Origin of the sequence: Butyricimonas muris (assembly GCF_046365375.1) — a bacterium.
Lineage (GTDB): Bacteria > Bacteroidota > Bacteroidia > Bacteroidales > Marinifilaceae > Butyricimonas > Butyricimonas muris.
The window spans coordinates 288357-390090 of sequence record NZ_JBKEIT010000004.1; the positions used below are offsets into that span (position 1 = coordinate 288357).

General features: G+C 45.5%; 73 protein-coding genes, 1 tRNA gene and 1 pseudogene (1 of these 75 running past the window's edge). 45 read left to right on the forward strand and 30 right to left on the reverse strand.

Features of this window, described 5'->3' with window-relative positions:
* The 3 genes in view from ACK8P8_RS08970 to ACK8P8_RS08980 are tightly spaced (at most 11 nt apart) and all read left to right on the forward strand, a layout consistent with a single transcriptional unit that may run on beyond the window.
* Positions 1–1455 carry the 3' portion of a zinc-dependent metalloprotease gene (locus ACK8P8_RS08970; protein WP_369858983.1) on the forward strand. 1134 nt of this gene lie to the left of the window's left edge, so the window shows 1455 of its 2589 coding nt (coding positions 1135–2589); its start codon lies off the left edge, out of view; the stop codon is at positions 1453–1455.
* Between the two features lie 11 nt (positions 1456–1466).
* On the forward strand, positions 1467–3977 hold the full coding sequence (locus tag ACK8P8_RS08975) for a zinc-dependent metalloprotease (RefSeq protein WP_369858982.1): 2511 nt from the start codon (positions 1467–1469) through the stop codon (positions 3975–3977).
* A 7-nt stretch (positions 3978–3984) separates the two neighbouring features.
* A complete protein-coding gene (locus ACK8P8_RS08980; RefSeq protein WP_369858981.1) occupies positions 3985–6639 on the forward strand; it encodes a zinc-dependent metalloprotease in 2655 nt (884 codons plus the stop codon).
* Between the two features lie 40 nt (positions 6640–6679).
* On the opposite strand, the gene ACK8P8_RS08985 is transcribed toward ACK8P8_RS08980, so the two are convergent.
* Positions 6680–7207: a DUF4251 domain-containing protein gene (locus ACK8P8_RS08985; protein WP_227217431.1), complete on the reverse strand. Its 528-nt coding sequence runs from the start codon at positions 7205–7207 to the stop codon at positions 6680–6682.
* A gap of 137 nt (positions 7208–7344) precedes the next feature.
* On the opposite strand from ACK8P8_RS08985, the gene ACK8P8_RS08990 reads away from it, so the two are divergent.
* Positions 7345–7701 carry a BlaI/MecI/CopY family transcriptional regulator gene (locus ACK8P8_RS08990; protein WP_099294076.1) on the forward strand — a complete coding sequence of 119 codons (357 nt, stop codon included), beginning with the start codon at positions 7345–7347 and terminating at the stop codon, positions 7699–7701.
* Between the two features lie 11 nt (positions 7702–7712).
* The gene (locus ACK8P8_RS08995) at positions 7713–9233 is read left to right on the forward strand and encodes a M56 family metallopeptidase (protein ID WP_303179018.1); all 1521 of its coding nucleotides are present in this window, start codon (positions 7713–7715) and stop codon (positions 9231–9233) included.
* A gap of 63 nt (positions 9234–9296) precedes the next feature.
* On the opposite strand, the gene ACK8P8_RS09000 is transcribed toward ACK8P8_RS08995, so the two are convergent.
* From ACK8P8_RS09000 to ACK8P8_RS09035, 8 genes are all read right to left on the reverse strand, one after another.
* Positions 9297–10565, reverse strand: a complete 1269-nt coding sequence (locus ACK8P8_RS09000) for a M16 family metallopeptidase (protein ID WP_369858979.1) — start codon at positions 10563–10565, stop codon at positions 9297–9299.
* Between the two features lie 7 nt (positions 10566–10572).
* A complete protein-coding gene (locus tag ACK8P8_RS09005) occupies positions 10573–11814 on the reverse strand; it encodes a M16 family metallopeptidase (RefSeq protein ID WP_369858978.1) in 1242 nt (413 codons plus the stop codon).
* Between the two features lie 2 nt (positions 11815–11816).
* On the reverse strand, positions 11817–12764 hold the full coding sequence (locus ACK8P8_RS09010; RefSeq protein ID WP_369858977.1) for an NAD(P)H-dependent flavin oxidoreductase: 948 nt from the start codon (positions 12762–12764) through the stop codon (positions 11817–11819).
* 16 nt (positions 12765–12780) lie between these two features.
* Entirely contained in the window at positions 12781–13974 is a 1194-nt protein-coding gene (locus ACK8P8_RS09015; protein ID WP_099294070.1) for an ATP-binding protein, read from the reverse strand.
* 337 nt (positions 13975–14311) lie between these two features.
* Positions 14312–15970 (reverse strand): MFS transporter, encoded by a 1659-nt coding sequence (locus ACK8P8_RS09020; protein ID WP_099294066.1) that lies wholly within the window; start codon positions 15968–15970, stop codon positions 14312–14314.
* Between the two features lie 68 nt (positions 15971–16038).
* A complete protein-coding gene (locus ACK8P8_RS09025; protein WP_099294064.1) occupies positions 16039–16986 on the reverse strand; it encodes a glycosyltransferase family 2 protein in 948 nt (315 codons plus the stop codon).
* Between the two features lie 2 nt (positions 16987–16988).
* Positions 16989–17528 carry a DUF4199 domain-containing protein gene (locus ACK8P8_RS09030; RefSeq protein WP_099294062.1) on the reverse strand — a complete coding sequence of 180 codons (540 nt, stop codon included), beginning with the start codon at positions 17526–17528 and terminating at the stop codon, positions 16989–16991.
* Positions 17529–17543: 15 nt separating this feature from the next.
* Positions 17544–18461 carry a glucosaminidase domain-containing protein gene (locus ACK8P8_RS09035; RefSeq protein WP_369858976.1) on the reverse strand — a complete coding sequence of 306 codons (918 nt, stop codon included), beginning with the start codon at positions 18459–18461 and terminating at the stop codon, positions 17544–17546.
* A gap of 50 nt (positions 18462–18511) precedes the next feature.
* On the opposite strand from ACK8P8_RS09035, the gene cdd reads away from it, so the two are divergent.
* From cdd to ACK8P8_RS09100, 13 genes are all read left to right on the forward strand, one after another.
* Complete coding sequence (gene cdd, locus ACK8P8_RS09040; protein WP_186978100.1) at positions 18512–18988, forward strand: cytidine deaminase; 477 nt, start codon at positions 18512–18514, stop codon at positions 18986–18988.
* Between the two features lie 307 nt (positions 18989–19295).
* On the forward strand, positions 19296–19826 hold the full coding sequence (locus tag ACK8P8_RS09045) for a sigma-70 family RNA polymerase sigma factor (RefSeq protein ID WP_369858975.1): 531 nt from the start codon (positions 19296–19298) through the stop codon (positions 19824–19826).
* A gap of 65 nt (positions 19827–19891) precedes the next feature.
* Positions 19892–21061 carry a FecR family protein gene (locus ACK8P8_RS09050; protein WP_369858974.1) on the forward strand — a complete coding sequence of 390 codons (1170 nt, stop codon included), beginning with the start codon at positions 19892–19894 and terminating at the stop codon, positions 21059–21061.
* Positions 21062–21113: 52 nt separating this feature from the next.
* Complete coding sequence (locus tag ACK8P8_RS09055) at positions 21114–24635, forward strand: SusC/RagA family TonB-linked outer membrane protein (RefSeq protein WP_369858973.1); 3522 nt, start codon at positions 21114–21116, stop codon at positions 24633–24635.
* A 12-nt stretch (positions 24636–24647) separates the two neighbouring features.
* Positions 24648–26090, forward strand: coding sequence for a RagB/SusD family nutrient uptake outer membrane protein (locus tag ACK8P8_RS09060; protein ID WP_369858972.1), 1443 nt, complete (start codon positions 24648–24650; stop codon positions 26088–26090).
* Positions 26087–27460 (forward strand): TlpA family protein disulfide reductase, encoded by a 1374-nt coding sequence (locus ACK8P8_RS09065; protein WP_369858971.1) that lies wholly within the window; start codon positions 26087–26089, stop codon positions 27458–27460. Before ACK8P8_RS09060 ends, ACK8P8_RS09065 begins: the two co-directional genes overlap by 4 nt.
* Positions 27461–27831: 371 nt before the next feature.
* On the forward strand, positions 27832–28641 hold the full coding sequence (locus ACK8P8_RS09070) for a hypothetical protein (RefSeq protein ID WP_369858970.1): 810 nt from the start codon (positions 27832–27834) through the stop codon (positions 28639–28641).
* Between the two features lie 16 nt (positions 28642–28657).
* Complete coding sequence (locus ACK8P8_RS09075; RefSeq protein WP_369858969.1) at positions 28658–31606, forward strand: FimB/Mfa2 family fimbrial subunit; 2949 nt, start codon at positions 28658–28660, stop codon at positions 31604–31606.
* A 36-nt stretch (positions 31607–31642) separates the two neighbouring features.
* Positions 31643–32791: a FimB/Mfa2 family fimbrial subunit gene (locus ACK8P8_RS09080; RefSeq protein ID WP_303179040.1), complete on the forward strand. Its 1149-nt coding sequence runs from the start codon at positions 31643–31645 to the stop codon at positions 32789–32791.
* A 418-nt stretch (positions 32792–33209) separates the two neighbouring features.
* Positions 33210–34010: a hypothetical protein gene (locus tag ACK8P8_RS09085; RefSeq protein ID WP_303179042.1), complete on the forward strand. Its 801-nt coding sequence runs from the start codon at positions 33210–33212 to the stop codon at positions 34008–34010.
* A 17-nt stretch (positions 34011–34027) separates the two neighbouring features.
* A complete protein-coding gene (locus ACK8P8_RS09090) occupies positions 34028–36928 on the forward strand; it encodes a FimB/Mfa2 family fimbrial subunit (RefSeq protein WP_303179044.1) in 2901 nt (966 codons plus the stop codon).
* 39 nt (positions 36929–36967) lie between these two features.
* Positions 36968–38107: a FimB/Mfa2 family fimbrial subunit gene (locus ACK8P8_RS09095; RefSeq protein WP_303179046.1), complete on the forward strand. Its 1140-nt coding sequence runs from the start codon at positions 36968–36970 to the stop codon at positions 38105–38107.
* A gap of 149 nt (positions 38108–38256) precedes the next feature.
* On the forward strand, positions 38257–39420 hold the full coding sequence (locus ACK8P8_RS09100) for an ATP-binding protein (RefSeq protein ID WP_410025795.1): 1164 nt from the start codon (positions 38257–38259) through the stop codon (positions 39418–39420).
* A 61-nt stretch (positions 39421–39481) separates the two neighbouring features.
* On the opposite strand, the gene recR is transcribed toward ACK8P8_RS09100, so the two are convergent.
* Positions 39482–40099 (reverse strand): recombination mediator RecR, encoded by a 618-nt coding sequence (gene recR, locus ACK8P8_RS09105; protein ID WP_186978069.1) that lies wholly within the window; start codon positions 40097–40099, stop codon positions 39482–39484.
* A gap of 2 nt (positions 40100–40101) precedes the next feature.
* Entirely contained in the window at positions 40102–41823 is a 1722-nt protein-coding gene (gene recJ, locus ACK8P8_RS09110) for a single-stranded-DNA-specific exonuclease RecJ (RefSeq protein WP_186978067.1), read from the reverse strand.
* A 296-nt stretch (positions 41824–42119) separates the two neighbouring features.
* Here recJ and lysS point away from each other — a divergent pair, with 296 nt between their 5' ends.
* From lysS to ACK8P8_RS09135, 5 genes are all read left to right on the forward strand, one after another.
* On the forward strand, positions 42120–43844 hold the full coding sequence (gene lysS / locus ACK8P8_RS09115; RefSeq protein WP_186978065.1) for a lysine--tRNA ligase: 1725 nt from the start codon (positions 42120–42122) through the stop codon (positions 43842–43844).
* 94 nt (positions 43845–43938) lie between these two features.
* Complete coding sequence (locus ACK8P8_RS09120) at positions 43939–44943, forward strand: NAD(P)H-dependent glycerol-3-phosphate dehydrogenase (protein WP_292265762.1); 1005 nt, start codon at positions 43939–43941, stop codon at positions 44941–44943.
* A gap of 11 nt (positions 44944–44954) precedes the next feature.
* Positions 44955–45896: a nucleoside recognition domain-containing protein gene (locus ACK8P8_RS09125; protein WP_303179051.1), complete on the forward strand. Its 942-nt coding sequence runs from the start codon at positions 44955–44957 to the stop codon at positions 45894–45896.
* Between the two features lie 4 nt (positions 45897–45900).
* A complete protein-coding gene (locus ACK8P8_RS09130; protein ID WP_099294741.1) occupies positions 45901–47088 on the forward strand; it encodes a hypothetical protein in 1188 nt (395 codons plus the stop codon).
* Between the two features lie 34 nt (positions 47089–47122).
* Positions 47123–48784: a putative transporter gene (locus ACK8P8_RS09135; protein ID WP_369858968.1), complete on the forward strand. Its 1662-nt coding sequence runs from the start codon at positions 47123–47125 to the stop codon at positions 48782–48784.
* Here the strand turns inward: ACK8P8_RS09135 and mnmA are convergent.
* Positions 48761–49822: a tRNA 2-thiouridine(34) synthase MnmA gene (gene mnmA, locus ACK8P8_RS09140; protein ID WP_186978061.1), complete on the reverse strand. Its 1062-nt coding sequence runs from the start codon at positions 49820–49822 to the stop codon at positions 48761–48763. The two genes, ACK8P8_RS09135 and mnmA, sit on opposite strands and share 24 nt — an antisense overlap.
* An 81-nt stretch (positions 49823–49903) precedes the next feature.
* Between mnmA and ACK8P8_RS09145 the strand changes: the two genes are divergently transcribed.
* From ACK8P8_RS09145 to ACK8P8_RS09190, 10 genes and pseudogenes are all read left to right on the forward strand, one after another.
* Positions 49904–49976: transfer RNA gene (locus ACK8P8_RS09145), tRNA-Trp, on the forward strand.
* Between the two features lie 72 nt (positions 49977–50048).
* Positions 50049–50705 carry an HAD family hydrolase gene (locus ACK8P8_RS09150; RefSeq protein ID WP_186978058.1) on the forward strand — a complete coding sequence of 219 codons (657 nt, stop codon included), beginning with the start codon at positions 50049–50051 and terminating at the stop codon, positions 50703–50705.
* Between the two features lie 36 nt (positions 50706–50741).
* On the forward strand, positions 50742–51311 hold the full coding sequence (locus ACK8P8_RS09155) for an RNA polymerase sigma factor (protein ID WP_186978055.1): 570 nt from the start codon (positions 50742–50744) through the stop codon (positions 51309–51311).
* A gap of 312 nt (positions 51312–51623) precedes the next feature.
* The gene (locus tag ACK8P8_RS09160; protein ID WP_186978053.1) at positions 51624–52787 is read left to right on the forward strand and encodes a FecR family protein; all 1164 of its coding nucleotides are present in this window, start codon (positions 51624–51626) and stop codon (positions 52785–52787) included.
* A 159-nt stretch (positions 52788–52946) separates the two neighbouring features.
* On the forward strand, positions 52947–56345 hold the full coding sequence (locus ACK8P8_RS09165; RefSeq protein ID WP_255469631.1) for a SusC/RagA family TonB-linked outer membrane protein: 3399 nt from the start codon (positions 52947–52949) through the stop codon (positions 56343–56345).
* 20 nt (positions 56346–56365) lie between these two features.
* Complete coding sequence (locus ACK8P8_RS09170; protein ID WP_186978049.1) at positions 56366–58333, forward strand: RagB/SusD family nutrient uptake outer membrane protein; 1968 nt, start codon at positions 56366–56368, stop codon at positions 58331–58333.
* A 23-nt stretch (positions 58334–58356) separates the two neighbouring features.
* Positions 58357–59643, forward strand: a complete 1287-nt coding sequence (locus ACK8P8_RS09175) for a DUF4959 domain-containing protein (protein WP_186978047.1) — start codon at positions 58357–58359, stop codon at positions 59641–59643.
* A 3-nt stretch (positions 59644–59646) separates the two neighbouring features.
* Positions 59647–61149: a DUF4998 domain-containing protein gene (locus ACK8P8_RS09180; protein WP_186978044.1), complete on the forward strand. Its 1503-nt coding sequence runs from the start codon at positions 59647–59649 to the stop codon at positions 61147–61149.
* Positions 61150–61173: 24 nt separating this feature from the next.
* Positions 61174–62244: a redoxin domain-containing protein gene (locus ACK8P8_RS09185; protein WP_186978043.1), complete on the forward strand. Its 1071-nt coding sequence runs from the start codon at positions 61174–61176 to the stop codon at positions 62242–62244.
* A gap of 136 nt (positions 62245–62380) precedes the next feature.
* Positions 62381–63974: pseudogene (locus ACK8P8_RS09190) on the forward strand (PD-(D/E)XK nuclease domain-containing ATP-binding protein).
* 129 nt (positions 63975–64103) lie between these two features.
* Here the strand turns inward: ACK8P8_RS09190 and ACK8P8_RS09195 are convergent.
* The 3 genes from ACK8P8_RS09195 to ACK8P8_RS09205 all read right to left on the reverse strand — a co-directional run bounded on the left by ACK8P8_RS09195 (position 64104) and on the right by ACK8P8_RS09205 (position 68177).
* Complete coding sequence (locus ACK8P8_RS09195) at positions 64104–65774, reverse strand: nucleoside kinase (RefSeq protein ID WP_369858967.1); 1671 nt, start codon at positions 65772–65774, stop codon at positions 64104–64106.
* A 59-nt stretch (positions 65775–65833) separates the two neighbouring features.
* Positions 65834–66733, reverse strand: a complete 900-nt coding sequence (locus tag ACK8P8_RS09200) for a lytic transglycosylase domain-containing protein (RefSeq protein WP_369858966.1) — start codon at positions 66731–66733, stop codon at positions 65834–65836.
* 112 nt (positions 66734–66845) lie between these two features.
* A complete protein-coding gene (locus tag ACK8P8_RS09205; protein ID WP_099294005.1) occupies positions 66846–68177 on the reverse strand; it encodes an MATE family efflux transporter in 1332 nt (443 codons plus the stop codon).
* A gap of 95 nt (positions 68178–68272) precedes the next feature.
* Here ACK8P8_RS09205 and ACK8P8_RS09210 point away from each other — a divergent pair, with 95 nt between their 5' ends.
* Together ACK8P8_RS09210 and hydG are read left to right on the forward strand one after the other, a co-directional pair.
* A complete protein-coding gene (locus ACK8P8_RS09210) occupies positions 68273–68722 on the forward strand; it encodes a GatB/YqeY domain-containing protein (protein WP_292265793.1) in 450 nt (149 codons plus the stop codon).
* 135 nt (positions 68723–68857) lie between these two features.
* Positions 68858–70363, forward strand: coding sequence for a [FeFe] hydrogenase H-cluster radical SAM maturase HydG (gene hydG / locus ACK8P8_RS09215; RefSeq protein WP_292265795.1), 1506 nt, complete (start codon positions 68858–68860; stop codon positions 70361–70363).
* A gap of 75 nt (positions 70364–70438) precedes the next feature.
* Here hydG and ACK8P8_RS09220 read toward each other — a convergent pair whose 3' ends face one another.
* The 3 genes from ACK8P8_RS09220 to ACK8P8_RS09230 form a co-directional block, all read right to left on the reverse strand.
* Positions 70439–71188, reverse strand: coding sequence for a hypothetical protein (locus ACK8P8_RS09220; RefSeq protein ID WP_099294001.1), 750 nt, complete (start codon positions 71186–71188; stop codon positions 70439–70441).
* Positions 71189–71348: 160 nt separating this feature from the next.
* Positions 71349–72740 (reverse strand): MltF family protein, encoded by a 1392-nt coding sequence (locus tag ACK8P8_RS09225; protein ID WP_369858965.1) that lies wholly within the window; start codon positions 72738–72740, stop codon positions 71349–71351.
* 250 nt (positions 72741–72990) lie between these two features.
* Positions 72991–74970: a putative porin gene (locus tag ACK8P8_RS09230; RefSeq protein ID WP_410025796.1), complete on the reverse strand. Its 1980-nt coding sequence runs from the start codon at positions 74968–74970 to the stop codon at positions 72991–72993.
* Between the two features lie 80 nt (positions 74971–75050).
* Between ACK8P8_RS09230 and ACK8P8_RS09235 the strand changes: the two genes are divergently transcribed.
* The 9 genes from ACK8P8_RS09235 to ACK8P8_RS09275 all read left to right on the forward strand — a co-directional run bounded on the left by ACK8P8_RS09235 (position 75051) and on the right by ACK8P8_RS09275 (position 83289).
* Positions 75051–76754, forward strand: a complete 1704-nt coding sequence (locus tag ACK8P8_RS09235) for a glutamine--tRNA ligase/YqeY domain fusion protein (RefSeq protein ID WP_410025797.1) — start codon at positions 75051–75053, stop codon at positions 76752–76754.
* A 4-nt stretch (positions 76755–76758) separates the two neighbouring features.
* Positions 76759–77655 carry a YitT family protein gene (locus ACK8P8_RS09240; RefSeq protein ID WP_410025798.1) on the forward strand — a complete coding sequence of 299 codons (897 nt, stop codon included), beginning with the start codon at positions 76759–76761 and terminating at the stop codon, positions 77653–77655.
* Positions 77656–77819: 164 nt separating this feature from the next.
* Positions 77820–78920 carry an MBL fold metallo-hydrolase gene (locus tag ACK8P8_RS09245; RefSeq protein WP_410025799.1) on the forward strand — a complete coding sequence of 367 codons (1101 nt, stop codon included), beginning with the start codon at positions 77820–77822 and terminating at the stop codon, positions 78918–78920.
* Between the two features lie 59 nt (positions 78921–78979).
* Positions 78980–79618, forward strand: coding sequence for an MBL fold metallo-hydrolase (locus ACK8P8_RS09250; RefSeq protein ID WP_410025800.1), 639 nt, complete (start codon positions 78980–78982; stop codon positions 79616–79618).
* 6 nt (positions 79619–79624) lie between these two features.
* Positions 79625–80320: a 5'-methylthioadenosine/adenosylhomocysteine nucleosidase gene (locus tag ACK8P8_RS09255; protein ID WP_186978022.1), complete on the forward strand. Its 696-nt coding sequence runs from the start codon at positions 79625–79627 to the stop codon at positions 80318–80320.
* A gap of 2 nt (positions 80321–80322) precedes the next feature.
* Positions 80323–80805, forward strand: coding sequence for an S-ribosylhomocysteine lyase (locus ACK8P8_RS09260; protein ID WP_099293988.1), 483 nt, complete (start codon positions 80323–80325; stop codon positions 80803–80805).
* The gene (locus ACK8P8_RS09265) at positions 80802–81665 is read left to right on the forward strand and encodes a metal ABC transporter solute-binding protein, Zn/Mn family (protein ID WP_186978020.1); all 864 of its coding nucleotides are present in this window, start codon (positions 80802–80804) and stop codon (positions 81663–81665) included. The genes ACK8P8_RS09260 and ACK8P8_RS09265 overlap by 4 nt, the downstream gene beginning before the upstream one ends.
* 4 nt (positions 81666–81669) lie before the next feature.
* Positions 81670–82425: a metal ABC transporter ATP-binding protein gene (locus ACK8P8_RS09270; RefSeq protein ID WP_099293985.1), complete on the forward strand. Its 756-nt coding sequence runs from the start codon at positions 81670–81672 to the stop codon at positions 82423–82425.
* A gap of 63 nt (positions 82426–82488) precedes the next feature.
* Positions 82489–83289, forward strand: a complete 801-nt coding sequence (locus ACK8P8_RS09275) for a metal ABC transporter permease (protein ID WP_099293983.1) — start codon at positions 82489–82491, stop codon at positions 83287–83289.
* 187 nt (positions 83290–83476) lie between these two features.
* On the opposite strand, the gene ACK8P8_RS09280 is transcribed toward ACK8P8_RS09275, so the two are convergent.
* The 4 genes from ACK8P8_RS09280 to ACK8P8_RS09295 all read right to left on the reverse strand — a co-directional run bounded on the left by ACK8P8_RS09280 (position 83477) and on the right by ACK8P8_RS09295 (position 86405).
* Entirely contained in the window at positions 83477–83695 is a 219-nt protein-coding gene (locus ACK8P8_RS09280) for a (4Fe-4S)-binding protein (RefSeq protein ID WP_099293981.1), read from the reverse strand.
* A gap of 12 nt (positions 83696–83707) precedes the next feature.
* Positions 83708–84010, reverse strand: coding sequence for a GNAT family N-acetyltransferase (locus ACK8P8_RS09285; protein ID WP_099293980.1), 303 nt, complete (start codon positions 84008–84010; stop codon positions 83708–83710).
* A 163-nt stretch (positions 84011–84173) separates the two neighbouring features.
* Positions 84174–84761, reverse strand: a complete 588-nt coding sequence (locus tag ACK8P8_RS09290) for an indolepyruvate oxidoreductase subunit beta (protein WP_099293979.1) — start codon at positions 84759–84761, stop codon at positions 84174–84176.
* 51 nt (positions 84762–84812) lie between these two features.
* Positions 84813–86405, reverse strand: coding sequence for a thiamine pyrophosphate-dependent enzyme (locus ACK8P8_RS09295; RefSeq protein ID WP_410025801.1), 1593 nt, complete (start codon positions 86403–86405; stop codon positions 84813–84815).
* Between the two features lie 393 nt (positions 86406–86798).
* Between ACK8P8_RS09295 and ACK8P8_RS09300 the strand changes: the two genes are divergently transcribed.
* The gene (locus tag ACK8P8_RS09300) at positions 86799–88730 is read left to right on the forward strand and encodes a SpoIIE family protein phosphatase (RefSeq protein WP_410025803.1); all 1932 of its coding nucleotides are present in this window, start codon (positions 86799–86801) and stop codon (positions 88728–88730) included.
* A 56-nt stretch (positions 88731–88786) separates the two neighbouring features.
* Here the strand turns inward: ACK8P8_RS09300 and ACK8P8_RS09305 are convergent, their stop codons facing one another.
* The 8 genes from ACK8P8_RS09305 to ACK8P8_RS09340 all read right to left on the reverse strand — a co-directional run bounded on the left by ACK8P8_RS09305 (position 88787) and on the right by ACK8P8_RS09340 (position 101462).
* A complete protein-coding gene (locus ACK8P8_RS09305) occupies positions 88787–91561 on the reverse strand; it encodes a M16 family metallopeptidase (RefSeq protein ID WP_410025804.1) in 2775 nt (924 codons plus the stop codon).
* On the reverse strand, positions 91558–92838 hold the full coding sequence (locus ACK8P8_RS09310) for a thioredoxin family protein (RefSeq protein ID WP_410025805.1): 1281 nt from the start codon (positions 92836–92838) through the stop codon (positions 91558–91560). The genes ACK8P8_RS09305 and ACK8P8_RS09310 overlap by 4 nt, the downstream gene beginning before the upstream one ends.
* A 61-nt stretch (positions 92839–92899) precedes the next feature.
* Positions 92900–93685, reverse strand: coding sequence for a hypothetical protein (locus tag ACK8P8_RS09315; protein WP_410025806.1), 786 nt, complete (start codon positions 93683–93685; stop codon positions 92900–92902).
* A gap of 12 nt (positions 93686–93697) precedes the next feature.
* The gene (locus tag ACK8P8_RS09320; protein WP_227217474.1) at positions 93698–94393 is read right to left on the reverse strand and encodes a hypothetical protein; all 696 of its coding nucleotides are present in this window, start codon (positions 94391–94393) and stop codon (positions 93698–93700) included.
* On the reverse strand, positions 94378–95937 hold the full coding sequence (locus ACK8P8_RS09325; RefSeq protein ID WP_410025808.1) for a RagB/SusD family nutrient uptake outer membrane protein: 1560 nt from the start codon (positions 95935–95937) through the stop codon (positions 94378–94380). The genes ACK8P8_RS09320 and ACK8P8_RS09325 overlap by 16 nt, the downstream gene beginning before the upstream one ends.
* Before the next feature lie 11 nt (positions 95938–95948).
* A complete protein-coding gene (locus ACK8P8_RS09330; RefSeq protein ID WP_410025809.1) occupies positions 95949–99509 on the reverse strand; it encodes a SusC/RagA family TonB-linked outer membrane protein in 3561 nt (1186 codons plus the stop codon).
* 81 nt (positions 99510–99590) lie between these two features.
* A complete protein-coding gene (locus ACK8P8_RS09335; protein ID WP_227217477.1) occupies positions 99591–100775 on the reverse strand; it encodes a FecR family protein in 1185 nt (394 codons plus the stop codon).
* Positions 100776–100874: 99 nt separating this feature from the next.
* Positions 100875–101462: an RNA polymerase sigma-70 factor gene (locus ACK8P8_RS09340; protein WP_227217478.1), complete on the reverse strand. Its 588-nt coding sequence runs from the start codon at positions 101460–101462 to the stop codon at positions 100875–100877.
* Positions 101463–101734 lie beyond the last annotated feature (272 nt).

Below are 101734 nucleotides of genomic sequence, written 5' to 3' on the forward strand. Positions count from 1 at the left end.
ATGGGACCCTCGTGGGTAGACCCGTCTACCGGAGAAATATTGAACGCGAGTGTATTGATTTATAATAACGTGATCGAGATGATTCGGGGCTGGCGCTTCGTGCAGACGGCACAGGTAGACCCGTCGGTACGGGGAAAGGTGTTGTCGGAAGCGGTATTACACGAATCGTTGAGTTACGTCGTGGCACACGAGGTGGGACATTGTTTGGGACTGATGCATAATATGGCGGCATCGAGTGCTTATCCCGTGGATTCATTGCGTTCGGTCGGGTTCACGGGGAAATATGGTACGACACCTTCGATTATGGATTATGCCCGCTTTAATTACGTGGCGCAGCCCGGTGATGCGGGAGTGAAGCTGACACCCCCGGATTTAGGAGTGTATGACGAATTTGTTATCCGGTGGTTGTACACGCCTGTTTACGGGACGACTTCGATATGGGACGAGGCGAAGGTATTGGAAAGTTGGGTGGACGAGAAAGCGGATAATCCGATGTATCGTTTCGGAAGACAGCAACTTATGGGGCGTTATGATCCGTCCGCAATCGAGGAGGACTTGGGAGATGATCCTATGAAAGCGGGAGAATACGGTATACGGAATCTGAAATATATCCTTGCCCGGTTGAATGAATGGATTGAAGATGATCCGGCGGCGGAGTATCGTCAGCAATTGTATGATTATATTGTAAATCAATACTATCGCTATATCCGGAACGTGACCTATAATATAGGGGGAATATATCTTTCCGACGCCAAAGAGGAAAGTTTTTATAAACGCTATCGACCGGTACCCGCTGAAATACAAAAAGCTTCTGTGAAATGGGTGTTCGAGCAGTTGAGGGATATGGCGTGGTTGGATGATCCGCTTGTGTTACGGAAATTCCCGTTGGGAATGGCTTCGTCCGTGAATTTGACAGAGATTATCGGCAAGCAACTGATCGCCTCGTGTAGCCGGGTTACCTTGTCGGCTTCACTCGCGGGAGGATATCCGGTCGGGGATTATTTCAATGATCTGTATGCGGGGATATGGGTGAGTGCTATCGAGGGACGGGAATTGACGGCGGGAGATATGATCCTGCAATCGCTATTCGTGAAACAGTCGGAGGAACCGATGAAAACGATGGTTGGAAGTCGGGTTGGCTTGACAGATGGAGATTGTCCGACGTTGTTGGATACGTGGTGTTATGGATTGGACCCGACGGGAATGACGGAGCGGTATATCGGCGTGATACGGCAACATGAATTGTCCCGTTTCGGGAATGGGTACGGGTGGCAACGAGTGGTGGATACCCGGGCGTTGGAAGAGATGCCGACTTATTATTTAGAGGCTATGTTTAAAATAAAGCGTTTGCTGGAGGAAAAGATGGAAAGTTTCACGGGAAAGGATCAAACGCATTATCAAGCGATGCTGTTCATGATAAAGCAGGTTTTGGGTAAACAGGCGGGAATGAATTAAAACAGATGATTATGAGAAAGTGGATAATACCTTGTATAGTTTTGGTTGCTCTGGGCTTTTGGTCTGTTTCTACCGTGTCTGCTTCCGAACGAAAGAAGCGGAAAAAAGAGGAGACGGTGCAACCGGGGAAATACGAGAAACTGTTTCAAGGTAAAAAATATATAACAGTTTCCGGTGATTTTATGACATTGCATAAGATGGACGGGAAACTTTATTTCGAGATGCCGTTGAAGTGGATGGGACGGGATATGTTGCTTGCCTCGGCTACTTCCGGGACGAGTGACAATCTGGCTGCCGTGAGCGGATATGCGCCCGGTGGAGGGATGCACGTGCGCTTCATGATACAGGACAGCACGGTGCAATTGCGACTGGTGGCAACTTCCGTGACAGTAGACGAGAATAATCCCCGGATGAGGCAAGTGATGGCACAGGGGTATAGTGATCCGATATTGTATGGTTATAAGATTTTGGCATATAATCGGGATAGTTCGGCAGTTGTTTTCGATGTGACATCTTTATTTATTTCGGACGTGCGGGAGCTTACCCCGATCGTTCCGGCTTCCGGGCAATTCCGGATCACGGGAAAGATGACGCCTGCTTATTCTCATTTGGGTGAGGTCAAGGCATTTGACGATAACGTGTCGGTAAGGTCTTCGCTGTCCTACTCGATTAGTGCTTACTATTTTATATTTCCGGTGATGAAGCAGGAGCCGGTAACCGTGGAGGTAACCCGGACATTGATGTTGTTGCCGGAGGATAAGATGCGTCCCCGTTTGTCGGATTCCCGTCTTGGGTTGTTTCTGACGGAACGAGAACATATTCCGGTCGAGGGTGAGGCTATACGTTCCTATTCGCTTGCCCGGCGGTGGCGTGTCGAACCCCGGGACGCGGAGGCTTACAAGCGGGGTGAACTCACGGAACCGATGAAGCCGATCGTCATGTACGTGGACAATCATTTTCCGGAAGGGTGGAAAGAACCAATCAAGAGGGGGATATTGAGATGGAACAAGGCTTTCGAGAAGATCGGTTTCAAGAACGTGATTCAAGTGAGGGATTTCCCGACGGACGACTCTGATTTTGATCCCGATAACCTGAAATACTCGTGTGTGAGGTATATTCCTTTCACGTTGGAAGAGGGTGTCGGTCCTTTTTGGGTAGACCCGTCATCGGGTGAGATATTGAATGCCCGGATATTAATATTCAACGACGTGGTAAAAGCGATTCAGCGGGATCGGTTCGTGCAGACGGCACAAATAGACTCTAACGTGAGGGCAAAGAAGATACCGGACGAGGTGATTGGCGAGTCGTTGGAAGCTATGGCAGCACAGAAAATGGGGAACTGTCTGGGGCTGATGAATAATCTGGCTGCTTCTTACGCTTACCCGGTCGATTCGTTGCGTTCAGCTTCTTTTACCTTGAAATATGGTATTACACCTTCGATCATGGATCGGTTGCAATATAATTACGTGGCTCAACCGGGAGATCGGGGTGTACGATTAACTCCGCCGGATTTGGGTGAGTATGATGAATTTGTTATCCGGTGGTTGTACACGCCTTTGTGGGATATGGCTTCTTTCGAGGAGGAATCCCGGGTGCTGGAAGCATGGATAGATGAAAAGGCGGGAAATCCGGTCTATCGTTTCGGGAAACAGCAATGGATGAGTGCTTACGATCCGTCTTCATTGGAAAATGATTTGGGGGATGACGTGTTGAAGGCGGGTGATTACGGGATAGCGAATTTGCGGTATATTGTTTCACGTTTAAAGGATTGGATAGAAGATGATTCGGATGCCGCTTATCGTCGGCAGTTGTACTCGGCGTTGGTGACGCAATACGAGCGCTATCTGATGAGCGCTCTCGTTCACGTGGGCGGGATATATTTAACGAAGGTAAAGGAGGGAACCCCCGGAGAGCGTTTCTGTCCGGTGGCTAGAGAGCGGCAGAAGTGCGCCGTGCCGTGGATTATGCGGCAATTGCGAGATAGTGAATGGTTGGACAACCGGGAATTATGGGAAAAGTTCTCTTTGGGTTTGCCCGATTCGTGGAGAACCCGTTCCAATGTGATTTCCCGTTTACTCGCCCGTAAATCTTACGTGGCATTGTCTGCGCATTTGTCTGATGATCCTTACTCGATGGAAGAGTTTATGCAGGACGTGTATGATGAGGTGTGGAAAACGGTCATGGAAAACAAGGAGTTGACGCTAGTCGATAAATTGATGCAAACGGAATGGCTTGGGGCTTGCCAGTCCCGGGTGGCTACTATCGGGGGAAAACAGTTCTCGGCTGCCACTTTACTCGCTTCGGAAGAGGTGGATTTGACGGCATTCGGTAATGGCTACGGCTGGCAACGGATGATTGAAACCCGAGTGTTGGAGAACGAGGCGATTTATTACTATAAACTGGTGAAAGAGTGCAACAGGATGTTGAAACAAAAGGTTGCTGCGGTACGGGATGAAGAACGTCCGCACTACCGGGCGATGCTTTTGGTTACGGAGAAAATATTAGAAGAAAAATATAAATAATAGTACTATGAAAAGATGGATGATATTGTTGGTCACTGTGGCGCTCGTGGGTTCTTGTTTCCGGAACGCCAGTGCATCCGAGGATAAAAAGAAAACAACCAAAGAGGAGGAAAAGACTGCACCTCGTCCCCCGGTAAAGAAACTCTCTAAATACGAGAAGCTTTTTAAAGGAAAAGCCCACGAAATGGCCAAAGGAGGTTTTATGACCTTGCATAAGGTGGATGGAAAGTTGTATTTCGAGATACCCTTGAAAGTGATGGGACGGGATATGCTGCTCGCTTCCGCCACGACCGAAACAAGTGATAACACGATAGCCATAAACGGGTATAAACCGCAAAGCCCGATGCATATCTGTTTCACGCTGACGGATAGTACCGTGCACATGAGGCGGGTGAATGCCCGGATTAACTATGATGCCGGGGATGCCCGTTTGCAACAGATCGTGGCACAGAATTTCGTGAATCCGATTATCGAGGCATACAAAGTGTTGGCTTTTTCCCCGGATAGTTCGGCGGTGGTTTTTGATGTGACGGCTTTATTTAATGGCGGTGAGGCAGCCCTTTCTCCTGTTTCCGAGGGTTCCTATCCGTTGACCTACACGGCCTCGGTGAATCGTTCCTTGTGTTCGTTGGAGGATATCAAAGCTTTCGAGGATAACGTGTCGATCAAATCATCGCTTTCTTATAGCGTGAGTGCTAAATTGTTGACAAGAATGCTGTATAGCAATCGTCCTTTGACGATCAAGGCTACCCGTACCCTGTTATTATTACCGGAAGACCGGATGCGTCCCCGTTACTCGGATGCCAGAATGGGGGTATTTCTTACTTTCAAACAACAGATTTCCAACGAGGGCGATCAGTTGCAGTATTATACTTTAGCCAATCGTTGGCGCTTGGAGCCTAAAGATGTGGAGGCATTCAAGCGGGGAGAAACGGTGGAACCCGTGAAGCCGATCGTGTTCTACATGGACCCGCTTTTTCCCGAGTTGTGGAAAGAACCTTTACGTACGGGTTTGATGAGATGGAACAAGGCTTTCGAGAAGATTGGTTTTAAGAACGTGGTGCAAGTGAAGGATTTCCCGACGGACGATCTGGATTTCGACCCGGATAATTTGAAATATTCTTGTATACGCTACGTGCCTTCCGCCGTGCAGAACGCCATGGGGCCCTCGTGGGTTGATCCGGTCACCGGAGAAATATTGAACGCGTCTATTCTAGTGTATAACGATGTCGTGAAGATGTTGACGAGTTGGCGCTTTATCCAGACGGCACAGGTAGACCCGCGAGTGCGAGGTAAGAGATTGCCGGACGACGTGTTGAAAGAAGCATTGGCTTACGTGGTTTCACACGAAATGGGACATTGCCTCGGTTTGATGCATAATATGGCGGCGTCGAGTGCATTCCCCGTGGACTCGCTACGTTCGGCTAAGTTTACCCGCGAATACGGTACGACACCTTCTATCATGGACTATGCCCGGTTTAATTACGTGGCTCAACCCGGTGATAAAGACGTGCGTTTGACACCCCCGGACTTGGGTGTTTATGATGAATTTGTGATCAAATGGTTGTATTCTTATTTTCCGGAAAGCACTTCCTTGAAGGAGGAAACCCGGGTATTGGAATCATGGATTGATGCCAAAGCGGGCGATTCGATGTATCGTTTCGGTAAACAGCAGCTTGCCAGTCGCTATGATCCGAGTGCCTTGGAGGAAGACTTGGGGGATGATCCTATAAAAGCCGGAGAATACGGTATCAAGAATCTGAAATATATCTTGTCGAATCTCAACAAATGGATTCAAGATGATGAAACGGCGGAGTATCGTCAGGTTTTGTATGGTCAGATCGTGAGCCAGTATAGCCGTTATCTACAGAATGCGGCGTATTGTATCGGTGGTATTTATTTGAACGATGCGAAAGACGGGACAGCTGCCAAGCGTTATACTCCGGTACCTAAAGCCAAACAAAAAGCTGCGGTAGCTTGGGTGATCGGGCAACTGCAAAATAACGAGTGGCTGGATAACCGGGAGGTATGTTCCAAGTTCGGGTTACACTCGAAAGCGTCGGCAACGTTGAATAGTGCTGTCGCCGATTTGTTGACGAAGATTTATATGAACGTGACTTTGTCTTCTTATTTGGAGGGAAAGAATCCTTACACGATGGCGGAATTTTTTAATGACTTGTATGCCGGGGTATGGGATGCTGCTATCAGAAATCGGAAGTTGTCGCACGGCGATAAGGTGATGCAGAAAGCGATGGTGAATATGATGGGAAAATCCTTGACCTTTATCGGGGGTAACAAGATCGGGTTGACCGCAATCTCGACAGAGGTCGCTTATGCTCCCTCGATACAGGAAATATGTCTTTACGGTTTGGATGAAACGGGAACGATCGCACGTTACTCCAAAGAGTTGACGGAATTGGAAGCACGGGAAGGAAAGGCTTATATGGCAGAACAAATGCGACTGTCCGGCTTTGGCTACGGGTACGGGTGGCAAAGTCCCGTGACATGTGACGCGATAGATGAATCAACGACGTATTATTATGACTCGGCATTGAAGATCAAATCTTTGCTGGAACGAAGGATAGTAACGACAAATCCGGCTGATAAGGCTCATTATCAAGCCATGTTGTTTACGATAAATCAGATGCTCGGTGTGAATTGAGAGCGTGGCCGGGGACTGTACGAATAGGTGGTAGTATTCGTCAGTCCCTTTTTACTATCTGACCGACATAGCTGATCGGGGAGCGTCTTCGGTCGCTGAGATAGAGATAGCAGGTTCCGTCGTATTGAACGTGCATGTTCAAGTAGTACACGTTCCCGCCGGACATAACGGTAAGCTGGTACGCTATCGCTTTTTTCTTGCCTTCCCAATAGACTTTCACCGTCCGGCTGAACAGGATGTTTTGGAATGAAATGGAGTCCAGTTGTGAACCGGATTTCACGGCTCCGCTACCGAAATAAGGGATTTTTACTCCCACGAGGGAATCTTTTACCCACAAGTAACTGTTCTTGGGCTCAATATCAATATTGTTCCCAGCTCCGGGAGGAGTGAAAAGGGTTTCCACCGTGGGCGTGGCAATATAGAATTTCACGATAAATTTATCACTGTTGACAAGTGCCAGTGTTTTCTGAAACTCTTTCTCAAATCGAATTTCTTTTTTGCTTTGCGCTTTGACCGGAATGATTATAATAGCGAGTAATAGTCCGGTAATAAATAATAGTCTTTTCATGTTTCCCGTTTTAGGTCGGTATACGAGAAAGGAGAAAAATGGTTTTGTGAAAAATAATATGTGATTTTTCTTTACGAAAAGTTTGTAGTATTACGAAATATTCGTAGATTTGCGAAAGAATCGTAAAAGAAAGACGTATGGAAAAATTGACATATCAGGAAGAAGAAGTGATGCTGATCATCTGGCAGGTGAAAAACGGAGTCATAAAAGATTTTCTAAATCAAATGGAAGAACCGAAGCCGCCTTACACGACGGTGGCGTCAATCGTGAAGAATTTGGAGAAAAAGGGATTTCTGACAAGTAAGAAGCACGGGAATATTTACGAGTATATGCCGCTCGTGGATGAAAACGAGTACAAGACAAAGTTCATGTCGGGAGTCGTGAGAAATTATTTCGAGAATTCTTACAAAGAGATGGTGACCTTTTTCGCTAAAGAACAGAAAATTTCGGCAGAAGACCTGCAAGAGATTATCAAATTGATCGAGAAACAATAAAAATAAAAACCATGTTCACGAGTGAAACATTCATCTATCTGATGAAGATAAATATAGCGTTTATCGTGTTTTATCTTTTTTATAGACTATTGTTTAGTCGGGATACCTTTTTCACGAGCCGTCGGGTTTGCTTGTTGACGATTCTTGTTTTGTCCTTGTGTTACCCGTTGATTCCTTTTACTTTCGGGGAAGAACAGAGGGCGGTCATTCAAGAAACTGTTTCTCAATACACGACTGTTTTCTTACCGGAAATAACGGTGAGACCGGATGAGGCGGTAACGCAATTTACCGTAACGGGTATCGTGGGGTTGTGTTATGGCTTGGTGGCGAGCGTTTTGTTGATTCGTATTTTATTACAAATATTTTCTATATTCCGGTTGATGGGTAAAGGGGAACGCATGCTCTGTCATTCCACTCCCGTTATAGCTTTACCGGCTCATGTTACGCCATTCTCTTTTTTCAAGTGGATATTCATTAATCCCTCCCTGTATGAATCCCATGATTTGCAGGAGATTCTGACACACGAGAAAACACATGTCGATCAATGTCATTCTGTCGACGTGATGATTTCCGAATTGTTGTGTGCATTATTCTGGATTAATCCTGCCATGTGGTTATTGAAACGGGAGATTCGACGTAATCTGGAATTTTTGGCGGATAAACAGGTTGTGACTTCCGGTTTTGACCGGAAAGCCTACCAGTATCATCTTCTTCGCCTTACTTGTACTTCGGCTGCAGCTCAAATAGTTAATAAATTCAACGTGACACCTTTAAAAAAACGTATTATGATGATGAATAAAAAAAGAACATCAAAAATGGGACTGGTCAAGTATGCCTTGCTGTTTCCGGTAGTGGGACTGTTGATCTTGTCCAGCAACGTTCAGGCAATTGTGCAACAGAACGGAGAGTACGCAAGCGTGGTTGGGAAAGATTCTATTGTGGCAAAAGGAATTGTGATGGATGCTGATAATAAACCATTGAAGAATGCTATTGTGGTCATTCGAGGGACTAATATCGGAACTTTTACAAATGACAAAGGCGAGTTTACGATCACCGTAAAACCCGGTGCGGAATTGTTTTTCTCCTATGTCGGGAAGAAAGGGCAACTTCGTGATGTGAAAGATGAACAAAAATTAGTTGTAAAAATGCAGGATGGCGTGTTTGCTATAGATGATCTTCGTTCGGTTTCTGTAGATTCGACTACAGCCAGTATAAGAAATTCCAATGATATTTTTCAAGTTGTGGAAAGTATGCCTCAATTCCCGGGAGATCTAAATAAATATTTGGGAAGAAATGTAAAATATCCGGAGGAAGCTCAAAAACAAAAGATCCAAGGTCGGGTGACGGTTCAATTTATTATTGAAAAAGATGGAACAATCACGGGTGTGACTGTTCTTCGTTCTGTCCATCCTTTGTTAGATAAGGAAGCGATCAGAGTTGTGCAAAACATGCCCAAATGGGTTCCGGGGACACAAAGAGGAGAACCCGTGAGAGTATCATATACAGCACCGATTAATTTCAGATTAAACTAGAATGAACAAGTAGTAGAGGAGGCTGGTCAAAATGACAAAGACAATTCAACCAGCCTCTTCCCTTTATCTCCCCGCCGTGATGATATACATCTCTTCCGGTCGGAGGTATTTGTTTGCCATACGCGTGATGTCTTCTGCTGTGCAGGTGCGGATGCGGTCGATAATCCGGAAATAGAACGAGTTGTCTGTCCCGTAATTGAGTTTATGTTTTAGGGCATCCGATTGGGCGAATACGCCGTCGAGTTCCCGCAACAGTTCACCGTTAAAATAGCTCTTCACGAGGTGTAATTCCTCTTCCGGCACGGGTTCGGTTTGAAGGCGTCGGATTTCTTTCATACACTCGTCGATAGTCGCCTCGGCTTGGTCTGCATTGACGTCCGTGGCGATCATCCAGTAAGCTGCCAGAGGCAAATTGACGTTATAGGAACCGATGCCGTAAGTATAGCCCTTCTCTTCCCGGATATTCGACATCAGCCGGGAGCCGAAATAACCGCCGAGTATCATATTGAGAATCTGAAAGTCCGTGTATTCCTCGTCAAGCAAGGACACTCCCGATTTACCAATACGGATACTCGTTTGCACGGCGTCGGGCTTTGACACGTGGTATCTGCCCGGTGTGTAAGGATGCATGGCAAATTGTTCTATTTCGGGCAAGGGCAAATTACCCATGGGAGCGAAGGCTTCACTGACTTCCCGGAGGACGCCTTCGTTGATATTACCGCAAAGCATGATCCGGCACCGGGAGGCTTGCATACGTTCTTTATAGAAATTCATCAATATCTCCGGTGTTACCCGGTCAAAGTCTTCCAGCGTGAAGCGATTGGCGTAAGGATGCGTATCCCCGTAAAGGCGATAAATAAATTCCATGCGTGCCAGATAAGCGGTCTTCTCTATACTTACCAGATGTTGCTGCTTTCTGTTGCGTATGTAAATCTCCAGTTCTTTTTGCGGGAAGACGCTTTCGAGTATCATTTCCGCCACCATTCGGATCGTTTCGTTGGCGTATTTATTCAAGGAGATCATGCTTATTTCCGACTTGTGTACCCCGCAGTTGAAATCCACGTAAGCCCCGTGGTAATCGAAAAGTTCGGCAATTTCGTCGGCTGTATGCTTTCGGGTGCCCTCGTTGAGCATGTTGAGCATGGAGGACGCCACGACGGGTTGCGGTTGATTGTAACTCCCGGCGGGTACTACCATGTCAAGTTTGAACACTTCCTGATTCGGGTCGTGCAGGTACACGATTTCCAGTCCGTTGGGAAGTGTGATTTGTTGGTGTCCCCACAAGGTTGGGCGGGAAATTTCGGTAATAGGCGGTTCTATATTTCTGTTCATGATCATATTATTTTTCTTTGAGATACCATAACGTGGAGCAATTGTGCGGGGAGAATAATTCCCCGGCAGTCTGCTTTAGCGTGTCGAGGGATACTCGGGCGTATCTCTCGCTCTCGGAATTGATAAGTTCGATATCGCCCAGATAATCGAAGAAGGCGAGATTTGCCGATTTATTCTGGTAGTTTATTTCGCTGTACGAGATGCGGGCATCCGTTTTGTTGATTACTTTTTGTAATTCCCGTTCGGTGATCGGGTCTTCGATAAAGTGGTCAATCTCGTTTTGTATGGCGGCTTCGGCTTCTTCGATTGCCACGTCTTCGGATAGTTTTCCCGAGAAGACGAATAACCCGGGGTCCATATCCCCGGTGATATAAGCGTCGATTTCCGAGAATAATTTTCCGTTTTTGATTAAATTGATATACAGGCGGGAGGATTGTCCGTTGGATAAAATATCCGAGATGATATCGCAGGCATAGAAGTTGTCCGAACGGCGATCTCCCATGTGATAAACCTTGTAAATCGCGTCAGCGGGTACCTTGTTATGCTCGCAAACCAAGCGACGTTCCTCGGTTTGTCGCGGTTCAACGGGTATGGCTTGCCTCGTGTAACGGGCAGGGGCGATATCCCCGAACCATTTCTTCACCAGTTCCAACGCTTTCGTGTCCGTGATATTACCGCTGATACTGAGTATCGCGTTGTCAGGCGCGTAGAAACGATGGAAAAAATCCTTCACCTCTTCCAGCGTGGCTCCGGTAATATGGTCTATGTTCTTCCCGATAGTGGGCCATTGGTACGGGTGTACTTTGTATGCCAGCGGGCGCAATTTTAACCAGATATCCCCGTAAGGATTGTTGAAATAGCGTTGTTTAAATTCTTCGGTCACGACATTTCTTTGCACGTCAAGTGATTTCTGCGAGAAGTCGAGAGCCAACATCCGGTCGGATTCGAGCCACAAGGCTGTTTCGATATTGGACGCGGGAATCGTGATATAGTAATTCGTGTAATCGTTATTCGTGAACGCGTTGTTCTCTCCCCCGGCTTTCTGCACGTGAGTGTCATAGTCCGGGATATGTTTTGAGCCCCCGAACATCAGATGTTCGAACAAGTGCGCGAACCCGGTACGGTTGGGAGCTTCATTTTTTGCCCCTACTTTGTAAAGAATATTCACGGAAACAAAAGGGGTACTCGTGTCCGTGTTGCAAATAACGGTTAAGCCGTTATCCAGTACGTGTCGGGTGTATTTTATCATTTTTACATTTTTACATTTTCGAATCTCTTCATCGTGTCGTTGAAGTCGGTTATCAGGTTTTGCATCATTTCCGCCACGGTTTGTTCTTTATGAAGCATGGATGCGATTTGTCCGATTTCGAGTTCGCCTTCCACCATATCGCCCTCGAATATACCTTTTTTCGCTCTGCCTTTCCCTAGCAATTGGGTTAATTGCGCGGCGTCTGCACCGGCATCCTCGAGCGCTTTTACTTGCTCGAAAAACTCGTTTTTAATCAAGCGGGTAGGGGCAAGTTTCTTTAACGCTAGCATCGTTCCGCCCTCATCAGTGTTCAGTACCCGTTGTTTGAATGTCGGGTGTGCGGATGATTCTGTCGCCACGGCAAAAAGAGTCCCGATTTGTACGCCTTCGGCACCAAGTGCCATGACTGCCGCCATGGATTTACCCGAGGCAATTCCCCCGGCAGCTATCACGGGAAGGGTGGTGGCTTCCACCACATTCGGGATTAAAGTCAGTGTCGTCGTTTCTTCCCGTCCGTTGTGTCCTCCCGCCTCGAATCCTTCGGCAACCACGGCATCCACGCCTGCTTCCTCGCATTTTTTGGCGAATACGGCACTACTGATCACGTGTACCACCGTGATCCCGTGTGATTTTAACAAGGGTGTCCATTTTTTCGGGCTTCCGGCAGAGGTGAATACAATTTTTACCCCTTCGTTGATAATGATCTCTATAAGCCGGTCGATTTCCGGGTAAAGCAGGGGCACGTTGATCCCCCACGGCTTATCGGTCGCCTGCTTCATTTTGTGAATATGTTCCACTAGAGTTTCCGGGTGCATCGAACCTGCGCCCAATAGTCCCAACCCACCGTGATTACTTACAGCTGAAGCCAATCGCCAACCGCTGCACCATACCATACCCCCTTGAATGATCGGGTATTTTATATTGAAAAGTTTTGTTATTCTGTTTTCCATGATATTTATTTTGTATTTAGTATAAGAATCCGAATAGCCATAACGGGATTTTGATATCGTGTCCGAATTCAATTTCATCAGCAGCAATATAAGCCTCTGTTAATGATGAGATTTGTTTTTTCGTTTTATTCTTTCCCCCGATTTCAAACGTGTATTTATTATCAACAAAGAAATCACTTTCTTGTGATGAACTCACTGGAAACAAGTAAGCGAGTTGGTTCAGGAAAAATGTTTCCCTGATATTCCCTATGTTGGGTTGAGTAGAAGATAAAGTGAACATCAGATTCGTGTTGTCCAGATATATCTTTTCCGGTTTTTGTAAAATACCGATTCCGTTTGTCGCTCTCGTCAAGTTGTTCGTGATATGTACTTCTTGTAAATAGTTTAAATAGGTGATCAGGGCATTCCTGCTGATACCTATTCTTTCGCTTAGTTTGGCGATATTCGGGGAGAAGGGTACGGCATCGGCGATAATTTTTAGCAATTGTTTGATCTTTGGAACGTACGATATTTCGACTCCCCGCAACAGGGGAAGTTCTATCTCTAATGTCATGTTGATAATCTCTTCTATACGTTGATAATATAGAGGAGGGAGTTCTTGGTAAAACGGGTAATATCCGTTTTTTAAATAGTCGGGGAAATATTGTAAAGGTTTTATTTTATCGGTTATTTCAGCCGCTAGAGACACGTGTTTATTTAAAATGTCCCCCAACGATAGAATCGGGAATTTTGTTTTTTGATAAAAATTCAGATACTCGCGGAATGATAATCCCTGCATTTCATAGACGATAGCACGCCTGCTTAAGTCTGCCCTTGCATTTAATATTTCCAGTAAAGAGGAACCCGTGAAAATGATATATAAAGTGGGGAAATCGTCATAAATATTTTTAAGTTCTTGAGACCAATTCGGGTATTTATGGACTTCATCCAAGAATAGATATTTTCCCCCTTTTTTCGTGAAACTATCGGCAAGATCGTACAAAAGGTGGTTAGAGAACCAAATATTATCCAAACTGACATATAGTGTGGAATTGTCAAGGGGAAGATGTAATTTAATGTGTTGTAATAGTAGTGTTGTTTTTCCGACTCCTCTGGCACCGCGAATGCCGATAAGTCGTGCTTCCCAGTGAATTTGCTCTATCATTCCACGGGTAAAGGAAGTATCTGTATATTGTAATTTTTGGTAAAATCGTTCAAATAGAGATTCCATGATTTTTATCTTTTACGGCAAAGATATTAAAAATGCTTTCTGTAGACAACATTTTTCCATTAAAATGCTTTCTGCAGAAAGCATTTTTAACTCCCTCCCCCCTTCGGGGTACTCCCTCTATAAACAGAGGGAGAGTTGAATTACTGTCTTCAGTGAGAGTCACCGGTTCCACCTCTGTTTATAGAGGAGGTGGCTGCGAAGCAGACGGAGGAGTTTTTAGAAGAAAATGATTTTTGACACCACAGCCTCTTTTGAGTGTGTATCCATCTTTTGATCTTGTATTAGAAAAGCCTCCGTCGCGTGACGAAGGCTTTATATATGATTTAGAATAATTCGTTTACTTCTGGATATTCGGTAATTCCAAGCCAAGACCTTTCTTCTTGTCTACTGCTTTTAGTATGAATCCCAAAATCAGGGCGGCTCCACCCAAGCAAGCCAACATCACCAGCGGAGCGGTGTAGTTGTAAGAAATGGCGGCTTCTTCGGGGGTAATGATACCGCTTTTCAAATCGGCTACCAGTTGAGGGTTAGTTTTATCCAATACCTTACCGATGAGTAGGGGGAACAACCACAACCCGATATTTTGAACCCAGAAAATCAAAGCGTAGGCACTACCGATAATTTTGGAGTCTACCAATTTCGGTACGCTAGGCCACAGTGAAGCGGGTACCAAAGAGAAGCTGGCGCCGAGGACGAGGATCGTGACATAGGCAACGACGACACCTCCGATGGCATTTCCTTGGAACATGGGTAAAATGAAGGCAAAAGTGAGGTGGCAAATGATAAGCAGGATGGAACCGATGACAAGCATGGATGCTGCTTTACCTTTGTGATCCACGTAATTACCCAAGATAGGAGTGATACCCACTGCCAACAACGGGAATACGGCAAAAATGGTTTCTGCGCTCTGACGCATGTAACCCATGTAACAGAATATAATCAATGACACGATTGCCAACGCCAGTAACCCGTACTTCATGCCTTTCGTTTTCGAGAAGTTGCTGGCAAAAGCGGCAGCAGCTACAACAAGCATGATACAATATTGGATAACGGTAACTGTGTTCGTTGCCCAGAATGAATTGGGATCCACGCTAGTGAACGATAAGTTACATTGCAACATATTCACGGCATATTTCTGGAAGGGGAAGATTGCCGAGTAGTAGAGTACGCAAAGCAAGGCTACCAACCAGAATCCCATGCTCGACATAATTTTGCCCAAGTCGCTGATCTTGAATGGATCGTCTTTCTCTTCCGCTTCTCCGGTTTGTGCATCGAGTTTCTTGTCCATGAAGAAATAGACAATAAACATGATAAGCGCCACGAGCAGCAAGATAACCCCGAAAGCTACTGAACGGGAAACGTCAATATTGCCGCCCAGTTTGGCGAATACCGGCGAGAAGATCATACAGGAAGCTACTCCCAAGCGGGCTAGAGCCATTTCGGACCCCATGGCCAAAGCCATCTCGCGACCTTTAAACCATTTCACGATTCCGCGAGAAACCGTGATACCTGCCATTTCAACACCACACCCGAAGATCATGAAGCCTACCGCCGCGAATTTTGCTGACGCGGGCATTCCTTTATAGAAAGGAGAGATACCCAATTCGTCAAAACCGGGGATGTAATTCAAGTTGTTGGTAAACCAAGTGTCTAATCCGCTACCTTGAAAACTTTCGGTCACGGCATACCAGTTAATGGTGGCACCGACCAGCATCACGACCCCGGAAAGGATTGCCGTGAAGCGAACTCCCATTTTGTCAAGGATGATTCCCGCGAAAATGAGGAAGAAGATAAAGACATTCAAAAATGTTTCCGATCCTTGCATTGTTCCGAATGCAGTGGAGTCCCAACCTCGGGTGGACTGCATTAAATCTTTAATGGGCGATAGAATGTCCATAAAGATATAAGAACAGAACATGGCAAAAGCTAGGAGTAAGAGAACCGTCCAGCGCATGGCTGCTGAATCTCTAAGGGTTTGTTGAATTTTTTCTACCATAATTATTTATTTAAAAAAGTTGATCTTGCACACAAACGCCCAAAGGTAAAATAAAATATGGAAAATCTTTAAATTTTTTTCTCAATTCTGTACACATTTCTGTCGCTGGCACTTCGGGACACCAGTTCTGCCAAAAAACCGGCTAGGAAGAGCTGGCTACCTATAATCATGCAAGTCAGTGCGATATAGAAATACGGGTTGTTCGCGACCAGCGGTGCCCGGAGTCCGTTTGAAAGCGCCATGAGTTTTTCGATACCGATCCATCCGGCGGCACAGAAACCGATGATGAACAGCAGTGTGCCCAGCGCCCCGAACAAGTGCATGGGTTTCTTGGCGAAACGCGTGATAAATGTTACCGTGAGCAGGTCTAGGAAACCGTTTATAAAACGGTTTAACCCGAACTTGGTAACGCCGTACTTGCGTGCTTGGTGGTGTACCACTTTTTCACCGATGCGGGTAAATCCGGCTTGTTTTGCCAGTATGGGAATATAGCGATGCATTTCTCCGTACACTTCGATGTTTTTCACCACGGCACATTTATAGGCTTTCAGCCCGCAATTAAAGTCGTGCAGTTTGATACCCGAGAAGCGTCGGGCAGTGGCGTTGAAAAGTTTCGTGGGGACTGTTTTCGTGATTGGATCGTGTCTTTTCTGTTTCCAGCCGGACACGAGGTCATAATCCTCTTCCGTGATCATCCGGTAGAGTTCCGGTATCTCATCCGGGCTGTCCTGTAAATCCGCGTCCATAGTGATCACTACTTCGCCTTGCGCGTCCTCGAATCCGCAGTGTAAGGCGGCGGATTTCCCGTAATTGCGGCGGAATTTGATTCCCCGTACGCGATTGTCTTTCGCGGATAACTCTTCTATCACTTTCCAAGAAGAGTCATTGCTACCGTCATCAACCAGAATGATTTCGTAAGTAAAATGGTTGGCTTCCATCACCCGTTCAATCCATGCGGCGAGTTCCGGGAGCGATTCTTCTTCATTATATAACGGGACAACAACAGATATATCCATGACTAAAATTGTTGAGGGTTAAACGGGGGCGTCTTTCTTTTCACCAGTCCGGCTATAAAGAGAGTGAATGCAGCCCCTACCAGTATTCTATTGAATAATTCTCCAAAAGCGATCACGACGGGAGAAAAGAACAGGTCGCTCAAACTCGTGTTGAATAATTCCTGTAAATTCATGTTTTTGTACACTTCGTTCATCATCGTGAGCATGACCTTTTTATAGGTAGCCAGCAATTCCGTGTCCGAAGAGTAAAGAATAAACGTGTAAACGGCGTAACAAACTGCCGCGACGGCAAGGATATATATGCCAGTGGAAAGGGCTTTCCCGTAGGATATGATTCCCGCCAAGTGGTCGTCCCTGTATTTTTTTATCCCGATGAAAACCCCGAAAATGGTCAGCATCATGATAATATTATTGAATTGCGGGTTCGCCACGACTCCTTTGCCCGCGTAGGCGAAGAGCAAAGAGGCGATGATGAAACTGCCGCCGATAAGTCCGCCGAATAACGTGTTTGGTTTAAAGAATGATTCGTTTGTATTTTCCATTATTCACGACTCCTTTCAATATAGTTGTGCTGCCCCTCTCAAGGAGATCATTTCTCCGGGTTGCGGCTTATCCCCGTTCTCCATGTAATTGTATTGTAATAATTTCGCCAGTTTGATACCGTATATTTGTGAAATCATGTACATCGTGTCACCCGGTTTGCACTTGTGGAAAGTGTAACCTTTGGGAGCTTTGTTTTTCTTCTTTTTCAAGAAGATGTGCATACCGTTACGCGTGGAGAGTTCGTTTTTGTCGTTGTAAGCCAGAAGACGTTTCAAGGGAATACCGAAATACTGGGAGATGCCTTCAAACGTGTCGCCCTCCTGCACCTTGATGCAAGGGATATTGTTGATGTAGACTACCCGGCTTTGGTAGTTCTTCGTGTCCCCGAGTTTATAGTTCAGTTCGCCCGGGCTTTGACGATTTCTTTTCCCGGGTTTGTCGAATTGATATAACTCTTCTTCTTCTATGATTTTGATTAATTTCTGCGCGTAATCGGGAGCCGTGGCGTATCCTGCCTTTTTCAGTCCTTTCGCCCAACCCTTGTAATCCGTTTTGGAAAGTTTGAACAATGGGGCATACCGGGAGCGGGAGGTCAGAAATTCGCTATGGTCTACCCACGATTCCTCGGGATTCCGGTATTTGCGGAAACACTCGTTCCGGCTGTCGTCGTCCATGATAAAACTTGCCCCGTTCCAGTTGTGGCATTTGATACCGAAATGATTGTTCGCGTTTACCGCCAGTTGGGATTTGCCGCAACCGGACTCCAGTATCCCTTGCGCCAGCTTGATACTGGCAGGTATTCCCGTGCGATCCATTTCCTGAATGGCGATGGATTTGTATTTTTTGATGAATGCTTTTCTACTGTCGTTCGTTGCACCGCATATGTTGACACATATAAAAGTAAGAAATAAAATAGCGTAAATCTTGCTCATGATTCGTGATAAAGTTTTATATTGGCGGTAAAATTACGAAAAAAATTAGAATGGAGAAAGCGGAATTAAAGATAGATTACATCTTGTACCGGGAATCTTACCCGGAAGGGTACGAGGAATTGTGTCGTGCCGCCTTGGAAATCACGGAAAATGCTTATTGCGTGTATTCCGGTTTTGCTGTCGGGGCAGCCGTTTTGATGAATAACGGGGAGGTAATCCGTGGTACGAATCAAGAGAATGCGGCTTACCCCTCGGGACTCTGCGCGGAGCGCACCGCCTTGTTTTATGCCTGTTCCGCTTACCCGGAAGCCGGGGTGAAAGCCATAGCCGTCGCGGCACGGGACAAGGGTGTCGAGGTCGACGAGTATGTCACGCCTTGCGGGGCTTGCCGGCAGGTGATGTCCGAGATTGTCGGGCGCTATCATGCTGATTTTGACGTAATCCTTATCGGGCGCACGAGTACCTTGCTGGTGAAGGCGAGTCAGCTATTGCCTTTCTCCTTCAAATTAGGGGATACCCGCCCGTGATACTCCCGCGTAGGGATAAGATAGGTTTTCGAGAGCGATATTATTGATTCAGGGGACGTGCCACGCGTGAGTTTTAAATTTCCTTATATTTCGTTAAAACGTGGGCTAAGTGTGGGCGAACATCAGGCGAAGAGTGGGCGATGCCGCCTAATAGTCACTTGAATCCCGCCCGAAACTCGCTCAAAATTTTAGGAAAGGGGTAGGAAAAGGGTAGTTATAGGTATTCAAATGACAAAGGTGCGAGAAAACGGGCGTGATTTGGAACGGAGTGTTAAAATAGCTATCTTTGAACGAGAAAAGTTACATTATGAATAAACAGAACAAAGATACTTTTGAATATTTGTTCAATACTTATTACAAGGATTTGTACGTGCATGCCTTGAGTTTCGTCCGGGATGAGGAGGAAGCGAAGGATATTGTCACGGACGTGTACGAGTATGTCTGGAGAAATTTCACGAGGTTGGATGCTTCTGTTTCATTACGTCCCTTGTTGTATACTTTAACCCGTTCCCGTTCGCTTGATTTTTTGCGGCGGGAAAAATCCAAGGAGAAGTTTTTGGCTTACCAGCGGACGTTGCCGGAGGCGGAGGAAGAGTACGAGGAGCACGAGGAGTTGCTCGCGAAAGTGATGCGCGTGATAGAAAATATGCCGATGCAGACGGCGACGGTGTTTCGTAAATGTTTTCTTGAAAAGAAAAAATATCAGGAGGCGGGGGATGAGTTGAATATTTCAATCAACACGGTAAGGTGGCATATCACGAAGGCTATGAAGTTGTTACGAGAATCATTGTCCGGGGAGGAAATGGTGTTGTTGTACGTCTTATTTGTTAAAAAATAAAAATTATTCATTTTTAGCCCACATGATTCGGGTTTCTTTACGTGTTATGTATAAAAGCACAGGAAATGGAAGCGAACGAGAAAAATGATCAACTGGAATTTGCCTTGAATGTACTCAATCATCCGGAGTTATTGCAAGATGAGTATGTTCGGGAATGGTTGAGTCACGCGGAGAACAAGAAATTGTACGAGGAGTGTCGTCTTTATCTGGAGGCGGGATTGAAGCTCGAAGTCGGCGATTCTTTGGACGTGAAGGGTGAATTCGAGAAATTCAACCGGAAAATGCAGTCGCCCGCCCGTGTTTTGTATCGTTGGACTGCCGCGGCTGCAGCCGTGGTTATCCTCGTGGCAAGCGGTTGGTGGTTGATGAACGAGTCCTCGTCGCGGGAGATCGGGCAGGACGTGATTGCCGGGCTTCAGCATGTCGTTGTGCCGGGAAAGAATCAAGCGGTGCTGGTCACGGAAACGGGACGGGAAATCGTTTTGGGAACGACGTCCGGCACGAGCGTGATGGTGGAAGGTGGAGTTAACGTGGTGGATGATAGTACGCGGGGCGTGAGTTACACGACTTCGGAGGCTGTCGAGGTGTACTACCACACGTTGAGGGTTCCGAAGGGGGGAGAGTACCGGATCGTGTTGAGCGACGGGACGGAAGTGTGGTTAAATTCGGAGTCGGAGTTGAAGTTTCCCACGGTGTTCACGGGCGGAAAACGTGAGGTGGAATTGAGAGGTGAGGGGTATTTCTCCGTGGCGCGTAACGGGCATCAGCCTTTTATCGTGGTGGCCTCGGGCGTGCGGACAAAGGTGTACGGCACGGAGTTCAACGTGAAGGCGTACGCGGGCAACCAAGTGGATGTGACGCTGGTGGAGGGGAAAGTTGCCGTGAAGCAGGCGGGTGACGGTTCGGAGTATCCTTTGGCTCCCGGGGAGAACGCTCATTTCGCGGAGGGAATGGCTCCTCTGATCGAGAAGGTGAATGTACACAAGTATATTGCTTGGAAGGAGGGGTATTTCTACTACGAGAACGAGCGGATGGAGGTGATCGTGAACGATTTGAAGCGGTGGTATGATTTTGATGTCGTGTATGTTGGCAGTGGTGTGAAGGATCTTAGGTTTGAACTTTGGTCCGGCAGGGATAGCGATATCGATACGATCATGGGATTGTTGACGAAAACGAACAAGGTGAACGTGAGATTGGACGGGCGTACATTGATTGTGTCCGAGAGAAACAAATGATTGTGTAATTATTGCAAAAACAGGATTATAGAAACCTAATTTATTCTTACTTATGATGAAAAAACGGAACTGTAATGGTTCTGTCAATCGCGGGATTGGCGGGATCATCAAGAAGGTTATGCTTATTCAATTTGTATTCGCTTTGTGTATTTTCACGAGCGTGGCGTCGGTGGTTTCACAAAACCGGGAAGTGAACCTGACTTTCGAGGACGTGTCTTTATCTCAAGCACTGAAAGGATTGAGCGAGGCATCCGGTTGCAAGTTTATTTTCAATTACGATGATTTGAACCGCTACAAGGTGACGGCTAGATTGCAGGGAACGAACGTGGAGGAGTGTTTGAATATTTTATTGAAGGATAAGCCGTTCAAGTATAATCACGAGGGTGAGTTTATCGTGATTTCTTATAAAGAGGACGGTCAAAAAGATGAAGGCTTTTTGGTGAAAGGTGTCGTGAAGGATCAGCAGGGAGTACCGCTGCCGGGGGTGACCGTGGTGGTGAAGGGTACGACAGCGGGTATGGCTACCGACGTGGACGGGGGGTTCGAGTTGCGGGTGAAAGAACGCAACGTGACGCTGGTGTTCTCTTTCGTGGGCATGAAGACGAAAGAGGTGGTTGCGGATGCGGATAAACCGGTAAACGTGGTGATGGAGGAGGAAGCCGAGATGTTGGGCGAAGTGGTTGCCACGGGTTACCAGACTATTTCACGGGAGAGGTCTACCGGTTCGGCGGTGATTATTAATTCCAAGAAATTGGGACAGGTGCAATCTACCGATTTGATGACGAAACTGGAAGGTATCACGCCGGGGTTGATGAATTACGGGGGAATCATGTCTATCCGCGGGCGGTCGTCTTTTGCCGTGGGGGCGACTCCTCTCGTGGTGGTGGACGGGCAGGTGGCAAATGTTGATCTGAATGCGATTAATCCGGACGATATCGAGTCACTCACCGTGTTGAAGGATGCCGCCGCTACCTCGTTGTACGGTGTGCGGGCTTCCAATGGCGTGATCGTAGTCGTGACGAAGAAGGCCAAGGATAAGACCACGGATGTGAATGTTTCTGCTGGATTTTATATATACCCGCTTCCGAGTTTGAGTTATCAGGATTACGCTTCTTCCAGTGATGTTATTGATTTCGAGCGGGAGTTTCTGTTGAACGATCCGACTTACAAGAGTAATCCTGCCGATTATTTCAGTAATAAGAATGATCCGACTAACCCGGGTCGATTGACGGGTGTGGAGCAGTTGTATTACGAGTTGTCTTTGGGAAACCTGACCGAGGCGCAGTTGAATCAGAAACTGGACGAATTGCGTAAATACGATTATCGTAAGGAAAGACAGAAAGCGTTGTTGGAAACAGCCGTGACGCAGGATTACAATTTGTCGATAGCCAGAGGCGGGGAAAATTCCAATTTGTTCGTGTCGTTCCGTTATCAGGATTACGGGCAATACGTGAAAAGCACCGAAAGCAAGCGTTTTAGCGTTTATTTGAAGAGCGAAATGGATTTGGCGAAGTGGTTTAAATTAACGTATGGTGCCAATGCTTATTTTTCCCGCACGAAACAATCCGTGTCGATAGATGATTTGGATGCGGGGTATTTAAATGAAATTATGCCTTACGAGAGATTGAAAGATGATGAAGGAAATCCGGTGTATCATTACTTCCACAATTATTACCTGTCACAGGAAATAAATGAAACGGAAGGGTTGAAGTTTATGGGGTATAATGAATTGGAAGCATCTACCCAGAATATGCAGACCACGCGGGATACTTATTTGAAGCTGTTCGCCCACACGGATTTCAAGATTATGAAAGGTTTGGATTTGGGATTGAAGTTCCAGTACGAGAGGAATTACACGGATAAAGACCGTTATGACGAGAAGGATTCTTACATGATGCGTAAGCTGGTCAACGAGTTTGCCACTAAAAACAGTTATGGCGATTTCGAGTATAATATTCCGGATGAAGGGCATATCAGGAAAGAGAATAACCGGAGCGAGTTCTATAATTTCCGGGCGCAGGCGAATTACCAGACAACTATCGGGGAGGATCATGATATCACGGTGTTGGTCGGTGGTGAAATCCGGCAGGATCATTGGCGGTCGTCCGGGAGTGAGGTGTACGGGTATGATAATGACAAGCTGACTTACGCGCAGATGGATTGGTTGACTTTGAGCCAAAGTGGAGTAATCGGGCAGTTGCATAGTTCGGCAAGGAAATACCGGAGCGAATATATTTCGACCGGTGATACGAAGCATCGCTACGTGTCGGCTTACGCTAATGCCGGGTATACTTACGCGGGACGTTACACGCTGAACGGGAGTATCCGGGTAGATCAGGCAGACCTTTTCGGTACAGACCCGAAATACAGGTACAGACCTTTGTGGTCGTTGGGAGCTAGCTGGAATATGACGAACGAGGCTTTCTTGCAGGATGTCGATTATCTTGATTTGTTAAAGCTACGCGTGACTTACGGTATAACGGGTAACGTGGATCAAAATTCGTCACCTTATTTATTGGGGGCGTATATGAATTCACTTTGGATTAACGCGAGCATAACGGATATCCTTGTGGCGCCGAATAAATTATTGCGTTGGGAGAAGACTTCATCTTTCAACGTGGGTGTTGATTTCTCACTTTTTTCACGGTTAAGCGGTTCGCTCGACGTGTACCGGAGATATAGTTCCGATTTGTTGGCGAAGAAGTCTTTGGACCCGTCTTACGGGTTCACGGAGGCAACCGTGAATAACGGGGAAATGAAGAACACGGGCGTGGAGTTGAGTTTGTCATACGATTGGTTGAAAAAGAAAGACTGGTCGTTGAATACCATGTTCACGGCTGCATATAACAAGAACAAGATCAAGAAGATCGGTTACACGCCGCCTGCCGCCGACTATATGTTGCAGAACCCGTATTCCTATTACTTGCAGGGTGATACTTACGGGACGGTGTACGCGTATCGTTACGCGGGGTTGACGGAAACGGGCGATCCTTCGGTGTATGACGAGAATGGCGAGGTACAATCCAACACGGCGGTGGATAATATCCATGCCTTGGTGGCGAAAGGACAATTGGCACCGAAATGGAACGGGGCGTTAGGGCTGAATTTAAGATGGAAGTCTTTGGAATTGAATGCCAAATTCGTGTATTATCTGGGACATTCGTTGCGTAATGATGTGCCGAAGTTGTATTCCGTGTATAGTGAAATCACGAGAAATATGCATAAAGATATCGCGAAACGCTGGACTCCGGAGAACACGGACACGGATGTGCCGTCGATGGGACCGAACGGGTTGGCGAGAGATCGGGATTTGCATTGGAGATATGCCGACGTGCACGTGTTGAGTGCCTCGTTTATCAAGTGTCGTAATATCGGGCTTTCTTATACTTTGCCGCAAGAGTGGGTACGTACCCTGAAACTGAGGAACGTGAATGTGCGGGCGCAAGTGAACAACCCGTTCTATTGGGCAAAGAATAAAGAAGGGATTGACCCGGAGGCTTTCAACGCTAACGAGGGGACACGCGCACAGGAGCAGGTGACGACTTATGTTTTCGGTTTGAATATTAATTTTTAAGGGGAGTAGAATATGAAAAGATATATAGCGATAGGCAGTTTGTGTTTGACCATGCTGTTTGCTGCATGTGATAATTTTCTGGATATAGTGCCTAAAGGAAAATCCGTGTTGAACTCCACGGAGGATTATCTCGGTTTGCTGGAAGAAATAAGCCCGAATTATGATATGGGAAACTTCTGGTATCTGGCGGATGAGGTGTGCAATTATAATATGCCCACGTTGGATGATTACCAGTACCCGCTGCCCGCGATTTGTTTCTTTTGGGACGAAACGAAGAATCGCGCGGATTACATGGAGACGGATGATTTGTACGAGAGGTGTTACAAGCGTATTATGCGATACAACGTGATTATAGCCAATATCGATGATTCGGAGGGGGACGCAACGGATAAGGTGACGGGGATGGCACAGGCGAGGATCATGCGGGCGTATAATTATTTCTTTTTGGTGAATAAGTTTGCCAAGTTCTATGACAAGAACACGGCGGCGACCGATAACGGGATTATTATCCATGAAGAGTTGAACTTGGAGGCGAAGAGCAAACAGTACACGGTGGCTCAGGTGTACGAGATGATCGAGCGTGATATCGAGGCGGCTTTGCCCGACCTGCCGGAACGTGCGACAGGTGTTTCCCGTCCGGATAAGTATTTCGGGTACGCCTTGAAGGCAAAAGTACATTTGTTCAAAAGGGAGATTGACGAGGCGTTGGCTGCCGGGTTGGAGGCATTGAAATCGGATTATCACAAGTTGTGGGATATGCCCGCTCTACACACGAAATTGATAGCGGAGAATCCTATACTCGAGATGATGCCTTCCATGTGGAGTAGCTATGTGTATCGGACGGAGGATGATCCGGAGAATTTATTGTACCAGTTCGGGTTGAACCAGTTTGATCCTTCTCCTTCTTATGTTCGCAAGCCGATTATCGATTTGTATGATAAGACGAATGATTTGCGTTACGTGATGTGTATCTCGTACGCGATGCCGGCACGTCCGACAGCGGAAGTCGGGGCAATGCCGATGATGTGCCAGAATATCAAGTGGAATTGCGGTGGTATCCGTTTGTCGGAGGTGTATTTGATGGTGGCGGAGTGTTACGCCCGGAAGGATGATAAGACGAACGCGTTGTATTATCTGGACGAGTTGCGGAAAATGAGATTCTTGCCCGCGGGATACAAGGCTTCGGAGGCAGCGGATGCAAAAGCGGCGTTTCAGTTGATTCGCGATGAACGGAAACGGGAGTTGTTGCTTACTTCCAACGGATTTTTTGATATGCGTCGTTTCTGTGCGGAATTTAACGAGACGCTGACGAAAGAGTACGTGATGAAAAATTCTACCACGGGAGAAATCACGACCAAGACGTACACGTTGAAGCCCGATTCCCCGTTATTGATCTGGCCTTTCCCGAAGAACGCGATGGAAACGAGTGATTTGATTCAAAATACGACTTTATGAGATGGGATTTTAATTTATTGTTCATGCTACTGGTTCTGGCTTTTGCCGGAACCGGTTGCCAGAACGGGAATGTGCCGGAAACGAGGGTGACATTCACGAAATCGGTGGACGGGGATATTTATTTCCAACCGGAGGAAAAAAGCGGGTATGAGAAGGTGATGCCGGATTCTTTGGGGAATCGCATGTTGAAGCTCGATTTGAAGGAACCGGGGTATTACCGGTACGTGAGTACGAAACAGGTTTTTTATCCCGTGTACCTGACTCCCGGTTCTCGAGTGGAGATTGTAGAAGATGCTGACGGGGTGACCTTTAAAGGAGATCACGCGGCGGAGAATACTTTTTTGGCGGAGAATGCTTTTATCGGGGTTTCCGCTGACGGGGTGGATGCGTATTCTGCCGAATGGCTGAAAATGAACGGGGAAGGAGTGGAACGTGTGATTGGTAAGTTGCGGGAATCCGGGTTGCCGCAGGAGTTCGTTCGGCAACAAGAGCTGAAATACAGGTACGGGTTTTACAATCAGTTGCTGGAAGGTCCGGCGTTGATGGCCATGTTTATGAACAAGAACGTGCGGTTGCCGGATGATTATTATGATTTTCTGAAAGATTTGAAGTTTGACGATCCGCTGATTACACGGGTACCGAAATGGTTCCAGACCATGTTGGCAGCTTTCGAGCGGATGGAAAAAGAGGGAATGTTGGAAGTGTCGCCGGATAATTTTATGGAGATTTACGGTAAGCGGATCGAGGATGAAAAGGTGCGTTCCCTGTTTTTGGTAAATCTGTTGGATTTTACATTGCAGAAGGGGTATTCGGATCAGTTCCCGAATTACATGATGAGCGTGCGGCGGCTGATTACCGATTCTATGGCAGTAGCCCAATTGCCGGTTATCGAAGCCCGTTATCAGGCAGCCCGGGAAGCGAATGAGGCTATTTTGCGGGGAATGCCCGCACCGGAATTTAAAGCGGTCGACGTGAAGGGAAAGGAGTATTCTTCTTCCGATTTTAAAGGGAAAGTACAAGTGCTGGACTTTTGGTTCACGGGTTGTGTTCCCTGTCGTGCCGAGATGCCCTACATGGAGAAATTGGCGGATGAACTGGAAGGACTGCCTATCGTGTTTGTTTCGATGTCTTTGGATACGGGGAACGAGTTGGTGGGACTTTGGAAGCAGATGGTGAAGGACAAGAAAGGTGCCGAGTATCATTTGAATGTGCCGGACGGTTTTAAATCAACGCTGGCAAAGAGTTACCTGATTCGAGCGGTTCCCCGGATTGTTATTATTGATAAGGAAGGTAAGATCGTGGACGCTTATGCCAAACGACCTTCTGATCCTAAATTGAAAATGCAACTGGAACAATTGATAAAGGAGTAGTTTCTTGGTTTTGAACTGATAGAGCCTGATTGTCATTTTGACGATCAGGCTTTGTTTTGTATAAAATCAAATAACGATCGTTTAATAATGTACAAATATAAGACTTTTTTCATTATTAGTAAATGATAACTATTTTATTTTCGAAATTCACAATCAGATAGTTGTGAATTTGTCAACAATCGTCGTGTGTTGCGAGGCGAATTATCAATAAACGATCCTTTTTTGAGCGTGTGTTGGGGAGATAATCGTTTGATTGTTAGAGTGTAATTAATTGCTCCGTCCATATCGAACGGAATAAGCCGAGTGATTATGTGTTTACTAAGTAATTGAAAAATAGATAGAATTACAAGTTTAAATTTAATCGTGAAATTATGAGAAAAGTTCTAGTTGCAATTTTGTGTTTGGTCTTTTTGGGGGCTTGTACCCGAAAAGATGTAGAGGAACAGACGGAAATTCCCGGTAGTGGTTTGACACTGGCTGTACGTTCCGGTGACAGTTTGATTGCCGCAGGGATACCGGCGGCTGTGTATATGCTTACGGGGTTGACGCAGAATCAGGTATGTGAACCGCAATATTTTACAGCGGATGAAAAGATTTCATACGAGGAGTTGTTGCCCGGTGAATACACGTTTTTCGTGTTGGGGAATGTTGTGGAAGAGGACGGCGTTTATCTTTCTCTTAGTGGCAGGGAGTTGAAACATGTAAATTTGGAGTGTTGGAGGTATAATCGTCTGCCGGATTTATCGTGTAATGTTGTAAAAGTAAACGGTTCGAAAGAGAACGTGACGGTTGAAATGGTGCGTTTGGTAGGAGGTGTAAAAGTGGATATTGTTAATCAGTCTGATTTCCGGAGTGTTGAGTTGGGATTGGCGTATTCCGGAGTGAATTTGGATTCGATAGCATTAGGTGAGTATGCTGTCTTTCCGAGGATGAATGGAATTTGGGACGTGACGATAGGTGAAGAGTTTTATCTTTTTCCTTCGAGTGAAGTGCTTAGGGGACAGGTGATTGCCTATGATGAAAATGATCAGATATATTATTTCGATTTTACCACGAAAAACGGGGTACAACGGAATAAAAGGTTGGAGTTGAGTTTGACCTTGAATAAAGAGTCTTCTGTTGCCCGTTCCGTGAATCTTGTAAGTACGGTGGACTGTGTGGAAAAAGTATCGGAATTATAATTTAAATAGAAAGAACATGAAAAGAATAATCTATATACTTGTTGCGTTGTCAGCCGTGTGGTTCGCAGGGTGTCAGGAAGATCAACTTGAAGGAGAAATGCCGGGTAAGGAAGTTCCGTTGACTTTTAACGGCAGGTCTTCTAATCTGTCACTCGATGCTTTGACGGCAGAGGTTGATGCTTTGCATTTGTTGATTTTTAATGAAGATGGTACGCTTTACTTGAAAAAGGAATTTGCAGGACTGGCAAGTGTGACTCCCGTGAAATTGCCTTTGGGGAAATATACTTTCGCTTATTTGTCTAATATTGATGAAGCTCAAATCGGGGGAATTGGAGAAGGGGCAACCTTGGATAAAGTGACTGTTTCGTTGAAGAAAGATGCTGACGGTGATTTCGTTTTACCCGGTAGTATCTTTTCCGGTAAAGACGAGATCACGATTGGTGAGGATGAAAAAAGTAATGCCGAATTGAGCCGATTGGTCGGAAGGATGGATGTAAACGTGAAGGGCTTGAAGAGTGGTGTCGAGTTGAAAAGCGTGACGTTGTTGGGGTCACCCGAAACCATCCGCTTTGACGGGAGTGCCGAAGGGAATCCCGTGCGTTTAAAGGTACCGATGAGTAACACGGAAGAGATGATAAAAGGGGAGGTGATTGCGTTCCCGACTTGCCGTGATTCTATTGCCTGTTTGGAATTTCAAGTGGAGGTAAACGGAGAGGTACAAACTCATGTATCCGAGTTGAAAAACAAGGTGGAAGCGAATAAAATTCACACGATCAACGCGAATGTGAACGTGTCCGGCGGGATTGTAAACGTGACGATTGAGATGAACGTCGAACCTTGGGGAGAAACCGTGAAGGAAGATTTAACAGTGAATAAGAGGGTGTACGTGGATTCGTTGATGATTAAAGTTGCAATGGAACCCGGAGCTTCTTTAGATATTCAAAAAGTGAACTTGGTGGATATGCAATTCACGAAGAACGAGCAGGGGGAGGGATATTTCTCCGTTCGCTCCAGTGAACTCGATCCGACGAACCCGATGACGATAGCGGGGGATACGCTTGTTATAAAATACATGAGTCAGGTTATTCTGGGAAATTATATTTTGCAACGAATAGAGTTGCTGGATTCTTCTTACTCGAATATGTATGTTTTGCCCGCTCCAGTCAGAAATCTGGTTGTCGATTCTACCGGGTGCATGGTTGTGACGTTGCCTAAAATGAAAGAGGTTGCGGCCAATGATTTGCAAGCCATGTTGGATTTGCGGGATGTGATGAAGGAGGCGGGTGTTGACGTGGGAGGAAACTGGAATAGCGATAATATTAATTTATGGTATAACGTGGAGTTGGACGATGCGGGACGGGTGATCGGTATCGGTTATTCGGAATTGGATGATTTGTTGGATGAGTATGACCGGATGAGTGCAAGAAAAGCAAACACGATGAAAGCTAATGCTTCCGCCCGAAGTGGTGGTGAGGTGTTGCCGACTTGGAATTTGCCGAATTCTTTTAAGAATTTGACCGCGTTAAAACATTTTAATATGACGGAAAGTTCTTTCGGGAGTCTGGCAGAAGTGCCTTCTTTTATAAAAGAGTTACCCGTGCTGGAAGAACTTTCTGTTGTTACGGATGCAACTACTCTTCCTGAATTGCCCGAAACTTTGAGATATTTGTGCGTGAGTAGTTCGACGTTGACAACAGTTCCTGCCCATATCGGTAATTTGGGCAAGTTGGAAGCGTTAGTGTTTACCGTGCCCTATTTGAATGTCGACGAAGAGATCGGTGATTATTTCCCGGTACTTACGATATCCCGGATTGCTTCTATGAAGATGGATTTCTCTAAATTGACAAATTTAAAGTACCTGTATCTTGTAGCGACGCCGACTTGCACCTTGCCGGGTTCCGTGTGGAGCGTGACAGGAAATATTGTTGAATTGGGAATCGCGGGATTCAGTAAAATTCAAGTGCCCGGTAGTGATTTTACGGCTTTACGTTCGTTTGCTGTGGCGAATGAAAATATGGAACCCTTGGATATCGAGGCAATAAAGAATGCTGCGAATTTGGAAGATTTGAATTTGTATTCTCCTGTTTTCGGGAAGAATGGTCTGCCGGATTGGATGGGACAAATAACAACGTTGAGGTATATTACGCTGGATAGTTGCGGGGTGACTTCTATTCCGGAGTCATTCAGTCATTTGACGAATCTGTATGAGTTGTATTTGCCGCGCAATCCTGATTTGAAAGGGCAATTGCCTTCCGGGTTATTGGAGATGTATAATGCGGGTGATTTATACGTGAGTGCTAACGAGTCTATAGATTTTAGTCCTGACGGGATTCTTCTTTATGTGGACAGGGAATATGTAGAAGTTCCGGCAGAAGGAGAGGAGTATATTATCGAGGTACGCTCGAATTCTAAATGGACTTGCAGAATACCTGACCCGTGGACTGATTTTATCCGTGTTACGTTTGCAGATGAGGAAAATGCGAGAGATACCATTGCCGGAAGTCGGGGTGTATTGAACGGTGAAGGGAAAGCAAGGCTTCGTGTAATTGTAGAGCCGAATAATCCTTATATGGTTTATCAGCATGATAGAAGCGGACGTGTTGTTATAGAAGCGGGACGACATACATCTCAGGTTACGTTTTATCAAAAAGAGGTGCTGAAGCCTGTCGTGTCGGTTTCTCCTGCTTCATTCTCGGTTCGTTCGGGAGACACGTTTGTATTTGACGTGACTTCCAATACATGGTGGAATGTTGACGTGGAAACGGTTTCAGGCGATGGAATGATTACCCCGGACGTGTGGTACGGTACCGGTAACGGACAGGTGAGATGCACGTTGGAAACTCAACAAGGCTGTAGTTTTAAAGTAGTGCTCCGGGACGTCTATGGTGATAAAGCGGCTGAAGTGACTGTTACCGGGTTACCCGCTTCCGGGGAGATACCGAGGGATTCCACGAATATGAAGTGATGAAGCGTGCGAGTAGTAACCGTTAAAATGTATAGTATGAAAAAATTGATTTATATATTCATGGTGTTGTCGCTGTCGCTGGGATTCTGTGGTTGTGGCGGTAGCGGAGGGGATAGTCCTGAACCGGAGCCTGAACCGGAACCGGTCAACCCGGCGGGAGCCGTGAAGGTTGAATTTGCCTTGAAGAGCGGTATCGGTAGTCTGGATGATGCCGGGTTGAAAGGGATTATCTCGCACGTGCGTTTGTACGTGTTTGATCAGGCGGGGAAGTTGTTGAAAAATTATAAATATAATTCCGTGGCGGACATCAAGAGCGTTGAATTGGAGAAGGGAAGCTACACGGTGGCATTCGTGGGGAATGTGCCGGAGGACGGGAATATTTCCGGGGAAACGGTGGGTACGGCTCTTGCCGATATGAAGATTCAATTGACGAGGAAGGAGAATGCCGCTAATTTCACCCCGCTTGGAGATGTGCTTTTTGCGAAAAACACGTTGACGGTAGGCGAGGAGGAGGTCAAAGTGGAGCTTACCGTGAAACGAACGCTCTCGACCACTAAAGTACAGATGACGGATAATTCCGGGAAAATCGCGGAGGCAGGAGTGCTTGTGCCCAACGTGGGGACAACGCTTGCTTTCGGGGACACGGAGTGGAAGAATCCCGGAACGGTGTTCGTGACCATGACGAAAGGCGGAGCGGCAAGAAGTTTTTCACGGGCGGATGACGAGAATAAGAATTACTCGGCGACGATGAATATCGCGGTGGTGAGCGAGAGCGGTAGTGGCAGTACCGGGGAGAGTAATAATATCCAGTGTAATATTATCGCGAAGGATGCTTCACAAGAGGTGGTTTTGGCTCAAGTGATAAATGTTGTTGCGGAAACCAAACCGGACACGGAAGTTTCCATGAACGTGGAGGTGAACGAGAGCAATTCCGGTGACGGGCAACTCGAATCGACCGTGAACAAGGTGGAAACGAAAGATGAAACTGGGAAGACGGAGGAATTGCCGGGCGATAAGATTGAAGTTAAGGAAACCGACGTGACGCTCGAGGTGTTCCCCGGTGATTGGGAAACGGGAAATTCGGAGGACGTGGAAATTGGCGAGCGGGAAGATTTTGTTCGACCGGGAGGCTCGGAAGTGGATTGGGAGAAAGGAGAGGAAGAAGATGTCGTTGTGACCGATTAGTTTTATAGATAAATTTTGAAGGCCAACTGGTTTATTGCAAATTAGTTGGCCTTTTTTTATGTTGTGATATTTATAATTATCTATAAAAGTTTATATGATAATTTATTGAGAATCAAATAACCTTCGTTTAATGATTCACAAATATAAGACATTTTTTATTATTTGTAATTATCCATCTGTTTATTTTTAAAATTCATACACAGAGAGTTGTATTTCTATTAGGCGTGCTGTCTTCGGATATTATTAAGTTATCATTAATTGAACATTTTTTGATATGTTTTAAGACTGTAATCATCTGATATTTAATATATGAAACATTGTTTTGTCATTATTAAACAAAATGAATTAGTTTATTGGTTGATTGCTAAATAATTGAGAGACAGATAGAATTACAAGTGTAAATTTTAATTGCGAAATTATGAGAAAAGTTCTAGTTGCAGTTTTTTGTTTATTCCTTTTCGGGGCTTGTTCCCAGAAAAGTGAAATGGAGCAAACGGAAATTCCGGAAAGAGGTTTGGAGTTGGCTGTGCGTTCCGGTGAAGGTGTGATTCCGGAGGAAGGGATGTCTGCTTCGGTGTATGACCTTACTTATTTGAAGTCCGATGAAGTATGTGAACCGGTTTATTTTGCCGCGGGAGAACCAATAGCGTTCAAGGATTTGGATGCCGGCGAACATACGTTTTTCGTGTTGGGTAATGATAGAGAGGAACAATCGAACTATGTTGTTTTGAGAGATAAGGACAAGAAAGTGTTGTTTTTGCAATCTGATTATTATACTCTTCCCGAATTGTTTGGAGGTGTGGCTCGAGTGGACGGTGCAAATGCTTCTGAAACGGTGGTGATGAACCGTCTGGTTGGGGGGCTTGTCGTGAACGTGGTGAACGAGGATGAATTTTACGCGATGGATATTTTTTTCGATCGTCCGGAGTTGGACGAGATTCAGGTGAATGATTATACTATTATTCCCCAATGGGATTCTTATAACCTTGGGCGAGGCTACGAATGTTATAGTTTCCCGACAAAAAACGTGGTGAGCGGGACGGTTATTGTTTGGGATGAATACAAGAACGAGTCTTATTTTGATTTCAAGTCCGAGAAATGTATCGAACGCAACAAGAAACTGGAGTTGAATATCACGTTGGTGCCCGGTTCCTCGATAGCTCGTTCCGGGGATGCTGGAAATAAGGCGGTTTGTGAGGAAAAAGTATCTGATTTATAATCTAAAATGATAGCGAAATGAAAAGAATATTATATACTCTCATTGTATTGTCGACCGTGTTGTTCACGGGATGCCGGGAAGATCAGCTCGAAGGTGAAGGTCCGGGTAAAGAGGTTGCCTTGACGTTCAGCAGCAGGTCTTCTGATTTGTCGGCGGACGCATTAAGCAAGGAAATTACTGGTTTGCATTTATTGATTTTTAACGAGGACGGTACTTTCTCGCAACAAAAGGAATATAACGGGTTGGCTAACGTGACTCCCGTGAAATTGCCTTTGGGGGCTTATACTTTTGCTTATCTTTCCAATATTGACAAACAACAGATTAGCGGGTTGGCAGAGGGCGCTAAACTGGATGATGTTGTTGTCACGTTGCAAGCGGATGCTAACGGTGATATTATTTTGCCCGGTAGTATTTTCTCCGGTACGGATAAGATCACGGTGGGAGAGGATAAGACGAGCGATGCAGCTTTAAGCCGTATGGTGGGACGTCTGGATATCAATGTGAGCGGGTTGAAAGGAGGCGTGGAATTGCAAAGCGTGACTTTGTTGGGCTCCCCAAAATCCGTAAGTTTTAACGGGACTCCCAAAGACACGAAAGCACAATTGAAAGTGCCGATGAGCAAGGACGGGGAATTGATGAAAGGTCAGGCGATAGCTTTCCCGACTTGTGTCGATTCTCTGGCTCGCTTGAAATTCGTGATCGTGGAGGATGGCGAAATAAAGACTTACGTGTCTGCATTGAAAAATAAGGTGGAGGCAAACAAGATTCACACGATCAACGCGAAGGTGAATGTCGTGGGAGGTGTTTTCGACGTGGCGATTGAAATGAGCTTGGAAGAGTGGGGAGCTTCGGAGAGTGAGGATATTACGGCAATTCAGAAAATATATCTTGATAGTTTGACCGTGAAATTCTTGGTGGAGAACGGTTCAACGGTGAATTTTAACCGGGTTCATCATCTGATGGCTGATATCGTGGATGGTAAAGGAGAGCACGTGTATTCTTTGTATGCCAATAAATATGACTCGTACAATTCCCTTTACGTTAGCGAGGATACGCTTATAGTGAAGTGTCGTGACCGGGTGCTTGTCGGGAATTATACCTTGCAAAATATTTCATTGCGGGATTCCGTGGATAATAATCTTTATGCACTGCCTGCCCCGGTGAAGAACGTGGTACTCGATACGACGGGCAACGTGGTGGTCGTGTTGCCGAAGATGCCGGATGTGTCGGTTGATGATAAGGCTGTTATGCTGGAATTGCGGGATGCGATGAGAGCGGCGGGGCTTGATGTTAGTGGTTGGAGCGGGGATAATATTAATTTGTGGTATAACGTGGAGATGAACGCGGCGGGACGTGTCGTGAGAATAGGTTATTCTCGATTAGATGATTATAGTGATAATGATTATGATCACGGGGGAGGGGTAAAGTCGACACAGGCGGCGAAAACAAATGCTAAAGCTTCAAGAAATAGTACTCCGTCTGCTTGGAGTTTGCCGGAGTCTTTCAAGAATTTGACTGAATTAAAATGTTTTAGTACCGGGGAGAGTTCTTATGGCTGCCTGACTGAAATTCCGGCATTTATTAAGGAGATGAGCAAATTGGAGGAGCTTTCTGTTTACACGTATGGCACGACTCTACCCGAATTACCTGTTAGTTTGAAATTGTTGGAAATATGTAGTGAAAGTTTAACGGCGATTCCATCACATATCACTAATCTGGTAAATCTGCAAGTGCTTGTTTTTGAAGTACCTTATGATGATGATGGTAAAAATGAAGATATCGATCTTTCGAAATCTGCGATTTCTTCGGTTAATGTGGACTTTAGTCAACTGACTGAATTAAAATACCTGTTCATTCAAGCGGGGACTAATTGTACTTTCCCGAATGCTTTATGGAATATGACGGGAGAATCGCTTACAGGACTTGCCCTTGCCGGGTTCAGTGGTATAGAGATTCCCACTACCGTGACACGGTGGACGTCTTTGCGGGAATTGGCTTTGGCGAACGATAATCTTACTCCTGCCAATATTCAAGCAATAAAGGATTTGAGACTGGAAGATTTGACTATATATTCTCCTGTTTTTGCACAAAACGGTTTGCCGGATTGGTTGGGACAAATGAGTACGTTGGAGTACTTGACATTGACGAATTGCGGACTCACGGCGATTCCGGACTCGTTCAACGGTCTGACGAATCTGGAAGATTTTGACTTGTCGAGGAATCCGAATCTGACAGGGAAATTGCCTTCCGTGCTGTTGGAAAGATATAATAGCGGTGCGTTGTATGTTTACGTGGAGGATTCCCCGAATTTCAGTCCGGATGGAATCACGCTTGTTATAACTCAGCAAGAAATTAATGCTTCGGGAGATGGCGGTGTGTATGACATTGATATTACATCAAATGGAGCATGGAGTTGTGAGTTGCGTGCCGATTGGGAAGGTTTCATGACCTTGATATACGGGAATGACAGTGTTTCTTACAATTATGAAACTTTAAAAGGAAATGGTAATGCCAAACTGAAAGTGAGGGTGAAACCTAACTTGTACGGGGCAGATTTTTTTAGGAGTGGAGAAGTTATTGTACGTGCCGGGCGCCACTCTACCGGAGCCGTGCGAATTAACCAAGAAGGGGCAACAGTAGAGAAACTTGAAACGAACGGTAAAGATTCGTATTCCGTGGCAGCGGGAGATTCGTTCACGTTTGAAATATTTTCAAATACGGCTTGGTTTGTTGAAACGACATGTGTTGAAGGTGAAGGGACGTTGGAAATGGAACCGTCCGGAGGCGATGGAAACGCATGGACAAAGGGAGAGCTTGTGATGCTGGAAGGCGTGTCGTCGTGTAAGATTTTAGTGAACTTGAAGTCAAAACATTCCGATTTGCAAAGAACAATAACGGTGAACGGGTATCGGAATTGATGATAAAGCGTTCTAGTAATAACCATTAAAATGTATTGAATGAAAAAGTTTATTTATATATTCATGGTATTGTCGTTGGCGCTTAATTTTTGCAGTTGCGGCGGCGGAAGTGGAGAGCCAGATCCGGACCCTGAGCCGAATCCGGACCCAACACCGGGAACGGAAACCGTGAAGGTCGGATTTACCTTGAAAAGCGGTGTCGGCAATTTGGATGATGCCGGTCTGAAAGGGATTATCTCGCACGTGCGTTTGTACGTGTTCGACCAAGCGGGAAAATTGCAGAAAAGCTACAAGTATAATTCCGTGGCGGATATTAAAGACGTGGAATTGGATAAGGGAAGCTACACGATCGCTTTCGTGGGTAATGTACCTGAGGATGCCAATATAGCGGGAGATGCCGTGGGTACGGCTCTTGCCGATATGAAGATTCAGTTGACGAGGAAGAACAATGCAGCCAATTTCACCCCGCTGGGCGACGTGCTTTTTGCCAAGAATACGTTAACCGTGGGTGACGAGGACACGAAAGCGGAGCTTACCGTGAAACGGACGCTCGCGGCAACGAAAGTCCAGATGACGGATAATTCCGGGAGAATTGCCGAGGCGGGAGTGCTTGTCCCTAACGTGGGGACAACGCTTGGTTTCGGGGATACGGAATGGAAGAATCCGGGAACAGTATTCGTGACGATGGCGAAAGGCGGTTTGGCGAGAGGGCTAGGTCGTGCCGAGGGAGATAATAATTATTCGGCAACGATGAATATCGCTGTGATAAATGAAGGCGGTAGCGCGGGAGATAATAATATCGAGTGTAATATTATCGCGAAAGATGATTCAGAGGAGATAATTTTATCCCATCTTTTCAGTCTTGCCGTGGAAACGAACCCGGATATGCAAGTTGTGATGGATATGGAAGTCAACGAGAGTACTTCCGGTGACGGGCAACTGGAGTCTACTTTGAATAAAGTGGAAACGACGGATGAAACCGGAAAGACCGAAACTTTGCCGGACGACAAGATCGAAGAGAAAAAGAATGATGTCGAACTGGAAGTCTTCCCCGATGACTGGGAAACGGGAAACTCGGAAGATATCGAGGTCGGTGAGCCGGGAGGAACAGTTCGACCGGGAGGCACGGAAGAGGATTGGGAGAAGGGTGAGAATGAAGATGTTGTGGTAGGTGATTAAATAAATGGAGAGGCAGGAGAAAATTTCTGCCTCTCTTGTTTTTCTCGTGGGGGAGGATAGAAGGAGAGTATAGATGAGATTATATTTGGTTTATCGGAATGATTTATGTAATTTTGCAATACAACTTTAAATTTGCATAAATGACTGGAATGAATTTTATAAACAGAGAGTTAGCAGAGGTTATTCGAGAAGCGGTAGCTTATTTTCCTGTAATTACAATCACGGGACCGCGTCAGTCCGGGAAGACGACGCTTATATGTAACTTGTTTGAAAATCTACCCTATTTTTCACTTGAAAATTTGGATGTCAGGGATTTTGCCTTGCGTGATCCGATCGCATTTTTGAACCAGCATCCTGACGGTATGATACTGGATGAGGTACATAATGCTCCCGATTTACTTTCGTATATTCAAGGAATGGTGGATGAAAACCCTCGACGTCGGTTTATTCTTTCGGGCAGTTCGCAATTTGCAATGCTTAGAAAGGTATCGCAGTCGTTAGCCGGGCGTACAGCCGTGTTTGAGTTATTACCGATGTCTTACTCTGAAATAAAAGAGTTATCAAAAGAAAAGTCATTGGATGAATTGCTATTTGATGGTTTTTATCCGGCAATATATTCGGGAAGTAATGTTCCTAAATTTTTGTATCCTTCGTATGTAAAAACTTATTTGGATAAAGATGTACGGGATTTGTTACAGATAAAAGATATGATGCAATTTCATACTTTTATAAGACTTTGTGCGGGGCGGATAGGTTCATTGTTTAATGCTTCCGAGCTATCTAATGAGGTTGGGGTTGCTGTTAATACGATCATGGCATGGCTGTCTGTGCTTCAAGCGTCTTATCTCGTGATGTTATTGCCGCCTTATTTTGCAAATTCACGTAAACGGCTGACAAAAACGCCTAAATTGTATTTCATGGATACGGGACTTGCTTGTTATCTATTGGGTATCGAATCAGCAGAGCAGTTGGCACGGGATAAGATGCGCGGGGCTATTTTCGAGAATTTTGTGGTGATGGAAGCTCTCAAGAAACGTTATAATGAGGGAAAAGAGAGTAATTTGTTTTTTTACAGGGATAGTAATCAAAATGAGGTGGATTTGTTGATGAAGCGGAATGATGGATTTGTCGGTGTCGAGATTAAATCTGCTATGACTTATAACCGTGACTTTGAAAAAACATTAAGGCTGTTTGATTCTTGGATAAAAGAACCGGTGGTTGAAAAGGCTATTGTTTATGCAGGTATGTTAGAAAATAATGTGGGAGAGATTAAACTATTAAACTACTCTAATTTTGATACTATACTTAAATAATTCTTGAGGTGTCGTTTTAGGGATATTCCGTAAATACAAATGATTCCCCTTCAATAGAAGTTTACCCGTTCAGCTCAAACCTTACCCGGTTCACGATGGAACGTCCCAAGGTGAGTTCGTCGGTGTATTCGAGGTCATTGCCGACGGCGATGCCTTTGGCGAGAGTGCTGACGAGTAATTCGTCTTTACGGGGTAGTTTCTTGAAGATGTAGTAACCCGTGGTGTCGCCTTCGATGGTGGCACGGAGGGCAAAGATAATTTCTTTCACGGGGGTGTTGGCTACCCGTTCCAGCAGGCTCGTGATGTTGAGGTCGGAGGGTCCGATACCGTCCATGGGCGAGATAATGCCGCCGAGGACGTGGTAGAGTCCGCGATATTGTCCGGTGGCTTCGAGGGACATGATGTCCTTGATGTTTTCCACGACACAGATGGTCTGTGCATCCCGTTTGGGGTCGGAACAAATTTCGCACATGTCTTCGTCGGAGATATTGTGGCATTGACGACATTCTCGGATGGATTCTTTCAAGGCAGTGATGCTATCCGTGAATTGCTTCACTTCCTCGGGGCTTTGCCGGAGCATGTGCAGCACGTAGCGCAAGGCGGTTTTGCGTCCTATTCCCGGGAGGGAAGCAAATTGTTCTACCGCTTTTTCCAGTAATTTGGACGATAAAGATTGCATGTTTACTCCTCTTCTTTGAATTTTATATCACGGATCATCATTTGTATGTCACTCCTGCCCATGAATTCATTTTCCTGCAGGGTATAGCATATATCGAAGTATTCACCTTTGCTGATGCGGGAGAAATCTTCCCCCATGCCGAAGGCGATACCGCTCCGGTCGTTGCATAAGCGGGTGTCGTCAACAACCACTAACTTGAGGTGTTCATTGTTTCTGCCCACTTGTTTCGAGCCGATGAAGTTTGTCACATTGTCGGTCATGAATACCGGAATCGTGTTGTTGGGACCGAACGGGGCGAATTTTTGAATCATCGTGTAGAGTTCCGCCGTGATATCGTTCAGTTTAATTTGCACGTCGATGTTGATTTGAGGCGTCAACATCTCTTCGGTAATGGTTTCGCTCACGATTTTTTGGAATTTGGCTTTAAAAGGCTCAATGTTTTCCAGTTTCAGAGTCAAACCTGCCGCGTATTTGTGTCCGCCGTAATTTTCCAGATACTCGCTGCATTGCGAGATGGCGTAGTACAAGTCAAATCCTTCCACGGAACGGGCGGAGCCTGTTGCCAGACCGTTTGATTCGGTGAGGATGACTGTCGGGCGATAGTAGTATTCCGTCAACCGGGAAGCCACGATACCGATGACACCTTTGTGCCAGTTCGGGTTGTAAAGTACGGTAGCTTTTTGGGTTTGATCGTAGTGGGATTGGTTGATGTATTCGAGGGCTTCTTCGGTGATGTCGTGGTCGAGTTTTTTGCGTTGGTCGTTGAAGTTATTGATGCTCCCTGCAACTTCCGCCGCTTTTTTCTCGTCATCGGCAATCAGCAGTTCCACGGATTTGTTCCCCGATTCTACCCGACCTGCTGCGTTGATTTTCGGTCCTATGCGGAACACGATGTCGTTCACGGTTAGGTCTTTGTCAATACCGGAGAATTTTAATATGGTTTTCAGCCCAAGACTGGGATTCTGGTTCAATTGCAACAGTCCGAAATAAGCAAGAATACGATTCTCTCCCGTGATCGGCACGATATCGCTAGCTATGCTGACACAAACCAGATCGAGTAACTTGTACAAGTCGGACATGGGGAGGTTGTGTCTGAGGCTGTATGCCTGTGCTAGTTTGAAACTGACACCGCAACCGCTTAGCCAGCGGTAGGGGTAATTACAGTCTTTTCGTTGCGGATCGAGGACTGCCACGGCATCGGGAAGTTCATCTCCCGGCGTGTGGTGGTCGCAGATGATAACATCCACGCCTTTTGATTTGGCATAACGTACCTTTTCAACAGCCTTAACCCCGCAGTCGGTGACGATCATCAGTGATATGCCGTTCTCTGCCGCGTAATCAATGGCACGAATGGAAACCCCGTATCCTTCCGTGTAACGGTCCGGGATGTAATATTCCGGATTCTCGCATTTGTTCTTGAGATACTTGTAAAGTAAGGCTACAGCTGTTGTCCCGTCCACGTCGTAATCGCCATAGATCATGATCTTTTCTTCGTTGCCAATGGCTCTCTCCAATCGGGTGACCGCTTTATCCATATCCTTCATTAGGAATGGATCGTGCAGCATGTTAAGGGTTGGGTTGAAGAAAGCATGAGCCTCTTCTGCAGTATTCACACCCCGTTGAAGTAACAGGTTTGCAATGACGTAACTGCAGTCAAGATCTTTGGATAATGCGTCTATTTTTGCCCACTCGGGTGGGGTATTGATAACCCATCTTTTCTTCATTATTTACTTTCTCCTATTCAACTTACAAAGAAGCGGAATTTCCTCGGGATTTCAAAAGAATAGCGATTATATTTTTTAACAGGTTGTGACGATGGGGGATTATGCGTTTGTATTTCAATCGGGTAGAGTTTGAAAAGTTCATAAAGTTTATAAGGTTTATAAAGTTCATAAAGTAACGGACGTCCTTCGGACAGGGTCTTAAACCTTATAAACTTTATGAACCTTATGAACTTTATAAACTTTAATTATTATCTTTGCAGTTCAAAAGTAAATATAACCCTTAAAAGTATATAAGAATGAGTCTTGCAGAATTAAGCGAACAGGAAATTATTCGCCGGAACTCTTTGAACGAGTTGAAGAATTTGGGAATTAATGCCTATCCGGCACCGGAATTTAAAGTAACTCACCTTTCTAAAGAGATTCTTGATAAATTTGAAAAATCACCGGAGGAATTGCAGGAAGTTGTGATTGCCGGGCGAATGATGAGTCGACGCATCATGGGTAAGGCTTCATTTTTTGAATTACAAGACGCCGAGGGTAGGATTCAGGTCTACGTGAGTCGGGATGATGTGAGTCGGGATGAAGCTTGCACGATGTATAACACGGTATTCAAAAAGTTGATGGATATCGGGGATATCGTTGGAGTGAAAGGGTTCGCGTTCCGCACGAATATGGGAGAGATTTCCGTGCACGCGAAAGAGCTGGTGATGTTGTCCAAGTCCTTGCGTCCGCTTCCGATCGTGAAAGAGAAAGACGGGAAGGTTTTTGATGCTTTTACCGATCCGGAATTGCGTTATCGTCAACGTTATTTGGATTTAATTGTGAACCCGCAGGTGAAGGATGTTTTTATCAAGCGGACGAAGATGATCAACGCTATCCGGCAGTTCTACACGGAAATGGGATGTCTGGAGGTGGAAACTCCCGTGTTGCAAGCGATACCGGGCGGTGCTTCAGCACGTCCTTTTATCACGCATCATAATGCATTGGATATCCCGTTTTATTTGAGAATCGCCAACGAGTTGTACTTGAAACGTCTGATCGTGGGGGGATTTAACGGCGTGTTCGAGTTTTCGCGGAATTTTCGGAATGAAGGTATGGACCGTACACATAACCCGGAATTTACTTGTATGGAGGTGTACGTGCCTTATAAGGATTATTTATGGATGATGGATTCCACGGAGCGCATGATTGAAGCTGCCGCTATTGCCGTGAACGGAACTACAAAAGCCGTTTTCGGGGAGAATGAAGTGGATTTCAAACCACCTTTCAAGCGGGTGAAGATGTCCGAGGCAATCATGGAATATACCGGGTTTGATATTACCGGCAAGAGCGAGGACGAGATACGTGAGTTTTGTTTGTCTATCGGTTTAAAGGTAGATGAAACCATGGGGAAAGGAAAATTGATTGACGAGATATTCGGGGAGAAGTGCGAAGGGCATTATATCCAACCGACGTTTATTTATGACTATCCAGTAGAGATGTCCCCGTTGACTAAAATGCATCGTAATGATCCGGGATTGACGGAACGTTTCGAGTTGTTCGTGAACGGGAAAGAGGTGGCTAATGCTTATTCCGAGTTGAATGACCCGATCGACCAGTTGAATCGGTTCAAGGATCAGTTGGCTCTTCAAGAGAGAGGGGACGACGAGGCGATGTTCATCGATTATGATTTCGTGCGTGCGCTAGAATACGGGATGCCGCCGACTTCCGGCATGGGTATCGGTATCGACCGTTTGTGCATGTTCTTGACCAATAGCCTGTCTATCCAAGATGTGTTGCTTTTCCCGCAGATGAAGCCGGAAAAGGTGGTCGTGAACGATCCGGACGAGAAGTTTATCGAGTTGGGTATTCCTGCCGACTGGGTACAAGTGGTGCGCAAGGCCGGATTCCAGACCGTAGAGGCTTTGAAAACGGTGGAAAATCCGAACAAGTTGCATCAAGAGTTGAGCGGCTTGAACAAGAAGATGAAATTAGGATTGAAGACTTTGTCACAGGACGAAGTAAAGGATTGGTTCAAATAAGTTCATAAAGTTTATAAGGTTCATAAGGTCTATAAAGTTTTTGTTTTTACCTTATGAACTTTATGAACTTTAAAAACTTTATAAACTATATGATATGGAAATAGTGGATAAACCGCGGATTGGTGTTGTGGGCGGAGGTAGTTGGGCTACCGCAATCGCGAAAATGCTGACAGAAAATAACGGGCATATCAATTGGTTCATGCGAAATATCGAATCGATTAAAGCCTTTAAAGTATTAAAACACAACCCGAGGTATCTGTGTGAAGTCGAGTTCGATTTGGACAAGATCACATTCACGGATGATTTGGACAAGCTGGTAATGAATTCCGACGTGATCGTGTTTGCCATTCCAAGCGCTTTCGTGAGAAATGTCGTGACTTCAAGATTGCAGATCCCCTTGAAAAATAAAGTGATTGTTTCCGCTATTAAAGGATTGATTCCGGATGAGAACTTGACTATCGGGGAGTTCTTTCATCAACAATATGAAGTGCCTTTGGAGCAGATCGTGATTATATCCGGACCTTGCCACTCGGAAGAGATAGCTTTGGAACGTTTGTCGTATCTCACGTTCGCGAGCCAGAATCTGAAAATAGCCCGGTTGGTGGCGCAATTGTTCGAGTGCTTTTACGTGAAGACCACGATATCCGATGATATTTACGGGACGGAGTACGGAGCCGTGTTGAAGAACGTGTTTGCTATCGCGGCGGGTATTTGTCACGGTTTACGTTACGGGGATAATTTTCAAGCCGTGCTGATATCCAATGCTATTCAGGAGATGGAACGTTTCGTGAACACGGTACATCCCATGCAGCGGGACATTAAGTTTTCGGCTTATCTGGGGGATTTACTCGTGACATCCTATTCGCAGTTTAGCCGGAACCGGACGTTCGGAACGATGATCGGGAAGGGCTATTCCGTGAAATCGGCTCAAATGGAGATGTTAATGATTGCCGAGGGATATTTCGGAGTGAAAGGTATTCACGAGATAAACGAAGAATTTAAGGTGCATATGCCGATCACCAATGCCGTGTATAACATTCTCTACGAGCGTATCAGTCCCACGATGGAGATCCGTTTGCTGACAGATGAACTGAGATAATTTTCAATTGTATGAGGTTTTGGAAGTGTGTACGAAAGGCCGTGCCCGTGGCAATGAAGACGTCGATGTGGTTTTTGAAAATCATGTTGCCGGTTTCTTTGTTCGTGACGTTGCTCTCGTATTTTAATATCCTGCCTTATATATCTTCTTTCGCGGCTCCCCTGTTCACGTTGATCGGATTGCCGGGAGATGCGGCTTTGGTTTTTGTGACCAGTATATTCACGAATATATACACGGTGATAGCGTTGCTTGCCACGTTGGATTTTTCCGTGAGGGAAAGCCTTATTATGGCGACCATGTGCTTGATCTCGCACAACTTTATCGTGGAAACCTTGGTGTTGCAGAAAACGGGATCTTCGGCAAGGGGAATGATATTCCTTCGCGTAGCGGGAAGTTTCGTGGCGGCTATCGTGTTAAATTGGATATTGCCGGAGATGGGTGGTCAGATGATGGCGGAAACGGCAGTCGCGATGAACTTGGGTGATACTTTAATCCATTGGTTGGAGAGTAGTTTGATGTTGTGCGTGAAGATCGTGTTGATGATTACCGGGTTGATGATATTGCAGCGGGTTTTGGAGGAATTTGGGGTGTTGAAGATTCTTTCCTCGATGTTATCGCCGTTGATGCGGGTGTTCGGGTTAAAACCGGATGTGGCATTCCTGTGGCTCGTGGGCAACACGGTTGGTCTGGCTTACGGTTCGGCAATTATGCTGGAATACGCCAAAGAAGGAAAACTGGCACATCAGGAAGCGGATTTGTTGAATTACCATTTGGCGATTTCCCATTCGCAACTGGAAGACCCTTTGTTGTTCGTGGTGATGGGGTTGCCTATAGGCTGGCTGATATTTCCCCGTGTCGTGTTGGCGATAATCGTGGTGTGGATTAGGCGGGGGATTTATGGTTTGCGGGCACACGCACATCCGGTCGTAAAAGTAGAAAACGTTAGTATATAAATATATGAAATATACCATAGAAGAGGTTTTAAACGAAAAGCAGGCAAAAGAATTTCTGGTTTTGCCGGTAGCCTTGTATAAGGATGACAAGAACTGGGTACGACCTTTGGATAGTGATATCACGAAAGTATTTGACAAGGATAAGAATCCTTTCTTTAAACACGGCGAATGTACTCGTTGGTTGCTTCGGGATGAAAGCGGGAAATGTGTCGGACGTGTGGCGTCATTTATCGACGAAGATACTTGCCGGTTAGATTCTTATACCGTGGGTGGTATGGGTTTTTTCGAATGTATTAACGATCAGGAAGCTGCTTTTATGTTGTTCGATCGTTGTCGTGCTTGGTTGGAAGAACGGGGGATGGAAGCTATGGAGGGACCGGAGAATTTCGGGGAACGTAATGAATGGTGGGGATTGTTGGTGGATGGTTTTAAACCGCCAGTATTCCAGATGCCGTACACGCACCCGTATTATGTACCGTTTTTCGAGAATTACGGGTTTCGCGATTACTTCAAGCAATATATTTATCGTACGCCGATGGTGATGGAGAGCCTCTCCGAAGTGGTGATTTGGAAATCCGAAAGGTTGTTGAAAAACGGAGATTATCGGATTATATCTTACCGGGAGATGACACCGGAACAAGCGAAATCTTCTTTTCTTACCATTTATAACAAGGCATGGAATATGGACGTGCATGGTGTGGCAGGCATGGAGAAAGAGCAAGTGGACGTGTTGTTCAAAACATTGAAGCCTGTATTGGATCCGGATTTGCTTTATTTCGCTCATTACAAAGGTGAACCGATAGGATTTTTTATCACGATTCCCGAATTGAATTATATCGTGAAGCACGTGAACGGGAAAATTAGCGGTCTAGGTATTTTAAAATTCTTGTATTATCGCTATCTAAAACCGGGACGTGTCGCCTTGGGATTGATATTCGGGGTTGCCGCGGAGTATCAAGGACGCGGGGTGGAGGCTGCCATGATTTATGCTTTCTGTAAAAGAATGATAGAGGATAAAAAACGATATGATTGGTTGGACTTGAGTTGGGTCGGTGATTTCAATCCCCAAATGATGCATTTGATGCACTATATCGGGGCGAAGCAATCCCAAACGTACATCACGTACCGGAAATTGTTCAGGGATGATATAGAATTTCATCGGTCAGCAGATAAAAAACAAATGAAATCATAAATCATAAATCGTAAATCATAAATCATAAATCGATATGTCTTGGTTAGGTGACCTGTTTTTCGGGCAAGGGGTTGCACATTCTGTTTTGATGTTCGCGATCGTCATCGCCTTGGGAATCGTGTTGGGCAAGGTGAAGGTTTGGGGAATTTCTTTGGGTATCACGTGGATTCTTTTCGTGGGAATTATCTGTAGTCATTTTGGAATGCAGGTAGACGGGCATATTTTGCATTTCGTACAGGAGTTCGGGTTAATCCTGTTCGTGTATTCGGTCGGGCTGCAAGTGGGACCGGGATTCTTTTCTTCTTTCCGGAAAGGAGGAATGACGTTAAACATGTTAGCGACGGGAATCGTGTTGCTGGGTGTTGTCACTACCTATATTATTCATGTTGTCACGGGACTGCCTATCACGACGATGGTTGGAGTCCTGTCCGGAGCCGTGACGAATACCCCGGGACTGGGAGCCGCGCAGCAGGCTTACATGGATGCTTCCGGGATGGAAGACCCGACGATTGCGTTGGGATATGCCGTTGCCTATCCGTTGGGTGTGGTCGGAATTATCTGTTCGATTATGTTGATGAGGGTGCTTTTCCGGGTGAATCTGGAAAAGGAAAATGAGGCGTTGGAACGGGAAGATACGGACAAAGGAAGCAATGCGCAACAGTTTTCCGTGCGGGTGACCAATCCTGCCTTGTTTGGAAAAGATTTGAAGGAAGTAACTCGTTTGATAAACCGGAAGTTTGTATTTTCCCGGGTTTATCACGAAGATGATAGTATTGAACTTGGTTCTTCCGAAACTTGTTTGAGTGCCGGGGATAAATTACTCGTGGTGGCGGCCTTGCAAGACATTGATGCTATCACGGCATTCTTGGGCGAAAGGGTTGAAGTCGAATGGGAGAAATTAGATAAAAAACTTGTATCCCGACGTATTGCTATCACGAAAGCCGCGGTGAACGGGAAAATGTTGGGTGAGATGAAGTTGAGGAATTGTTTCGGGGTGAACGTGACACGGGTGAATCGTGCGGGAGTGGATTTGGTGGCAAGACCGAATCTGCAATTGCAGATTGGTGACCGTTTGACGGTGGTGGGACCGGAGGCGGCTGTCAATAACGTGGCAAAGGTGTTGGGTAACTCTCTACGCCGTTTGCGCGAACCGAATTTGGTACCTATCTTCTTGGGTATATTTTTAGGTATTGTACTGGGAAGTATTCCGTTTACGTTCCCCGGAATCCCGCAACCCGTGAAACTGGGATTGGCGGGAGGTCCTTTGATTATTGCTATTCTGGTTAGCCGTTTCGGGCCTCAATACGGGTTGGTGACTTATACCACCATGAGTGCGAACTTGATGTTGCGTGAAGTGGGTATCGCTTTATTCCTTGCCAGCGTGGGATTGCGTGCGGGAAACGGTTTCGTGGAAACGATTATCAATCAAGGTGGTTATGCTTGGATAGGTTATGGTGTTATCATCACGCTGGTTCCTTTGATTATCATCGGAATCATAGCGCGAGCCGTGTATAAAGTCAACTATTTCACTTTAATGGGATTGATTGCCGGAAGTATGACAGACCCGCCAGCCTTGGCATATTCTAACGGTGTGGCGGGGAATGATGCGCCTTCGGTGAGTTATGCTACCGTGTACCCGCTCACGATGTTCTTGCGGGTATTGATGGCACAATTACTGATATTGCTGTTCGCTTAGGATTCCGCCCCCGATAACCCTATCGCCCCGGTAGAACGCCACGGGTTGTCCCGGGGCAACCGCCCACGCGGGAGAGGAGAGTTGCACGAGAAGCGAGTTGTCGGGGAGCGAGGAAATTTGAGCGTAGCCTTGTGGGTTTAGCCCTAATCCCCGTACTTTTATCTCAATGTCATTCGCCTTGATTTCTTCGGGGCAGATGAAATGAGAGTCTTTCACGACTAGGCGCGTACAATCGAGGGAAGATTTATCACCCGCGATAATCCGGTTTTCGAGGGGATTGATTCGTGCCACGTACTGGGGGCGACCGTCTTTCAACGGGATGCCTCTCTTTTGCCCAATCGTGTAGTTGCCGATGCCGTTATGTTCTCCTACTATTTGCCCCGTGTTGTCCATGATTATGCCGGGGGTGAAGCAGGCCGCGGAACCGGGTTGACGGGCAATAAAATCCCTGTAATCGCTCCCTTCGAGAAAGCAAATGCTCATGCTTTCCCGTTTATCTGCCATTTGCCGGAAATCGTGTTGTCGGGCGTATTCCTTCACTTCGGCTTTCGTGTAATCTCCCAATGGTGTGAGGGTACGGGAAAGGATGTCTTCCCGGACACCCCATAAAAAATAGGATTGGTCTTTGTTGGGATCAACCCCTTTGTGCACGTAATAATGTTTATCGTGAGGAAGAATTTTCACGTAATGCCCTGTCGCAATATGGTGAACTTGTAGTTCATCCGCGAATGAGCGCAAAAGTTCCCATTTGACAAAACTGTTGCAGATAGCGCAGGGATTCGGGGTAACACCGGAGAGGTATCCGCGGATAAATGGTGTGACAACCGTGTCTTGGAAGAGTTTCCGACCGTCAATCCGGTATAATTTTATTCCGGTTCGGGAGCAAAGTTCGTTTAGACTCTCCTCTTGTGACGGTTGTACCTGTGTATCCCATAACCGAAGATGAATACCAATCACTTCAAAACCTTGTTGTTGTAACAAGAGTGCGGTCACGAAGCTATCCACTCCACCACTCAGACCAACGATTATTTTTGTCATGCTTTCTTTGTTTATTGCACAAAAATAATCATTCTCCTGTTGTTTTTCTCGATTAATTTCTCTTATTTTGCAGCACGAAACACGGGAGTGGCTCAGTTGGTAGAGCATCGGTCTCCAAAACCGAGGGTCGGGAGTTCGAACCTCTCCTCCCGTGCAAAGAGGATGCCTTTTGAAGGTATCCTTTTTTGTCATTTATTAGTCATAATAAAAAGAACGGGAGAAGAATATGATAAAATTGGTGATTTTTGATCTGGACGGAACATTGTTGAATTCATTGGAAGATTTAGCCGCGAGTACGAATTATGCTTTGCGGCAGCATGGATATCCGGAGCATGAGTTACCGGCTTATCGTCATTTCGTGGGAAACGGGATAAATAAATTGTTGGAAAGAGCTTTGCCCGAAGCCGTTCGTACGGTAGAAAACGTGATGAAAATACGGGAAGACTTTGTGGCTTATTACTCTATTCATAAGGCAGATTTCACGGCTCCTTATGCCGGGATAGTCGATTTGCTGGGGGAGTTAAAACTGCGGGGTATGTTATTGGCTGTGGCTTCCAATAAGTATCATGCGGCGACGGTTGAGTTGATTCCCGAATATTTCGGGAAAGGAGTTTTCGATTTTGTATTCGGACAACGGGAGGGGATTCCCATTAAACCGGACCCAACAATAGTGTTCGATATTATCAAAGCGGCAGGGGTAAATAAAGATGAAGTACTTTATGTAGGTGATTCCGGGGTGGATATGCAGACGGCAGTGAATAGCGGCGTGACGTCTGTCGGGGTAACTTGGGGATTTAGGGAGCGGAAAGAATTACTGGAAAACGGGGCTTGCCATATCGCGGAACAGCCGTCAGATATATTGGTAATATTGAATGAAAACTGAAAATATATGCTAACTTTGCACTAAACATGGAGCGGCATGGTGCATAGCGGAAAAATATTATCATTGTATAAACAGGATGAAAAGGCGGCGATGCAGTTGCTTTTTGATGTTTATTACGAGCCTCTTCTATTGTATTGTTTTCGAATGATGCATGATACGGAAGAGGCTGAGGATATTGTGCAAGAATGTTTTGTCCACTTGTGGTTCTCTCGGCGGTTGCAGAATTTTAAAGGGGATTTGGAGCGGTTTATGTTTCAAGCCGTGAGATTTCGGGCGATAAATTATATTCGGGATAAGCATCGCCGGGATAAAATGCACGATGATTCATCCGTTGATGAATACATTTTGCCCGGAATCCTCCGTGAAGAGGAAGCTGGGCAAGAGATAGAATTGTTATATCGTATGATAAATCGTCTGCCGGACGAATGCCGAAAAATATTTTTGATGGCTTCTCTTGACGATATGAAATATCAAGAGATCGCGAGTACATTGCGTATCAGTATAAATACCGTGAAAACTCAAATGAAGATAGCGCTCCGATTTTTGCGGGAACATTTGAATAAGGAATCTTTTTCTTCCATTTTGCTTTTCTTCGTTGAAGAATGATTTACAGGTACGATTCTTCCGTGTATTCACGGGGAATTCTCCGTGTTTTCGCTACCTGCTATTGGATTATTATTCGATTGCTATTCGATTGCTATTTGAATAAAATCGTATAGTAATAGATTTATAATAGTATATAAACTTATTAATAGGTTGCCAAATCCCCGAGAATATAGGGAGAAATATGCGAGAAGTGTTGAGATGAATAGAGGGGGCGGAGAATTTTTTGCCAGTACTCATGAAAAAAGTTTATTTTCTTTTCACCCTAAATGAAAAGTGTGGTGATATATTAGTGAACAACCACTAATAATGGGTATGAAAGAGAATGAAATTGATAGGATATTGGCGGATCTGGTAGCGGGAGAGGATATTTCCGCGGAGGAGCGGCAAATCTTGGAAAGTTGGAAAGAGGCTTCCGGGGGAATTTCTCGTTTCGGGCGGGAGATTCAGGAAATAGCTTCTTCCGGTGCGAAGTTACATGGTCGGCGGAAGAGCGCATGCGTTTTTGAACAAGTGGAACAAATCGTGAGAAAACAACGGAGAGTCCGGTTCGTGCGGCACTTCTCGGTGGCGGCGGGTATTGCCTTGTGCTTGGGATTGACAGCCTATTTTATGCTTTTCCCTGGACGACAAACAAATGAATCGGTACAAGTGGTTGCCACGAGTATTATCCCGGGAGGGGCTCGGGCGGAGTTGGTATTGCCGCGGGGAGAGGTGGTTCGATTGGATACTGCCGCGAAAGTGGTGCTTACTGCTGATAGCGTGACTCCGCGAGTGATTAGTGATGGCAATACTTTGATTTACGATGCGGGAGAGAAGGGGGCACAAGTGGAATACCACACGATTCGGGTGCCCCGGGGCGGGGAATATAATTTGCAGTTGGCGGATGGCACGAAGGTTTACTTGAATGCGGGTTCCTCTTTGCGTTATCCCGTGCGGTTCACGGGGAAGCGGCGGGAAGTAACATTGAGCGGGGAGGGATATTTTGAAGTGGCGAAAGACTCGACCCAACCGTTTGTCGTGAGGGCGGGTGACGTGGACGTGCGAGTGCTGGGGACGGCATTCAACGTGAACGCTTACCCGGAGAAGGAAACTGTGGCAACAACTTTGGTTGAAGGGCGAGTACAAGTGAATTACAAGACGGGACAGCAAGTTATACAACCCGGAATGCAACTCGTGTACGATAAGCAGAACGGGAAGGTTGATGTGAGTGTGGTAGACACGGAGGTGTACACTTCTTGGAAAGACGGGTATTATTACTTCAAGCGGGAAGCTCTCGAGAATATTATGGATGTCCTTGTCCGATGGTATGATTTAACGGTTTTTTACCAAAATCAGGATTTGAAGCGTTTGGAATTCGGGGGACGTCTGAAGCGTTACGATGATATTAACTATCTGTTAAAGAAGATGGAAGAAACACGAGATGTTGAATTTGTAATAAAAGGAAACACGATAACCGTGAAAAGAAAAACAGATTGAAGACCTCGGAAATCTTCAACCTGTAATTAATCGAATATACTTTCCGACTCATTTGCACCGAAAGGAAAGTATATCATGTACAATTATAATCACAAAACTATGAAAAAAAGGCGAAACTGCGCTTGGCCATACTATTGGAAGTCATGGCGCAAAATGTTAATGTTTATGAAATTATTGAGTGCGTTATTATTTGGTGTGTGCATGTCAGTGAGTGCCAGTGTGCTGTCGCAAAACGCAAAAGTGACTGTTGACCTGCAAAACGTGACATTAACCACGGTGTTGGAAGAACTGGGTAAACAGTCGAAGTGTGATTTCTTTTATAATTACGCTTTGATGCAGGCGAAAGGTGTGGTGAGCGTGAAGGCTGAAAACCGGGAGCTCGTGAAAGTTTTGGAAGAGTTACTGCCCGGTTTGGGCCTCACGTTTACTTTCGACCGGAATGTTGTTGTTATCCGGGAGAAAATAAGTGACGAGAAGCCGAAATCCGTGCGAGTGAAAGGGTACGTGTACGACAAGCAGAAGCAATCCATGCCGGGTGTGACGGTGAAAGTGGCAGGATTGACGATAGGTACGTCTACGAATGCCAAGGGATGGTTTGCGTTGGATTTGCCTATGATAACCGGAACGTTAGAATTCACTTTTATCGGGTTTAAAAAGAAGACGATTGATTTTACGGAGAAAATGGCGAAGGACACGCTTCGCATCACGATGGAAGAAGATGTTCAAGAATTGGATGAAACGGTTGTCGTGGCTTTCGGTGAGCAGAAAAAGGAGAGTGTGGTCTCTGCAATTACCACTGTGCGCCCGATGGACTTGAAATCTTCCAATAGTGATTTGACTGCCAGTTTCGCGGGAAAGATTGCCGGTATCGTGGGTTGGCAGACGGGAGGTATTCCCGGAGCGTTGACTGAGGAGGAAATGAACACGAAATTCTATATCCGTGGTATCACTTCTTTCCAGACAGGAGCGAATATAGACCCGCTCATTTTACTTGATGGAGTGGAATCTTCGAAATTAGATTTGTCCCGAATCTCACCTGAGGATATCGAATCTTTTTCCGTGATGAAGGATGCTTCTGCCACGGCGATGTATGGTGCCCGGGGTGCGAACGGTGTAATCCTCGTAACGACCAAGAAAGGGGAGGCGGGAAATGTTTATACCTCCGTGCGTTACGAGGCGGTGATGTCTATGCCGACCCGGGAGATCGACGTGGTGAGTCCCGTGGATTACATGAAATTGTACAACGAGGCAAAACGTAGTCGCGATCCGAATGCCGCACCGGAGTATTCCGTGTTGGACATCAGTCGAAGGGAATCCAAAAATTATCCCTCTTGGGTGTATCCCGCCAACGATTGGTACAGCATTTTGTTCAAGGATTACAATGTCAACCATCGTTTGGGTGTGAATATCCGGGGAGGTTCCCGCGTGATGCAATACTATTCTTCCGTGAATTACGTGAGGGATATGGGGATGTTGAAGACCGACAGGTTGAATGAGTTTGACGTGAACATCAAGAATTCGACGCTCTCGTTTCGGGCAAATCTGAACGTGAACCTTCACCCGAATATCAAATTGTTATTGAATTCCGTGACCAACTGGGACAAATACCATGGACCGTTAACAGACGTGAGGGCGGCTTATGAATTGGCATTCAAGGCTAATCCAGTGCGATTTGCGCCTACTTACCCGGCAGATGAAACGTATAATTGGAAGCATATCCGATTTGGAAACTATGGTTCGGGGGGACCCAATGCTAATCCGTACGAGGCTATTCATATGGGATACGTAGATCGGAACCGATATTCTGTGACTAACAAATTGGAATATATCCATAATCTTTCATCTTTACTCAAAGGGCTGGAAGTACGCGGGAGTGTGTCGCTTGCCAACGTGGGGTACTATTACCTTCCGTATCAAACAAAACCTTTCGAGTATGAATTGAGAAAATATGACGAAGGAACCGGTAAGCACACGTTGTATGCATTGAACGGGAATGATGCCAAACGGACAATAGAAATGGGCGACAAGGAGCATACTTCCGAAACCCAATTGACATGGGAATTGCGGGCTCTCCACACGGCGGCATGGGGTGACCACCAAACTAGTCTGACAGCGGTGTTTAACGCTTTGGAGGCATCAAGTTCTGCCCCGGATGATTTTTTAAATTCCGTGGAAAGACGGAATATGGGTTTTTCTATGCGGGGTACTTACGGTTTTAAAGACCGCTATTTTGCAGAAGCTAGTTTCGGGTATAACGGTTCCGAGCGTTTTGCACGGAAAAACAAAGTGGGATTCTTCCCTGCTGGTGGTGTGGCTTGGGTGGCTTCCAGTGAACCATGGATGATGAGTACTTCCAATTGGTTGTCTTTCTTGAAATTCCGCCTCTCTTACGGTAAGGTGGGAAATGATGGGATCATTAATGAGCCGCGTTTCGTGCATTTGGAGCAGGTTACGCACTCGAATTCGCTTCAATCTCTTCGTCCCGGGGTGGATCATGCGTCAGGATGGAATGTTAAAGTTTATGCAAACGAAGATATAAAATGGGAGATCGCCGAACAAGTGAACTTGGGATTGGAAGTGAAGTTATTCAACGGTATTGGAGAATTCACGGTGGATATTTACCAACAAGTGCGCCATAATATTTTGGATTATCGTAGGACGATACCTGCTAATATCGGTATTCAAAGTTTTCAGTTGACAAATATCGGTAAAGCCCGTTCTCGGGGATTGGATTTTTCCGGCAAGATACAGCATGCTTTTTCTCCGGACTTCTGGATTATTTTGAATGGGACTTTCACTTATAATAAGGCTATTTTCTTGGAACTGGACGAAGCAACTGATAAACCCAAGTGGCAGAGTAAAATCGGGCACGAGCTGTCTCAGGCGGTTGGATATATCGATCAGGGATTGTTCCGTGACGAGATGGAGATTGCTAATGCGGCCCATCAAGACGGGGATGTGATGCCGGGTGATATTCGTTATCGGGATATCGATGGGAATGGTACTATTGACATTAATGATGCCGTGCATATCGGTTTTCCGGAAACACCGCGGATTACTTACGGTTTTGGCGGATTTGTCAATTACAAAAATATTGAATTCTCTTTCTCGTTCCAAGGTTCCGGGCGTCGCGGTTTTTTTATTAATCCCAAGAATGTTTCACCTTTTTATGCCGGTACGGTACTTCAGGCAATTGCCGATGACCATTGGACGGTAGATAATATGAGTACACGTCCTTTGTGGCCGCGATTGTCCCCGAATAGTATCACGCACCATAATCCCCAAGAGAATTGGTATAATTACAATACGGGAGCCTACAAGAGTACTTATTTCATGCGAGAGTGTAGTTTCCTGCGTTGCACGGGATTGGAATTGGCGTATAATCTGCCTGACAGGATAAAAAACAAATTGCGAATGCAGAACTTGAAAGTGTTTGTGCGGGCAAACAACCCGTTTATCATCTCTAATTTTGATTTATGGGACGTGGAGTTGGGCGAGAACGGTTTCAATTACCCAATACAAAAAACCTATGCCGTGGGATTGAATTTTAGTTTCTAATGTTAAATGTATTATGATATATGAAAAAGCTATTATGTACTGTCGGCCTTTCCGTTTTGCTTTGGTGCGGATGCAAGGACTATCTGGATATCGTGCCGGAAGGCGATGTTGACACGATTGAAACTATTTTTGAACAGCGAAGTCAGGTGCTCGAATGGGTAGAAACTTGCTATTCGTGGATTCCGGGTATGGCAAATATTCCGAATAATATCGGGTTAACCGGGGCGGACGAATTGGTGGCAAACGATTATTTGCGTTTATATAGAAGATATCCATTCAACTCCTTGTTTATAGGGGATGGACTGCAATCAGCCTCTAACCCGTATTGTGGAAAATGGGAAAATACCAGTTTTTATGCTGCCATCCGTTATTGCAATACGCTCTTCGAACATATCGGGGAGACACACAATATGCAGGAAGAGGAGAAAGCCCAATGGGTGGCAGAGGTAAAGGCTGTAAAGGCATTTTATTATTTTGAATTGATTCGTATGTACGGGTCTATTATCTTGATTCCGCAGAATATAGACGTGACGGCTTCCACTGAAGAGATGAAATTTCCTCGAAGTCATGTGGATACATGTTTCAACGAGGTGGTTCGCCTATTGGATGAGGCGATACCGGTGTTGTATGCTTATAACCAGAAGGAGTTGTCGCGGCGAGGTTATTTCACCAAGGAATCTGCTTTGGCATTGAAGGCGAAAGCGTTGGTGTATCAGGCGTCCGACTTATTTAATGGTAATGAGTTCTATGCGGATTTTACGAATAAAAACGGAGAATTGCTTTTCAGTAAAGTGAAAGACAAGGAAAAATGGCGGCGTGCAGCAGAGGCTTGTGATGAGGCTGTCCGTGTTTGCGAGCAATACGGTTGGGCACTGAAACAGGGCACTTCAGGGAAAGCAACAAATTTATTGAATGTTATGACAGACGTGGAGAATTCTGTATTGATGGATTCTTATGATGAGGTTGGAGAGATTCTTTTTCAGTCAAAAATGCCAAATACAGACCCGTACATAGAAAATCATTTGTACAGTTATATTCTTCCTCGTTTGGAAACGGATTGGAATCATCGGAACGATAAATTGTTAGGTTGTCTTTCTCCTTCCTTGAAGATGGTGGAAATGTATTACACGGAGAACGGGTTGCCGATAGACATGGATAAAAATTGGATGTTTGATGATCGTTACCAAATGGGACGGGAAACCGATATGACCGTTTACACGAAGGTTATTCCCGAGGGAACCGATGTATTGAACCTGCATTTGCGGCGTGAACCCCGTTTTTATGCTTGTATTGCGGCTGACCGTACTTATTGGCAGCGGGGAGGAGAGAAAGTGAATGCTTGGGATGCTGATAATAATTTGTTGGTGCAAGCTTACCGGGGTGAGAAATTCGGATCGGTTTATGCTTCTATTGTTACACAGACGGCTCAAAATCAAAGCGGGTATTGGCTGAAAAAACATACCTATTCGGATATTCGGACTAATCAATACCCGCAGAATGTTCAAACGAAAGCAAACGCTCCTTTCCCCTTATTGCGTTTGGCGGAATTGTACCTGATGCAGGCGGAGGCATGGAACGAGTATTTGGATGAGCCGGATAATCGGGTGTACGATCCTATCGACAAAGTACGGGAACGGGCTGGTATTCCTGATGTTCGGAAAGCTTGGACGGAATACAGCACACACCCGGAAATGGTGACGACAAAAATGGGTATGCGCACGATTATTCGTCGGGAAACAAATATAGAATTAGCTTTCGAGGGGCACCGTTTTTGGAATCTTCGTCGTTGGAAGATTGCCCATGAGGAATTGAATGAGCCTCTGTACGGTTGGAATGTGTTGGGAGAGGATGCCGAGACGTTCTATAATCACGGGGAGCCTGTGATTGTATGGCGTAAACGAGGATTTTCTGCTCCGAAGGATTATCTTTTCCCCATTCGTAGCGAGGAAGCACAAGTGTCCGGTGTGGTACAGAATCCGGGATGGTAAATGAATTTAAAATTTGAAGTGATATGAAAAATTCAATATTGATATTATTGCTGATATTCGGGTTGTTCGCGTGCGACGACGACGAGACTCGTTTGGATGTTTCTATTCCTGAAGATAGTATTTGGTTTACTCCGGTAAACGGAGGGGCGGTAATGCATTACAATATCCCCGGTCCCACGGATATTTATGCCGTGCGGGCACGTTACACGGATGCACAAGGAAAAATGATGGAGGTATCTTCCAGTGTTTTCGTTGATACACTTTCCCTTTTAGGATTTAATGAGGCCCGGGAGAATGTCCCGGTGGAAATCGTGTTCACGAATAAAAACAACGTGGAGTCGGAGCCTATACACCGTACGTTTAGCACCTTGGTTTCCGGTCCGTATGCTTTTCTCGATAACGTGGAGATTGAAGAAGCTTGGAACGGGGTGTATTTGCGTTCCAATTACACGGGAGAAGTGACGGGGCTGGTCAACGTGTACTACGTGGGACTAAATGCTTATACCCAGAAAATGGATACTTTGTTCGCGGATCACATGACGATAACGAGTGGAGAAAGTGAACAGTTTTTCGAAATAAACTTTGATGATGAGGAAAATACTGTTATCGTGGAAGCGGAAGATTACAGGGGATACATTGCGCATAAGCGGATTTGGAAGGGAATAAAAGGTTATGCTTCGGAACAATTGCCTGCTTCCGAGTTCGAGGTGACAGATCCGGGGAATTGGAGTTTGGAGGATCCAACTCAGAAATTAGGTATTCAATACCTGACGGATGGAGACATCAAAGGTGCTACCCGTCTGGCAAACGGTAAATCTGCGGAATTTTTCACGTATTGTACTAAAAACGGTGCTATGGGAAGTTATGTGCTGGTCGACATGAAACAGTCCCGTGTAGCGGCTTCCGTGCGTTTGTATTTGTTTTTTAGCATGAATGATGCCGGTATATATACGTATGGCCCATTTAATCAAAATTATAATGACAGGTTGCCATGTGATATCAAGATATACGCCTCGAATGATGCTAATGATGATGCCGGTTGGGTGTTATTGGGAAATTATTACACGAATCCGAATGAACCTGCTGCCAACGGATGGGGAAATAGTTATGTGGGTCCTTTGAAAACTAAAGAACAAATGGATGCTATTGATCCGCGTTATTGCGAGGTGGTTTTCAAATTGAGCGAGGACACGTACCGATTTTTGAAAGTACAGGTAGATGATGTGTTTAACACGAATCCGATTTTCTCCAATATGAATGAGAATGTGTCCTACCATGAATTGGAAGTTTACGTGAAAAAAGAGAATTAAATTATGAAGCAGATATATTTATTATTAGGCATCGTACTTCTTGCTTTGGTTGGGTGCCGCGAAAGTTTGGAAGACACGATTAGCGATTATACCGGAGACGGACCGGTTCGCTACGTGGGTATGTGTTCGAACGTGACCGTGGAGTCCGGTTGGAAACGTCTGACTGTAAAATGGAAAAATAGCTTGGATCCTAATGTAGTGGAGAATAAGGTCACTTGTTCTGCGGGTTCTTACGTGTTCGATACGGTGGTGCCGGCAGCAGTAGAAGAATGTGTGATCCGTGGGTTGGAGGATGCTTCTTACGAGATTACTGTGAGAGCTATTGACGATAAAGGGAATGCTTCGTTGACAACGAATGAGGTGAAATATGGTCGGCCATACACGGACAATCACGAAGAGGTGATCGGATTTACTCGCGGGATCATGAAACACTTTTTCGTGAAAAACAATTTGGTATTGTTTTACGGGACATGGAATGCAAATATTGAGCGTTTCTGGTTGGAATACACGGGTACGGACAACGTGAAACGGGAGCATGAATTGAATGCAGCCGAATTTGCGAAGAAGTTTGTTCTCGTGGAAGATGTGCAGGTTGGAAAGCCCGTCGTGTTAAAACGGCGTGGACGGTTGGCGAATTGCCCTGACGAGATTGCTTTTGCGGATTACACGTTGCCACATGAACCGACGTTACTTTCCGATTTCAAATTGGCGATGCGTGAACGTTACGGGGAAACTGATTTTAAGGCTGATTTTTTGAACCGGACGGAATTGGAGTTGGATTATGACCTTGTTTCTTTGGAGGATATTTTGGCATTCCCGAATCTCACGAAGTTGGTATTGGGTAAAAATCGGTATATGACTAGTGACAAGATGACGAATTCCAGCGAATTATCCGATTCGAAAAGGGCATTGAGCCTTTTTTGCCTTGATGTGGCGGGAAAATTTCTGCAGGGATTGGAGGTCGAGCGTTATAACACACATTATTTTCCCGAGGGTACGGCAGGAATCACGGACATGAAGGATGCGAATTTGGTAGATTTAGATGCGTTGACAACCTTGGATATGACGGGTTGGACGGTAAACTGTTCGCCGGAGGTACCGGGTTTCGATGGGAATAGTTTGTTGGACGATAATGCCAAGACAATTTGGAAACCTCTCCAGCATTCCGGTACTGCACGTACTTTTGAATTGACGGTTGATATGAAAAGTATTCGCTCGATAAATGGTTTGAAAGTGATGCAGGCCGATGTTGCCGGTGTTGATATTAACTTTTTACCGATAGGAGTGAAAATCCGCGTGTCCGGAAATGGGATAGATTGGCAAAACCCCACTTACGTGGAGGAAAATACTTTGGGAGGAGCCCCGGGAGAGGCCACCTTGATTCGGTTTAATCGGCAATATGATATTCGTTATATCCGGGTGATGGTGTCAGATCGCCGTTATCAAACGAGCAACCAAGCTAGTTTAGGAACTCTTTTGGGAGATATCGTTCCGTTTCAGGAATAATTGTTGAACAAATTAGGTAAAATAATGAATAAAATATTAGGAATAATCATGTTGGTCATGGGAGTATCCATGACCGGCATGGCACAGGAGGGGTTTAAAATTACCGCTCAAACCCAAGGTATGGCTGATGGGAAAATGTACTTGATATCGGATGCTGCCGATACGTTGGCGATAGCGGATATGGAGAACGGGGCTTTTGTCCTGACCGGGAAAGTCGACGTGGGGCAAGTGGCTTACATTATGACGGCAGATCGCAAGGGCGTAATTCCGGTGATGTTGGAAAATGCGGAGTTCAACGTGACGGCTAATGCGCAAATGGTGTACGTGGAAGGAGGGGCGATGCAGAGTCTTTACAATGATTTCCAGTCAATCAATGCCAGCTTGTTGCAGGAAAGAAAACGTTTGGAAAAAGAAATGCAGGCTGCCATGCAGGAACAAAACCAGATGAAAGCACAGGCGCTGAACCAGCAGTACGAGCAATTCATGAAGAGGGCACAAGAGGCGGAGATGAATCTTTTGAAAGCGAATAACAACACGTTCGTGGCGGCTTACGTTATTACTCAATCCATGCAGCAAGTGAGTCCTGAGTTTTTGAAAGAGAGGTATAATTTGTTAGGTGATGAGGCGAAGGCGTCTGCTTCGGGAATGGCGATAGCGGATATGATTGCCCGTTACGAGATGTTGGAACCGGGACACGTGGCACCTAATTTTATCACTCAAACGGTGGAAGGTGACACTATCTCTTTGCATGGCATCAAGGGGAAAGTGAAGATTTTGGACTTTTGGGCATCATGGTGTGCTCCTTGCCGTCAAGAAACCCCTAATCTGGTGAAATTGTACAAAAATTACCGGGGTAAGGGTTTGGAAATCTTTAGTGTTTCTCTTGATAAGCAACCACATGATTGGGCAAAAGCGATCTCCGAGGATGGCATGATATGGAAACATGGTATCGACCCGAATTCCCAGATTGCCGGTCTGTATTGTTTGAAAAGTATCCCTTGCATGATATTGTTGGACGAGAATAACCGTATCATCGCCAAAAATCTCCGCGGGGCACAACTCCAGAAAAAAGTAGCAGAATTGCTGAAAAAATAATAGTCTTTTTCTGATGAACTATTTGTGATGAGGTGTGTTTTTACACACCTCCCTTGCTAATATTGGGATGCGTGAAATATAAGAGTCGAAAAATTGTCCTATCTTTGCAAAGATGACATTAAAATGTAGTGTTATGATGAAATACCCGATAGGCATCCAGAGTTTTGACCAGATAATAGAAGACGGTTATGTTTATGTAGACAAGACCGATTTGGTTTATTCCCTTGTGAAAGAAGGGAAGATTTATTTTCTTAGTCGTCCCCGGCGTTTCGGGAAAAGTTTGTTGGTGTCCACGTTGAAGAATTATTTTCTGGGACGGAAGGAACTTTTCAAGGGACTGGCGATAGACGAGTTAGAAAAGGACTGGTTGGAGTATGCGGTGTTTCATATCGACTTCAACGGTAGTAATTTTCTGAAAGGTGGGACTTTGGAAAATGTGATCGATTCCTATATCTCGGGATGGGAGAAAGAATACGGAATCGTGGAAGAGGAAGGAACCGACCGGGGAATCCGTTTTATCCGCTTGCTGGAGCGGGTGCACTTGAAAACGGGGCGCCGTGTCGTGGTATTGATAGACGAGTACGACAAGCCTTTGCTCGACGTGTTGGACACGGGTATGGAAATCGATGTGGATGGCAACCGGATGCTGCTGGAAGAGTGGAATCGTGGTGTGTTGAAGGGATTCTACTCGGTATTCAAGGCTGCCGACGAGCATTTGCAATTTGTTTTCTTGACGGGTGTGACTAAATTCTCGCAGGTCAGCGTGTTCAGCGGTTTCAATCAACCGAAAGACATTAGCATGGATGGTCGTTACGAGGCACTTTGCGGTATCACGGGTGAAGAGTTGGAAAGTTATTTCGTGGAGCCGATAACGGAAATGTCTAAACTATATAGTTGTGATGTATCGAAGATGAAGCAATTATTGAAGCGACAGTATGACGGTTATCATTTTAGTCCGCGTATGGTGGATGTTTATAACCCGTTCAGTTTGCTGAACGCTTTTGGTTCGATGATGATACAGGACTACTGGTTCAGTAGTGGTACGCCGACCTATCTCGTTCGTCTGTTGCGTCACACGAATGAAGATTTGGACGAGTTGACGGGGCGTTACTACGAACCGCAAGAGTTTGTTGATTACAAGGCGGATGTTGAGAAGCCTTTGCCAATGATTTATCAGAGTGGCTACTTGACGATAAAAGATTATAATTGGGAAGATAACACTTTCCTGCTTGACTTCCCGAATAACGAGGTAAAGAAAGGTTTCGTGACGGTGGTCGCCAGGCGATTACTTTAAATCTGCCGTTGAGGCGGGTTCGTGGGTAAGGGAGGCTGTTGCAGCCTTGAAGAAAGGTGACTTGGAGAGATTCCGTCGCCTGTTAACCTCGTTTTTGAGCGATATTCCTTACACGATGCGTCGGAAGGAAAACGAGCGGGAGAAAGAGCGATATTTTCACTATACTTTTTACTTGATCTTGCGTCTTGTAAGTGTTTATACAGTCTACACGGAGAAAGAGCAGAGCGAAGGGCGGGTGGATTGTATCGTGGAAACAGACAAGTATATTTATATTTTTGAATTCAAACTGGACGGCAGTGCTGATGAAGCCCTTCATCAAATCGAGGAGAAGGGGTATGTCCGTCCATATCTAGATGATTCCCGTAAACTCTACCGTATTGGCGTGAGTTTCTCCTCGGAAACCGGCACCGTAGAGGATTGGAAAATGGTTGAATAAAGATATATGTTAGGCAAATGTGCGAGAATGCGGTATGAGGGGTGAAGCCTTAATACTTCTTGAATTTTGTTTGTACGCAACGTGAATTGGTGGACAAGAGGGAGGGCATGTTGCGACATGCCCTCGTATTTAATATTTGAATGAACTTCCACCCAGAAATTCTCGAAGAATCGAAGTGGGCGGGATTTCTCGAGTTGGTACCGTTTGCACGTACGAGAAGAATTTCAGCAAGCGGGTTGCTTTCGAGTGTTCCGGGTATTTTACCAGAACTTCTTCCAACAGGGGGACGGCTTGTTGTTTCAACGCACCGAGTTCGTACGCCAATGCCGAGTTGAACATGACATCTGCTTCTTCTTGATAGGGAACGATGTGTTTTTGTTCCCCGGAAAGGACGCTTTCCCATCTTTTCAGCGTATCCAAAGCCGAGTAACCGCGGTATTTGTGATCTCTGACCATGCGGCGAATCAAGCGATTGTCCGACGGGTTAATGATATTGTGATCATCGATAGAGATAGCGGTCAGAGCCGAGATAAATATCTTGAACAGACTCTCTTGCGGGAGATATTCGGTTAATTTAGGGTTCAACCCGTGGATTCCTTCCACGATAATCACGTTGTTCTTGGATATTTTTAATTTTTCACCATCATAGAAGCGTTGTCCAGTTTCGAACGAGAACTTGGGGATTTCGACTTCCTCGCCTCGCAACAGTCGAACGATATTGTCATTAAACGTGCTGATATCTAACGCGTCAATGGTTTCAAAATCATATTCGCCTTTTTCATCTTTAGGAGTTTGTTCCCGGTTCACGAAATAATTATCCAACGAGAGATTGACCGGCTTGATACCGTTTACCAGAAGTTGGATAGCCAGTCGTTTGCCGAAAGTCGTTTTCCCGGATGAAGAGGGACCGGCGATTAATATTACTTTTAGTTTTTTCCTTCTTTTCCGGATCATGTCGGCGATCAAAGAAATTTTCTTCTCGTGAAGCGCTTCGCTGACTTTAATCATTTCGCCGGCATGGCGGTGTTCGATGGCTTGATTCAAGTGCCCGATTTGCGAGACTTCCAGTACTTTACCCCAGCGCTTGAATTCGCTGAACGTGTTATATAGTTTTTCCTGCGGGTAATACGGAAGTATCTCGGTCGGGTTCATCCGGTCGGGAAGCAAAAGCAACATTCCGTCTTTATAGTCCATCAGATCGAATACTTTCAGGCATCCGGTAGAGGGAGCCAATGTCCCGTAGAAATAGTCGCACGTGCCGTCTATTGAATAAACAGAGGTGAATAGTTTACCCCGGGATGAAAGTAAGAGTTCCTTGTCTTTCAGTCCTTGGCGTTTAAATAATTTGATGGCTTCTTCCGTCGGGTATTCCGTTCGCGTGATTTCGTAGTCATGATCAATGATGCGTTGCATTTCCGCTTTGATCGTGTCGATCCGTTCACCCGTGAGGATGATGTCCTTGTTTGCCAGACGGCAGAATACCCCGTTGGAGAGTTGATACTCCACGATTAGGGTTTTCTTCCCGAAAAGATTGATTACCGCCTTGTAAAGTACGAACAACAGCGACCGCGTATACACGCTGTACCCGTCCAATGTAGTTACGTCTACAAAGTTGACGTATTTCGGGTTATATATTTCATAATGAAGGTCACGCACCTCGTTGTTGACCAAGGCACCCAATATGTTTTGGTGATTATCGGGGAACACGATTTTTTTGAATTCTTTCAAGCTGGAGCCTGTCGGAATCTGATAGGCTTCCTGTGTATTTTCACAAAATACAATTATTTTATTTTTTTCCATGTTTCGAGTCATTTATGTAATTCACATTGACAAAGATTGCAAATAACGTGCCGCAAACTTTATTTATATGCTTCCTTGTTTTCCGGGATCAATATATAGTAAGTTTTATGTTTTCCGTTTTTTAATGATGTTTGTCTGAGCCATGGGTTGAATCGTTTCAACGTTTTGTACGTGATCCCGTGTTCTTGGGCAAAGTCCGCCAAGTCCTTGATTGATTTGGTTACCTTGACTTGTGTTGTCGGCTCGATGGGGTATTTGATCCCCACGTGGAAGTTGTACAAGTGAGGGTTTTCCATGATCTGTTTCAGCGCCATCATGCGGTAGACGTAGCGACCCGTTTCTTCCCCCATTAGCAGGTCGTAGAAGTACTTCTCTTTCTGGCGGTCTATTTGTTTGGAGAGCATATTCATCCCTCCGTTGTAGGACGCGGCAGCCGCTGTCCACGAACCGAATTTCTCGTGTGCTTTTTTCAGGTAGGCACAAGCGGCACGGGTGGCCTTCTCGATATGGTAGCGTTCGTCCACGTCGTTCGTGACTTCAAGCCCGAGTTCTTTTGCCGTACCGCTCATCAATTGCCATATCCCGACGGCTCCCGCGTAAGATACCGCTAAGGGGTTGAGGCTGCTTTCAATGACGGCGAGGTATTTGAAATCGTTCGGTATGCCCTCTTCTTTTAAGATAGGTTCTATGATATGGAAATAGCGGGGGGCATTTTTAATTACCTGTATCGTGTGTGAATGAAGATTCGTGTTGACGATCAATTCTTTCTTGAATGCTTCAATCACGTCGATTCTTTCCAAGGGGACCCGTTCCCCCGCCAGATAGAATGTGTCGGGACAAAATACGTCTGACGGCAATAAGAAATGCGGTATATATTCCTCTTCTTCCGGTTCCTCAAACTCCTGCTTGTAGACGTAGTATCCGATTATGGCGCTGTTTATTAAGACTAGTATAGTCAAGAATGTTATTATAATATTTTTTTGCACGGCTAATGAATTTATATTTTTCGAATATACGGGTTTTTCCCTACTTTTTGTTGCAAAAATAGAGAAAAAGAGTTTATAAATCCTTTTACAGTTTTTTCTGTTGCCATTTCACGTATCTCAAGTAAAACCAAGAAACGATACCGATAAGCATGCCATAGGTGACCTCGACAGTCCACACGAATTCCACGTTAGCGTGCACGACGGTGGTAAGCAGCCATGTCTGGAATGTGTAGAACACGAGTACGAATGATTCGAGTATCAAGGCATGAGTCGTGTTACCCGTTCCGGATATGGCTTCAAAGAACGTGATCCCGAAGCAGAAGCTGAGCGCGGCTAATCCGACCACGTAAAGGGAAGGCATGGAGGCGGTAATCAGATCACTGCTGTTGGAGTAGATAGATAACACCTGTTGCGGGAAGATATAGCATATCAATAACACCGGAAGCACGCTTAGCATGGCGAGTTTCATGATCCGCCGCAAGGTAGGCATGATCTCCGGTTGCCGTTGTTCCCCGATGAGTCGGCTGGTAAGGGTATTGGCTGTCGCTCCGTAACCGAAGACGGGGATAAGTATCAGCATATAAACGCTACGGACGACGATCGTGATGGCGATAGGACGTTCGCCCATGTGCTCGATGAGCATGAAAAAGATGTACCATGTCCCGAAAGACAGTAGTTTTTGCAACATGGTGGGGAACGCTGTTTTAAGCACGGTCAGCATGAGCCATCCTTCCAGTTTGTGGAAGGAGAATAAGGCGTACTGTTTGATGGGGAGTTTCAGCAACGTGTAGAAAATAAAAATCAAGAACGCCGATATTTCAGCCATGACGGAGGCTAGGGCGGCTCCGCCGACTCCCATCTCGGGGAAACCGAATTTACCGAAGATCAACAGATAATTGAATACCACGTTGATCGTTGCCATAGCGGCAGTGGAGTAGCCTATGATTTTCGTGTTGGAGAGCCCGATATATAAAGCCCTGAACAAGAAGTTGAAGCACACGAATATAATCCCGTAATGGCGGTATGACATGTATTCCATCGCCGCCTCGTAGATATTGGGCGACTGTATGGAAGCTCCCAAGAGGACATCACTGAAATATCGTTGAATGAGGAATAGCGACGTGGATAGCAGAAACACGAAACATAACCCGTGCTCGAAAACAACCCCGATCCGGTTCAGACGTCCTTCTCCCAACCGCCGTGCCACGATGATCTGGATCCCGATGGAAAATCCCCATGCCAGCGTGGAAAACACGTAATAGTAGATTCCTGCCATGGCGGAAGCACCTAGGGCGATCTCGCTGACACGCCCCAGAAAGGCGGTGTCCGTTAAGGTAATGAGTGTTTGTGCCAAACTTCCAAGGATAATAGGGTAGGCTATATTCCAAACTGTTTTGTTCGTGATGACCGTCTTCATGTGTTCTTGTTTTGGCTGCAAAATTAACGGATAATCTTTATAAATTGCAGAATAAATCGTAACTTCGTGGGTTGTAAATTTAAATTCAAGCAAAAATGACAATAGAAGAGCAAGTTAGTAAGGGCATCATGGCAGCCATGAAAGCGAAAGATACGATCCGCCTTGAGGTTTTAAGAAATATAAAGAAGGTCTTCATCGAGGCTAAATCCGTGGCAGGAGCCCCGGAGCAGATTGCCGACAGCGAAAGTATCAAGATCATCCAGAAATTGGCAAAACAAGGACGGGAGTCTGCCGAAATTTACAAGCAACAGGGGCGTGAGGATTTGTACGCTCATGAAATAGCTCAAGTGGAGGTGATGAACGAGTTTTTGCCGAAACAGTTGAGTGAAGATGAATTGCGTGTTGCCTTGAAAGGAATTATCGAGAAAACGGGTGCAACTTCAGCCAAAGAAATGGGAAAAGTGATGGGTGTTGCTACCAAAGAGTTGGCCGGAATAGCTGACGGCAAAATGATTTCCGCTATTGTAAAAGAGTTGTTGGCGTAATCACGTGCTAATAAGTCCGCGTAAGATCGGGGTATTTTATTGATTCCGTCTATGACGTGATTGAAAATAAGTATCAGGAATGGGGAGGAATTGAGTAAATAATTCCGATCTTTGTATAAGATTAAAATGAAAGAAATGGCTACTGTGAAAGATTGGACTGCTCATGTTATTAAACAGGCAGAGATTGATAAGTATCTGGTTGACGGGAAAGATTTTATTGACGAGGAAAAGATATTTGAAGAGATCGAAAAGGGCAAGAACCCCGATAAGCAACGAGTGCGCGATATTTTACAAAAATCGCTGGAAATAAAAATATTGACGCCTGACGAGACGGCTACTTTGTTGAACGTGGAAGACCCTGAACTCTTTCACGAGATGCAAGAGGCTGCCTTGGAGGTGAAGAAAAGAGTGTATGATAACCGTATCGTTTTCTTTGCCCCGTTATACTTGTCGAATTTGTGCGTGAATAGTTGTAAATACTGTGGTTTCCGGGCAGAAAATAAAGAGGAGATTCGCCACGTGTTGTCGATGGACGAGGTGCGGGAGGAAACGGCCGCGGTGATCGACGAGGGACACAAGCGAATGATTGCCGTGTATGGCGAGCACCCGAAAAACGGGGCTGACTATATAGCCGAATCTATCTCCACGATTTATTCGGTGAAACGGGAAACTCCTACCGGGAACGGTTTTAATAATATCCGACGGGTGAACGTGAACGCGGCACCCATGGAGATTGCCGATTTGAAGAAATTGTGGAGAGCGGGTATCGGTACGTTCCAAGTGTTCCAAGAAACTTATCACCGGGAGAGATACGCGGAATTGCACCCGGCCAACACGGTGAAAGGGAATTACCGTTGGCGTCTTTACGCGATGCATCGTGCCATGGAGGCGGGAATCGACGATGTGGCTATTGGGGCGCTGTTCGGGTTGTACGACTGGAAGTTTGAAGTGATGGGATTGTTGCATCATGCTTTGGATTTGGAACGCCAGTTCGGTATCGGACCGCACACGGTGTCTTTCCCGCGCATGCAACCGGCCCCGGGGTCTTTCTTGAGCGAGAATTCTCCTTATCTGGTCAGCAATGACGCCATGAGGCGGGTGGTTGCGGTGTTGCGTCTGGCGATCCCGTATAGCGGGTTGATCGTGACTGCACGCGAGGAACCGAACTTGAAACGGGATTTACTGACTCATTTCGGGTGCACGCAAACCGACGCTTCTTCAAAATTGGGTATCGGGGCTTACGCCAAAAAATTGAAACAGGAGGAGAATATCGAGAAAGTCCAATTTATGTTGGGTGACCAGCGTTCTCTCGATGAAGTGATACGGGAATTGGCTAACGACGGGATGATTACCTCTTTCTGTACTGCCGGCTATCGTTGCGGGCGTACAGGAGATAAGATCATGACCCTGTTGGAAAAAGGAGTCGAGGGTAAGTTCTGTAAGTTAAACGCTGTTTTGACCTTCCGGGAGTACTTGAATGACTATGCTTCTCCCGCGACCCGTGAGATCGGCGAGAAACTGATCGAGCAGGAATTAAGAGAGATCGAGGCTACCCCCTTCTTTAGTAAGAATAAATTACTCCCGACCTTCCGTTCATATTACGACCGGATCGCGAGAGGGGAAAGAGATTTATACATGTAATTTACAATTTTAGATTTTAAATTTTAGATTGAAATAATCCATGAAATTTAAAATCTAAAATCCATAAATTTAAAATTAAAACGGAAGTTTGAGCGTAATTCGTTCGGCTTCCTTTTTTCTTTTTATTTCTTCCCGTTCACCTTTGCGGAACACGTAGACAAGTCCGAAGCGTTCGCATTTTTGGCGGCGTTCTTCTTCGTCGTCTATATCGGCGTAATGTGCCTCGATTTCGTTCCACAGGGAAAGAATATATTCGTCTGCTTCACTCCGGTATTGCGCTACTTCGGCACTACAGCGGGCAGAGTTTTGTTGGAATTGTTTTTGAGAAGCGTAGGCTTGCTTGAAGTTCTCGTAATTTACTTTAACCAAAGCGATAGAGGGACTATATATCGGATTTCCGCCCCCTTTACGGGTGCGTTCCTGTTCTCCGGCTATTATTTTTGCACCCCATTCCAACAAATCTTGGTCGGAAACGAGTGAAGGAAGTTTGGTATCATCTTCCGCTATATCGTAAAATGTACGCGCGATAGGTTTTAACTCTCCTCGTGCAATAGTAAAATTCAGCACTTGCAAAAAGTGCGATATATATAGTTTGGCTTTTTTAGTGTATTCCCCGTATTTCCGGCTATTTACCATTTGTTTTTCTCTGGCACATTGTGAATTTGTGATTGCCGTTTTGAATTTCGGTAAAAAGAATTCAATTTTTTGCCTTAGGCTCAAAGAAAACGGTAAATTATTGATATCAGAGAAATCCTCTTTGTTCAAGGCCGTTTCCAATGCCCTTATCCTCGCTGCATCTGTATTCGGTAATCTTCTGTAAGGCATGTCTTTAATAATTAATAAAATGATGATCGAAACTCTGATGCGAAGGTATGAAAAAAATAAAAGTAAATCAATATTCGCCTGAGGTATTTTTAGATTTACGATTTATGATTTTAGATTGAATGATTCTTTAACCACGAAATCGTAAATCATAAATCGTAAATCATCTTGGGATGGTATTTCTATAATGGGTATAGTTTTCGATGATGTTATTCACGAAGTTGAAGGTTTGTTTGCCGTCGCAATAGCCGTTGCGGGACAGGGTGTCCCGGTATATTTCGGGGCGGGATTTGTAACGGATGAAGTAATCTACATTATTATTCCAGATATTCGGGTTTTTCCCGTAGGATTCGGCTAATCTCATGGCGTCGAACACGTGTCCCGCTCCGGCATTGTACGCGGCTAAAGTAAATTTGATCCGGTTTAAGGTGTCGAGGTCATATTTGGTAAACATTTTTTCAAGGTATTGGAGATAGTAACTTCCTACTTTGATGTTATCTTCCGGCTCTATGTAATCTTCGAAACCGAGTTGCAATGCGGTTTCCGGCATCACTTGCATTAATCCGACAGCCCCGTAATTGGATGTCGCTTCCGGGTCGAATCCGGATTCTTGGAAAATTATGGCAGCCAGCAAACGCCAATCCCAACCTATTTTGGCGGCTTCTTTTTTGATGATCGGGTCAAAGCTGGATATAATCCCGTTTTTTAATTTGTAGTATTTCGAGTTGTGGAGCGAAGTGACGTAACTGCTTTTGTAATAGCGGTTGTAAAGTACGGGAAACTTTTCCCTTTTCTTCATGGCACCCAACCATTGGTTTACTTCATGGAGCAGGTATTTTGCTTTTCCGGCTACTGCCCACGCCACGGGTTCCGCTCCCGATAATTCCAGCGAGTAATCTATGTGTGTCATGTATTGGGCTGCGATCTGCGCGATATTTTTATCTATCACGGTAAGTGGAAGCTCACCTTTCTCTACTTGCAGGAGGATATCTTCATAAGTAAGATATTCTACTTCCGTGATCTTTAAATTCAGTTGAAGAGAATCACTCAATTCCCGGAGAAAACTTTTGTATGTAGTACCCTCTTGAACGAAAATTTCTTTTCCTCGTAAATCTTGTATGTCCCGTATTAAAGAATCTTGTTTCTTGTTTTGTACCAGTACGTTACTCGTGTAGAATAACGGGTCCGTGAAACTGATTTGTTCTTTCCTGCCGTCCGTAACCGAAAGACTCATGGCTACCAGATCGTATTTCCCCTCGTTTAATTCCCGAAGACAATCTTCCACGTTGGAATTGACCTCGATATGTAATTTAACATCGAGAAAATCGGCGAGATCTTTAACCAGATCGTAATGAAAACCTTTCGGGATGCCTTTATACACGTAGTAGTCTGTCGTGTTGTAATAAGTACATACATTTAAGACGCCTCGTCGCTCGATTTTTTCCAGCGTCCCGGCATCGGGTATAATAAACGGTTCTTCTTCGCGTTTTGTCTCGCAGGCCGATAAACAAAACCAGAATAACCAAGTGTATGTAATAACTCTTATTATATACATGGTGCAAAGATACGAAATAAAATGGAAATCGTGTAGTTGTTGATTTCGAGAGGTCTATTCGAGAAATAACATTGTTACCCTTGCTCTATTCTTGCTCTACCCATTCGCTACCTCATGAACGTATCATGAACGTATCATCTTCGTAGCATAGACGCTCACGAGTGTTTATGCTGCGAAAGAGTAGGGTTTTTGATATGAGTACGGGCGAGCGAATCCCTAGAGAACGGTCAAATGCACCTCGGCGGACGTTTTAATCAAAGAAATTCCAACGGATGCCGAATTTTACTTTGGCGGGGTTGATCGGGTAGGTGTAGGCGGAAAAGTAATCCCGACTTCCTAAGCGCTCGTTGGCATGCTCGTATTTCACGAACAGGTCGGCACGTTTGATGTTCAGCGTGAGGAACACGTCGAGTTTTGGGTAGTTGCCGGTCTTCTCGATATCTTGGTTGTAGAACTGCATGATACTCGGGTCGTAGGCGTTGGAATAGAACGAGGTGTTGTAGAACAAGTCTATACCGATTTGCAGTCCCAATACTTTTTTAAATAGACGGTTTTGGTAGTAGTTGTGGGAGTATAGCGCAACTTTGGGAAGTTGCAATACTTCGTCCTTGTTACAGATCTGGTAGTACACTTTTTGATCGAAGTAGAATTTACCTAATCTGAAAATTTGTTTCGCCCATGCCGTGAATACGACTAAATTACCGTCATATTGACGGGGATAGGCCGTGGTGTCGAAATAGATATAGTTTTTCGTGTTGTTCAGAGCGATTCCGACTTCGGTACGGAGGCGTTTGTTGTTATAGTGTCCTTTGATGTTGTAGGCATGGATTTTGGAGAAATTCGTTTCCCATTGGTTGTGATTTCCCGTGTATTGGTCATAATAGCGGTTGGGGGTGGTTGTTTCCAATAGGGCATACGCCGTCACGGATGAATTTCTGTTTCGGCTTAGGTGTTGGACGATTTTTCCCTCTAAGGAATAGTCGGCAGAATACTCCCCGGCAAGGCAGAAACTGCCCCAGATATCAAAATTGAACATGGTGGTCGAGTCCATGTTGAACGTTCCCGCGGTGAGGTAGGTTCCGGTGTATTTGTTTGTTGCCCGGTTGTTGATTGTGTCCGAAGATACACGTTGGTCGTATTTCAGGTATTTGAATTTTAACCCGGCGTACACGCCCGGCAGGTATTTGTATTTTGGATGTTCGTTTAGTATGAACTTGGCGTCTATTTCGTATTTTTGGTTGTTGGTGATGTCTTGGTTGGACTGGGTGTTTAAGTAGGTCGTGTCCCAAAAATTGGTTTCAACGCTTTCTTCTCTGAAACGGTAGCGATTGTCCTCGACTTTCAAGGCGAGTGCAAATTTCATCGGGTAAGTGTACGTGGTATCCATGTTGATGGAGTCCACGGGTGTGATGATTTCTTTGGCATTTCCGAGGTTGTATTGTGCCAGCGTGCTGAGATTGAAGTTGGCTATGTTGTTTCGGGGTTCCATGACTAGCTTCGTTCCGATTATTTTTGGATCAAGCACGGTATCCCGGACTTCAGCCAAAACTTCAATACCGCCGTTCTCCGCGTAATGTCCCACGTTCTGGTTCAGAAAGAAGGATACTGCCACTCTTTCTTTCTCGTATGAACTGAAAACGGAGAAGTTGTATGTTTTTGATTTCTGGTACGAGTATGCCCCGTCCGCAGACATGAGGTTGTACCGGAATCCTGCGTTCCAGAACGGGTTGATGTTTTGCATGTACCACACGTCTACCCGGTCTTCTGTTTTTCCTCGTCCACCCCCGTTAAAGTAGCTGATTTGGGCGAAAGCGGTAGAGGTGTTGTAATCCAAGGCGTCCTCGGGACGGAAAAGGTAATCCCGTACCCTGTCGAGCGGAAGAAAATCTTCTCCGCGGGGGCGAAGGATGAAAACATTGGAAATATAAGGTGAGGGTAGGTTGCCGAGGTAGGTGTTGGACACGCTGTGTTTGAATATGGGGTTCGTGTTATGTATCCCGTCGGTCAGGGTGTCCGTCATGGACATATATTGTTTGTACACGCCGTCGTGCATCCATTTCCACGCCACTCGTTGCGGTTTCACGTACCGTTGTTCTCCTCTCGTGCTATCTTGGTCAAAAGCGCTACGCCGGGGATCCTCCTCGTCCGGATGCCCGTAATCAAAATCGCTCTGCGCTAAAGACGTGAGCGATATTAAGCAGCATAATATGGTGTAAAATATATATTTCATGGCGTGCAAATATACGGAAACTTTTAAAACTCTCATAAATTAATTACCTTTGCGGTCGAATATGTTATAAAATTTTCAGTATGGATAAGAATTATCTCGTGGAAGAAGAAGGTGAAGGCAAATCGTTGAACTTCATCGAACAGATTATTGAGGAGGAGTTGGCCGAGGGGAAGAACGGCGGTCGGGTACATACGCGTTTCCCGCCCGAGCCGAACGGTTATTTGCATATCGGTCATGCAACTTCTATTTGCTTGAATTTCGGATTGGCTGCCAAGTACAACGGCAAGTGCAATCTGCGTTTTGATGACACGAATCCTTCTAAAGAGGATGTCGAGTATATTGATTCCATACAACAAGATATTCAATGGTTAGGTTTCCAGTGGGAAGGGGAAACTCATTACGCTTCCGATTATTTCCAGCAATTGTATGATTGGGCAGAGAAGTTGATTGCGGAGGGGAAAGCTTACGTGGATGACCAACCGGCAGAGGTGATCAGCGCACAACGTATGAACCCGATGGAACCGGGAGTGAACAGTCCTTACCGGGATAGGACTCCGGAGGAAAATCTGGATTTATTCCGGCGGATGAAGGCAGGGGAGTTTCAAGCCGGGGAGAAAGTATTGCGGGCTAAAATAGATATGGCCTCGTCCAACATGTTGATGCGTGACCCGATTTTGTACCGGATCATGCACGTGGCGCATCACCGCACGGGTGATAAATGGTGTATCTACCCGATGTATGATTTCACACATGGGCAAAGTGATTATATCGAGGGGATTACTCATTCTATTTGTACTTTGGAGTTCGAGGTGCATCGCCCGTTATACAATTGGTTTTTGGATCAGTTGTTCGACACGGAATACCGTCCCCGTCAGATTGAGTTTGCCCGTCGTAATTTGAGTTACACGGTGATGAGTAAACGCCGTCTGTTGGAACTGGTGCAGAAGGGTATTGTTGCCGGGTGGGATGATCCCCGGATGCCTACGATCACGGCTTTGCGCCGCGCGGGATACACGCCCGAGTCTATTCGTGCTTTTGCGGAGAAAGTGGGTGTGGCTCGCCGGGAGATCGTGGTCGATATGGCGTTGTTGGAGTTTTGCGTGCGGGAACATTTGAACAAGGTGGCTCCCCGTGTAATGGCGGTGCTTGATCCGGTGCGGGTGGTGATAGATAACTATCCGGAAGGACAGACCGAAGTGGTTGAGATCGAGAATAACCCGGAAGATGAGGCTGCCGGAACGAGAATGGTGCCGTTCTCCCGTGAGTTGTTTATCGAACGGGATGATTTCATGGAAGAGGCCCCGAAGAAGTTCTTCAGGATGACGATCGGCAACGAGGTACGGTTGAAAGGTGCGTATATTGTGAAATGCGAGAGCGTGGAGAAAGATGTAGAAGGAAATGTTACGACAATCCATTGCACGTACGATGCCGAAACGCATAGTGGTACCGGTGCCGCGAGCAACCGGAAGGTAAAGGGAACACTTCACTGGGTTTCCGCACCCGACGCGATAGAGGCAGAGGTACGTTTATACGATCGTTTGTTTAAAGATCCGGATCCTGCCGGACACAAGGATATCGATTTCAAAGAGTTCTTGAACGAGAATTCGTTGAGAGTGTTGACGGGGTGTAAGTTGGAGCCGAGTTTGAAAGATGCCAAGGAAGGCGATCGTTTTCAGTTCCAGCGTTTGGGGTATTTCTGCGTGGATAAAGATTCCAAACCGGGGGCACTGGTGTTTAATCGTACCGTGGGATTAAAGGATACGTGGGCAAAACAAAACAATTAATACAATGAAAGTTACGAGGGATAAGTTTGCAAGAGAAGCGCGGGCGTACTTGTTGATTACGTTCGGTTTGCTGATCTATACTTTTGCCGTTACCGCGTTTTTGGCGCCGCATCGTATGGTGGGCGGTGGTGTGACCGGTATTTCGACAATTATTTATTTTCTTTCCGGGGAGGTGATTCCTATCGGGTATAGCTATTTCGTGATTAACTTTTTGCTGGTGGCGATAGCGATTAAGGTGCTCGGGCCCCGGTTCGGTTTCAAGACGATATATGCTATTTTCATGAGTTCGTTCCTGTTGAGTTTGTTACAGAATCTGATTCATGAGCCGCTGTTGGAGGACAAATTCATGTGCGCGGTACTTTCCGGTATCATGTGTGGTGCGGGTATCGGGATTTCGCTTGCTAACGGAGGCAGTACGGCGGGTACGGATATCGTGGCAATGATGATTAACAAGTACCGGAATATCAGTCCCGGTAAGATTATCATGTATATCGACGTGTTTATTATCGGTTGTAGTTATTTTATTGGGGAAAACACGGTAATCGATCCGACGGCAAAGATTGCCACGATTATCTACGGTTACGTGGTCATGGGTGTGAACTCGTACACGATTGACCTCGTGTTCACTGGACAGATGCAATCCGTGCAGTTCTTTATTTTCTCGTTAAAATACAAGGAGGTTGCCGATCTGATCACTCATGATTTGAAACGGGGTGTAACCGTCGTGGATTGTCAAGGCTGGTACACGGGTGAGGCACGCAAAATGTTAATTGTGGTAGCCCGCAAGAGTGAGATGCAGAATATTATGCGTGTGACGAAATTGGCTGATCCGGATGCATTCCTCACGATGAATACGGTCATGGGAGTGTACGGTAGGGGATTTGATACGCTGCGGACTTAGGGAGTTCGTAAAGTTTATAAGGTTCATAAGGTTTATAAAGTTGCCATTCTTCACGAGGGGCTTTTTTATAAACCTTATTTTTTTGATAAAACACGCTAATTTATAATGACTTTGTGTCTTTATGGTATTGAGTGGCACGGTGTTTGATAATTAAGAGGATTGATATGAGGTCATTAAAAAAGCATAGGAGACACATGGTAATTTGGAGTGTATTAGGCGTTGTTGCGGTGATTGCCGTGATAGCGGTTGTTTTCGTGAATCAACGGAGTTTTGGCAGACTTCCCCGGGGGGATCGAATGGAACGTGTGAAGCGTTCGCCTCATTACAGGGACGGACGGTTTCAAAATTTGCATGAAACCGTGATGATTGCTTCAGACAAGGGGCGTGTCGGGGCTATGATTGATTTTTTATTCAGAAAAACAGAAAGGCTGCGACCGGAAACAGCAGTGTCTGTCATTAAGACAGATTTGCGGAGTATCCCCTTGGACGAGGAGGTGGTCGTGTGGTTCGGGCATTCATCTTATCTGATTCAAACGGGAGGAAAAAGAATACTGGTCGATCCGGTATTTTGCATGGCTTCCCCGGTATCATTTGTCAATAAGCCTTTCAAGGGAACGGATGTTTATAAGCCGGAAGATATGCCGGATATCGATTATCTGGTGATTTCCCATGACCATTGGGATCATTTGGACTACGGAACTGTGACTGCATTGAAGAATCGGGTTGGTAAGGTTATATGCGGATTGGGAGTCGGGGAACATTTCGAGTATTGGGGATTTGACAAGGAACGTGTCGTGGAATTGGATTGGTTTGAAGACTCCGTGCTGGATGATGGTTTTGCCGTTTATTGTTTGCCGGCGCGTCACTTCTCGGGACGGGGATTGTCTGCCAACCGGACATTGTGGGCTTCTTTTCTCGTGGAGAGTCCCTCGAGGAAGATATATATAGGTGGTGATGGGGGGTATGACACGCATTTCGCCGAGATTGGCAAGCGTTTCCCGGGTATTGATCTTGCGGTCATCGAGAACGGGCAATATAATGAAGATTGGAAGTATATTCACGTGATGCCGGATTACTTGGAACAGATCGCGAAGGATTTGGGTGCGAAGAGAGTTTTGACGGTGCATCATTCGAAATATGCTTTGGCAAGGCATCCTTGGGATGAGCCGTTGAAGAATGCGTTGAAGATGAGAGAAGATGTCCCTTTTGAAGTACTTGTACCTACTATCGGGGAAATAGTTCGGAATGAGAAGGTGGAACAATGAGGTTTTTTTCTCGTTCTCGCGATTTTATGTTATTTTTGTCTGAATAAAATGCATGATAGATGAAGATAAAAGTATTTGTTAATAATCCATGGCAGGAGAACACGGTTGTGTTGTACGATGAAACGGGGGAAGCCGTGGTAGTTGATTGCGGTTGTTTTTCGAAAGACGAAGAGCGGCGTTTGATAGATTTTCTGGCGGAAAATCATTTGAAACCGGTAGCGTTGTTGAATACGCACTTGCATATAGATCATATTTTCGGGAATAATTTTATGCTGGACGAATATGGGTTGTCTGCCCGGGCGCATGAAGCGGATTCGTTTTGGGTGGAAGATGCGGAGAAGTATGCGGCGATGTTGGGAATACGAGGAATTACACCGCCTCCGGCGTTGGGAGAATATTTGCATGACGGGGATGTCGTGAAATTCGGGCATTCGGAATTGAAGGTGATTCATGTACCGGGACATTCACCGGGGGGACTTTGTTTCTATAGCGAACAGGATAAATTGCTTGTTGCCGGGGATGTGTTGTTCCAAGGGAGTATCGGACGCACAGATTTACCCGGGGGAGATATGCGTCAGTTGATAGACGGAATCCGGGAAAAATTGTTCGTGTTGCCGGATGATGTGCGGGTAATACCGGGACACGGCGGGTTTACCACGATAGGAGAAGAGAAACGTATGAATCCATTTTTTCAATAAAAAAAGATGAAGAAGATCGGTATAATTGTAGCCATGACTTCGGAATACGGTCTGGTGAAATCTTTACTTGACGGGGGAAAGGAACGTTTGGTTCGGGGAATCCCCTTTATCGAGGGGCGTATGAGAGAAGTTGACGTCGTGTTGGCCAAAAGTGGGATCGGTAAGGTTTGTGCGGCGGTAGGGACGTTGGAAATGATCCGGCAATATGCCCCGGAGGTGATTGTAAACACGGGTGTTGCCGGGGGAATAGACCCGTTGACACAAGTTATGGATATCGTGATCGGGGAGAACATGGTTTATCATGACGTGTGGTGTGGCGAGGGAAACGAGTACGGGCAGATTCAAGGATTGCCGGCTCGTTTTGTTTCGGATAAGAAATTGTATGAACAGGCTTTGTCCGTGAAACATGACGGGAATGTATACGGGGGATTGATTTGCAGCGGTGATCGTTTCGTGACGGAGAAAGAGGAGTTGACCGAGATCAAAAAGCGTTTTCCCGAAGGCTTGGCGGTTGATATGGAATCGACCGCTATCGCGCAAGTATGCTACTTGTGTGGCGTACCTTTCTTGAGTTATCGTATTATTAGCGATACCCCGGGAGTGAAAGATCATTACAATCAATATTTGAATTTCTGGGAAGAGGCTCCCAAACGCTCTTTCGAGATGATTAGAAAGTTAATCACTGTTTTATCAGAAGAATAAAGATGAAAAAAATACCTAGTTTTACCATAGATCATCTTCGCCTGTCGCGGGGAATCTACGTGTCCCGTAAAGATTATGTAGGAGAAGAGGTGATCACGACGTTTGATATACGTATGAAGGAGCCTAACCGAGAGCCCGTGTTGGGACAGGGGGAATTGCACACGATAGAACATCTCGCGGCGACTTATTTAAGAAATCACGAGACGTGGGGCGACAAGATTATTTTCTGGGGACCGATGGGGTGCTGCACGGGAAATTATTTTTTGATGCGGGGTGATTTGACTTCTCGTGATATCGTGGAATTGATGCGGGAAACATTCCGTTTTATTCGTGATTTTGAAGGTGAAGTTCCCGGTGTTGCTGCAAAAGATTGTGGTAATTATCTATTACATAATCTGCCGATGGCGAAATACGAGGCTGCTAAATATCTGGCGGAAGTGCTGGACGTGATCGAGGAAAAGAATCTGATATATCCGGGCGAATGAGAATAGGAATCATTTTAATGTTGGTTGCCTTGCTTTGGGCTTGTGATGAAAACAAGGATCGGGAGAAGACGATCAGCGTGAGTATCTTGCCTCAACGTTATTTCGTGGAGCGTATCGCGGGGGATTACGTGAAGGTGAACGTGATGATTCCGCCGGGGGCTAATCCTGCCGTGAGTGATTTAAGTACCGAACAGTTGAAAGCGTTGCATAATAGTTCTATCTATTTTGCCGTGGGGTATCTACCTTTCGAAATTAGTAATTTATATCCTTTTCTGGAAAAACAGGAGAAGCATATACAACTCGTGAAGCAATCCGAGGGGATGGAGCTGGAAGAGGGAACGTGTGATTGCGGGCATCATCATACACACCCCGGTAATTTTGACCCTCACGTGTGGATGTCTCCAAGATACGCGGGTATGATGGCGCAAACGATATGTAAGGTGTTATCTGAAAAGTTCCCGGAGAAGAAAACCGAGTTCGAGCAGAATTTCAAGCAGTTCAAACAGGAGATTGACAGTATCGACGCGGAAGCCCGAAGGATTATTCCCGCGAAGCAGAACAAGACTTTCTTGATTTATCATCCGGCTTTGACTTATCTGGCGAAAGATTACGGTATGGAACAGATTGCGATCGAGGACGAGGGAAAAGAACCTAATCCGTCACATATCAAGGCGGTGGTCGATACTTGTCGGGCAAAAGGTATAAAGATTGTATTTATCCAGAACCAATTTGACGTGATGAATGCCAAAGCTATAGCCCGGGAGATCGACGGCGAGGTTATTGCCATTGATCCGTTGAGTGCGGACTGGAAAAAGGAAATGGAATCGTTGCTTCGGATTATAGAACAAAAAATGGAATAACCGGATGAAAGAGATTTTGGAGTTGAAAGATATTTCGGCAGGTTACGAGCAAACGACCGTGTTGCAAGGAGTGAACTTGACCATACGGGAGAATGATTTTGTTGGAATTATCGGGCCGAACGGGGGGGGGAAAACGACTTTGTTAAAGGTTATATTAGGGTTGATAAAGCCTTTCTCTGGGAAGATCATTTATCACACGTCCAAGCAATCGTTGTTCGGGTATTTGCCTCAAAACAGTAAGTTCGACGCTCGTTTCCCGATCAGTGTAAAGGAAGTAGTGTTATCCGGATTGATGTCCGAGAAAGGGATATTTCATTCTTACACGAAAGCTGACCGGGGGAAGGTGGATGAGATACTGGAAAAGTATGGCATGCTCAGATATAAAAATCGTCCGATCGGAGAGCTTTCCGGGGGACAGATGCAGCGGGTATTTTTGTGTCGGGCTATCATATCCTCCCCGAAGATACTGATTCTGGATGAACCGTCCACTTACGTGGATTCGAATTTCGAGATTGAGTTTTATTCTTTGTTGAAAGAGTTGAACGAGAAAATGAGTATCGTGATGGTTTCACACGATTTGGGAACTATTTGTTCCTACGTGAAGACTATTGCTTGCGTGAACGGGGGATTGCATTATCACGAATCGAACTTGATTACACCGGAACAGTTGAAGTTGTATAACTGTCCGATCGAGTTGATTTCCCACGGAACCGTACCGCATCGGGTGTTGTTGGATCACGACAAGGCAATTGAAAATTGAAAAAACACTGTCCTTGCGCGGTGGGAATCTAAAATCATAAATCATAAATCTAAAATTACCAAGGTGTTTGAATTATTAAGATACGGTTTTTTCCAGAACGCAATTTTGTGCACGATATTGATCGGCGTGAGTTGTGGGTTAATCGGGACATATATTGTTGCCAAACGAATGGTTTTTATTAGCGGGGGGATCACGCATGCTTCTTTCGGGGGATTGGGATTGGCTTATTTTTTAGGTTTGTCACCTCTTTTCGGGGCTGCCGTGTTTGCCTTGGCAGCGGCATTTTGTATTTTATACCTTTCGGATAATAAGCGGTTTAAGGAAGATTCTTTGATTGGTATCTTTTGGTCGGCGGGTATGGCGATAGGAGTGTTGTTTATTTACCTGACTCCGGGATATGCGCCTAATTTATTGTCTTATCTGTTCGGGAATATTCTTACGGTCACGGGGGAACAGGTGATTCTGTCGGGAGTGTTGTGTCTGGCAATTATCTTGTTTTTCGCGAAGTTTTATCGTCCGTTGTTTTATATCGCTTTTGACAAGGAGTACAGTCGGACGCATTTTGTCGCTTTAAACGGGTTGGAGATTGGTATTACCGTGCTGATAGCCTTGTGTATCGTGCTGTGTATGAAGTTGGCGGGAATTATTTTGGTGATTTCTTACCTGACGATGCCTCAAGCAATAGCGGGTATGTTTTACAAGAACTTCACGAAACAATTGGTTTTATCCACGATTATTAGTTGCGTGGGTTCTGTTATCGGGCTTTTCGCGTCAGCAGCATTGAAGCTCCCGTCCGGGGCAACGATTGTGCTTTGTTTTTTGCTGATATTTATTGTTTGTTATTTATTACGCCGCCGTAAATGAAAAGTCGAGCATTCGGCTCCTAAGGTCTATAACGTCTATAATCCAATAAATTAATGATATTCAATATAATGATACGCATACCACCCGCACGTTTGACCTTACGACCTTATGGACTTTTAGACTTTATGGACGAGAGTGCGTGTTTTGACACGCACTCCTGTTCTTATCTGTGGTGGAATTTTTTCTTTTATTCTTTGTTTATCCTGTAACTCAACGCTCCGGAGGGACATTTATTGATTTGTGCTATTAATTCGTCTGTCGTTGCATTCTCGATCTTTATCCAAGGACGTTCTTGCGGGTTATATACCTTAGGTAACATTTTTACGCAAATCCCTGCGTGTTGGCAGATTGAGGGTTGCCAGATAATGGTTAGTTCTCCGTTCGTGTATTCATACTTCTTTTCCATGATGTTCTGTTTTTATTTGATGTTTATACCTCGCATAACAATGCGCCGCCATTCGGGATGCCTCTTTATATAGGCGGCCACGAAAGGACAAAGCGGTACTAGACGCAGTCCTTGACGCTCGATATCCTTTAGCGTTTTTTCGACGAGTTGTGAACCTATTCCACGACCTTCCAGTTCCGGCGGAACTTCCGTGTGTGTAAGGTAGATTTCCCCGTTGATTGATTTTATATACTCGATTTTGGGTGTATAATTACCGATGCGGAACTCGTACTGTTGACGATGTACATCATCTTTTAATTCATAATCCTCTGTCATAACCTTAAATTTTAATGTCTATTGTAAATTAAACGTTCAGAATATGAATTTTGTTTTGATTTTGTCCTGTTATTATTTTTAAAGAAATGGGATATATATATAAAAAATCCCCTCCGTGTGACGGGAGGGGATTGGTTAGGGCTATGCCCTGTTATTGATTCGATTATTTAATGTAGTTTTGAGCGAATGCACGTCCGGCACGTAATGCTTTGAGGTTCATTTCGACAACATCGCTTCCTTTGCGTTCGAAAATGGCAGTAATACCTTTTTCGAGGTATTCGAAAGGAATTTCGATGAAGGGAGAAGCAGCTCCCAACATCACGAAGTTGCTGGCACGTACGTTTCCGGCAGCTTCTTTGGCGATGCTATCGGCGTCGATAATTACTTGATGAGGCAGAGCCTTTAAGGTTGCCATCAAAGTAGCTTCTTCCGGGTAGTTCGGGATGTTGATGAACGGGGTTGCGTTGGTTACCACGTATCCGCCTTGTTTCAAGAAAGGAAGATAGCGTAATGCTTCCATGGGTTCTACCGAGAGAATGATGTCTGCCGTTCCCTTTGCGATCAAGTCAGAGAATATCGGTTTGTCAGAGATTCTCATGAATGACTGTACGTCACCTCCGCGTTGGCTCATGCCGTGAGTTTCCGCTTGTTTCATGTACAGGTTATTGTTGAGGGCGGCAGAACCCAGTGCTGCTGCAATGGAAAGGATACCTTGTCCGCCTACGCCCGCTAATATAATGTCTGTCTTCATAATTTTAAATTTTAAATTTTAGATTTTAAATTGAATCGATTATGAGTCAATTTATTTTTTCTTTTTCTTGGCGTCTCTGGCGGCTTTCTGGATACATACTCTTCGCGGGATGATTACAGATACCCCCTTGTACTCGATCTCGTCACGGATGATCTTGCACAATTCGTCATGATTCTTCGGTACGGGAAGTAATACGCGGATGTGTTCCGGGTCAACACCGATACCTTTACAGATAGCTTCCAGATGTCCTAGTGCGGATGATTCTTGTCCTCCGGTCATAGAGATAGATTCGTTATCTGAAATGATAATCGTGATATTCGCTTTCTCGTTGACAGCATCCAACAAGCCGGTCATTCCGGAGTGAGTGAATGTAGAATCCCCGATAACCGATACAGCGGGGAATAATCCGGCGTCAGCCGCACCCTTTGCCATGGTGATAGAAGCACCCATGTCAACGCAAGAGTTGATAGCTTGGAAAGGAGGAAGTGCTCCTAAGGTATAACAGCCGATATCGGAGAATACGCGAGCGTTCGGGTACTCCGCCACTACGGCGTTCAACGCGGTGTACACGTCTCTGTGGCTACATCCCACGCAAAGAGCGGGCGGACGGGGCACTACGATTTCAGGTACGGGAGCACCTTCAACGGATGGAAGTCCGAATGCTTTTGCCACGTGGTCGGGATTTAATTCCCCGTCTCTCGGGAGAATACCATCCAAACGTCCGTGAACGTTTTCTTTTTCAAGGTAACCTTTCAAGGCTTCCTCGATAATGGGATAGCCTTCTTCGAGAACGAGTAATTTCTCCGTGCTTTCGGCTAATTTGGTAATCATTTTTCTCGGGAGCGGGTATTGGCTTACTTTCACTACCGGGTAAGGGCAATTACCGCCGAATACTTCCATCAGGTAGTTGTAACCGATTCCGCAGGCGATGATACCCATGGATTTGTCTGCTCCGTCGATGTATTTGTTATATGGTGAATTGTCAGACTCTTCCTCGAAAGCGATTTGTTTGTCCAACAATAATCTATATCTTTTCTTGGCAATAGCGGGAAGGAGCACGAATTGGCGTTTGTCTTCCGGCAGGCGCATTTCATTTTCGGCCTTTGCCTCACGTGGTTCAACACCGGCACGGGAGTGAGCCAGACGGGTCGTGATTCTCAATAATACAGGGGTTCCCAATTTCTCCGACAAGTCGAAGCCATAGCGAGTCATATCGTATGCTTCTTGTTGGTTGGAGGGCTCCAGTATCGGAATTAAAGCAAATTTGCCGTACACGCGGGAATCCTGCTCGTTTTGAGAAGAGTGCATGGACGGGTCATCGGCAGCGATGATTACCATACCCCCGTTAGCCCCGGTGATAGCGGCATTCATGAAACAGTCGGCAGCCACGTTCATACCCACGTGTTTCATGCATACTAAGGCTCTTTTGCCTGCATAAGACATACCCAGTGCGGTTTCCATAGCCGTTTTTTCATTGGCTGACCACATCCGGTGAACGTTGCGGGCGATTGCCTGTTTCGATTCTTGAATGTACTCCGTGATCTCAGTTGAAGGGGTTCCCGGGTAGGCAAATACGCCGGATATACCTCCGTCTATGGCACCTTGTGCAATAGCTTCAACACCTAGTAATAGTTGTTTTTGCATAGTTGAAAGATTATTGATTTTAAGTTATTTATCTTTTTAGCTGGATGCAACTGTACGTTGCTGAAAGAAATTATCGGGAATAATCATTCCCGGGCGAGTTTTTATAGTCCCCCGAACAATTTTAACACTCCCACGATATAGGCCAAAACGAAATAATATTCTGATGGATCGTACATCACACTAATTTTTAAAACGTTTTCGTCTTTAATTTGCGACGAAGTTAGCATTAATATTTAATAAGAACAAATTTTTTAAACAGAAGTCTGTGATAAATTATTTTTCTATTTTTGCACGATGGAATACTAGTTTTCTTATGTTTGTTTTATGTTTTTTTGTATATTAGTGCCCTTGAATTGCTTTTAATAGAGGGTAGTTATCAATTGACGATAAATTATGTTTGCACGATATAATAAATCTTTCTCCGCGAAATTAAGTTTCTATGTAATTTCTTTTATTACAGTGTTATCCGTTATACTTTTCGGGATATTTTATCATTACTCCACGAAAACGTTATCGAAGGAGGCGGAAGATAAAATTGAAACAATGGCGGAGATCGCTAATTTGAAAGTGAGTGCTTTGTTGAGTAAGGTGGAAAAGATTCCGGACAACTTGGGTTGGATGATTATGGCATACGTGGAGAATCCGGATTCCCTGTTTTCGATAACCCGCCGGATCGTGAAGGAGAATGAAGAGATATTCGGGTGTGCTATCGCTTTCGAGCCTTATTATTTTCCGTCGAAAGGTCATTATTTCGCTCCCTATTCTTTCATGAGTGGGGATACGGTGAAGACTATGCAGGTCGGGAGTGAGGATTATAATTATTTCGAGAAGGGATGGTATAAAGGAGCCCGGGAAACCAGATACTGGAGTAAGCCTTACCGGGATGCCGGGGACCCGGACGTGATAACTACTTCATACGCCGTGCCGATCCATGGGAAAGACGGGGAACTGATTGCTGTATTGTCGGTCGATTTGACGAATAAATGGTTGAGGGATTTGGCTAATTCGATGAAACCTTACGAGGGGAGTTACACGGTGATTATCGACAAGCAAGGACGATATATCATGCGTAAAGAAGGGGAAACGACGATCGGGAAGAATATGTTCCAGACGGCGGAAGAGGCTTCGGATCCCAATGTTGCCAGACTTGTTCGTGAAATGGCAGCGGGCAAAAGCGGAAGTCTGGTTGTGAAGGATGAAAAGACGTTGTCATACGTTTATTATACCGGAGTCTTTGCCACGGACTGGTATATGGCGGTCGTGTGCCCTTATGCTCAGGTATTCGGGAAGTTGAATCAGTTTAACATGTATATGTTAATCGGTTTCCTGCTGTTGTTGGTGTTTGTTTATATCATGTGCTTTGTAGCCGTGCGACGGATCACGAAACCGTTGACCCGTTTCTCCATGTCGGCAAGAAATATTGCCGGGGGAGATTTTAACACGCCTCTGCCGATTATTCGTTCTAAAGACGAGTTGGGTGAGTTGTACGAATCTTTCCAGTTTATGCAACACCAATTGACGGAATACGTGGAACAATTGCGGAATACCACGACTGCCAACGAGAAGATTCAAAGTGAATTGCGTATCGCCCATGACATACAGTTGGGAATGGTGCCGAAGCAATTTATTCCTCCTTCAGGCAGAGAAACAATAGATATACACGCGGTATTGCGTCCGGCGAAACAAGTAGGTGGTGATTTGTACGATTATTTCATGCTTAACGAGGACGAGTTCGGGTTTGCCATCGGCGACGTTTCCGGGAAAGGTGTTCCGGCGGCCTTGTTTATGTCGACCACGATTAGTCAGATGCGTTCCGTGGCGATGTTAGATACTTCATTGAATTACATCGTAAATGTTATCAATCGCAGCCTTATTCGGAATGGTAACACGAGTATGTTTGTTACTTTTTTTGCCGGAGTACTGAATCTGAATACCCGGCGATTGAGATTTTGTAATGCGGGACATCCTTACCCGATAATTATTAAGCCGGATGGAACGGTGGAAATGTTTAAGACTGCCGATAATTTGCCTTTGGGCGTGTCTTCCGATTATGAATACGAGGAACAGGAGTGTTATTTTGCTTCGGGTTCTCAATTGCTTCTTTACTCGGATGGGGTAACGGAAGCCCAGAACGAGGATGCTAAATTCTATAAAATAGATCGGTTGTTTCAATTTGTTGAAGAAAATAAGAATCTGTCTTCAAAAGAGTTGGTTGAGAAGATTATAGCTCATGTTGATGCTTACGCCGGAAAAGTGGAACAGTCGGATGATTTAACTGTCATGAGTTTGCGGTACGAGAAACAGAAAGGGGTAAGATGGTTGTAAATTTGGAAGGGGATTATTTTTCAACAATCCCCTTTGGTACACACGCACACTACTTATTATTTTGACCGTATTACAATGTCCACGCATGTTGCCGAACCGAAGAACTTTTTGGCAACCTCGTGTACTACCTTGGCATTCAGTTTTTCAATCGGTTTCTCGAACATCACGGGAGAGTCGATATCTTTTCCCGTTTCCGCATAATATCGTAAGGCTTCCTGCCAATGGGCGTTCCCTCGGTTTTCCAGCATATTGGCACGTCCTTTTTTCATCATTAATACCATATCTTCCACGTCTTCCTCGTTTACACCTTCGGCGACGAGTTTGTCAATTTGCTCGTGGACGATGGCACGCATCCGGTCGCCTTTCTCCGTGTTGCTCTGGAAGTTGACGGCAATGGCTTGCGTGTGTGTCGGGTAAGCGTTATATGATGCGGCAACGTTTACCCCGTAGGCACCGCCCTCGTCTTCCCGGATGATATTCTGGTAACGGTTCGAGAGCACGAAACGAATCACGTCGATAGCCAAATCCTCCACGGGTTTTAATTTCAGCGTGTTCGTGAACTCGATGTTCGTCATGTACTTGTTGTCCGGGATATTAGCCGTGATGGTTTCCGTGATGGAACCTTCCTTTTTCAAGTCGTGTTGTGCGGCTTTTTCAACCCGGTGAATGGACGGGATGGCTCCAAGGTATTTCGCCACCAGTTTTTGTGCTTCTTCCCGTTGGATATTTCCTACCAGATAAAAGGTAAAGTCCGAGGCATCTTGGAAACGGTCATGATAGATGGCGACCATTTTGTCGTAATTCATGGCATCGTAGAATTTGGCATCCTGTTTCCACAAGCGGGGAGAGTCTTTCACCCGTAACTTTTGCACCTGTTCCGCTATCGTGTCGTTTACCGTGCGGGGAGTGTTTTCCGCTTGTAGTCTGTTCAGGTACACGAATTTGTCAAAATCATTCCGGTCGAACCGGGGATGCTCGAAGAACAAATAGATGATTTGAAGTAACATTTCCATTTCGTTGTTGTCACACACGCCGCTCACGCCCTCGAATGTTTCCCCGAGCGTGATATTGGGCTGCACGTGATGCCCTTTCAGTATCTCCTGCATCATCTGCACGTTGTGCTTGTACAGCCCGGAATACATCGCTAGCGTTGATAATGCCGAGGCTGACGGCAGGTCTTCTGCCGGGAGCAATGACATCCCGCCGGAACTTTCGCCCAACAGGCTCACCTTGATTCCGTTCTGGTCGCTGAATTTGTAGTATACTTTGCAGCCGTTCGACAACGTCCATTCCTCGGCATCCAGCATCTTGATCGGTTTGGTTTTCACGATCTCTCCGCCTTTTACCTCGTAATCCAGCAAGGGAACCGCTTTGATTTCTTCGGCAGCCGCTGCGGCTTCAACATCTTTGGCTGCTTGCATAATATTCACGATTTCCTCCTTTGTCGGGAAATCGTAATCCGGGTCGTTGCCCTGCATGATAAACACCCAGTTCTTGCTATCGCTGTTCCATGAGGCAATCCAGTCCTGTATGTCTTTTGCCGTGAGTTCCGACAGTATCTCCCTCGACAGGGCAATGTCTTCCTCGATGCTCGTGAGCGGCTTCCCTTCCAGGAAATTATTTTGGTACATTTGCACGTAAATCTCGTTCGGGAATTTGTCCTTGTTTTTTTCCGTCTCGTCCAGTCCGGAGAGATATGCCGTGATCTGTTCTTTTACTTCTTTGTCGTTTATTCCGTAGCGGTGAACGCGTTCCAGTTCTTCCATCAAATCTTTCAAGGCTTGCCGTTCCTTGTTCGGGTAGGCTTCCACGTATATATTCCAACGGTCGTAATTTCGCACCAGTCCGCTGAACCCGACCGTGGTCTGCACGAACGCGGGGTCTTGGGTTTCGATATACTTTTGCAGGTATTTCTGCACGATCTGGTTGTAGAACATATTGATCAGGTTGACCTTCATCATCTCCTTCAACGAGGTGGGTGGTGTCTGGCGCACCCGTTTAAGCAGCGTCATGGACGATCCCGTCATTTCCTTGTCGAACGCTTTCGTGTAGAACGGTTCGCTATTGTCCGGGATCTCGTATACCAACCGGGGTTTCGGATTCTCCCGTTTCGGGATGGGGTTGAAAAGACGCTGTATTTCCGCCTCTATTTTAGCGGCATCGATGTCTCCGACAATGATCACGGCTTGTAGATCCGGGCGGTAGAAGTCGTTGTAGTAAGCCCGCAATTCTTCGGGAGTGAAGTTGTTTATGATTTCTTCGCTGCCGATGACGTTACGAGTGGCGTACTTGCTGTTGTTGAAGACGAGAGAGTCTGTTTGTTCTTTTAGGCGGGCACCCAGGTTCCGGCGCATCCGGCGTTCTTCCCGGATAACCCCTCTTTCTTTGTCTATTTCGTCCGGCTTGAGCAACAGGAAGCCCGACCAGTCCTTCATCACGAGAATGCAGGAATCTAGCAGTCCCGTGTCGTTCGTGGGAATCCCTGTCATGTAGTACACCGTTTCGTCCTGTCCCGTTTGGGCGTTAAAGCGTGTCACTCCCCGGCGTTTCAAGAAATTGGGAATCCCCTCCTTGAAGCTCTCGCTCCCGTTGAAAGCCATGTGTTCCAAGAAATGGGCAAGCCCGTTCTGGTTGTCTTCTTCCATAAGCGCTCCCACGTTCTGCACGAGATAAAAGTCTGCTTTTCCCGGCTGCATAGTCGTGTGGCGCACGTAGTAAGTTAATCCGTTGTTTAGTTTCCCGTGGCGGAACACGTTTGCATTATCTTGCGCGTGTAGCACTGCCGGGGTAAACAATCCGATAACACATATAAGAAGTAGTATTTTTTTCATAAGCCTTGTAACGATTGTTGGATAGCTTGTTGGAGTTGTTGCATCTCCATTTTGTTTTCGATTTGCGCGCTTGCCAAAAATGCCTGGTTATAGGATTGCTTTGCTTTGGCGTTGTCGCCCGTGTTTTTCAAGCAATCACCCATCATCATCAATAGGCGGGTACGGTTTGATGCACCCACCTTATCGAATGTCAGGGCTTTGGCAATCCAGTTAATACATCTCCGGTAAGCGTTTTCCGACAACTTGCCCTCGTACACGACGGCGATGTCTTGTAAGGGTTGGAAATAATCATTCAACTCCGTCTTGTCGCCTTTTCCCGCAAGATAGGTATCCATCTTCTCGAAGAAAGTATTTTCGTCATGACGGTAAAGGCTGTACGTGGCATCGGCAAGTAGCGTGATGGCATCCAGCACGGAAAGGTTTCCGAACGAAAATCCCGCGTAAACGTCTTTCAAGTCCCCGTTCACCCGTTCGAGCCTTTTTTTGTAATTCAGATCTCCTTTTTTGCAGAGTTGGATGATGTACGAGTTGTTCAATGAAACCAAGTAACGAGCCACGTTGTCTTTCCCGATGCCCTCGGCAAATTTTTGGTAGTTCTGTGCCATGTAATCGAAAATGGGGTCTTCCTTGGAAGTCGTGCGGTGGTACATGGTCAGTACTAGGAAATCAGCCTCGTTCGCCATGTTCTCTATTTTCTTGTTTTTCAAGTATTCCGGGAATAGGCTTTCGATACGGGTTCCCCATTTCTGTTGGTTGTATCCCTCTTGCATGGCTATAAACGCCGGAGCCTCGATCAGCAATTGTTGTTGCACGTCCAAGTCATTTTTTTTCTTCTTGTATTTCTCGTACAATTTCTCGAAACTTAATTCCTCTCCCGTGGCAATCTTTGCCTCTTTGACAAGCGATTCGGCAGGAACGGCTCCCTGTACCCGGCGCATTTCTTTGCCGTCCCGGCTGATAAATACCATGGTCGGCAATGCCGTTACATTATATTTCTTCGCGATATCTTTGTTCTCTTTGGCATCCACGTCTACCTGCACGCACACGAAATGGGCATTGAAAAATTCCCCTACTTCTTTTTGCGTGAACACGTCGCTTGCCATCATTTTGCATGGTCCGCACCATTCCGCGAAGAAATCCACGAACAAATCTTTTTTCTCTTGTTGTGCTTTCTTTAAAGCCTCGTCAAATGTACCTTTAAACAGCGTCATTTGAGCCGATAAGTTTCCCAGTACTCCTAATATTAGGAATACCATTAAATAAAATGTCTTTTTCATATTGAATAAATTAAATAATAAGGGAAAAGATTGCGACAAAATTTTGTCGCAATCTTTTAAATTATTCGTCCGGCATAGGTACAGGGGCTTCTTCCGGAACATCTTTTAAGATCACCGTGAATACATCTTCGATAATCTTTGATCTTCCTTCATTTTCGACTTCTAGGGTCAGGAGATACGTTCCGACGGGTACTTCCGGGTTATATTTCACGCTAATTTGCCCGTGTCCTTTTACTTCGACATAATCCATAAACTTGGCTGCGTTTTCCGAGTTGTCGCTCTTTACGTCAACGACACGAAAATACAAGATAGCTGTTCCTTTAACTCCATCGATTTCGGATGAAAGATATGGAAGTTTATAATCTACTTTGTTTTTCCAAGTTTCGATATCTTTTTTCAGTATTTCCAGAGATTCGATACCCATTTCTGTTGCAAGATTATTTAGTTTCAAGGATAGTTCATCAAGTTCCGTTTGAAGGGGTGTTATCCCGTATTTCTCATCTACCTTTGCCGTGAGTTTTTCCCATGCATCAGGATCATCCCAAAAATCGTCTTCATCCGCCTCAAACCACAACTCATCGTCCCAATACTCATCGCTATTTTTGATGTCGTCAATTTGGTTATCAAGTTCTTCTATTCTGTCTTGAATTTCTTGACTTTCCAAGTAAAACGAAGCTTCTATGTTCTTCACTCTCTGTAACTCGTTTTCTGCTTTCGTGATAACAATCATAGTGTCATCGGGATACCCGGCTGTTTCACCTACAATCAAATATCCCACGGTAATATCATGGCACGCGTAGCATAATCCCGCGGCAACAAATGCCAGTAAATAGATCAATTTTTTCATTGTTCTTTCAGTTTAAAAGTTTCCCATCGCGAAGCCGTAATCCATGGAGTTTATCACTCCGGTTGTGGTCTGTATATCAGTAGAAGCAATCCTATGGTTGGATGAGGTGTTCCGTCGCCGGGCGATCCAAAGGACTTTGGCACCGGCATCTTTCAACTCGTCATAGTCACCCGGTACCATCCATGTAAAAATTTCGTCACCGTATAACGTGGTAAATGGCTTGCCTCCGCTTTCGACATACTTTTGGTCTACTAATAACCGATTCCCCCGCGGCATGTCTTTCAGCATAATCTTTTGTTCGGGTACGATTAATTTTTTTAGTATCGCGGCACAGCTATCTGCCGGCATATCTTCCACTTTGTTCCAATAGTCGTTGTCATCTACCGGAATTCCAGCTTCTTTTTTAGTATCCAATTCGCTGTTATGTTGTAGCATAAATCTTGCAATGGCTATATCGGTAATACCGAAAAAAGTGATCTGCTTGTATTGTCCGCTGCCATCGAAACAGGACTTCATCCCGGCGTGTTCGATCATGATCATCGTGGAATCCCAATCCACGGTTTGATTCTCGAAATATTGCCACATCGTGCAATCGTGAACTCCGTTTGCTAATCCACCGTCAATGTAATTATAGTCGGTGCAGGAGTATAGGTTGACCAGTAACAGTAACGCTACTCCTTTTATTGTGTTTATTATTTTATTGTCCATATTGACCAGTATGTATTTTGTTTCATGAGTGTATTCTTATTGGATGCTTGATCGCTAATGGGGAGGTAAAGAGCCCCGTTTTTTATATCTTCCTCCTTTAAGGTAATATAATTTCCCTGTAATTCGTCACGAACGTACCCGTTTCTCACGATATCGTAATAGCGGCGAGTTTCACCGAACAATTCGCGGTCGCGTTCGTCAAAAATTTCTCTTAGCAGAGCTGTTTTTTCCTTGGAACCCGTGTAACCTTCAAGTCCGGCACGGTGACGGATGCGGTTCAAGTCTGCAACGGCGTCCGGCATACCTAAATGAGCACGGCATTCTGCTCTCAGTAGGATTAAATCGGCTAGCCGCCAGTATACCCGGTTGCCTTCCATAGCGATCAATTTCGTACCATCTTTATTGGTTTCGGGATTGACAGAATAAACGGGTTCGCGCCATTTATTGAGATAGGCATATAAGGGAATCCGCTCTTTATCTATATTTTCATCATCATCATCGTCATAAGGATTCTCTCCCAATTTGAGCCAGTACTCTTTGCGGCGTAGGTCTTTTTCGTCCGGGTACAATGCCTTCACGTCCTCCACGCTGATTTTGGTATTATCGGCACCTGTCTCGATTTCCCACGGATTGGTTACGCCATTGGGGAAATTGATCAGTTCAAATCCCGGATACTGTTTTAGTAAAAATACTATATCGTAGTTATCTTGATCCTGTTGGTTTGTTTCCAATGCAAAAATCACTTCTGTCACGTCGCGTGCACTTCCAAGTGTCTTCTCGACAAGATCTTTCATGCTCACGAGATCGTAAGTCCCTGCTTTGCCTTCAATCACGAGAGATGCTTCTTCCTCCGCTTTTTTCCAGTATTTGTCATCGTTGTACAATCCTCCCATCCACGCGTAGATATTAGCGAGTAACGTGTGAACCGATCCGATACTGGCGTATTGTCGGCTATACACGTTCTCTCCTTGGGCATCAGTCAGTTTGTCGTGTGTCGGTAGGATCAAGGCTGTTTCCGCTGCACGGATAGCGTACGCCAGAATCGTGTCCACCGGGCTTTTGGCTTTAGGAGAGGGATCCTCTGTCCTGGGGGCTATCGGGGCATCGCCCCATTGTCTCGCGATCTCGAAATACATCAATCCCTTGATGAAATTTGCCTGGGCTATCCAATAATCAGCACGTTCTTCTGAAACATTCTCGAAACGATGCCTGTTATCTTCCAGCATATTTGCCAAATAAATGGTTTTATAATAGTCAGACCAACCTTGTATGTGTTTTACAATTTCCTGTTGTTCGAAATTTCGGAACGGAAAATTTCCACTGGAAGCATCCGTACAATATAGACCGGCAACATCTAATTGAGACAAACTGGGATTTGCTAATATTGTTCTTTCAAAACCAAGCATAGTGATGAAAATATCTTCAATATCTTGTTCGCTTTGGAAATAATTGCGATAAGTCACGGATACTTCCGAGTCCACGTTCAACCAATCGTTGCACGAGAACAGGGGGGAAAATAAAATGAGAATTAGTATTTTTTTCATAATCATAAACTTTAAAAATTAACGGTTAATCCGATAGTAAATTTGCGCGGTAGTGGATAACCATTTAGTCCATCGATTCCCGAGGTTATATCTATGATTTCCGGATCAACCCCCGAATAGTTCGTGAGTAAGAATAGATTTTCTCCCGTGATGAACACGCGTGCGCTTCTGAGCCCGAGTTTTTTTGCGAACTGTTCGTGCAGATTGTATCCCAGCGTGAGTTGTTTCAGGCGTATCATACTTACATTTTCGATATCACAATCATATCGTCCGTTATATTGTGTTCGTTCTCCGTGTTGTATCAAGTAGGGATACTCGGGATTTTTACTGTCCGGACCTGTCCATGACGATACTTTCCTGATATCAAGATTTAGGGCACTTCCCTTATCACTGGGTTGGATTTCTATATCGTCGTATACTTTCAATATATGTCTTCCCAGCGAGTAAGTGAAGAATATGTTTACATCAAATTGTTTCCATTTGATTTCGTTGATAAACCCTCCGTGTGCAAGGGGAAGGGGACTGGCAGCATAATACATATCGTTTGATGAAATCGAACCGTTATTATCCAGGTCGAGAATTCTTCGAGTACCGGGAGTGAATATCCCTCCTACCAAGCTTTTAAGTGGTTGAGGTACACCCCATGCAGACGCATAAATGGGAACTTCGTCCATCGAGTTGTAGAACCCGTCTGTTTTATATGCTTTTATATTGTACAATCCTTTTCCAATGATATTTTCATTAAAATCGTACCCGTCACTACTTTTCTTGAAGCGGTTCCAGTTGCGGGTAGCGTTCAGTTTCATTCGCCATTTCACGGTTGTTTCCCGGAAGATGTCGGCAGTCAATTCCAGTTCCAAGCCTTCGTTTGATACGCCTAGTGCATTTTGCCACTGGAAGGTCTGGAAATTCAAGTCTCCCGGAAGAGTCATCTGTTGCAGTTGTCCCTTGGTATTCCGGTAGTAATAATCCAAAGTGAACTTGAGGCGGTAATTAAGAAAACTTACGTCCAATCCGATGTCATATTGGTCCGTTTTCTCCCAGCTTAACTTCTGGTTCAGTAATCCTCCCTCGGTATCTGGTTGCATACCCTGGTTGCCCAAGAACACCTGATGTGAACTCGAGATTAAACCGTGGGCGAGATAAGGTTGTGAGAATTTTTGTCCTGAACGTCCCCAGCTTGCGCGGATTTTACCGAAACTCAACCAATAGAGGGGTTTCATGAACGATTCGTCCGAGAATGCCCAGCCCGCGGCAACGGAGGGGAATGTAGCCCACCGCACGTCCTCGCCGAATACAGATGAACCGTCCCGGCGAATGGTCGCTTCAAACATATATTTTTCTTTGTAATCATACCTTAACCGTCCGAAGTAACTGTTCATGCGTTCTTCTTGGAGGCTGGAATTATATTCAAAAGCGGATTTATATTGCGGTGCTTCGTCTTTGTTCGAATTGATATTGTTCACTCCGTTAGTTCCTCCCCAGATTCCGCTTGCGTAATGAACATAATCGTTCGGTCCGCCGATGGCTTTCCCCTGGTTCGAGTAAGATTGGTCTTTTTGAAAGGAGAGTCCTAACAGAATGTTAAAGTGGTGGTCTTGCTTGATCTTGAAATCATAAGTCAATAGGTTTTCGTTCAAGATGGAAATGTTTTTCGTGATTGTTCCTTTGCTTGTGGAACGGTGGAAGTCTTTGTCCAGCGTGCTTGGTTCGAAATTATTCTGATTTTGTTGATTGTAGTCAATAGCGCCCGATACACGTAGATTCAGACCTCGTATGATATTATAATCCAGCACGAGATTGTAACGGAGTGAATAACTCTGGTTCTTTTCGATCTTCGAGTTCAAGTCTTTCAACATATATTCTTTAATATAATCTTCCCCGGGTAATAAAGAGGATTGATTTTGAAGTTCGACAGATATTCCCTCTACTTTTTGTCCGCTACCGCCTTTTCCTCCGCGGCTGCGGTCGCTATAAGAAAGGGAAATCTGATTGTTAAGTTGAAGGCGTTTCGTGGGATTTGCCTGGACGTTTGAGATCACGTTCACCCGTTCGAATCCGCTTGACAGCATGATACCTTCCTCCTTGTAATAGCCGGCGCCGATCATGTAATTCATGGTTTCACTTCCACCGCTTGCCTGTAAATTCGCGTTGTACACGTTGGACGTGCGGAATGAGTATCTCCACCAATCCGTGGAATTGTTGTAAAATTCGTTCAGACTGTCTTGTAATGTATAGGCATTTCCTGCTCCGGATTTGTGTCCGAAGAAATAGTTGTACACGGGGTCTGTGTTCGTTGTGTATTTATATACCTCTTCGTAGGAAGTCGGCATAACCCATTTCCCGTCGGCATTCTGGTAAGGGTTCACCGTGTTGCGCAATGCGTTTATGTTATACCGGCGAACTAAATTTCCACCGCTATGGTCGGGAGCTTCCGGTAGCCATGAAACAGAATAGGAGGCATTGGCTGTAAATTGAGCTTTACCCGAGCGTCCTTTCTTCGTGGTGATCAAGATGACTCCGTTTCCGGCACGGGAACCGTAGATGGCTGCCGATGCTGCATCTTTCAGTACTTCGATAGATTCAATCATAGAAGGATCAATATCGGAAAGGGTGTTCGTGCCCGTAATTGGAGAAGTGAATGCTTGCATGGGGACTCCGTCAATCACGTAAAGTGGAGTTCCGTATTTTCGGTCGTCTCCTTCACCGCCATTATTATCGTTCCCTTTCGTGAAGAAAGAGTTATATCCCCGGATAGCCACGATGGAACCACCACCTCCGGGAGCACCGGAAAGGTTGTTGACTTCCACACCTGCCATGTGACCTTGTAACAAGCTTTCCAAGCTATGCGTCGGGAGTTCTTTCATCTCGTCGGCTTTCAGCGTGGAGATGGAACTGACCAGAGTCCGCTTTTTTTGCGAACCGTAGGCAACAACTTGTACCTCTTGCAATCCGGAGATGTCTTCCTGCATCTTCACCACGATTTGTTTTCCCTCGGTGTATTGTACTTTTTGAGTTTTAAAACCGATGAACGAGAACACGAGTGTTCCCTTGGGCATAGGCAAGGGCAACACGAAATGTCCGGCGGTATCCGTGGCTGTTCCCACGGTGGTGCTGTCGAGCATAACGGTTACTCCCGGCATGGGCAGGTTCTTTTCGTCCACTACTTTTCCTTGGATGATGTACGATTTCTTCTTGTCGTCTTTCGCCTGTTCCTTGAAAAGGATGATTGTCTTGTCGAGTACCCGAAAACCGAATCCCGTGCCTTTCAGGCAAGAGGTCAGTACTTCCTCGATGCTAGCCCTCTTGAGGTCTAACGTGATATTCGAGATTTTTTTCACGGCGATGTCGTCGAAGAAAAAGCTATACTCTGATTGCGTGCGAATGGAGTTCATCACGCTCTCCAGAGAGGCGTTTTTCACCTTCAAGTCCAGTTTTACATCCTGCGAGTAGGTGGCTGCAGAGATATGCATCACGCCGATAAATGTAAAAATAAGGCACAATTTCATAATTCTAAATTCTTTTTGCCATAATCCTCCCGAGGAATGGCCGTTACTGTTCATTTTTTTCATACATTTGTAATGTTTTAAATGGAAACTAAAACAATTTTAATAGAACATCCGGTGTTAGCGCACCGGATGCTCTCGTTTTTATTACTTCAGCTGTACTGATACTGTTCTCTTGTTCACGTTAAATATTACTCTCTCGTTATTTTCTATTATTTTCAATATTGCGTTGAAATCTTCGGTTTTGTTGATGTCCCCCGTGAACCGGATGTCTTTCGCTTCCGGGTTAAGGTAGAACACGTGCAGGTCGTACCACCGGGACAGGATGTTGAACAGTTCTTCCAGTCGGGTATTCCGGAAGGCGAAGCGTCCGTCTTTCCATGCCGTGTAGAGGTACGTGTTGACCTCTTGTTTATAGAGTTTTCCGGTTTCTATTTCGAGGGTTCCCTGTTCCCCGGGAATCAGCCTTATCTGCTGTTTGTATCTTGCCGATTGCATGATAACCGAACCCTCGACCAGCGTGGTCTGCACGTTCTCTTCATCCGGGTAAGCCCGGAAGTTGAATTCGGTTCCCAGCACGGTAACCGAGGCTTTCGACGACACGACAACGAAGGGTTTCTCTTTGTTCGGGGTTACCGTGAGGAAGGCTTCCCCCTCGAGGAAGATTTCCCGTTTGCTTCCAGTGAAGCGTACCGGGTAGCGAATTTCAGATTCGGCGTTCAACCATACCTGCGTGCCGTCGGAAAGTGTCAGGAAATATTCTCCTCCCCGGGGTACTTGCAAGGTGTTGTATATCGGGGTGGTTTCACTGATCAAGGTATCTGTCGGTGTAAGATAGGATACTTTGCTATTTTGTATCTTGACAATCATTCCGTTCTGTTCCTGCAACGGGGTGAACGTGCTGTCGGATAATACGATGCGCTCTCCGCCTCCCATGGTCAGTATCGCCTTGTGGCTTCCGGGTGTGATTACCTCCGATATGGCAATCACGGGTTCCGGTTGTTTTTCACGCAACAACAGGACGAGGGCTAATCCCAAGGGCAGGATAAGGATCGCCGCGTAGCGGACGAATGTCTTGATGGAAAAACGGGTTCGTTTACGACGTGTCGTGATGAATCGCTCGTAATCGCCGAGCCTGTTGACGGCGTTGTAATCCGATAGTTTTTGTTCCAGATAGCTGCCTTGCTTGAATCCCTCGTATATTTCCCTGTTTTTCTTCGAGGCGGCGAGCCATTGTTCCAGCGTACCCCGTTCTTTCTCACTGGCAACCCCTCGCAGGGAGTTCGTGATGGCACGGGACAGGCGGAATATGTTTTTCTCTTTTTGAGTCATTGGGGTTGTTCTTTCTTGTAAAACCCCCGAGTGAGAAAAAGAGTGAGTGAAAATATGATTTTTTTTGAAATATTTTTTAGGACATGGAATATCAGTTGTTTACAACCCCATTTTTTCCAATATGAAAAGGAGAATACTTCTTTCCACGATATGTACAAGGCGATCGTGGAGTATCTTTTTGCCGCTTTGTTTATGCGATTTGACCGTTTCGATGCTGATATGTAAGTCTGCGGCGATTTCCGGGTTCGCTTTCCCTTCCAGTATCAACTTGAATACCTTCTGGCATTGGTCGGGCAAAAGTTCGATTTCCTGCACGAGCAGCGAGTAACATACTTCCTCTTCCAACACCCGGTTGAAGTAGGTCTCTTCTTCCGAGGGTTCATCCCGGTGGGCGTCGGAATATTCCTGTTTCACTTTCTCGTGGCGCAGGTGTTTCAAGCATTTGTTTTTGACGGCAGTATAAAGATAGGCTTTCAGTTCGTCGGGCGTCCCGAATGTTTTGGCGGATTCGATCAAGGCGAGGAATATTTCTTGAACGATATCCTTGTCGGCTTCCATGTCGGGGACATAATTTCTCGCGAACAAGACTAGCGGGGTGTAGTGTTGCTCGAATAATTCCCGAATTGTGTCACGTTCGCTTGGGGAAAATGTGTTTGATATTCCTCCGTTTGATTGTTTGTTATCCATATTTTGCCGTTCCTGTTTGTTGATAGATATTCCCTATCTAGGACAAAAATAGTAGAAAAACTGTAAAATTCAAAATTGTAGTTCATAAAGTCCTTTTAAAGGAACACTCATCGGGTTCCCGTGTCCCCATGCCGGGCAGATAAAATCGGCTATCGCGCGGAAGGTGGGGGAGAACATTCAAGTGCTGGATTACACGCATTGAGAATGAACTCCGCGGCACTCAAGCGTTGACTTTCCATGTCCCTATATTCCGTTCGGTAGCAATAAATTCC

Bases quoted from the DNA above. Each gene is read 5' to 3' on its own strand.
- ACK8P8_RS09230 (WP_410025796.1), bottom strand. From the start codon at position 74,970: ATGAAATATATATTTTACACCATATTATGCTGCTTAATATCGCTCACG.
- ACK8P8_RS09280 (WP_099293981.1), bottom strand. From the start codon at position 83,695: ATGGAAAAGAAGTATGAATACACGAACGGAGAACTAACCATTATCTGG.
- ACK8P8_RS09310 (WP_410025805.1), bottom strand. From the start codon at position 92,838: ATGAAAAAGACATTTTATTTAATGGTATTCCTAATATTAGGAGTACTG.
- recR (WP_186978069.1), bottom strand. From the start codon at position 40,099: ATGCAATCTTTATCGTCCAAATTACTGGAAAAAGCGGTAGAACAATTT.
- ACK8P8_RS09090 (WP_303179044.1), top strand. From the start codon at position 34,028: ATGAAAAGAATATTATATACTCTCATTGTATTGTCGACCGTGTTGTTC.
- ACK8P8_RS09270 (WP_099293985.1), top strand. From the start codon at position 81,670: ATGAAAGAGATTTTGGAGTTGAAAGATATTTCGGCAGGTTACGAGCAA.
- ACK8P8_RS09225 (WP_369858965.1), bottom strand. From the start codon at position 72,740: ATGTATATAATAAGAGTTATTACATACACTTGGTTATTCTGGTTTTGT.
- ACK8P8_RS09085 (WP_303179042.1), top strand. From the start codon at position 33,210: ATGAGAAAAGTTCTAGTTGCAGTTTTTTGTTTATTCCTTTTCGGGGCT.
- ACK8P8_RS09335 (WP_227217477.1), bottom strand. From the start codon at position 100,775: ATGACTCAAAAAGAGAAAAACATATTCCGCCTGTCCCGTGCCATCACG.
- ACK8P8_RS08975 (WP_369858982.1), top strand. From the start codon at position 1,467: ATGAGAAAGTGGATAATACCTTGTATAGTTTTGGTTGCTCTGGGCTTT.
- ACK8P8_RS09185 (WP_186978043.1), top strand. From the start codon at position 61,174: ATGAATAAAATATTAGGAATAATCATGTTGGTCATGGGAGTATCCATG.
- ACK8P8_RS09055 (WP_369858973.1), top strand. From the start codon at position 21,114: ATGATGAAAAAACGGAACTGTAATGGTTCTGTCAATCGCGGGATTGGC.
- ACK8P8_RS09130 (WP_099294741.1), top strand. From the start codon at position 45,901: ATGAAATATACCATAGAAGAGGTTTTAAACGAAAAGCAGGCAAAAGAA.
- ACK8P8_RS09320 (WP_227217474.1), bottom strand. From the start codon at position 94,393: ATGGACAATAAAATAATAAACACAATAAAAGGAGTAGCGTTACTGTTA.
- ACK8P8_RS09035 (WP_369858976.1), bottom strand. From the start codon at position 18,461: ATGAGCAAGATTTACGCTATTTTATTTCTTACTTTTATATGTGTCAAC.
- ACK8P8_RS09165 (WP_255469631.1), top strand. From the start codon at position 52,947: ATGTTTATGAAATTATTGAGTGCGTTATTATTTGGTGTGTGCATGTCA.
- ACK8P8_RS09285 (WP_099293980.1), bottom strand. From the start codon at position 84,010: ATGACAGAGGATTATGAATTAAAAGATGATGTACATCGTCAACAGTAC.
- ACK8P8_RS09305 (WP_410025804.1), bottom strand. From the start codon at position 91,561: ATGAAAAAAATACTACTTCTTATATGTGTTATCGGATTGTTTACCCCG.
- ACK8P8_RS09075 (WP_369858969.1), top strand. From the start codon at position 28,658: ATGAAAAGAATAATCTATATACTTGTTGCGTTGTCAGCCGTGTGGTTC.
- ACK8P8_RS09020 (WP_099294066.1), bottom strand. From the start codon at position 15,970: ATGGTAGAAAAAATTCAACAAACCCTTAGAGATTCAGCAGCCATGCGC.
- ACK8P8_RS09340 (WP_227217478.1), bottom strand. From the start codon at position 101,462: ATGGATAACAAACAATCAAACGGAGGAATATCAAACACATTTTCCCCA.
- ACK8P8_RS09025 (WP_099294064.1), bottom strand. From the start codon at position 16,986: ATGGATATATCTGTTGTTGTCCCGTTATATAATGAAGAAGAATCGCTC.
- ACK8P8_RS09250 (WP_410025800.1), top strand. From the start codon at position 78,980: ATGAAGATAAAAGTATTTGTTAATAATCCATGGCAGGAGAACACGGTT.
- ACK8P8_RS09295 (WP_410025801.1), bottom strand. From the start codon at position 86,405: ATGCAAAAACAACTATTACTAGGTGTTGAAGCTATTGCACAAGGTGCC.
- ACK8P8_RS09100 (WP_410025795.1), top strand. From the start codon at position 38,257: ATGAATTTTATAAACAGAGAGTTAGCAGAGGTTATTCGAGAAGCGGTA.
- ACK8P8_RS09160 (WP_186978053.1), top strand. From the start codon at position 51,624: ATGAAAGAGAATGAAATTGATAGGATATTGGCGGATCTGGTAGCGGGA.
- ACK8P8_RS09175 (WP_186978047.1), top strand. From the start codon at position 58,357: ATGAAAAATTCAATATTGATATTATTGCTGATATTCGGGTTGTTCGCG.
- ACK8P8_RS09000 (WP_369858979.1), bottom strand. From the start codon at position 10,565: ATGAACAGAAATATAGAACCGCCTATTACCGAAATTTCCCGCCCAACC.
- ACK8P8_RS09180 (WP_186978044.1), top strand. From the start codon at position 59,647: ATGAAGCAGATATATTTATTATTAGGCATCGTACTTCTTGCTTTGGTT.
- ACK8P8_RS09125 (WP_303179051.1), top strand. From the start codon at position 44,955: ATGAGGTTTTGGAAGTGTGTACGAAAGGCCGTGCCCGTGGCAATGAAG.
- ACK8P8_RS09050 (WP_369858974.1), top strand. From the start codon at position 19,892: ATGGAAGCGAACGAGAAAAATGATCAACTGGAATTTGCCTTGAATGTA.
- ACK8P8_RS09240 (WP_410025798.1), top strand. From the start codon at position 76,759: ATGAAAGTTACGAGGGATAAGTTTGCAAGAGAAGCGCGGGCGTACTTG.
- ACK8P8_RS08995 (WP_303179018.1), top strand. From the start codon at position 7,713: ATGTTCACGAGTGAAACATTCATCTATCTGATGAAGATAAATATAGCG.
- ACK8P8_RS09210 (WP_292265793.1), top strand. From the start codon at position 68,273: ATGACAATAGAAGAGCAAGTTAGTAAGGGCATCATGGCAGCCATGAAA.
- ACK8P8_RS09150 (WP_186978058.1), top strand. From the start codon at position 50,049: ATGATAAAATTGGTGATTTTTGATCTGGACGGAACATTGTTGAATTCA.
- ACK8P8_RS09245 (WP_410025799.1), top strand. From the start codon at position 77,820: ATGAGGTCATTAAAAAAGCATAGGAGACACATGGTAATTTGGAGTGTA.
- lysS (WP_186978065.1), top strand. From the start codon at position 42,120: ATGAGTCTTGCAGAATTAAGCGAACAGGAAATTATTCGCCGGAACTCT.
- ACK8P8_RS09120 (WP_292265762.1), top strand. From the start codon at position 43,939: ATGGAAATAGTGGATAAACCGCGGATTGGTGTTGTGGGCGGAGGTAGT.
- ACK8P8_RS09330 (WP_410025809.1), bottom strand. From the start codon at position 99,509: ATGAAAAAAATGAACAGTAACGGCCATTCCTCGGGAGGATTATGGCAA.
- ACK8P8_RS09195 (WP_369858967.1), bottom strand. From the start codon at position 65,774: ATGGAAAAAAATAAAATAATTGTATTTTGTGAAAATACACAGGAAGCC.
- ACK8P8_RS09255 (WP_186978022.1), top strand. From the start codon at position 79,625: ATGAAGAAGATCGGTATAATTGTAGCCATGACTTCGGAATACGGTCTG.
- recJ (WP_186978067.1), bottom strand. From the start codon at position 41,823: ATGAAGAAAAGATGGGTTATCAATACCCCACCCGAGTGGGCAAAAATA.
- ACK8P8_RS09135 (WP_369858968.1), top strand. From the start codon at position 47,123: ATGTCTTGGTTAGGTGACCTGTTTTTCGGGCAAGGGGTTGCACATTCT.
- ACK8P8_RS09045 (WP_369858975.1), top strand. From the start codon at position 19,296: ATGAATAAACAGAACAAAGATACTTTTGAATATTTGTTCAATACTTAT.
- ACK8P8_RS09205 (WP_099294005.1), bottom strand. From the start codon at position 68,177: ATGAAGACGGTCATCACGAACAAAACAGTTTGGAATATAGCCTACCCT.
- ACK8P8_RS09005 (WP_369858978.1), bottom strand. From the start codon at position 11,814: ATGATAAAATACACCCGACACGTACTGGATAACGGCTTAACCGTTATT.
- cdd (WP_186978100.1), top strand. From the start codon at position 18,512: ATGGAGAAAGCGGAATTAAAGATAGATTACATCTTGTACCGGGAATCT.
- ACK8P8_RS09235 (WP_410025797.1), top strand. From the start codon at position 75,051: ATGGATAAGAATTATCTCGTGGAAGAAGAAGGTGAAGGCAAATCGTTG.
- hydG (WP_292265795.1), top strand. From the start codon at position 68,858: ATGGCTACTGTGAAAGATTGGACTGCTCATGTTATTAAACAGGCAGAG.
- ACK8P8_RS08990 (WP_099294076.1), top strand. From the start codon at position 7,345: ATGGAAAAATTGACATATCAGGAAGAAGAAGTGATGCTGATCATCTGG.
- ACK8P8_RS09070 (WP_369858970.1), top strand. From the start codon at position 27,832: ATGAGAAAAGTTCTAGTTGCAATTTTGTGTTTGGTCTTTTTGGGGGCT.
- ACK8P8_RS09080 (WP_303179040.1), top strand. From the start codon at position 31,643: ATGAAAAAATTGATTTATATATTCATGGTGTTGTCGCTGTCGCTGGGA.
- ACK8P8_RS09260 (WP_099293988.1), top strand. From the start codon at position 80,323: ATGAAAAAAATACCTAGTTTTACCATAGATCATCTTCGCCTGTCGCGG.
- ACK8P8_RS09300 (WP_410025803.1), top strand. From the start codon at position 86,799: ATGTTTGCACGATATAATAAATCTTTCTCCGCGAAATTAAGTTTCTAT.
- ACK8P8_RS08985 (WP_227217431.1), bottom strand. From the start codon at position 7,207: ATGAAAAGACTATTATTTATTACCGGACTATTACTCGCTATTATAATC.
- ACK8P8_RS09060 (WP_369858972.1), top strand. From the start codon at position 24,648: ATGAAAAGATATATAGCGATAGGCAGTTTGTGTTTGACCATGCTGTTT.
- mnmA (WP_186978061.1), bottom strand. From the start codon at position 49,822: ATGACAAAAATAATCGTTGGTCTGAGTGGTGGAGTGGATAGCTTCGTG.
- ACK8P8_RS09290 (WP_099293979.1), bottom strand. From the start codon at position 84,761: ATGAAGACAGACATTATATTAGCGGGCGTAGGCGGACAAGGTATCCTT.
- ACK8P8_RS09220 (WP_099294001.1), bottom strand. From the start codon at position 71,188: ATGCCTTACAGAAGATTACCGAATACAGATGCAGCGAGGATAAGGGCA.
- ACK8P8_RS09065 (WP_369858971.1), top strand. From the start codon at position 26,087: ATGAGATGGGATTTTAATTTATTGTTCATGCTACTGGTTCTGGCTTTT.
- ACK8P8_RS09010 (WP_369858977.1), bottom strand. From the start codon at position 12,764: ATGGAAAACAGAATAACAAAACTTTTCAATATAAAATACCCGATCATT.
- ACK8P8_RS09095 (WP_303179046.1), top strand. From the start codon at position 36,968: ATGAAAAAGTTTATTTATATATTCATGGTATTGTCGTTGGCGCTTAAT.
- ACK8P8_RS09030 (WP_099294062.1), bottom strand. From the start codon at position 17,528: ATGGAAAATACAAACGAATCATTCTTTAAACCAAACACGTTATTCGGC.
- ACK8P8_RS09325 (WP_410025808.1), bottom strand. From the start codon at position 95,937: ATGAAAAAAATACTAATTCTCATTTTATTTTCCCCCCTGTTCTCGTGC.
- ACK8P8_RS09170 (WP_186978049.1), top strand. From the start codon at position 56,366: ATGAAAAAGCTATTATGTACTGTCGGCCTTTCCGTTTTGCTTTGGTGC.
- ACK8P8_RS08980 (WP_369858981.1), top strand. From the start codon at position 3,985: ATGAAAAGATGGATGATATTGTTGGTCACTGTGGCGCTCGTGGGTTCT.
- ACK8P8_RS09315 (WP_410025806.1), bottom strand. From the start codon at position 93,685: ATGAAAAAATTGATCTATTTACTGGCATTTGTTGCCGCGGGATTATGC.
- ACK8P8_RS09155 (WP_186978055.1), top strand. From the start codon at position 50,742: ATGGTGCATAGCGGAAAAATATTATCATTGTATAAACAGGATGAAAAG.
- ACK8P8_RS09015 (WP_099294070.1), bottom strand. From the start codon at position 13,974: ATGGAATCTCTATTTGAACGATTTTACCAAAAATTACAATATACAGAT.
- ACK8P8_RS09265 (WP_186978020.1), top strand. From the start codon at position 80,802: ATGAGAATAGGAATCATTTTAATGTTGGTTGCCTTGCTTTGGGCTTGT.